Origin of the sequence: Embleya sp. NPDC050154, from assembly GCF_044460165.1 — a bacterium.
GTDB lineage: Bacteria > Actinomycetota > Actinomycetes > Streptomycetales > Streptomycetaceae > Embleya.
The window spans coordinates 1-115,343 of record NZ_JBITJP010000002.1; the positions used below are offsets into that span (position 1 = coordinate 1).

At 71.0% G+C, this 115,343-nt stretch carries 79 protein-coding genes, 1 tRNA gene and 1 pseudogene (1 of these 81 running past the window's edge); 32 read left to right on the plus strand and 49 right to left on the minus strand.

Going from position 1 to position 115,343, the window contains the following annotated elements:
• Window positions 1–497: 497 nt before the first annotated feature.
• Window positions 498–5,246 carry a DUF4082 domain-containing protein gene (locus tag ACIBSV_RS03880; RefSeq protein WP_395859340.1) on the minus strand — a complete coding sequence of 1,583 codons (4,749 nt, stop codon included), beginning with the start codon at window positions 5,244–5,246 and terminating at the stop codon, window positions 498–500.
• Window positions 5,247–5,622: 376 nt separating this feature from the next.
• The gene (locus tag ACIBSV_RS03885) at window positions 5,623–8,814 is read right to left on the minus strand and encodes a DUF4082 domain-containing protein (protein WP_395859341.1); all 3,192 of its coding nucleotides are present in this window, start codon (window positions 8,812–8,814) and stop codon (window positions 5,623–5,625) included.
• 270 nt (window positions 8,815–9,084) lie between these two features.
• On the opposite strand from ACIBSV_RS03885, the gene ACIBSV_RS03890 reads away from it, so the two are divergent.
• Window positions 9,085–10,020 (plus strand): NAD-dependent epimerase/dehydratase family protein, encoded by a 936-nt coding sequence (locus ACIBSV_RS03890; protein ID WP_395859342.1) that lies wholly within the window; start codon window positions 9,085–9,087, stop codon window positions 10,018–10,020.
• Here the strand turns inward: ACIBSV_RS03890 and ACIBSV_RS03895 are convergent.
• Window positions 10,013–10,636, minus strand: a complete 624-nt coding sequence (locus ACIBSV_RS03895) for an acetyltransferase (RefSeq protein ID WP_395859343.1) — start codon at window positions 10,634–10,636, stop codon at window positions 10,013–10,015. The genes ACIBSV_RS03890 and ACIBSV_RS03895 overlap by 8 nt on opposite strands.
• Window positions 10,637–10,734: 98 nt before the next feature.
• On the opposite strand from ACIBSV_RS03895, the gene ACIBSV_RS03900 reads away from it, so the two are divergent.
• The 3 genes from ACIBSV_RS03900 to ACIBSV_RS03910 all read left to right on the plus strand — a co-directional run bounded on the left by ACIBSV_RS03900 (window position 10,735) and on the right by ACIBSV_RS03910 (window position 19,592).
• Window positions 10,735–11,790, plus strand: coding sequence for an O-antigen ligase family protein (locus tag ACIBSV_RS03900; protein WP_395859344.1), 1,056 nt, complete (start codon window positions 10,735–10,737; stop codon window positions 11,788–11,790).
• A 565-nt stretch (window positions 11,791–12,355) separates the two neighbouring features.
• On the plus strand, window positions 12,356–15,004 hold the full coding sequence (locus tag ACIBSV_RS03905) for a hypothetical protein (RefSeq protein WP_395859345.1): 2,649 nt from the start codon (window positions 12,356–12,358) through the stop codon (window positions 15,002–15,004).
• Between the two features lie 31 nt (window positions 15,005–15,035).
• Window positions 15,036–19,592 carry an FtsK/SpoIIIE domain-containing protein gene (locus ACIBSV_RS03910; protein WP_395859346.1) on the plus strand — a complete coding sequence of 1,519 codons (4,557 nt, stop codon included), beginning with the start codon at window positions 15,036–15,038 and terminating at the stop codon, window positions 19,590–19,592.
• Between the two features lie 74 nt (window positions 19,593–19,666).
• On the opposite strand, the gene ACIBSV_RS03915 is transcribed toward ACIBSV_RS03910, so the two are convergent.
• Genes ACIBSV_RS03915 through ACIBSV_RS03925 form a run of 3 tightly spaced genes read right to left on the minus strand, consistent with a single transcriptional unit; the run spans window position 19,667 to window position 21,214 of the window.
• Window positions 19,667–19,993 (minus strand): hypothetical protein, encoded by a 327-nt coding sequence (locus ACIBSV_RS03915; RefSeq protein WP_395859347.1) that lies wholly within the window; start codon window positions 19,991–19,993, stop codon window positions 19,667–19,669.
• Between the two features lie 51 nt (window positions 19,994–20,044).
• Window positions 20,045–20,356 (minus strand): hypothetical protein, encoded by a 312-nt coding sequence (locus tag ACIBSV_RS03920; RefSeq protein ID WP_395859348.1) that lies wholly within the window; start codon window positions 20,354–20,356, stop codon window positions 20,045–20,047.
• A gap of 51 nt (window positions 20,357–20,407) precedes the next feature.
• Window positions 20,408–21,214, minus strand: coding sequence for a hypothetical protein (locus ACIBSV_RS03925; RefSeq protein ID WP_395859349.1), 807 nt, complete (start codon window positions 21,212–21,214; stop codon window positions 20,408–20,410).
• Between the two features lie 192 nt (window positions 21,215–21,406).
• On the opposite strand from ACIBSV_RS03925, the gene ACIBSV_RS03930 reads away from it, so the two are divergent.
• The 3 genes from ACIBSV_RS03930 to ACIBSV_RS03940 are packed head-to-tail and all read left to right on the plus strand — an operon-like array spanning window position 21,407 to window position 32,707.
• Window positions 21,407–28,960 (plus strand): hypothetical protein, encoded by a 7,554-nt coding sequence (locus ACIBSV_RS03930; RefSeq protein ID WP_395859350.1) that lies wholly within the window; start codon window positions 21,407–21,409, stop codon window positions 28,958–28,960.
• Complete coding sequence (locus ACIBSV_RS03935; protein WP_395859351.1) at window positions 28,957–31,539, plus strand: right-handed parallel beta-helix repeat-containing protein; 2,583 nt, start codon at window positions 28,957–28,959, stop codon at window positions 31,537–31,539. Before ACIBSV_RS03930 ends, ACIBSV_RS03935 begins: the two co-directional genes overlap by 4 nt.
• Before the next feature lie 28 nt (window positions 31,540–31,567).
• Complete coding sequence (locus tag ACIBSV_RS03940) at window positions 31,568–32,707, plus strand: hypothetical protein (protein WP_395859352.1); 1,140 nt, start codon at window positions 31,568–31,570, stop codon at window positions 32,705–32,707.
• A 78-nt stretch (window positions 32,708–32,785) separates the two neighbouring features.
• Here the strand turns inward: ACIBSV_RS03940 and ACIBSV_RS03945 are convergent, their stop codons facing one another.
• The 5 genes from ACIBSV_RS03945 to ACIBSV_RS03965 all read right to left on the minus strand — a co-directional run bounded on the left by ACIBSV_RS03945 (window position 32,786) and on the right by ACIBSV_RS03965 (window position 38,771).
• Window positions 32,786–33,559 carry a sugar transferase gene (locus ACIBSV_RS03945; protein ID WP_395859353.1) on the minus strand — a complete coding sequence of 258 codons (774 nt, stop codon included), beginning with the start codon at window positions 33,557–33,559 and terminating at the stop codon, window positions 32,786–32,788.
• 89 nt (window positions 33,560–33,648) lie between these two features.
• Window positions 33,649–34,806, minus strand: coding sequence for a glycosyltransferase (locus ACIBSV_RS03950; protein ID WP_395859354.1), 1,158 nt, complete (start codon window positions 34,804–34,806; stop codon window positions 33,649–33,651).
• Window positions 34,799–35,614: a polysaccharide deacetylase family protein gene (locus ACIBSV_RS03955; RefSeq protein ID WP_395859355.1), complete on the minus strand. Its 816-nt coding sequence runs from the start codon at window positions 35,612–35,614 to the stop codon at window positions 34,799–34,801. The genes ACIBSV_RS03950 and ACIBSV_RS03955 overlap by 8 nt, the downstream gene beginning before the upstream one ends.
• Window positions 35,611–37,188, minus strand: a complete 1,578-nt coding sequence (locus ACIBSV_RS03960) for a GNAT family N-acetyltransferase (protein ID WP_395859356.1) — start codon at window positions 37,186–37,188, stop codon at window positions 35,611–35,613. Before ACIBSV_RS03960 ends, ACIBSV_RS03955 begins: the two co-directional genes overlap by 4 nt.
• The gene (locus ACIBSV_RS03965) at window positions 37,188–38,771 is read right to left on the minus strand and encodes a GNAT family N-acetyltransferase (protein WP_395859357.1); all 1,584 of its coding nucleotides are present in this window, start codon (window positions 38,769–38,771) and stop codon (window positions 37,188–37,190) included. The genes ACIBSV_RS03960 and ACIBSV_RS03965 overlap by 1 nt, the downstream gene beginning before the upstream one ends.
• Before the next feature lie 302 nt (window positions 38,772–39,073).
• Between ACIBSV_RS03965 and ACIBSV_RS03970 the strand changes: the two genes are divergently transcribed.
• From ACIBSV_RS03970 to ACIBSV_RS03980, 3 genes are all read left to right on the plus strand, one after another.
• Window positions 39,074–40,000 carry a polysaccharide deacetylase family protein gene (locus tag ACIBSV_RS03970; protein WP_395859358.1) on the plus strand — a complete coding sequence of 309 codons (927 nt, stop codon included), beginning with the start codon at window positions 39,074–39,076 and terminating at the stop codon, window positions 39,998–40,000.
• Window positions 40,001–40,072: 72 nt separating this feature from the next.
• Window positions 40,073–41,149 carry a GNAT family N-acetyltransferase gene (locus ACIBSV_RS03975; RefSeq protein WP_395859359.1) on the plus strand — a complete coding sequence of 359 codons (1,077 nt, stop codon included), beginning with the start codon at window positions 40,073–40,075 and terminating at the stop codon, window positions 41,147–41,149.
• Window positions 41,146–42,297, plus strand: a complete 1,152-nt coding sequence (locus tag ACIBSV_RS03980) for a glycosyltransferase family 4 protein (protein ID WP_395859360.1) — start codon at window positions 41,146–41,148, stop codon at window positions 42,295–42,297. The genes ACIBSV_RS03975 and ACIBSV_RS03980 overlap by 4 nt, the downstream gene beginning before the upstream one ends.
• A 121-nt stretch (window positions 42,298–42,418) precedes the next feature.
• Here the strand turns inward: ACIBSV_RS03980 and ACIBSV_RS03985 are convergent, their stop codons facing one another.
• The 6 genes from ACIBSV_RS03985 to ACIBSV_RS04010 all read right to left on the minus strand — a co-directional run bounded on the left by ACIBSV_RS03985 (window position 42,419) and on the right by ACIBSV_RS04010 (window position 48,876).
• Window positions 42,419–42,865 (minus strand): globin, encoded by a 447-nt coding sequence (locus ACIBSV_RS03985; protein WP_395859361.1) that lies wholly within the window; start codon window positions 42,863–42,865, stop codon window positions 42,419–42,421.
• 45 nt (window positions 42,866–42,910) lie between these two features.
• Window positions 42,911–43,987 (minus strand): glycosyltransferase family 4 protein, encoded by a 1,077-nt coding sequence (locus ACIBSV_RS03990; protein ID WP_395859362.1) that lies wholly within the window; start codon window positions 43,985–43,987, stop codon window positions 42,911–42,913.
• Window positions 43,984–45,255 carry a glycosyltransferase family 4 protein gene (locus ACIBSV_RS03995; RefSeq protein WP_395859363.1) on the minus strand — a complete coding sequence of 424 codons (1,272 nt, stop codon included), beginning with the start codon at window positions 45,253–45,255 and terminating at the stop codon, window positions 43,984–43,986. The genes ACIBSV_RS03990 and ACIBSV_RS03995 overlap by 4 nt, the downstream gene beginning before the upstream one ends.
• Before the next feature lie 6 nt (window positions 45,256–45,261).
• Entirely contained in the window at window positions 45,262–46,485 is a 1,224-nt protein-coding gene (locus ACIBSV_RS04000) for an ABC transporter ATP-binding protein (protein ID WP_395859364.1), read from the minus strand.
• Window positions 46,475–47,566 carry an ABC transporter permease gene (locus ACIBSV_RS04005; protein WP_395859365.1) on the minus strand — a complete coding sequence of 364 codons (1,092 nt, stop codon included), beginning with the start codon at window positions 47,564–47,566 and terminating at the stop codon, window positions 46,475–46,477. Before ACIBSV_RS04005 ends, ACIBSV_RS04000 begins: the two co-directional genes overlap by 11 nt.
• 152 nt (window positions 47,567–47,718) lie before the next feature.
• Window positions 47,719–48,876, minus strand: coding sequence for a glycosyltransferase family 4 protein (locus ACIBSV_RS04010; RefSeq protein ID WP_395859366.1), 1,158 nt, complete (start codon window positions 48,874–48,876; stop codon window positions 47,719–47,721).
• A gap of 129 nt (window positions 48,877–49,005) precedes the next feature.
• Between ACIBSV_RS04010 and ACIBSV_RS04015 the strand changes: the two genes are divergently transcribed.
• From ACIBSV_RS04015 to ACIBSV_RS04040, 6 genes are all read left to right on the plus strand, one after another.
• Entirely contained in the window at window positions 49,006–50,202 is a 1,197-nt protein-coding gene (locus ACIBSV_RS04015; RefSeq protein WP_395859367.1) for a glycosyltransferase, read from the plus strand.
• 147 nt (window positions 50,203–50,349) lie between these two features.
• Window positions 50,350–52,269: an AAA family ATPase gene (locus ACIBSV_RS04020; protein ID WP_395859368.1), complete on the plus strand. Its 1,920-nt coding sequence runs from the start codon at window positions 50,350–50,352 to the stop codon at window positions 52,267–52,269.
• Complete coding sequence (locus ACIBSV_RS04025; protein ID WP_395859369.1) at window positions 52,269–53,372, plus strand: glycosyltransferase; 1,104 nt, start codon at window positions 52,269–52,271, stop codon at window positions 53,370–53,372. The genes ACIBSV_RS04020 and ACIBSV_RS04025 overlap by 1 nt, the downstream gene beginning before the upstream one ends.
• 41 nt (window positions 53,373–53,413) lie before the next feature.
• Window positions 53,414–54,454 carry a GNAT family N-acetyltransferase gene (locus ACIBSV_RS04030; protein WP_395859370.1) on the plus strand — a complete coding sequence of 347 codons (1,041 nt, stop codon included), beginning with the start codon at window positions 53,414–53,416 and terminating at the stop codon, window positions 54,452–54,454.
• 95 nt (window positions 54,455–54,549) lie between these two features.
• Complete coding sequence (locus ACIBSV_RS04035) at window positions 54,550–56,040, plus strand: hypothetical protein (protein WP_395859371.1); 1,491 nt, start codon at window positions 54,550–54,552, stop codon at window positions 56,038–56,040.
• Window positions 56,031–57,212: a DegT/DnrJ/EryC1/StrS family aminotransferase gene (locus ACIBSV_RS04040; RefSeq protein WP_395859372.1), complete on the plus strand. Its 1,182-nt coding sequence runs from the start codon at window positions 56,031–56,033 to the stop codon at window positions 57,210–57,212. The genes ACIBSV_RS04035 and ACIBSV_RS04040 overlap by 10 nt, the downstream gene beginning before the upstream one ends.
• Before the next feature lie 109 nt (window positions 57,213–57,321).
• Here the strand turns inward: ACIBSV_RS04040 and ACIBSV_RS04045 are convergent, their stop codons facing one another.
• The gene (locus tag ACIBSV_RS04045; protein WP_395859373.1) at window positions 57,322–57,996 is read right to left on the minus strand and encodes a hypothetical protein; all 675 of its coding nucleotides are present in this window, start codon (window positions 57,994–57,996) and stop codon (window positions 57,322–57,324) included.
• Between the two features lie 34 nt (window positions 57,997–58,030).
• The gene (locus ACIBSV_RS04050; protein WP_395859374.1) at window positions 58,031–58,777 is read right to left on the minus strand and encodes a PIG-L deacetylase family protein; all 747 of its coding nucleotides are present in this window, start codon (window positions 58,775–58,777) and stop codon (window positions 58,031–58,033) included.
• An 84-nt stretch (window positions 58,778–58,861) separates the two neighbouring features.
• On the opposite strand from ACIBSV_RS04050, the gene ACIBSV_RS04055 reads away from it, so the two are divergent.
• From ACIBSV_RS04055 to ACIBSV_RS04065, 3 genes are all read left to right on the plus strand, one after another.
• Window positions 58,862–60,499 (plus strand): ABC-F family ATP-binding cassette domain-containing protein, encoded by a 1,638-nt coding sequence (locus tag ACIBSV_RS04055; RefSeq protein WP_395859375.1) that lies wholly within the window; start codon window positions 58,862–58,864, stop codon window positions 60,497–60,499.
• A gap of 22 nt (window positions 60,500–60,521) precedes the next feature.
• Window positions 60,522–61,409: a CAP domain-containing protein gene (locus ACIBSV_RS04060; RefSeq protein WP_395859376.1), complete on the plus strand. Its 888-nt coding sequence runs from the start codon at window positions 60,522–60,524 to the stop codon at window positions 61,407–61,409.
• 196 nt (window positions 61,410–61,605) lie between these two features.
• Entirely contained in the window at window positions 61,606–62,097 is a 492-nt protein-coding gene (locus ACIBSV_RS04065) for a hypothetical protein (protein ID WP_395859377.1), read from the plus strand.
• Between the two features lie 895 nt (window positions 62,098–62,992).
• Here ACIBSV_RS04065 and fahA read toward each other — a convergent pair.
• The 4 genes from fahA to hppD form a co-directional block, all read right to left on the minus strand.
• Window positions 62,993–64,213 carry a fumarylacetoacetase gene (gene fahA / locus ACIBSV_RS04070; protein WP_395859378.1) on the minus strand — a complete coding sequence of 407 codons (1,221 nt, stop codon included), beginning with the start codon at window positions 64,211–64,213 and terminating at the stop codon, window positions 62,993–62,995.
• Between the two features lie 24 nt (window positions 64,214–64,237).
• Complete coding sequence (locus tag ACIBSV_RS04075; protein ID WP_395859379.1) at window positions 64,238–65,110, minus strand: hypothetical protein; 873 nt, start codon at window positions 65,108–65,110, stop codon at window positions 64,238–64,240.
• The gene (locus ACIBSV_RS04080; protein WP_395859380.1) at window positions 65,107–66,309 is read right to left on the minus strand and encodes a homogentisate 1,2-dioxygenase; all 1,203 of its coding nucleotides are present in this window, start codon (window positions 66,307–66,309) and stop codon (window positions 65,107–65,109) included. Before ACIBSV_RS04080 ends, ACIBSV_RS04075 begins: the two co-directional genes overlap by 4 nt.
• Window positions 66,310–66,396: 87 nt before the next feature.
• The gene (hppD, locus tag ACIBSV_RS04085) at window positions 66,397–67,476 is read right to left on the minus strand and encodes a 4-hydroxyphenylpyruvate dioxygenase (protein WP_395859891.1); all 1,080 of its coding nucleotides are present in this window, start codon (window positions 67,474–67,476) and stop codon (window positions 66,397–66,399) included.
• A gap of 200 nt (window positions 67,477–67,676) precedes the next feature.
• On the opposite strand from hppD, the gene ACIBSV_RS04090 reads away from it, so the two are divergent.
• From ACIBSV_RS04090 to ACIBSV_RS04100, 3 genes are all read left to right on the plus strand, one after another.
• The gene (locus tag ACIBSV_RS04090; protein ID WP_395859381.1) at window positions 67,677–68,222 is read left to right on the plus strand and encodes an Lrp/AsnC family transcriptional regulator; all 546 of its coding nucleotides are present in this window, start codon (window positions 67,677–67,679) and stop codon (window positions 68,220–68,222) included.
• Window positions 68,223–68,360: 138 nt separating this feature from the next.
• On the plus strand, window positions 68,361–69,392 hold the full coding sequence (locus ACIBSV_RS04095; RefSeq protein WP_395859383.1) for a hypothetical protein: 1,032 nt from the start codon (window positions 68,361–68,363) through the stop codon (window positions 69,390–69,392).
• Between the two features lie 145 nt (window positions 69,393–69,537).
• Complete coding sequence (locus ACIBSV_RS04100; RefSeq protein ID WP_395859893.1) at window positions 69,538–72,045, plus strand: Tex family protein; 2,508 nt, start codon at window positions 69,538–69,540, stop codon at window positions 72,043–72,045.
• 879 nt (window positions 72,046–72,924) lie between these two features.
• Here ACIBSV_RS04100 and ACIBSV_RS04105 read toward each other — a convergent pair.
• Together ACIBSV_RS04105 and ACIBSV_RS04110 are read right to left on the minus strand one after the other, a co-directional pair.
• On the minus strand, window positions 72,925–73,497 hold the full coding sequence (locus ACIBSV_RS04105) for a Clp protease N-terminal domain-containing protein (RefSeq protein ID WP_395859384.1): 573 nt from the start codon (window positions 73,495–73,497) through the stop codon (window positions 72,925–72,927).
• On the minus strand, window positions 73,497–73,706 hold the full coding sequence (locus ACIBSV_RS04110; protein ID WP_026218136.1) for a helix-turn-helix domain-containing protein: 210 nt from the start codon (window positions 73,704–73,706) through the stop codon (window positions 73,497–73,499). Before ACIBSV_RS04110 ends, ACIBSV_RS04105 begins: the two co-directional genes overlap by 1 nt.
• 104 nt (window positions 73,707–73,810) lie before the next feature.
• On the opposite strand from ACIBSV_RS04110, the gene ACIBSV_RS04115 reads away from it, so the two are divergent.
• Together ACIBSV_RS04115 and ACIBSV_RS04120 are read left to right on the plus strand one after the other, a co-directional pair.
• Window positions 73,811–74,767, plus strand: a complete 957-nt coding sequence (locus ACIBSV_RS04115) for an NAD-dependent epimerase/dehydratase family protein (protein ID WP_395859385.1) — start codon at window positions 73,811–73,813, stop codon at window positions 74,765–74,767.
• Window positions 74,768–74,990: 223 nt separating this feature from the next.
• Window positions 74,991–75,074: transfer RNA gene (locus ACIBSV_RS04120), tRNA-Leu, on the plus strand.
• 222 nt (window positions 75,075–75,296) lie between these two features.
• Here ACIBSV_RS04120 and ACIBSV_RS04125 read toward each other — a convergent pair.
• From ACIBSV_RS04125 to ACIBSV_RS04135, 3 genes are all read right to left on the minus strand, one after another.
• Entirely contained in the window at window positions 75,297–75,716 is a 420-nt protein-coding gene (locus ACIBSV_RS04125; protein WP_395859386.1) for a DUF4259 domain-containing protein, read from the minus strand.
• A gap of 107 nt (window positions 75,717–75,823) precedes the next feature.
• Complete coding sequence (locus ACIBSV_RS04130; protein WP_395859387.1) at window positions 75,824–76,516, minus strand: very short patch repair endonuclease; 693 nt, start codon at window positions 76,514–76,516, stop codon at window positions 75,824–75,826.
• 61 nt (window positions 76,517–76,577) lie between these two features.
• Window positions 76,578–77,957 (minus strand): DNA cytosine methyltransferase, encoded by a 1,380-nt coding sequence (locus ACIBSV_RS04135; RefSeq protein WP_395859388.1) that lies wholly within the window; start codon window positions 77,955–77,957, stop codon window positions 76,578–76,580.
• 291 nt (window positions 77,958–78,248) lie between these two features.
• On the opposite strand from ACIBSV_RS04135, the gene ACIBSV_RS04140 reads away from it, so the two are divergent.
• The 4 genes from ACIBSV_RS04140 (at window position 78,249) to ACIBSV_RS04155 (ending at window position 84,128) form a co-directional block, all read left to right on the plus strand.
• Window positions 78,249–79,097 carry a GIY-YIG nuclease family protein gene (locus ACIBSV_RS04140; RefSeq protein WP_395859389.1) on the plus strand — a complete coding sequence of 283 codons (849 nt, stop codon included), beginning with the start codon at window positions 78,249–78,251 and terminating at the stop codon, window positions 79,095–79,097.
• A 367-nt stretch (window positions 79,098–79,464) separates the two neighbouring features.
• The gene (locus ACIBSV_RS04145; RefSeq protein ID WP_395859390.1) at window positions 79,465–81,792 is read left to right on the plus strand and encodes an ATP-binding protein; all 2,328 of its coding nucleotides are present in this window, start codon (window positions 79,465–79,467) and stop codon (window positions 81,790–81,792) included.
• Between the two features lie 10 nt (window positions 81,793–81,802).
• Window positions 81,803–83,464, plus strand: a complete 1,662-nt coding sequence (locus tag ACIBSV_RS04150; RefSeq protein ID WP_395859391.1) for a DEAD/DEAH box helicase family protein — start codon at window positions 81,803–81,805, stop codon at window positions 83,462–83,464.
• A gap of 16 nt (window positions 83,465–83,480) precedes the next feature.
• A complete protein-coding gene (locus tag ACIBSV_RS04155) occupies window positions 83,481–84,128 on the plus strand; it encodes a hypothetical protein (protein ID WP_395859392.1) in 648 nt (215 codons plus the stop codon).
• Between the two features lie 172 nt (window positions 84,129–84,300).
• Here ACIBSV_RS04155 and ACIBSV_RS04160 read toward each other — a convergent pair whose 3' ends face one another.
• The 14 genes from ACIBSV_RS04160 to ACIBSV_RS04225 form a co-directional block, all read right to left on the minus strand.
• Window positions 84,301–85,851 carry an MFS transporter gene (locus tag ACIBSV_RS04160; RefSeq protein WP_395859393.1) on the minus strand — a complete coding sequence of 517 codons (1,551 nt, stop codon included), beginning with the start codon at window positions 85,849–85,851 and terminating at the stop codon, window positions 84,301–84,303.
• 284 nt (window positions 85,852–86,135) lie between these two features.
• Entirely contained in the window at window positions 86,136–87,467 is a 1,332-nt protein-coding gene (locus ACIBSV_RS04165; protein ID WP_395859394.1) for a serine hydrolase domain-containing protein, read from the minus strand.
• Between the two features lie 118 nt (window positions 87,468–87,585).
• A complete protein-coding gene (locus ACIBSV_RS04170) occupies window positions 87,586–89,091 on the minus strand; it encodes a hybrid sensor histidine kinase/response regulator transcription factor (RefSeq protein WP_395859396.1) in 1,506 nt (501 codons plus the stop codon).
• Between the two features lie 201 nt (window positions 89,092–89,292).
• Window positions 89,293–90,834, minus strand: coding sequence for a carboxylesterase/lipase family protein (locus tag ACIBSV_RS04175; protein WP_395859397.1), 1,542 nt, complete (start codon window positions 90,832–90,834; stop codon window positions 89,293–89,295).
• Window positions 90,831–91,634 (minus strand): Asp/Glu racemase, encoded by an 804-nt coding sequence (locus tag ACIBSV_RS04180; protein WP_395859398.1) that lies wholly within the window; start codon window positions 91,632–91,634, stop codon window positions 90,831–90,833. Before ACIBSV_RS04180 ends, ACIBSV_RS04175 begins: the two co-directional genes overlap by 4 nt.
• A 62-nt stretch (window positions 91,635–91,696) precedes the next feature.
• On the minus strand, window positions 91,697–92,602 hold the full coding sequence (locus tag ACIBSV_RS04185; protein ID WP_395859399.1) for a fumarylacetoacetate hydrolase family protein: 906 nt from the start codon (window positions 92,600–92,602) through the stop codon (window positions 91,697–91,699).
• Between the two features lie 122 nt (window positions 92,603–92,724).
• Window positions 92,725–93,834 (minus strand): cupin domain-containing protein, encoded by a 1,110-nt coding sequence (locus tag ACIBSV_RS04190; RefSeq protein WP_395859400.1) that lies wholly within the window; start codon window positions 93,832–93,834, stop codon window positions 92,725–92,727.
• Window positions 93,831–94,880, minus strand: a complete 1,050-nt coding sequence (locus ACIBSV_RS04195; protein ID WP_395859401.1) for a carbon-nitrogen hydrolase family protein — start codon at window positions 94,878–94,880, stop codon at window positions 93,831–93,833. The genes ACIBSV_RS04190 and ACIBSV_RS04195 overlap by 4 nt, the downstream gene beginning before the upstream one ends.
• Window positions 94,881–94,901: 21 nt before the next feature.
• Entirely contained in the window at window positions 94,902–97,292 is a 2,391-nt protein-coding gene (locus ACIBSV_RS04200; RefSeq protein ID WP_395859402.1) for an FAD-dependent monooxygenase, read from the minus strand.
• 127 nt (window positions 97,293–97,419) lie between these two features.
• Window positions 97,420–97,902, minus strand: coding sequence for an acyl-CoA thioesterase (locus ACIBSV_RS04205; RefSeq protein WP_395859403.1), 483 nt, complete (start codon window positions 97,900–97,902; stop codon window positions 97,420–97,422).
• The gene (locus ACIBSV_RS04210) at window positions 97,899–99,581 is read right to left on the minus strand and encodes an AMP-binding protein (protein ID WP_395859405.1); all 1,683 of its coding nucleotides are present in this window, start codon (window positions 99,579–99,581) and stop codon (window positions 97,899–97,901) included. Before ACIBSV_RS04210 ends, ACIBSV_RS04205 begins: the two co-directional genes overlap by 4 nt.
• Before the next feature lie 437 nt (window positions 99,582–100,018).
• A complete protein-coding gene (glmS, locus tag ACIBSV_RS04215; protein ID WP_395859406.1) occupies window positions 100,019–101,842 on the minus strand; it encodes a glutamine--fructose-6-phosphate transaminase (isomerizing) in 1,824 nt (607 codons plus the stop codon).
• 165 nt (window positions 101,843–102,007) lie between these two features.
• Window positions 102,008–102,268, minus strand: coding sequence for a hypothetical protein (locus ACIBSV_RS04220; protein ID WP_395859407.1), 261 nt, complete (start codon window positions 102,266–102,268; stop codon window positions 102,008–102,010).
• 150 nt (window positions 102,269–102,418) lie between these two features.
• Complete coding sequence (locus ACIBSV_RS04225; RefSeq protein ID WP_395859408.1) at window positions 102,419–103,267, minus strand: GNAT family N-acetyltransferase; 849 nt, start codon at window positions 103,265–103,267, stop codon at window positions 102,419–102,421.
• Between the two features lie 291 nt (window positions 103,268–103,558).
• On the opposite strand from ACIBSV_RS04225, the gene ACIBSV_RS04230 reads away from it, so the two are divergent.
• The gene (locus ACIBSV_RS04230; RefSeq protein WP_395859409.1) at window positions 103,559–107,119 is read left to right on the plus strand and encodes an indolepyruvate ferredoxin oxidoreductase family protein; all 3,561 of its coding nucleotides are present in this window, start codon (window positions 103,559–103,561) and stop codon (window positions 107,117–107,119) included.
• Between the two features lie 91 nt (window positions 107,120–107,210).
• Window positions 107,211–108,362, plus strand: coding sequence for an acyl-CoA dehydrogenase family protein (locus tag ACIBSV_RS04235; RefSeq protein WP_395859410.1), 1,152 nt, complete (start codon window positions 107,211–107,213; stop codon window positions 108,360–108,362).
• A gap of 27 nt (window positions 108,363–108,389) precedes the next feature.
• On the opposite strand, the gene ACIBSV_RS04240 is transcribed toward ACIBSV_RS04235, so the two are convergent.
• The 4 genes from ACIBSV_RS04240 to ACIBSV_RS04255 all read right to left on the minus strand — a co-directional run bounded on the left by ACIBSV_RS04240 (window position 108,390) and on the right by ACIBSV_RS04255 (window position 112,239).
• Window positions 108,390–109,211: an SGNH/GDSL hydrolase family protein gene (locus tag ACIBSV_RS04240; protein WP_395859411.1), complete on the minus strand. Its 822-nt coding sequence runs from the start codon at window positions 109,209–109,211 to the stop codon at window positions 108,390–108,392.
• 272 nt (window positions 109,212–109,483) lie between these two features.
• Complete coding sequence (gene ligD, locus ACIBSV_RS04245) at window positions 109,484–110,452, minus strand: non-homologous end-joining DNA ligase (protein ID WP_395859412.1); 969 nt, start codon at window positions 110,450–110,452, stop codon at window positions 109,484–109,486.
• Window positions 110,453–110,632: 180 nt separating this feature from the next.
• Window positions 110,633–111,400 (minus strand): thioesterase II family protein, encoded by a 768-nt coding sequence (locus tag ACIBSV_RS04250; RefSeq protein WP_395859413.1) that lies wholly within the window; start codon window positions 111,398–111,400, stop codon window positions 110,633–110,635.
• A 56-nt stretch (window positions 111,401–111,456) separates the two neighbouring features.
• Window positions 111,457–112,239: a BTAD domain-containing putative transcriptional regulator gene (locus ACIBSV_RS04255; RefSeq protein ID WP_395859414.1), complete on the minus strand. Its 783-nt coding sequence runs from the start codon at window positions 112,237–112,239 to the stop codon at window positions 111,457–111,459.
• A 198-nt stretch (window positions 112,240–112,437) separates the two neighbouring features.
• On the opposite strand from ACIBSV_RS04255, the gene ACIBSV_RS04260 reads away from it, so the two are divergent.
• Together ACIBSV_RS04260 and ACIBSV_RS04265 are read left to right on the plus strand one after the other, a co-directional pair.
• Window positions 112,438–113,328, plus strand: coding sequence for a metallophosphoesterase (locus ACIBSV_RS04260; protein ID WP_395859415.1), 891 nt, complete (start codon window positions 112,438–112,440; stop codon window positions 113,326–113,328).
• Window positions 113,325–113,996 carry a 4'-phosphopantetheinyl transferase gene (locus ACIBSV_RS04265; protein WP_395859416.1) on the plus strand — a complete coding sequence of 224 codons (672 nt, stop codon included), beginning with the start codon at window positions 113,325–113,327 and terminating at the stop codon, window positions 113,994–113,996. The genes ACIBSV_RS04260 and ACIBSV_RS04265 overlap by 4 nt, the downstream gene beginning before the upstream one ends.
• 74 nt (window positions 113,997–114,070) lie before the next feature.
• On the opposite strand, the gene ACIBSV_RS04270 is transcribed toward ACIBSV_RS04265, so the two are convergent.
• From ACIBSV_RS04270 to ACIBSV_RS04280, 3 genes and pseudogenes are all read right to left on the minus strand, one after another.
• The gene (locus ACIBSV_RS04270) at window positions 114,071–114,556 is read right to left on the minus strand and encodes a nuclear transport factor 2 family protein (protein ID WP_395859417.1); all 486 of its coding nucleotides are present in this window, start codon (window positions 114,554–114,556) and stop codon (window positions 114,071–114,073) included.
• Window positions 114,553–115,017: a nuclear transport factor 2 family protein gene (locus ACIBSV_RS04275; RefSeq protein WP_395859418.1), complete on the minus strand. Its 465-nt coding sequence runs from the start codon at window positions 115,015–115,017 to the stop codon at window positions 114,553–114,555. The genes ACIBSV_RS04270 and ACIBSV_RS04275 overlap by 4 nt, the downstream gene beginning before the upstream one ends.
• 57 nt (window positions 115,018–115,074) lie before the next feature.
• Window positions 115,075–115,343: pseudogene (locus ACIBSV_RS04280) on the minus strand (acyltransferase domain-containing protein); its annotated part runs 4,678 nt beyond the window's last position; the annotation flags it as partial.

Here is a 115,343-nt window from a genome sequence, read left to right on the forward strand (position 1 = left end):
CGGACGCTTCCTTTGGTGCGGAGTCAACCGCGCCCTCCGGGCGTTTAACGTTCAAGGTGTTTCAGTTTTTCGTGTTTCGCTTTCGCGTTTCCAGCCTAGCACACCGTTTCGGCGGCTTCGCTTTCCTCGCTTTCGGCTTCCACCGCGTTTCCGCGTTTTCCGCCTCCCGGACTCTAGCAGATCTTCCGACCCGCTTTTCGTCCGCTGCTTCGTGCTTTCGGCCTTCGAAACTCTCGTTTCCCCGGCTTCCGGCTCTTCGAGCTTAGCAGCCCTTCCGGCCTGCTTCGCCCACCGCTTCGGGCATCGGGAATTCACATTCTCCGAGGCATTTGGCGGCGTCCGCAGACTTTAGCGGAGCGCATTCCCGATCGCCTAATCGGTGATCATGGATTTGCTCGCCTCCCGGGCGGACTTCGCAACAGTACACGGCCGGGCCCGGAGCTCCAAATCGCTCCGGGCCCGGCCGCTCGTACCGCCCCTGCGGGCTCAGTCGAGGATCAACGCCCCTTCCCCGTCACGGGGTTCGGGCCCGGCACCGTGTTCGGTCCCGCCTCGGTCACCGGCGGCGTGGTCGTGACCTTGCCGTCGTGTGTGAAGCCGATGCCCTTGAGGGTGGGCAATGCGCGCCCGTCGCCGGTGAGCTCCACCTTGTATTGCAGGAAACGCGATGCGGTCCCAATGGTGTCGCCCGGTCGGGACAGGTCCTTCCATGCGGTCCAGCTCGCGTCCGGAACCGCCGTCGTCCCGGTCCGCACCGATACCCGCAGCGTCGTGCCCTTGGGAATCTCGGCCTGCCAATCACCGGCCAGCCACGTCACCATCCGGCCGGCGTCCAAGGCCTTCGACACATACGTGCCGGTCGGGGCCTTGTCCAGGGTGAGAGCGTCCGGACGGTCACCGCTCACCGCTCCCCCGGAGACGGTGCCGTTGGTGAAGTCGAACGCGCCCGTCTCGGCGACACCCGGCCTGGGCATCACCAGACGCGCGGTGTCCTTCTTCCTACCGCTGCCGCCCGTCCAGGTTCCCTCGTTCCCGGCCGCGTCGACGCCCGCGAGGCGGAACGCGTACGTGCTGCCTGCGCCGAGGTGGCCGAGCTTGGCGTGGTGCTCGGTGGTGGACTGCTTCCGGTCCGCATATACCGGTCGGACCGAGTTCGGGTTGTCGCCCAGAAGGACCGAGGTGGTCGTGGGCTTGTCCGTCTTCCAGGTCAGGTCGGCGCTGCCGTCGGGCCAGGTCTTGACCGAGACGTCGCTGATCACCGGCGCCTTGCGGTCGGCCTTGGGCGTGCGGAACTCCGCGGGCTTCGCGTTCGGGGCGGGCCAGACCGTGCGCTCGCCCTTCACGTTCTCCGAGGTGAGTCGGTAGTAATAGGTGGTGTCGGGCTTGAGCGCGCCCAGGGCGACCTTGTGCTCGCCTGCGGTCTCCACGCTCTTGTGGGTGATCGGCATCTGGTCCGGCTTGGTGCCGAGCTGCATCTCCGTGGTGGAGGGCACGTCGGTCTTCCAGGTCAGCGTGCCCGAGCCGTCGGCGGCCGGGGCCGCCTTGGCCTCGGCGATCAGCGGCGCCACCGCGTTGGCGTAGGTCGCCGTGTACGCGCCGGAGGTCCCGTCGAAGACGGCGTACTCGATGCCCTTGACGGTGGTCTTTTGGAAGGTGACCGCAGAGCCGCCTCGGGACAGGCCCGTGAGGGTCGTGCCGCCCGAGCCGGTGGTCGGCAACATCGTCATCAGGTTCGTCGCGGCCGCGTTCTGGTTGACCGTGAAGGTGACCGTGTTGCCGACCCGGTTGAGGCCGGTGATGGTGGACGCGTTCCGGGCGTCGGTCCAGTCCAGCAATTGTTTGGCGGAGACGATCGGGACGTTCTTCGCCTTGGCCGACGCGATCAGGGCCTGTTCGATGTCGAGCTGGCCCACGTTGCCGACCCCGCCGTTGGCGTTCGCCGAGTCCGTGTGGTTGTTCATCACGAACGCGCCGTAGAAGCCGTCGTTGTTGGCACCGTTGACGAGCTGGTCGAACGTGTCCGGGTAGACCTGTTGGAATTCGTCGTTGATCTGGGTGGTGCCCTGGTAGATGTCGATCATCTGACCGCTCGGGTCGGTGAATCGCATCGGGAAGCCGGAACCGGTGAAGAATCCGGGGCTCGCCTTCATGAGCGGCCCGCCCCACGTGTTCTTCCAGTAATCCGGCATGTAGTAGTAGTTCGTGTCGAGCCGGATTCCCTTGGCCCGGGCGATCGAGGCGTTCGAACTCCAGTCGGGCCAGGTCAGACAGTGCGTCCGGTTGGTGGTGGGCTTCAGCGGGGCGTAGCGGGTGAAGTCGTCGAGGCTGTTCTCGTACACCGCGCCGAGTCCGGCGTTGATGTCCGTCTGGGAGGCGCCGGCGCGAAGCTGCGGGCAGCTGCCGTTCTGGTCGACGTGTCGGGCGATCTCGAAGCCCTGTGCGGTCCAGTTCTGGACGTCGGACACCGACGGCGCCTGGGTGCCCTGTGGTCCCGGGCCCCAGACGTAGATGGTGCCGCGCATGCACTTCCAGTTCCGTACTGCGGCGTCACGCAGTGCGGCGATCGGGCTCGAGCAGGCCGGGTCGGAGCTGTTGTTGTTGTAGCGGGTGACCCTGCCCTGCATGTCGCTGAGGTTCTGGCCGTGGTTGTCGCCGGTGGAGACCATCACGACCTTGAGCAGGTCGGGTGCCGCGGTGGCGGCGTTGCCGGGCAGGTACCAGGTCCTCGGGATCGGGGCCTTGGCCCGGTTGCCGAGTTCGATCAGGTTGGCGAACAGGCGCTGCTGCTCGTCGGCCTGCGGGATCTGGACCCGGCTGAGGTCGATCCAGTCCGGGTAGAACATGTCGTCGGCGCGCATCAGCGGGCCGCCGCTGTCGGAGAAGTTGTCGTTCTCGACGCCGGCCTGGGCCGGGTTGCCCTGGCGGGTCTGCACGATCGAGCGGGCCAGGTCGTAGGTGAACGCGGACGCGGTGCCACTGCCCACCGGGCGGGTGGTGACGGCGGGGCCGAGCGGGGTGGTGCCGGTGCGGGTGTACAGGTCCGCGACTCGGACCGTGCCGGCGCCGCCGGGGACCGTCCAGACGTCGGCGGGCCCGTGGTACTGCATGCTCTGCTGGCTGTAGATGCCGGCGCCGGCGGCGGTGCCGCTGTCCACCTTCATGTACTGGTTGGCCTGGAAGCCGCCGGAGGTACCGAGGCCGAGCAGGCCGGCCAGGGCGGCGCGCGGGTGCATCGCGATCAGGTTGCCGCCGCCGTTGACCCAGGTGGTGAGGTCGGTGACCAGTTGTGCCGAGGGGGCGAAGTCGCCGAGGACGACGGTGGTGTAACCGCCGAGCACCGCGGCGTTGACCGCGCTCGCGTCCTTGACCGCGAACGAGTTGAGTCCCTCGCTGCGCAGGATCTCGGTGTAGTAGCAACTGAACGGGTTCGAGTCGGCCTTGATCACCAGGATGGGGCCGGTGTTGGGCGCGTCGCACGGTGGTGTGGGCGGGGCCTGGCCGGTGGTGAAGGTCCAGGTCGTGTCCGGCATCGCGTTGTCGGACTGGTCCTTGACGCCGCTCACGGTGAGTGTGTACGGCGTGCCGTAGGCGAGTTCGGCGTCCGGTTTGAGGGTGAGCTGGGTCGGCGTGGTCGGGTTGTCGAGTTCGAGTTCGGCGGGTACGGCCGTGCCGTTGCGCTTGAGGACGAAGCTCAGGCCGGTGGGCTTGAGCGGTTCGCTGAACGTCACCGAGGGTTGCACGCCGGAGAGCACGCCGTTGGCGTTCGGCATCGGCGACTGGCCGGTGACCGCGGGGGCGACGGTGTCCTCGGCGTTGGTGCTGAAGACGACGTCCACCCAGTAGTTGCTGCCGTTCCAGCTGTCCGTGGGGTAGATGCTGCCCGCGTTGTACTTGTAGACGCCGTTGCCGCCGTCGACGCCGTCGGCCAGGGCCGTGATCAGCGAGTTGCCGACGGGTTGGGAGAACGAGCCGGTGTTGGCGGGATAGTTGCCGTTGGGCGCGAAGTAGGACGCGACGTAGGTGACGCCCGCGTGCACGGTGATCGGGGTGGGCAGGTCGACGGTCTGCCAACCGCTCCCGGTGCGGCTGACGTTGGGCACGGTGGCCAGGCGGGTCTGGGTGTTCTTGTCCCACAGGCTGACCGCGTACGGGCCGGTGCTGCCGGTGAGCTTCCAGAACTTGATCGACTTGATCTGGCCGTCGGTGGTGGTGCGGAACTTGACGCCGACCTCGACGCTGTTGTTGTCGGTCTGGTTCGGCGTGTTCGGGCTGACCGGGCCGGTCCAGATGTTGGTCTCCACGGACTGGCTGGCGCCGGTGCCGGTGGTGAACGACCAGGACTTGGTGGCCATGGTGTTGCCGGCGGCGTCCTTGGCGCCGGTCACCGTGACGGTGTGGCCCGTGGACACGGCCAGTGGCGCGGAGGGCTGGAACGTCGCCGTGTTGCCGCTGTACGTCGCGGTGCCGGCGACGGCCGGGCCGCCGGTCTGGTTGACCGCCCACTGGATGGTGGCGGGCTGTACGGGCTCGTTGAAGGTCACCGACAGCGGCGCGGCGGTGGCCACTCCGGTGGCGTTCGCGGCGGGGGTGGTCTGGGTGACCGTGGGCGGTGTGGTGTCGGCGCCGGGGACGAAGGAAACGTCCACCCAGTAGTTGCCGGCCTGGTAGGAGTCGGTCGGCATGCCGCCGCCGGGGTTGTAGGTGTAGACGCCGTTGCCTTGGTTGCCGTTGCTGGCGGGGGCGACGAGTTGTTCGACGGTGCGGTCCGACGCGAAGTAGTTGTCGGTGACCGTGTAGCGGCCGACCGGTGCCACGTAGGAGGCGATGTAGGTGTGTCCGGCGGTGACCGGCACGGGAGTTGTGAAGGTCGCGGTCTGCCAGCCGGACGCGGATTCCGCGATGAAGGTCACCGAGGTCGCGGTGCCGGTGGCGGTGTCCCAGATCCGGCCGGTGTGGGTGCCGGTGTTGCCGGCGTCCTTCCAGAACTTGATCTCGGTGATGGTGCCGTTGCTGTTGGGCTTGAAGCGCACGCCCAGTTCGACGGCCACCGCGTCGGTGTCGGTCACGGCGCCGTTCGGGGTGGCGCCGGCGAACAGCGAGCACGGACTGCATGGCGCGGCCTGGGCCGCGGTGATCGGTGCGAACAGGGTGAACAGCAACGCACCGATCGCGGCGAACGCGATGCTCGTCCACGTTCCTCTGCGTTGTCGGTGACCCGATCTGGTTCTGGCGCGGGCAGCCTTCATCGAGTTGGTGCTCCTCAATGGCATGACGGTCGGTTCGTGGTTCGGGGCGGGCGGCGCGGGGAGTCCGGGCCGCCGCGCTCGCCCCCGGGGCCGGGGGGGGGGGGGGGGGGGGGGGGGCGCGGCGCGGGGGGGGGGGGGGGGGGGGGGGGGGGGGGGGGGTGGTGGGGGCCCGCGGGGCCCGCCCGGGGGGCGGCCGGCGGGGGGAGGGGGGCCGCCGGCGGCCGGCTTCCGGGGTGTGCCCGGTCGATGGTGGTGACTCGATCGGGTTCGGTGCCGGGTACCGGGCTTTCGGTGTCCGGGCTTTCGGTGTCCGGGCTTTCGATGTCCGGGCTTTCGATGTCCGGGTGTTCGGTGTTGCCGCGACCGGCTGCCGCGGCTAGTTGGTGGTGAAGACGACGTCCACCCAGTAGTTGCTGTCGTTCCATGTGTCGGTCGGGAACCCGCTGGCGCCGTAGGCGTACACGCCGTTGCCGCCGACGGTGCCGGACGCGGCGGCCTTGACGGGTCCGGTGCCGGCGGCCGCGGTCAACCCGCCGTCCGTGGAGGAGTACCGGCCCACCGGGGCGAAGTACGAGGCCACGTAAGTGGTGTTGGCCGCGATGACGACCGGTTGGGTGAAGTTCACCTGTTGCCATCCGGAGGCTGTCTCACTGCCGAAGACCGCGCTGGTGAGGAGGGTGCCCGTGCCGGACCAGATCGTTCCGGTGTGCGTGCCGGTGTTGCCGGCGCCCTTGTAGAACCGCAGTCCGGTGACCTTGCCCGGGACCGTGCTGCTGAACTTGACGCCGAGTTCGATGCCGGTGGTGTCGCTGTCCTGGAGCACGGCGGGCGTCGCGGTGGCGGGCCAGATCGTGCAGGACGGGTTGCAGGTGGGCGGCGGCGTGCTGCCCGCCGTGGTGAAGGACCACGTCTTGGCGGCCATCGTGGTGCCCTCGGCGGTTTGCGCGCCGGTGAGGGACACCGTGTACGTCGTGCCGGCGGCCAGGTCGACGGTCGGGTCGAAGGCCGCGACCCTGGTCGCGGCGTTGTAGCTCGCGGTGCCGGCGACGGTGCTGTTGTCCGCCTTGGTGACCGACCACACGATCGTCGCGGGCTGGACCGCGAGGTCGAAGGTCGCGGTGATGTTGCCGCCGACCGGGGCGAGCGTCGCCCCGCTCACCGGGGCGGTCGCGGTGACCACCGGCGCGGGGTTGGTCGGCGTGGTGTTCGAGGTGGTGAACACCGGGTCGACCCAGAAATTGCTGTCGTTCCAGGTCGAGGTCGGGAATCCGGTGCCGTAGCGGTAGACGCCGTTGCCGCCGGACGTGTTGCTCGCCGGTGCGGTGAGCGGGCCGCGGATGTGCGCGTTGGTCAGGCCGCCCTGGTCGGCGGAGTATCTGCCGTTGGGCGCCTGGTACGACGCGACATAGGTGGTTCCGGCGGTGACCGGCACGGGCTGGGCGAATGTCACCTGTTGCCATCCGGACGCGGTTTCGCCGGTGAACGGCGCGGTGGCCAGGAGGCTGCCGGACGCGGACCACAGGGTCCCGGTGTGTGTGCCGGTGTTCTCGGCGTTCTTCCAGAACCGGATGCCGTTGATGAAACCGGCCCGGTCGGCCTGGAATTTGACGCCCAGTTCGGTGGCGGCGGTGTCCGGATCCGGGCCGGACGAGGGCTGGTCGGTCGGCGTCCACAGCGTGCATGGGCAGTTCACCGGTTGTGGTGGCCCGCCGAGGGTGACCGTGACGCCCGCGGACGGGATCTCGGTCCGCGCGCTGTCGTCGGTGGCCCGGGTCTTGATGGTGATCGAGCCGCCGGCGCCGGTGGTGAATACGTAGGTCCAGTTCTCCCGGCCGGTGGTGGCCGGGTGCCAGGTGGCGCCGTTGTCCACCGAGACCTCGACGCCGCCGACCTTGCCGCCGGTGTCGGTCGCGGTGCCGGTGATCGTCACGTTGGAATTGGCGGGCAGGCTGCCGCCGTTGGTCGGCGCGGTGATGATCGAGGTGGGCCGGGTGGTGTCGGTGCTCGCCGTGGCCGCGACCATGCCGGCCATCAGCGTGCCGGGCTGCACGCCCATGTCGGCGAACAGGTTGATGGTGGCCTGCTGCATCGCGGTGTCGACGGTGCCGTTGGCGCCGACCCGGTACACGTCCAGACCCCAGGCCCACTGGATGGTGCCCGCGCCGAAGACGAGCGCGCCGCTGGGTGCGCGGTAGAGCGTCAGGCTGTGCGTCGAGCTGCCGTCGGCGTAGGTCGAACCCTGGTCCTGGATCACGGACATGCCGGACTTGACCGTGGTCGAGAGCCGGATCAGTCCCGCGGGCCGGGAGCCGTTGTCCAGATCGGAGTCCCATTCGTAGCCGAGGGTTCCGCTTCCGAGTGTGGTTTGTGCGGTGAGGCCGAGGGTGGCGAGGCGGGTGTTCCGCCACAGGCGAAGGCGGCCGTCGGCGCCGTTGGCGTTCATGTCGGTCGTACAGCAGTTGACCGTGAAGATGGTGCCGCTGAGGCTGTTCTCCGGTCGGCCGCCGTCACCGGGCGGTGAGAACCGCGGGTCGCGCCAGGTGCCCGTCCACATGGCCGGGCCGAGCGGGTCGATCGACTCGTTGGCGTGGGTGTCCTTGTACGAGACCAGGTTGCGGTGATCGGGGCCGTTGCCGTTGATCCCGCCGTTCTCCCAACGGGTCTTCCAGAAGATCTCGTTGCCGGAGAAGAAGGCGAGGTTGACCCCCGCGTCGCGGGCCGCCTCGACGTTGGCGCGTTGGGTGCCGGACCAGTACTCGTCGTGTCCCACCGACAGGAAGACCTTGTGGTTCTTGATCAGTTGGCCGCGTCGGTCGCTGTCCACGCCGGTCGTGTAGGTGACGTCGTAGCCGTTGCGTTCCAGAAAGCGCAGCATCGCGAACTCGGCGTTGAACAGCGAGTCCCCGGGATTGTCCGCACGGGTGGTGAAGGGTCGGTTGTAACTGACCTTGTACGCCCGGCCCACCGGCTGCCCGGTGTAGAGGTCGTTGCCGCCGTAGGCGTTGTACGCCTGCCAGGTGGTGTCGGATGCCTGCATGAACATCGCCGAGTGCGACGCGTCGTTGCGGACCACGAACGGGATGTGGCTCGCGCCCGATGAGCCGTCGGTACGCGTGGGTTTGGCGATGTAGTAGCCGGATACCGCGTCCGCGGGTACGTTCCAGGACGCGGAGTCGGTCCAGTTGGAGCAGTCGATCAGCCCGGTCACCAGGTTGTCGGTGTCGCAGCCGGACTGTTGCCGCGGCGTGACCGCCGAAGCCGGGATCGTGTAGACCTTGCGAGCGCCGTTGCCGTTGTACCAACCGAGTCGGTAGATGTCGATGCGGTAGGAGCTTGCGGACGTGTCGATCTTGAACTTGATCTGGCCACCGGCGTTGACGCTGATGTCGGTGGAGAAGCCTTGAATGGCGTTGCTGCCGGCACCGCTGATGTCCCATTCGGTCCGCGGGTTGCCGGTCTTGGTGTTCTCGCAGGCAACCGCGTTCGCAACGGGTGCGTCACACGGCCCCGCGGCGGCCTCGGGTGTATTCGGAGCCGCGACGGTCAGCGCGAGCAGTAAAGCGAACAATGTCGGAATCGTCGCTCTGCGCAGCCGTGGTCTGGGCAATTTCATGAGTGTCCCCCACCCGGTATCGGTGCCCGGGGCGGTGTCCCGGGTCCGAGATAGGGGAAAGTGTGGCGCACGTTCCGGCCTGTTGTCCGGGTTTTGCCCTCTCGTGAAGCGGGCCGTGGGTACAGTGCGGGAACCGGGGGCGGGTCGGCCTCGGATCGGACTTGGGGGAGTTCGAAACACAGGCCCTGGCGGGGATGGTTCCGCACGATGGTCCGGGGGGACTTTGTGAAGGTAGTGATCACCGGCGGTGCCGGTTTCATCGGCTCGAATCTGGCCGCCGCGTTGCAGGACCACGACGTCGTGCGCGACGTGCACGTGGTCGACGACCTTTCCACGGGGTCGCTCGCGAGTCTGGACGGCTTGAAGGTGACGTTCCATCAGGGGTCGATCCTGGAGCCGGAGTTGCTCGATCGCGCGTTCGCCGGCGCGGACGCGGTGGTGCACCTGGCGGCGCTGCCGTCGGTGCCGCGCTCGGTGGAGGCGCCGCTGGCCAGCCATCACGCCAACGCGACCGGCACCCTGGAGGTGCTCGAGGCGGCACGGCGGGCGGGCAACATCCATGTGGTGGCCGCGTCCTCGTCGTCGGTGTACGGCGCGAATCGCGAGTTGCCCAAGCGCGAGGACATGCGCACCGCGCCGCTGAGTCCGTACGCGGTCAGCAAGTTGGCCACCGAGTCGTATCTGATCGCCTACGGCAACTGCTACGACCTGCCGGTGCTGCCGTTCCGCTTCTTCAACGTGTTCGGGCCCGGTCAGCCGGCCGATCACGCCTACGCGGCGGTGATTCCCCGGTTCGTGGACGCGGCGTTGGCCGGTCGACCGCTGTCCGTGCAGGGCGACGGCGAACAGACGCGCGACTTCACCAACATCGGCAGCGTATGCGCCGTGCTCATCGACGCGGTGTTGCGCCGGGTGGTCTCCGACATCCCGGTCAACCTGGCGTTCGGTTCGCGGACTTCGCTGAACGCGCTGATCGCCCTGTTGACGGAGGTGCTCGGGCATCCGGTGGAGGTCGAGCACGCGCCGCCTCGGCCGGGCGACGTGCGGGACTCGCAGGCGGACGGGTCGCGGCTGCGCGCGTTGTTCCCGACCGCGGAGCCGGTCGAACTGCGCGAGGGACTCGCGCAGACGGTCGCGTGGTTCCGGTCGCGGCTCAACTGAGCCGGTCCGCGGCCTCGCGCGGGCGCAGCGGGCGGGCCGGCGAGCCCACCACGGTCGTGCCCGCCGGTACGTCGCGCGTGACCACGGCGCCCGCGCCGACGAAGGCGCCGGGGCCGACGGTCAGCCCTTGCAGGACCACGGCATTGCTGCCGACGGTGGCGTCCTCGCCCAGGTGCACGTTGCCGGAGATGTTCGCGCCCGGGTACACGGTGCTGCGCGCGTCCAGTACGGCGTCGTGTCCGATGGTGGCGTTGTAGTGGACCTGCGCGTGCGGGCCCAGGGTGACGCTGCTGGAGACGTGCGCGTTGGCCTGGATCAGACAGCCGGCGGCGATCGCGGTCTCCGGCGAGATGACCGCGCGCGGGTGTACGAGGGTGACCGCGTGCAGGCCGCGTTCGTCGAGCAGGCGGGTGAGTCGGGCGCGCGCGTCGGGTGCGGCGATGCCGACCAGGTAGTCGCCGGCGTCGACGTCGGTCGGGCGCAGCACCGGCAGGCCGCGCACCTTCTCGCCGGCTCGGGCGTCGTCGAGGAAAGCGGTGACGGTGAGCGTGGCGGCGATCGCGGCGTCGAGGGCTTCGCGGCCGACGCCGCCGGCCCCGCAGATGTAGAGCGGCATGGGGACATCCTGGCATCGCCGGGCGGCCGGGATGGGGTGCCTGCGCACGCGGGCGCGGTACGGGTGGTCCGGATCCTCGAGCGGAAGCGGATTGTGCTGTGAGTACTGACCGGGAAGGCGATCATCGGGTCCGGGGTTCGGCGCGGTATCTGTCCCGATTGGACCTGTTGGGCACGGCCGTGGTCGCGGCGACCGCGATGTGGGCGTTGGCGGCGGCGGCGAATCGGGCCGGTGAGCCGGAGGCGTATCTGTTCGCGCTGTTGGCCGCGGTCGGGGGCTATGTGCTGGGGCGGGTGCTGGGCGCGCGTTCCGCGTTATTGGCGCCGGCGCTGGTGGCCGGCGGGGTGACGGCGCTGCTGGTGTTGTGGCCCGGCGCGTTGAGCGGTGATGCCACGGCGCCGCCGTTGGAGTACGGGAACGCCGACGGCGCGTTGGTGGCGCAGGCGGTGGGCGCCGCGTGTCTGGCCGCGCTGGTCGTCGCATCCGATCGGCGGCGGGGCGAAATCCTGGTTTTGGCCGGGTTGTTGGTACTCGCGGCCTTCGCGACGCGGTCGGTGGCGGCGGCGGTCGGCGCGTTGGCCGTGCTGCTGACCGCGTTGATGTCGGCGGTGGTGTATCGCAAGGGCACGGTCGTGGTGGTGTCGGCGGTGTGTGTGCTCGGAGTGGCTTTGGGCACTGTGGTGCTGGGGGTGCTCGGCAGCCGCACGGGCGGCCTGGAGGGTGCCGCCGAGGCGGGTCTGACCGAGCGTCGGGTGCAACTGTGGTCCGACGCCGTGGACCTGACGAAGAGTTACCCGCTGCGCGGGACCGGTCCGGGCATGTTCGTGACGAACAGTCCGACCGCGAGCGCGGACGCGGATGCGCGGTCGGCGCATTCGCTGTGGCTGCGCCAAGGCGCCGAGCAGGGGGTGCCGGGAGCACTGTGTCTGGTCGCGCTGGTGGGGTGGATGTACGTCCGGTTGTGGCGTTCGCCGCAGCCGGTCGCGGTGGTCGTGGTGGGCACGGCGACGTTCACGGCGTTCGTGGTGCAGGCTTCGATGGACTATGTGGCCGAATTTCCGGTGGTGTTGGTGGCGGTCGGGCTGTTGGCCGGGGCGGCGACGGCGAGTCCGGATCCGGAATTGCGGGCGCGCTTGGAGCGTGGGGTGTTGTAGCGGGGACGTGGAGCGGGGTTGCGCGGCACAGTTGCGGGGCGGGGTTGCGGGGGCGCCGGGGTGGCATCTTCGGGCGCAATAGGGTTCTTGAGCCGATTTGCCCTGCTTGCCCAGGTATACGCCCACTCGTGCGAGCGAAACCTCAGATGATGCTCAGATCCGTGTCGCGCGAGCGACTCCGCGTCTATTTTGTGGAATCGCCGCAACACGGGCGCACATATTTCCCAGGCAAGGGGAATGTCACGTCGATTCGCAGGTTTGTCGATCCGCGTGCAGGATTGCCGGAATCCCGTTTCGAGTTCGTTGCGGGATTTTCCAGAGAATGAGGAAAGCGGGACGGGCGGTCCGGGGGGCCGCTGCCGCGCAGGTGTGAACGAGCCCTGGGCATCTCGCCGTATATGCAGGTCACAGCCCTTTCACCAGGTGGACATGGGCCCGGTCGACCATGAGGTCGATGCGGTTGGCCGACGTCCTTCCCTACCCCCGAAACGGTGACGGATGCTTCCGGAAAGCCCTTTCCCGAATTTCGCCTCAGGCCTTTCGAATACGCTGCGCGACTGCTTCAATGCTCACTGATCTCCAGGTGGCCTCGGTATCACCTGTTCTTCGGGAGGGCACGATCAGCAGCACAACGGCCGCGAATCCATTCGGCACGGACTTCTGGAGCGGCAACCGGGGCATCGCCTGGCTGGCTCTGCTCGAACTCGTGGTCCTTGTCGTGGTGTTGCTGCGGGTGCTCGCCCGCCGGGCGGGGCCGCGTGGGTTGTTCCGCGGGTTGTGGCAACAGGTCGTGGTGACGGGGCGGGCGTTCGCCGCACCGTTCGTCGCCTGGCGACGGGATCGACGCGGGGTGGCCACGCTGACCCGGTACCTGGGTACGCCCGAGACGTTCGATCTCACGACGCGCGCGGTGGCGCGGGCGCGGTCGGCGGGCGTCGAGCCCTGGGCCGTGGTCCTGGCGGACGAGCGGGTGTCGGTGCGGCTCACCGCCGCCAAGTCCCCCGAGGTGACGGGGCCTTGGGCGGCGGACCCGGAGGATCCCCTGCTGTGGTCGACCTCGGTGGCCGAACTGGGCGCGACGGCACCGGATTCGGCGGCACCGGGTTCGGGAGTACCGGATTCGGCGGCCTCGGACGCGGAGGCTGCGCTGCCGGTCGTGGTCGGGTTGCTGGACTCGGGTGTCGTGCTGCTGGACCTGTCGGCGGTGGCGCCGGTGGTCGCGGTAACCGGGGATTCGGCCGCCGGACGTGACCTGGGGCACGCGCTGACCGCGCAACTGGCGCGGCGGTTGCCGGCGGGTTCGGTCGGGGTGGCTCGGGGTGTACATCCGGGCTTCGCGGGCCGTACGCCGGGCGAGTTGTGCGCCGATCCCGGGGTGCGGGTCATGGTCTGCGCGGAGCCCGAACTCGAACCCGAACTCGAGGACGAGCTCGCGGCGTTCACCCGGGGCCGGACGCGGCGGATGCTCGTGCTCGGGGACGTGCGCGGGCGCCGCCTGACACTGCGGCCGGACGCGTTCGGGGTCCTGCCCTCTGCGGACGGCCTGGGCCCGGTCGAGACGGCGGGCCTGGCCCGCGCGGTCGCGCGAGTGGTCCGCTCCGGACACCTGACCCCCTCGGAACCGCTCCCTCCGAGCCCGACGCCACCGAACCCGGCTGCGGCTCTGCCGGGGGCGACCCTGTCGGGGGCGGGCGGGGCGGGCGGCGGCGGGGCGAACGGGTCGGCTGCCCCTGCGAGGAACGCACGGACCTCGATCCCGGGGGCAGGCGCGAGGCCGGAGGTGGCAACTGCCTGCGTGGGGAATGAGCACGGCTCGCCCGGGAGTGCACGGGCGGCAGGAGCGTCGGCTGCCGGCTCGCCGAACGCGCTAGGCTCGGCTGTCGCAGAGGTGGTCGGTACAACTACGGCTGCGGCTACCGCTCCCGCTACGAGTACGGCAACCACGCGTGCTTCGGCCCCCGGCGGGGCGAGCGCGCGAGCCACACCCGAGCGCGCGGCCGGCGCGGACGGCGCGGCGCGCACGGGCAGCACGGCGGGAGCGGGCGACTCGCCCGTGGGCGTCACGAACCGGGGGAATTCGGCCGCGAACGCATCTGCTGCGGACCTCTCGGCCGGCGGTCCGGCGAACGCGCGCGGCTCGGCAGCGGGTGGGCCTCCCGTGTCCCGCGGACCGGGCGTCCCCGATGGATCCGTCTCGGCGGGGGCTGCCACGGCGTCCGGACCGCGCAGCGCCCGGGCGGGCAGGTCCGGCGGGTCGACCGGCACCGTGACCGGATCCGACGCCGCTCCGGCCGCCGCGTCGGGGCCTATACCGGCATCCGGGTCCGGGTCGGCGTCGGCGTCAACCGCATCCGCCGCGTCCCAAGCCGGAGTTCCGAGCCCGCCCCGGTCCGGTGCCGCGACCTCGCCCACCACACCCGCTCCCGAGTCCACCCGGCAGGCGGCCGTACCCGCTCCCGCGCCCACCGGCCCCACGGCACCGACAATCACGGCACCGACACCCTCGGGATCCGCGTCCCCGGGATCCGCGTCCCCAGGATCCGCACCCTCGGCTCCGCCCACCCCTCCTCGCCGATCGCCGGCGTTCGCCTCCGCACGCCACACCCAGACTCCGACCGATAACATCCCCGCTCCCCGAACCGACCCGCCCCGCTCCGCCGCCCCGGCGACCCCGGCGGCCCCGGCGGCCCCGACCACCCACCCGGCGGAGACAGCAGGCGCGGCAGGCCGGCCCGGCGCAGCGAACATCGCCGACCCGACGGATGGGCCTGATCCGACCGACCAACCTCCGCCGACCCACCCGGCTGCGGATCCCGCGGACCCGGCCGACTCGGCGCGCGCGCCTCACTCGGGCGACCCGGCTCCACCAACCGAACCGCCCACCCCCACACTCCCGCCCACCCCGGCCGACCCCGCCCACGCCGCCGACCCGGCGGAGCCGGCAGGCCCGGCCGACCCCATCAAGCCCAGCACCCCGCCCATCCGCACCGAGCCACCCGCCACCACTCCCCCACGCGACCCGGTCGACTCCGCCCCCACCGCCGACCCGACCGACCCGACCACGCCCGTCGCCCAGCCCATCTCGACCACCCCGACCACCCCGACCACCCCGACCACCCAGTCCATCCCGCCGGACCCCGCCGACCCACCCCACCCCGCAGTTCCCGCCCATCCCGACCCGGAGCACGTCCCCGGCCGGGGTGAGCGGTTGTGACCGCCGTCCGCGTTCCCCTGGAGGCGATCGCATGCGACTGACCATCACCGTTTCCGAGCCCGCGCGGAGTCGGCGGGACTCGATCGTGATCGAGGCGGATTCCGGGACCACCGTCGGCGAACTCCTCGAACACCTCGCCGACACACATGACCTGGGCGCGCCCGGTGTGCCCTGTCGTCTGGCCGACACCGTGCTCGACCACGACGCCGTGTTGTCGGTGTGCGGCATCCGTGAGGGCAGCGAACTCACCCTCGGCCCGGTCTCCGCCGACCCGATCGACGCGCGCCCCGACCCGCCGCTCGTCGAGGTGCATCTCGCGGCGGGCCCGGGTGCGGGGCGGATCTGGCCGCTGCCGATGGGCACTTACGACATCGGCGCGGATCCCTGGTGTGCGATCCGGATCGACGAGCCCGGCGTGCCGGCGCACGGGATCCGGGTCACCGTCGGGCCGTCCGGCGCGGTCCGGGTCGCGGTGCCGCCCGGCAGCGAGATTCGGCTCGGGCGGGTGTACCGGGCCAAGGAGGACACACCCGCGCGGCCGATCGACCCGAAGGACCGGGAGTTCGCCGACGAGCCGCCGCCGGATCCCGAGCAGCCGATCGTCGGCGAGGTCGAGTGGGAACTCGGGCTGGGCCTGACCGTGGGTCCGGTATTGCTGCGCACCGCCGCGCCGTTCGACGCGGGCGCGGACATCGTGCCGTCGGCGGACGGCGCCGGGCTGGACTTCAACCGGCCGCCGCGGATCGTCGAGCCGGTCAAGGGCGGGCGGTTCCGGATCCCGACCCGGCCGCGCGGCAACTTCAGGCAGCCGTTCCCGATGTTGATCACGCTCGCGCCGATGTTGCTCGGCCTGGTCATGGTCAAGATCTTCCATTCGTACTTCTTCCTGATCTTCGCGATCTTCAGCCCGATCATGGCGCTGGCCAACTGGATCTCCTCGCGGCGCAGCGGGCGCAAGCAGTTCGTCAAGGACCTGGCCGCGTACCGGATCCGCAAGGCCGAGGTGCTCGCGGATGTCGCGGCGAGCACCGAGGTGGAACGGCGGGGGCGGGTCGACGCGATCCCGGATCCGTCGGTGACCGGGCTGTTCGCGACCGGGCCGGGGCAACGGCTGTGGGAGCGGCGGCGGGTGGACCCGGACCATCTCGTGTTGCGGGTGGGCACCTCGGCGCACACGTCGCTCAACGAGGTCGAGGATTCCGATTCGGAGTCGCTGGATCGGCGCGCGCATTGGACCGTGCCGGATGTGCCCACGGCGGTGGATCTCCCCCAGCAGGGTGTGCTCGGGGTGGCGGGGCCGAACGGGCCCGCGCTGCGGATGGCGGGTTGGCTGGTCGCGCAGGCGGCGATCATGCACAGCCCCCGGGACGTGCAGGTACGGCTGTTGACCGGGGCGGCCGGTGCCGACGCGTGGGGGTGGTTGGCCTGGTTGCCGCACGCGCGCGGCACGGTGCGCGGCGGGCCCGAGGTGTTGATCGGCGGTGATCCGGAGACGATCGCGGCTCGTGTCGCCGAGTTGGTCCAGGTGGTGCGCGCGCGCAAGGCCGCGGCCGAGACGTTGTTGCGCAACGCGGTGTTCGCCGAGCCGGATGTGGTGCTGGTGGTGGACGGCGCGCGCCGGTTGCGCGAGATCCCGGGCATGACACAGGTGTTGCAGGAGGGCCCGCAGGTGCGGGTGTTCTCGATCTGTGTGGATTCCGAGGAGCGCTTCCTGCCCCAGGAGTGCACGGCGGTGATCGGTGTGGACGACGCGTCGGCGGCGCGCGGGCCGGTGGCCACGGTGCGCCGGCACGGCGCGCCGACCGTGACCGAGGTACGGCCGGACCTGCCGACCGTCGGGTGGTGCGACGCGATCGCCCGGGCGCTGGCGCCGGTGCGCGATGTCACCTCACCGGACGAGGGCGCGTTGCCGGATCGGGTGTTGTTGCCGCGGTTGTTGGCGCTGGATCCGCCCGACCCGGCCGTGATCGGCGAGCGGTGGCGGCGCCGGCCCGCGTCGACCCGGGTGGCGCTCGGCGTCGGCTACGACGGGCCGGTCTCCTTCGACCTGGTCCTGGACGGTCCGCACGCGCTGATCGCGGGCACCACCGGGTCCGGCAAGTCGGAGCTGTTGCAGTCGTTCGTGGCCGCGCTGGCGGCGGCGAACCGCCCGGACGAGCTGACCTTCGTGTTGGTGGACTACAAGGGCGGCAGCGCGTTCAAGGACTGCGTCGAACTCCCGCACACGCTCGGCATGGTCACCGACTTGGACGCCCAGCTCGTACACCGTGCGATGGCCTCGCTCGGTGCCGAACTCACGCGCCGCGAGTTGTTGTTGGCGATGGTCGGCGCGAAGGACCACGCGGAGTACCGGGGAAAGCGGCTGCGCGACGCGCAGTTGCCCGCGCTGCCTCGACTGCTGCTGATCGTGGACGAGTTCGCGACGCTGGTGCGCGAGGTGCCGGACTTCATCCCGGGTCTGGTCGGCATCGCCCAGCGTGGGCGTTCGCTGGGCATCCACATGGTGCTCGCCACGCAGCGTCCGGCCGGGGTGATCACGGCCGACATCCGGGCCAACACCAACTTGCGGATCGCGTTGCGGGTGACCGACGCCGGCGAGAGCTCGGACGTGATCGACACCAAGGACGCGGTGGCCATCTCCTCGGCCACCCCGGGCCGGGCGTTGGCGCGGACCTCGCATCACACGGTGATCCCGTTCCAGACCGCGTACGCGGGCACCGAGCGGGTGGACACCAAGGCCGCCCCGGAGCCGGTCCGCCCGCTCCCGGTCGCGCCGGAGGTGGTCCGACCGCAGACCTCGGTGTTGTCCTGGAGCCGGTTGGGTCGCCCGCGTCCGCCCGCCGCCGAGCCGGAGGTGGAGCCGCAACCGCAGGTGGGCGATGCCGAGCCGACCACCGACCTCAAGGAGTTGGTCACCGCGATCTCTGCCGCGGCCGCGGTGCTCCCGGACTTCACCAAGCCGCCGAGTCCGTGGTTGGATCCGCTGCCGCATCGGGTGTTGCCGCACGAGTTGCCCGAACCCGCGCCCGCCGCCGATCCGGCGCCGGGTGCGCTGGAGCCGGTCGCGTGGGCGATGGAGGACGTGCCGCATCTGCAGGCGCGCAAGGCGGTGTTGCTGGATCCGAGCACGTTCGGCCACCTGTTCGTGGTGGGCGCGCCGCGTACCGGGCGCAGCCAACTGTTGCGCACGATGGCGGCGGCGCTGGCCAAGAGGCACTCCTGCGGGGTCGTGCACATCCAGGCGATCGACGCGGGTGGTGGCGCGCTGGCCGCGCTGGCGGACTTGCCGCACTGCGGCACGGTGGTGCCGCGCAACGACCTGAGTCGGATCGACCGGCTGATCTCGCGGCTCGGCGAGGAGCTGAGCGTGCGTCAGGAGCTGTTGTCCCGACACGCGTGCGCAAGCCTGACCGAGTTGCGGGCGGGCGACGCGCAGGGGTGTCCGGCGCATGTGTTCCTGTTGATCGACGGGTGGGATCCGCTGGCGCCGACGTTGTACGAGTACGACGACGGTCGGGTGATGAACGAGGTGGTGCGGTTGTTGCGCGAGGGCGCGGCGGCGGGCATCCACCTGGTGATGACCTCGGAACGGGCTTTGATCAACGGGCGGTTGTCCTCGGTCAACGACGACATGGTGCTGTTGCGGTTGGCCGATCGGGCCGAGTACTCGGGGGCGGGCGTGCCGCGTACCGCGATCCCCGGTTCGATGCCTCCCGGGCGGATCCTGGTGTCGGGGTCGTGGACCGAGGCGCAGGTGTGCCTGTTGGCTCCGGGCGAGAGCGGGCGCGAGCAGGTCGAGGCGCTGCGTCGGATCGCGGCGGACGCGCGCGAGCGGGACAAGGCGGTGGACGCGGCGCGCCGGCCGTTCGAGTTGGCCGCATTGCCCACCTCGATCACTTTTGCCGAGGCGTACGAGGCGGTGACGCCGGCCCAACGGCGGCCGTTGTGGGCGCTGTTGGGGATCGGTGGGGACGCGGTGGGCGCGGTGGGCGCGGATTTCGGGGACGCGCAGCACACGTTCGCGGTGGTCGGGCCGCCCGGCAGTGGGCGCAGCAACACGCTCGCCACGATGGCGGTGTCGCTGTTGGCGAGCGGGACCCGGGTGGTGGCGATCACGCCGCGAGATTCGCCGCTGCGGCTGTTGCGCGCGCACCCGTTGGTCACGTTGGTCGAGGGCGCGGACTCGGACGGCTCGCGGACCACGGCCGCGGTCGAGGACCTGGCCGGTCCGGCGGTGGTGTTGATCGACGACGCGGATCTGTTGTCGGAGATGGGCTCGATGGTCGGGTACGCGCTGCGCGAGGTGATCGGTTCGGGTCGCGACCGGGGCGTCGGGTTGGCGTACGCGGCCACCGCCGAGACGTTGTTGCAGTCGCTCAGCGGGTGGTTGGGCGATGTCCGGCGCAACCGGCAGGGCATCCTGCTGTCGCCGCAGTTGGGTGGGGAGGGTGATCTGATCGGCGCACGACTGCCCACCGAGCGGGTCCGTCAGCCGTTGCGGATCGGGCATGCCTGGGTCCGGGACCGCAAAGGCTTTTTGGCTCCGGTGCTCGTGCCCGAGACGCACCTGCGCCCCACCGCCGAGTGACGGCGATGGGGCGCGGTGCGGATGGTCACGCGGTTCCCGGGGGCCCCGCGGGGAATCGGGAATTCCGGGTCGGGTCAGGCGTTGTGCGGAGCCGGCGGCGGGACGTCCTCGCCGTCCAGGCTCCGCAAATTGTTCACGACGACCTGGAAGGTGTCGCTGAACTGCTTGATCGAAACCATCGCCTTGTCGAGCGAGTTGGTCAGCTCGTCATAGGACTGGGTCATCTGCGGGCTGGTCTTCCGCAGATAAAGGCCACCGTCTGGGTTCAGCAACGTCGTCACGGTGGTTCGCAGACTCTTCAATGCCGTCTGCGTGTTGGCCGCGCTTTGCACCATGTCGTCGGAGACCAGTTGGACCTCCGCGATATTGACGTCGACATCCGTGCCCAAGGGAGTGGTCATGTCAATCCGTTCCGAGGTGGAGGGGTGATGTGTCGGGGGTGATCGATGTACTCAAGCCGACTTCTGGAGAGCCGCCTTCATGGATTCGTCGAGCTTCCGCGCCGCCTCGACAATCTTGTCGAATTGACCGGAGAATGTGCCGATCGTAAATATTGCCTTTTCCAGGTCCGTGCTCAGCGTCTTGTATTTGGTGTTGAGTTCCTCACTGCTGAGCTTGAGCCACAGGCCGGAACCGGGCTTGAGCAATCCGTCGACCTTTCCCTGGAGTCGGCGGATTTCCAGGACGGCCGCCTCGGATACCCGGGTCATTTCGAGCTGGGCGGTCCGCACCTGGTCGTAGGTGATCTTGAAGTCGCTGGGCATGGAAACTCCTTCGCCGGCGTGTGGTGACGCGTTCGAAACAATCCGCGGGCGCTACATCTCGCGGCGCCCGCCACCGATAGGCGGCCGGTGCGCCGGCGGGTCCTTGACGACCTTGGTCCACTCGGCCTTCGGGTCGTTGACGTTCGGGGTGGTGTAGACCGTCGTGCCGTCCTTGTCGGTGACCGTCTTGGTGCCCCGACCCGAGCCGTCGACCGTGACCTTTTCCGTGGTCACCGAGCCGTCGCGGCCGGTGGTGACGGTGTCGTAGGCCCCACCTGCGCCGTACGTGGTGCGCTCGGTGTAGGTGCTGCCGTGGTCGGTGATGGTCACCGTCTGCTCGGTGACGTTGTAGTTCGCGTCGACCTTGACCGTGACCTCGGTCGTGACGCCGTTCTTGTCGGTGCTGGTGTAGTGCAGGGGCGGTTCGGCGCTCGGTTGCGGGGGGGCCGTCTCGCCTTCCTTGGGCTTTCCGTCCGGGTGGGTCTTGAGCCATTCCTCCCAGGTCTTCTTCTGTTCCAGCCAGCGATTCAGTGGATTACGTCCCGGTGTCGCGGCGAATTGCGCCGCGACGCCGTCGTCCCATGCCTCCGCACCGTCCGCGACATAGCCGAGGAGTTTGGAAAGCGCCTCCAGGCCGTCGACGGCCTTGCCCATCGGAAACGACCAGGCCGTGTAGAAGGAACCGAGTGGAGCGGCCACTCCACCGATGTCCTTCGCCGGAACCGTACCGTGCTGCCCGGGTACTCCGGAACCATGGGTACGGAACTTCGACGCATCGTCCCGGAAGGTATTGGCGAGCAGTGTCAACGCGCTCGCCATTTTGCGAAGCTCGGTGTAATCCAGGGAGATATCGGGCAAAGGGAACTCCATTCGACGGCTCTGCGCGAGCTCTGCGGTCCGAACACTGGCGCCGCGTCTCATCATCGGACAAGATTGCCGGAGAATAAAGAGCCGCACCCACAACGGTGCCGATATCCGTGCCGCGCGAGTGCGACATCCACCACGCGAGCAGCGACATCCGACGCGTACGAACCGCCGCCCGGAGGGCCCATGCCACGCAATGTCGATGCCACGACGTTGAAAAAGCTGGGATACACGACGGACCCGACGCCGGGTGATCCGACCTCGATCACGGATGCCTCGCTATATCTGGCCGCGTTGACGAAGAAAGCCGGCGACGCCTCCACGAAACTCGCCGGCCTGGTCCAGGAGGGCGCGGGCGCGCCGTTGATGGGCGAGGCGGCCGGCGAGTTGCGCGCACACGTCAAGGACCAGCTCAAGCTGTTCGTGGACAAGCTGGCCCAGGCCACACAGCTCGCGAGCACCGCGCTGGCCGGCTACTCGACGGACCTGCTCGCGGCCCAGGCGAAGGCCCAGGAGGCACTGAACGCAGCGGCCCCGCTGCCCGAGAACGACCCGGGTCTGGAGGCGGCCCGGGCGACCATGGCCACGGCGCGCACGATGTACCTGGAGGCGGTCGAGAAGGCGCGCAAGTCGCTGGCCTCGGCCACCGCGCTCAAGACCAGCCCCAAGACGGTCGCCGAGGAGTTCTGGGACTTCTTCAAGATCTTCACGATCGTGCTGACCGTGCTCGGCGTGCTGTTCGGCGGCCCGTTGGGCCTGTTGGCCTTCGGCGCCAACCTGGTCGTGCTGGGCAAGACCATCGCCGACTTCGCCCGGGGCAAGGCCACCGGCCTGGAGTTGTTCCTGAACATCCTGGGCGTGCTGTTCCCCTCCACCAAGGCGCTGCTGCCCGCGCTGCTCAGCGGCCTGAAGAACCTGCTGGTGGGACTCGGCAAGGGCGCGGTCAACCTGTTCAAGGGCGCCGGCGACCTGCTGTCGCTGCTGAGCACCGGGCTCAAGGGATTCAACCTGGCCGGCTGGAGGTTCGCGCTCGCCTACGCGGGTCTGCTCACCGGCACGTTGCTCTTCAAGGGCGGCGCGCTGGTCGGCAAGTTGCTCGTGCTGCCGTTCAAGGCGATCGTGTGGGTGGGCAAGACCGGTTGGGCCGTGGCCAAGAAGGGCTTCGGCGAACTCAAGGGCTGGGGCTCGCTGGGCATCATCCTGCCGGTGGCCGGGGACGAGATCGCCAAGCTGGGCCTGTCCCGGGCGTTGAAGATCGGCTTCTGGGAACGCGGTGTCCTGGGCAGCCAGAAGGACTTCATCCGCGCGTCGCTGGGCGTGCCGCCGGCGGCGGCGGGCGGCGCGGGCAAACTCGGCGGGCACACCCCCACCCTGGCCCCGCCCGGCGGGCCGATGGGCAAGGACCTGGCGCTGTTCAAGGGCCATCCGAACCTGTCCATCGGCGTGTTCGACCCGGGCGGCGTGGCGCGAGCGGGGAGTTCGTTCGACACCGCCGTGTTCGTCCCGGCGGCGAGCGGCCTGTACACCCCGCACTACGGGCTCGGCGTGTACACCTTCGACCACACCCTGCTCGGACACGAGGGCCTGCGATCCCTGGGCACCACGGTCGGCCACGTGGGAACGCCGAACGTGCAGTGGAATTCGCTGCACGACGTGCTGAACCAGGCCGGAAGCATGTCCGCGCTGCACGGCCTCAACCTCGGCGCCATGACGCCGCACACGATCGGCGGCGCGGTCGAGAGCAGCCAGTCGTTCGCCAAGAGCGCGATCGGGTTGGGCGACGACGTACGGATGACCCCGCTCCCGGAGATGCGCCGGCTCACCCACGGCGACACCACACTGACCACCGTCGGCACGGACCGCTTCGTGGCGACGGCCCCCGACCCGCTCGCGAACAAGGTCCCCGCGCCGACCACCACCACGCACACCCCGGGCCTGTCGCACTCGGTGTCCTCGCCCGGCGTGCCCACGTCCACGCATCCGCCGACGGCACTCACCGAGGGCACCACGACCCGCCCGCTCGACGTACGGTCGACGTCGACCGTCTCGCCGTCCACGGCGCCGGTCGGCGGGGCCGCGCCCGCGGTGGACGTGTTCGACCTGCTGGCGCCCGCACCGGGCAAGGTCGGGTCGACGCCGGCGCCACCCGTCCCGCCCGCGGGGTCCGGCGGCCCGGGGGTCTCCGCGCTGCACCGGGACACGGCGTTCAACCTGTTGGCCGGCGGTCCCCGGAACACCGATCACGTCCCGGCCGCCTCGGCCCGGTTCACCCCGGTCGACCTCGCAGGCGGCAACGGCGCCGGCGTTCGCCCGGACCTGGCGGGTGGTCGGGGCACGACAAACACCGTGTCGGCCCTCGTCGGCGAACGGATCCCGCTGCGTGCCGACCCGCCCCAGGTCACTCCCGCGCCCGTACCGCCGCCCACCGCGCCCTCGCACACCGTCGGCGGCGGGCGCGCACCACTCCCCCCGAACGCGCTGGCCCACCTGGGGGCCACGCAGGACAATCTGGTCGCCAAGGTGCTCGACGACGTGGCCACGGGGCCCGGGCCCGGTGGCAAGTCCACGCTTGCGCTGCCCGGTTCACGGCTGGAGGCGTGGCATGACTACACCCGGGCCCGACACGCCTTCGATCGGGCTGCCGCGACCGAGCAGGCGCTGCGCGCCGGGCAGTTCACCGGCGAGAGCAGCGGCGGCGTGGGGCGGGCCGAGTTGATGATCGCCACGGCGACCCGGGCCAACGCCGGGCTCGCACTGGCGGACGCCACGGCGGCGTTGAAGGCGTGGGGCGTAGACCCGGCGGTCGCGGCACCGAAGGTCGCCGACGCCCTGGCCAAGCTGCCGGGACTGCGCGGTGGCCTCCCGCCCGTGGAGCACGTCAACGACACCAGGCCCCGCGAGACGTACGCCTGGCAACAACAGGATCGGGTCGCCCAGCCCCACGAGCCCGCGATCGCCAGGTTCGGCGGCCCGAACGCCGTGGACCACTTCGAGGTTCTGGGCCCGATGGGCCCGAACGGCACCCGCCCGCTGCTCCACGACGGTTACCTCCTCCCCGACGGCACCTATCAGGTCTTCGCGGGACCCGCCGGTGCCGGCTCGGACTTCCGGATCTGGGGGGACCTCGACGGCACCGTCCTCAAGCAGGGGCAACACCTGCCCGAGAGCGGCCGGTTCAAGGTCACCGACGTGGGGTCCGAGGATTTCCAGGTCTGGGGCCCGCGCGGCGCCGACGGCAGCCATCCCGTCCTCACCGACGCACAGCACCTCGGCAACGGGAGGTTCCGGGTCTTCGACGGCCCGATGGACCCTGCGCGCAACTTCCACATCTGGGAACGGGGGTCGGGAACGGGCGACATCGTCTCCAACCACGTCGTGCGGGAGACCGCTCGCAGGTTGGGCGACGGTACCTTCCAGATCTTCGACGGCCCGAGGATCGGCGATACGGACTTCCGGATCCTGGGGCCGCGTCAGGCGGACGGCACCTATCCGCTCATCGCGGACGCCCACCGACTCCCCGACGGCACCTACCAGGTACACCGCATGCCCAAGAAGGACACCGACCCCTTCCAGATCTGGGGTCCGCGCGGCGCCGACGACAGCCATCCGGTCCTCGCCAGGGGTGAATACCGGCCCGTTACCGACGACTTCAAGGTCGTGAGCGAGGCGAGCGGACACTTCCAGATCTGGGGCCGGCGGGGTGCGGACGGCGAACACCCCGTGCTCCACGACGCCTACGCACGCCCCGACGGTACATACCGGGTCTACGACGGACCACGCGCCGACCCGACGCGGAACTTCCGGATCTGGGACCACCAGGGCGGCGTGCTCAAGAGCGCGGAGTACCGGCCCGCGACGGGTGACTTCAAGGTCACCAACACGCACGACGCCGACTTCGAGATCTGGGGAACGCGGCACACGGTCGACGGCACGGACCCGGTGCTCAGGCAGGGCCGGGCCCTCGGTGACGGCACGTATCAGGTGTTCGACGCACCCCGCACGGGGCCGACGCAGGGCTTCGAGGTCTGGGACGGACACGGCACCACCATCAAGCGCGGCGAATACCGTTCCGCCTCGGACGACTTCAAGGTCACCAACGAGGCCGACCCCGACTTCCAGATCTGGGACCGCGACGGCAGCATCCTCAGAAGCGCCGAGTACCGGCCCGCGACCGCCGACTTCAAGGTCACCAACCCACACAACGCCGACTTCCAGATCTGGGACCGCGACGGCAGCATCCTCAGAAGCGCCGAGTACCGGCCCGCGACCGCCGACTTCAAGGTCACCAACCCGCACAACGCCGACTTCCAGATCTGGGGACCGAACACCGCCGGCGGCGCCCACCCGGTGCTCAGGGAGGCCCGCGCCCTCGGCGACGGAACCCACCAGGTGTTCCACGCCCCCCGTACCGGGCCGACGCAGGGCTTCCAGATCTGGGACGCCCAGGGGGTCGTGCTCAAGAACGGCGCGCACATCCCGGGCAAGAACCTCTTCAGGGTCTCCGGCGTCGACGACGCGGCCCGGGACTTCCAGATCTGGGGACCTCGCCAAGCCGACGGCACGCACGCCGTACTGGCCGACGCACGCCGGCTGGCCGACGGTCGATACCAGGTGTTCGACGGCCCGACCGGCGTCGCGGGTCGCAACTTCGAGGTGTGGGCGAACGACGCCTTCAAGGTCGAGGGCAATGCCATACGCGGCCGAAAGGTCACCCATGTCGGCGAGCACCTGTCCGACTCCGGTGAGTTCAGGGTGACCGACCGGCTGCGCGGCACGTGGGAGAAGTGGGACGGCCCCGACCTGTTCGACCACAGACTGCTCGAGTACCCGCTCGGCGGTCCGATCGCCGGCGCCACCCGCCGCATCGATCACGTCACCCTCACCTGGCAGGACGTACGCCCCGCGGGCGCCTCGGTCGGCCACGACCTGGGCTGGGAACACATGCCGTTCCGCAAGGGCACGGTGGAGAAGTGGCCCGCCGGCCCCGACGGCAGGGACAACGGGATCCTTCGACTAATCGACGGAGACGGCACGACCGTCTACACGCGCGATCCCTCCGGCGCCCACGAGGGGCACTGGATCGAGGGCTTCCGGGACCACGCGGGCAAATGGACGTGGGTCGAGAAGACCGCCGGGCACAGCCCGATCGCCTCCGGCACGCGCTACATCCGCTGGGACAACACCGCCTATGACGTCATCGACGGCGTCTTCGAGCTCAACGCCCGTCACCTGTTCGGTGGAAAGGTGCGCGACTTCCACCCGCAGCTCGACGGCGGGATCCTGATCACCGAGAAGACCGGCTTCCGGAACTGGAATTGGCACAAATGGGAGGCGAACGGCACGCTCCAGGCCCAGGGCGAGCTGCGCTTCCGGTTCGATCCGAACTTCGGCTTCAAGGCCCGGGTCACCCATGTCAAGGGCGATGCCGGTGCCGCGATGCAGGATGTGGCCGACCGCGGGCTCGTCGCCTTCGAACGATTCGCGCCGATGCGCGGCGGGCTGGGGAAGAAGTTCTTCTCCGCACCCGACAAGGCGCGAAGCACCAGGCAGTACACGTTCGAGCCGAGCGTGCAGCCGACCGAGCAGTTCAAGCACTACATCGAGCGAAACTACGTCAACGAGGAGTCCGCGACCTTCTCGAAGTTCGGCGACCTCGAGCTCAAGGCGCGCCGTATCTGGCAGCAGCGCTTCAACGTTCCGTTCTTCCCCGGCAAACCGGACTTCCCCGGGAACCTGTTCACTGGGGACGACCGACTCTTCCGGCACTGGGAGGTCTCCTGGACGGCCGCCGACGGGACGATCGAGCGTGCGGTGCGTTTCCAGCGCCTGGACGGCACGTGGCAGGACTTCAACCTGAACGGCGAGCTGCTGCGCGAAAGTCGCGTGCTGCTGGACGGCCGCAGGATCGAGTTCACCGCCGACACTCCGGGCGGAGGCGGAACCTGGCGCGAGGTGGGTGGCACCGAGACGGGGGTGCGCGAGTTCGGCGCGGATCGCCGCTGGGCCGACTACAAGACCGTCCCGGGGACCGATGAGCGCGTCCTGGTCCGCGAAGTCGTCGACCGCAAGGGCACGGTCCGCGAGTACCAGGGCGATCTGGGCCGCACCGGGCCCTGGGTGGACCGCAACCGATTCGGCCAGATCGTCGAACGCCGCGACGCGCTCGAAAGCGGCGGTTTCGTGCACGCGAGGATGGACGGTAGGCCCGACGGCCGCTTCACCTGGCAGCGGTTGGACGAGCACGGTATGGCGCTGCCCGGCGCGGAGAACACCGGCTTCCGTACGACCAACCGCGGCGGCGCGCAGATGTGGGGCGAGGGCTTCGACGACGGGTTCAAGGACTTCCGCAGGATCGGTGATCGGGACGTCCTGGTGTACGAGCACAAGTCGCTCGGCGACGGCCGGATCGCGGTGATCGAACGAGGAGCCGCGGACCGGTACACGACCACGGTCAGGACCCGCACCGGGGAGATCCAGGCACATCCCGGCGGGCATTCGGTGAATCACGTCGACGCCGGTGGCAAGTACTGGCGCGACGAGATCGAGGTGGGCGGCGTCACCCACACCATCCGCGAGGGTCGCGGCGACGCGATCCGCGAATACCGCGTCGGCCCGGACGGCATCCCGAACACCCGGCACTGGGACGACCTCCGCAACGGCGCGAAGATCCGCTCGTTCGAGCCGATCACCCACCAGGGCAACGTCGTCGGCTACCTGGAGAAGGATCTCGCCTACCTCCAGCAGCGGTTGTACGACGCCGACGGCAACGTCGTGGTGCACCAGGGCTTCTCCACGAAGATCTTCGAGAAGATGCCGGCCGCCGACCCGGGTGTGCTCAACCGGATCAAGTCCTGGGCCCACCCGGACAAGCTCGGCGCCACGGGCGTCGACTCGCGGTTCAAGCTGGTCGGACGCGCCGTGGACCACCACGGCGCGTTGAACGAGTTCCGCGGCTACAACCGCGGCCTCGCGGACACCAACCGACGGCACTGGGGTGCGCCCGACGCGCTGCGCGGCACCAGGGAATGGACCTTCGAGCAGAAGGTGTGGACCAAGGTCGGCATGGAGTTCACCCAGGACTTCGGCCTCTCGGTGCTGGCCGGCATCATCACCGAGCTGATCAACGACGGGAACGTCTCCGGCACCGACTGGGGCAGGATCTTCCTCAACTCCGCGGTGTCCGCGAGCTTCGCCGGGCTGATGGCGCGCCTGCACGAACTCAAGTTCCGTCCCGGCTCGTTCTCCCCCAAGCAGTTCAAGGACGGGCTCACCGCGAACGACTTCGGCAAGCCGTTCAACACCAACCCCTACTTCGGCGACAACTGGAAGACCGACTGGGCCAACTTCGACACCGCGCTGCGCTGGCGGTCGGGCCTGTACAAGTTCGGCCTGGGCCTGGCGGTCAACCCGCTCGTGGCTTTCGTCAACGGCTCGATCAACGCCGCGGTGTTCGGCGACAAGAACGGTGTCAAGCACTACGGCCTGGACGCGCTCGCCTACGGCGGCGTTGCGGCGCTCGGCTCACTGGCCGGCGGCGCCTTCGGTCCCGGCGCCCTCAGGTTCGGCGTGGACGCCTACATGGCGGGCCGGTTCTGGCGTAAGTCCGGAGTCCTGGACATCGGCATCAAGCTCGGCGAGAAGCTGATCGACGCGCAGCTCAACAAGCTCTTCCAGGGGTGGCTCGGGTTGAACGACAAGTACCTCCCGCACCCCACACCCGAGAACGGAACCAAGCCGTGAGTGTGTTCGGCAACCGCGGCGGCGCCCGCGGCAATCGCGGCGACCGCGCCACGCGGGGCGCGGGAGCGCGCCGCACCATCGCCGAGCTGATCGACGCCGCCCCTGACGGCGCCCGGGTCCTGCTCGCGCCCGGCGAATACCGCGAACACGTCGTACTCGACCGCGCCGTGGTCCTGGTCGCCGAACAGGGGCCCGGCAGCGTACGCCTGATGGGTGCTCAGGATGTCGCGCTTACCGTGCGCGGCGGATCCGGGGCGGGCGTCGAAGGCGTCGTGCTGATCGCCGCCGACGCGGACGCGCCGGCCGTACGCGTCACCGGCACCGCCGAGGTGGCCTTCGACGAGTGCCGCGTCATGGGTGGCCGGGTGGCGATCGCCGACGACGCCCGGGTCCGGCTGAGCGGCTGCCGAATATCCGGCGCCGGCGTGGCCGGCGTCTCGGTGTCGGACCGGGCCCGGCTGGCGATGACCGGCTGCCGGGTGCTCTCCGTGGACGGCGCGGGCGTGCTCGCGGCCGGCTCGGCCGGCGTGACCCTGGCGGACTCGGTGATCGTCGAGGCGGTGATCGGGCTGGAGGTGCGGGACCAGGCAGGCGTGCAGGTGCGCGGCTGCGCCTTCCTGCGTTGTGCGCGCAACGCGGTACTCGCCGAGGACGACGCGGCCCTCGGCCTGGACGCCTGCCGCTGTGCCGAGAGCGGCGAGGACGCGGTGCTCGTGCGCGGCGGCGCGAAGCTGACCATGCGCGGCACCGCGATCGAGCGCGCGGGCGCCTCCGGGCTGGCCGCGATCGGTCGGGCCCACGCGAGCGTGCTGGACTGCCAGATCGTCGCCTCCACGCTCAGCGGCGCGGTCGCCGACGAGGATTCCCGCTTGGACGTGATCGGCGGACTGATCCGCTCCACCGGCGCCAACGGCGTCTTCGCGCGCGGCCGGGCCCGGGTCGGCCTGGACGGGGTCGCCGTCGCGGACACCACGTTCACCGCCGTGCACCTGGACGAGCACGCGCACGGCGAGCTCGCCGCGGTCGTCCTGGGTCCGACCCCCGAACACGGCCTGTGCCTCGCGGGCGCGGCCGGCGTCGGCGCGGACGGGGTACTGGTGCGCTCCGCCGAGATGACCGGCATGCACCTCGGCGGCATCGGCACCGCCCGGTTGACCGGGTGCGCGGCGCACCACTGCGGCACCGGGCTGCGGCTCGAGGAGGATCTCGACGCCGGGGTCGAGGACTGCGCGTTCACCGTCACCGGGCGGGCCGGGATCGAGGTGGGTCCGCGGGCCCGGCCCACGCTGCGCCGGGTCCGGGTGGCCCGGGCCGGGACCGCCGGCGTGGTCGTGCACGAGGGTGCGACGCCCGTGTTCGAGGACTGCGCGGTGACCGACAGCGCGGGTTCGGCGATGGTGGTGTGGACCGACGCGGCGCCGGTGGTCCGGTCCGGCTCGCTGACCGGCGCGGGCAAGAACGGCATCTTCCTCAAGGGCGGCGCCAAGGGCGAGTTCACCGACTGTGTGGTGGGCGGATCGGCCTATCCGGCGGTGTACGTCGCCGCCGGGGCCGCACCGACCCTGCGTGACTGCTCCTTCCGGGACTGCCCGAGCGACGCCACGATCGAGGACCCGGACGCCACGTCAGCGGTGTTCACCGACTGTGTCGCGCGTGGTGTGGCGGACACAACGGTGTCCGGTCGGAGTTCGTCCGCGACCGCGCCGCTCTCCGGGCGGGAGCCCGAGCCGGGCGACCCGGTCCCCGCGCCGGCGGATCTGACCTCACTGCTCGCCGAGCTCGACGACCTGGTCGGTCTGGCCCGGGTCAAGCACGACGTGGCCACGCTGGTGCAGCTCATGCAACTGGTGCGCCGCCGCGAGGAGGCCGGGCTGACCCCGCCGCCGCTCAGCCGGCATCTGGTGTTCGCGGGCAACCCGGGTACCGGCAAGACCACGGTGGCCCGGCTGTACGGACGGATCCTGGCCGCGCTGGGGATGTTGACGCGCGGTCATCTGGTGGAGGCCGATCGCGGCGCGTTGGTCGGCGAGTACGTCGGGCACACCGCGCCGCGCACCACGGCGGTGTTCCGCAAGGCGCTCGGCGGCGTGCTGTTCATCGACGAGGCGTACTCGCTCACCTCCGCGGGCGGGAGCGACTTCGGTCAGGAGGCCATCGCCACGCTGGTCAAGCTGATGGAGGATCACCGCGACGACGTGGTGGTGATCGTCGCGGGCTACCCGGACGAGATGCACCGCTTCATCGACTCCAACCCCGGCCTGGACTCACGCTTCAACCGCACCGTGGTGTTCGAGGACTACGCCTCCACCGACCTGGTCAGGATCGTCGAGCACCAGGCCGCGGCGTACGAGTACACCCTCGACGAGTCGGCCCGCGCGGGCCTGTTGGCCTACTTCGACTCGGTCCCGCGCGATCGGCGGTTCGGCAACGGTCGCTCCGCGCGGCAGGCCTTCCAGGAGATGACCGAGCGGCACGCCCGGCGGATCTCCGCGATGGCCGAGGTGACCGCGGCGGACCTGGTCTCGCTGCGCGCGCCCGACCTTCCCGATCTCGTTCCGGCCGCGCCCGATCAGGCGTGAGCGGCCGAACCGACCCGAAAGGCACGACATGGCCGAACTCCCCAACCCCGAACGCGACTTCGGGCACGCCTTCGCGCGCTCGGTGCGTACGCCCCGGCGGCCGCTGCGACCCGGCCGCCGGGTGTGGACGGTGAGCCTGGGCATGCCGGCGCTCGCTGCGGCCGGTCTGGCCGTGGTGACCATCGCCTCGGCGATCGAGTTCGATGGTGACGACGGCGGTCACCGCAAGCCGGTCGCGCAGGCGGCGCCGATGCAGGACAAGCCGGTCCAGGTGACGCCGCCGAGCGCCTCGACGCCGCCGCAGAACACCGCGATCTCCGGGAGCGACACCGGCGTTCCGCCCGGCGATCCCGGCCCGGGCAACAGCGCACCCGGCGCGGGCGCCCCCGCCGGCGGCTCGGCGTACCCGCCCGACTACCCCACCGGCGGCAACGGTTCGTCCGGAACCGGCAATTCGGGTGGTTCGGCCTCGTCTGGCGGCTCGACCGGAACCTTCGGTGGCGGCGGTTCCACGCCCGGCGCGCGCGCTCCGCTCTCCGGTTCTCCCGGCGGCGGCACGGCTTCGAACCCCGGGACCACGCCGGGTGGTTCCACCCCGAAGCCGGCCGTCCCGCCGCCCGCGCAGCCCGGCTCGCTCGCGCCCAAGCAGACCTTCACCGGCGTCTCGGGCTACGGCTGCGCGAACAGCGGCGCGAGCGGTTTCGCCGAGGTGGGCCGCTACAGCGACGGCTCCAAGGGCTGGTACACCGTGGGCAGCGGCGGCTGGAACAAGGACGGCTGCAACGGCAGGTTCGACGCGGTGCCGATGTCCGGCGACAAGAACAAGGACGACACGAGCGCCCGGGTGTTGTGGTGGTTCGACGTCGGCTCGGCCACCCGGCGCTGTCAGCTCAGCGTGTACGTACCCGCCGGCAACGGCCGGAACGTGGGCGGCAATCCCGCGCAGTACTACGTGCTGCGGGGTAAGGAGGACGACAAGACGGGTACCTGGTACGACAAGTTCACCGTCGACCAGGTCTCCAACAAGGGTCGTTGGGTCAGTGCCGGCACCTTCCCGGTGAGCAACGGCAGGATCGCCGTCAAGCTGGTCACCCGCGGCGTGGACTGGGGCGGCACCGCGGGTGCGCATCTGGCGGCCGGTCAGGTGCAGGCGAACTGCACGGGCTGACCCGGGCCGAACGCGACGATGTCCGTGCCCGATCCCCACGATCGGGCACGGACATCCGTGCGCACGGCGGCCTCGGGTTCAGGAGACCTCTTCGGCCATCGATTCGCCCGCCGGCCGCTGCGGAGGCAACATCCGGGTCGGGTCGACCGGGGAGTGCGTGATCGGCGCGGTCCACACGATGGGTCTGGGCAGCGGGAACGTCTCGCCGCGGTCGAAGCGGGTGCCCCCGGGGCGGGCCGCGGCCTCCCGACCCGGGTCCTCCGCGGGCAGCGTGGCCACCGGCACCGGGAAGCCCGGGTTGACCCCGCCGGCGGCGGTGATCCCGGTCGGGCGCAACAACACTCCGATGGTGCGCCACAGAATGGTCAGGTCGACCCGGGCGCTGCGGTTGCGCACGTACCAGAGGTCGTATTCGATCCGCACCGGCCAACTGAGCGCGTTGCGCCCCTGGACCTGGGCCCAGCCGGTCAGTCCGGGCCGCACGTCGAGCCGGCCGCGCTGGCGCCGCGTGTAGTGCACCACCTGACTCGGCAGCGTCGGACGTGGGCCGATGATGCTCATGTGTCCGCGCAACACGTTGATCAGTTGCGGTAGTTCGTCCAGGCTCGTGGTACGCAACAACTGTCCGGTGCGGGTGATGCGGGTCGCATCTGGTTCGTCCGGAAATCGCGGGTCGTGCATGGTGCGGAACTTGAGGATCTCGAAGTCTCGGCCGTGCAGGCCGCTGCGTGTCTGGCGGAACAGTACCGGCCCACCCATGGTCGCGCGGATCATCACGTGTATCGCGAGCAGGACCGGCCCCAATAGGACCAATGCCAGCACGGCCACGGTGATGTCGAACAGTCGTCGCATGCCATGCCCCTCCCCTGGTGTGGCGTTCGTTGTGGCGTCTTCCGGGCGTCGGCGGTGTCTCCCTCACCGGTCGTCGCCCACTGTGTGCGTCAAGTCCAGCCCAGGCCGCGGCGCTTGGCCACGGCCCGGTAGGTGTCGATCGAGATGCCCGCGACCTTGCGCTGGTCGAACTCGGCAAGCGCGCGGCGCCGGGCCGCGGCGCCGAGTTCGGCGCGCAGGTCCGGTTCGGTGATCAAACGGTCGATCGCGGCGGCCAGTGCTCGAGGGTCGCCGGGTGGTGCCAGGAGCAGGTGTTCGCCGTGGGTGCCGATCTCCCGGCAGCCTCGGATGTCGCTGAGCACCATGGGCAGCGCGCAGGACGCGGCCTCCATGGCGGATCGTGAGAATCCCTCGCGGTGCGAGGGCAGCACGAACACGTCCAGCGCGTTGTACACGGCGGGCATGTCGGCGCGCGCGCCCGGGAATTCGACCTGTGACCCGTGCACGGCGCGGGACACCGCGTCGGCCTTGTCCGGGTCCTCGGGTCCGATCCACACGAATCGGGCCTTGCCCGCGAGCAGTCCGGCAGCTTCCACGTACTCGAGGATGCCCTTCTCGGCGACCTGCCGCCCGACTCCGCCTACCAGTAGTTCATCTTCGGCCACGTTCAGTGCGCGCCGAACGGCCGCGCGGGCCTCGGGATCGGGTCGAAAGCGGGCCAGGTCGGTGCCGTTGCCGACCACGCGCGATCGCCATCCGGGCACGGCCCGGCGCAGCGTGGCGTGGTCGGTGGCGTTCTGGTACAGCTCGGCGTGCGACGCGCGGGCGGCGATGCCCTCGGTGCCGAGCACGAACGCGCGCCGGACCCACGGATCGCCGGGGCGGATCCACAGGCCGTGGCAGGTGTTGACCACCACCGGAACGCCGGTGGCGCGGCCCAGGATCCGGCCCAGCACCCCGGTCTTGGGGTTGTGTGTGTGCAGCACGTCCAGGCGCAGTCGGCGCAGGGTACGCACCAGTTCGGCGGCGGCCGCGGCGTCGCTGCGCGGACTCCAGGCGCGGGTGAGCGAGTTCAGGGGTACGTGGGTGACGCCCAGTTCCTCGACCTCGGGGACGTAGGGGCCGGACGCGCTGATCCCGAAGGTCTCGAAGCCGGCCGCGACGTCCTCCTCGAGTTCGGTGCGCAGGAGCAGGGCCAGGCTCATGTCGATGGTGGTCAGGTGCGCGACCCGCAGGGGTCGGCCGCCCGGACCGCGCGGCTCACGCATGCGCACCGGCTTTCTTGCCCAGGCCGACCACGGCCGCGTAGGCGCGTTCCTGGGCGAGCCGGCCGCCGAGTTTGGCGCGGAAGAACGCGGGTGGGTCGGTGCGCCGGACCGGGACCCGGCGCAGCCGGATCGGGTCGCAGCCCGGGAGGTTGCGGCCGAGCACGCCGGTGGCGGCGCTGCGGAATCGGCAGCGCAGCGCGTGTTCCATGTCCGGGACGGCGATGCCCCACGGATAGGCGAAGTGCGCCGGCCGCAGGCCGAGTCGGCGCTCGATGTCGTCCGAGGCGGTGTCGAGTTCGGTCGCGGTGAGCGCCTCGGGGCGGGCGTGGCTGTGGGTGTGGTTGCCGATCGTGGCCAGGCCGGATTCGGCCAGTTCGGCCACCTGGTCCCAGCTCAGCGCGGGGGATCCGCCGCTGGTGCCGGTGGAGCCTTCCCAGCGCATGCGTTCGCCGATGCAGCCGGTGGCGAGGTAGAGGGTGAACGGCAGTTCTCGGCGCCGAAGTTCCGGCCAGGCGTTGGCGTACACGTCGGCGAAGCCGTCGTCGAAGGTGAGCACGATCGAGGGCGTGCGGTCTCCGGCCGCCAGCCGGTCCACGGCGGTGTCCAGCGAGACCACGTGCGCGCGCGGGAGCAGATCGAGTTGGGCGCGGAACGCCTCAGCGGGCAGGTCCAGTTCGTCGCGTGTGCCGCCGCCGACCCGGTGGTAGATGAGCAGCGTCGCGCCGGGTGCGGGCTCGCGGGCGAGGGCGGTGGCGGCCAGGCCGCGTTTGAGCGTGGCGCGCACGCGGTCGCCGCTGATGGCGGTCATCGGGTGGTGCCCTTCGAGGTGAGCCGGGTGGGAGCGGTGCGGGCGACCGGCCACGGGACCGGTTCGGGTTCCTGGCGGAGCGGGGTGCCGGGGGTGCCGGCGGGGTCGAGCGGGTACAGGCGCAGGGTCTCGCCCAGGGCGGTGGCCACGCTGCGGGCCGCCTCGTCGGGGTGTGGGGAGTGCGGTCGCTCGCGGTCGGTGCCCAGTGCGGCGATCGTGTGCACGGTGCGGTCGGCGCCGAGGTGGACCAGGGTGTGCGGTTGTTCGCCGACCAGCCACCACGTCTCGCCCCGGGCCCGGCCGGCGTCGACCACGTCGGTGCCCCGGTAGCCGCAGGCGAGGGCGATCGGGCGGTTGTCCTCGATGCCGGCCTCGTGTACCGGGTCGAGTTTGTGGCCGGCCTCGCCCTGCGGGTTGATCGCGGGCGCGATCACCGTCTCGGCGACCAGGGTCGGTTCGGGGCCGGCGGACTTGGCGCGACGGACCCGCAGATGTTGTTCGACCGACATCCGGGTGGCCCGGGCGAAGCCGCGCGCGGGCAGTGTGGCGGCGAGCAGGGGCCGGTCGCGGACCGCCTCGATGTCCCACAACGCCGGTCGTTCGGGCGCCAGCCGCAACTTCTGCGGGGTGCGGGTGGGCATCAGGTCGACCAGGCGCGGGCTGCTGCCGGCCGGCCAGGGTTCGCTCAACACCCGCTCCTGGGCCTGCCATTGCACGACGGTACCGATGCCGAGGGCGGCGAAGCGTTCGTCGTAGGCGGTGGAGTGCCAGGTGGCCACGTCGCCCAGGCGGAACCACAGGTGCATCGCGGCGGGTACGCCGTCCACCCGCAGGATGTACAGCCGTGCCCAGTCGTGCCGCACGGCGCGGGCGATCAGGTCGCGTCGCGCGTCCGCCGCGGCGGGCTGGAGCGGGCCCTTCCAACTGCGGGCGAACAGGTCGGTGTAGATCGCGAATCCGGCGTCGAGGTCGCGCTCGTGCGTGCGTCCGGCGCCGCCGATCTCGTCGACGGTCAGCTCCCAGTGCGCGCGGACCCGGGCGGCGAAGCGGTGCGCGTAGCGGTCGAAGCTGCGGAACCGGGCCTTGTGGCCGGCCCAGCCGCCTTCGACGCCGGCGAGCATGTCGCAGGCCTTCTCTCGGGCGGAGACGGTGTAGCCGCACGCGCGCAGCCCGGCGATCAGTCGGTGGGTCTCCGGGTCCCGGCTGGGCATCCGGTGCAGGCGCAGTTCGCGGATGCCGGTGCGGGCGAGCGCGTCGGCGATCGAGTCGGCGCCGTGCGGTTCGTCGGGGTGTACGACCACGTGGCTGCGTGGTCGGCGGTGCGCGGAGAACACGCCCCAGCGGTCGGTGCCGATCCGCTCCAGCGGGAGCAGCGCGCGCGGCTGGTCTGCCTCGTCGAGCACGGACACCACGCGGATGTCGTCCAGCGGGTCGTGGTGGCCGTGCAGCGTGGAGGCGAACCACGCGTGGGTGTCGAACGGGTCGGCGTGTACGCCGCGCGCGGCCACGAGCCGGTCCCAGGACGCGGCGAACGCGGTGTCGATCTCCAGGGGGTGCATCGGGCGGGCCCGCATCAGGCCCCCTCGGCACGGCTCAGCGCGCCGCGTGTGCGCGCGCTCGCGATGGCGGACACGGCGGCGGCCGACGGTGCGGCGGGCCCGATCGTGGGCGGTCCCCACGCGCGGGGCCAGCGCAGGCGCGGGTCGCGCACGGGCACCGCGTCCAGATAGCGGACGGGCGACGCGAGCAGGTCGGCCAGCATCAGCGCGATCGCCTCCAGGGTGTAGGTCGGGTCGTAGCGCACGACCTCGCGCAGGGTGGGAACGACTTCGCCGGTATCGACCCGGGCCACCGCCAGCGGAGCGGCGCCGATCCGGTACCAGCGGTCGTGCGGGCCCCATTCGGCGCGCATCTCCTGCGGGCCCCTGCGTGCGCAGGCCACGGTGAGCAGGCGCAACGTGGGCTGGTCCAGAGTCAGTTCCGGACTGGGCAGGGCGGGGACCTCGGTCGCGGGTCTGGCCTCGAGCCGACGGGGGATGCCGGATGTGCCGGGTTCGCTCGCCGTCGCCCGGGCGCGCAGGCCGCGGACCCGGGCCCGGGCGGCGATCGGTACCGCGCGCTGCACCTCGCGGGCGCCGCGCAGCAGCGGCAACACCCGGCGCGGTACCCGGGCCGCGCACACATCCAGCAGCGGGGGCCTTTCGGTGCTGATCCGGTCCTTGAGCGGGCTGGCTCCCGGCAGCAGGTCGATCAGGGTCAATCCGCCCTCCGCGAAAGCCAGTTCCTGGGCGCGCCAGTGCACCACGTTGCCCGGTGAGAGCATCGCGGCGGCCGGATCGTAGGCGACGGTGTGCCAGTGCACGACCGGGCCGATCCGTACGCCCAGGCACGACGCGATCGCGCGGTCGTCGGCGTAGAGCACGTACAGCCGGGCCATGCCGCGCGCGTCGAGCGCGTGGGTGAGCAGTCGGCGGCGTTCGGGCGAGGCGCCGAGCCGCCCCTTCCAGCTCAGGTCGAACAGTTCCTCGTGGTCGGCCAGGCCGGCCGCGAGCGGCGGGGTGCCCGGTGCGCCGAACGCGGCGACCCGCAACTTCCACAGTTGTCCGGCCCGGCGGGTGGTCTGCCCGACCGCGCTGTCGAAGCCCCGGTGGCGGGCCCGGTAGGCGGACCAACCGTCGGTGGTGGTCTCGATCATGTCGGTCATCCGCTCGCGCACGTCCACCGCGTAGCCCGCCTCGCGCAGCGCGTCCAGCAGGGCGTGCGTGGCGGGGTCGCGGCCGGCCATTCGATACAGCGTCAGTTCCCGGATGCCGCCGCGGCGCAGCTCCGCCGCGAGTTCGTGGAGCACGGCGGGTTCCGGGTCGGTGGTGCCGATGACGACACGTGTCCGCTCGCGTTGGCCGCGCCCGAGTTCGTGCGCGCGGCCGGCCGAGTCCAACTCCAAAGGGAGCAGGGCCAGCGGGTGGTCACCGTCGAACACACCGGGTATGCGCACGTGTTCGGCCCGATGCGGACGGCTCGCCAGCCACGACGAAGCCCAGGCGTGGGTGTCGAAGACGTCTGCCTGAACCCCCCGCCCGACCACCAATTCGTCCCACGCGCGTGCGAGATCGACCTCGATCTCCTCGGCGCGCAGGGTCGATGCACGATTGACCATCGCCCGGCCCCCACCTCGCGGTCCCGATGTGAGCAGCATCGGAACGTTTGTGCCCGACCGGCGCCCTCCGCCCCCACACGGTTGGGACACGAGTCGCCCGCCGACCAGATTAGGCCGGATGGGTCACGCGTGAAGGGTGTTTCGCAATCCGTCCACGAGTCGTGCGTGATGTTCCCCGATATCCGGGGTCCGTGGTCTTGCCCGGATGTGACCGGCGGGCGGACGTTCGGTGACCGGCTGACGGGAGGTGACCCCGCTGTTACGGTTCCGGCAGCGGGAGCCGCGTGGCTGGGGAGGCTGGGGTGGGCGGTTCGATGGTGGGGTCGGTACGGGCCGGGGGCGACGCTTTGTTGCGGCGGTCTCCGGCGCAGGTGTGGTTCGTTCGCCGTGCCCGGCTGCGACTGGCGGTGCTCGGGTACCACGGGATCTCTGATCCGGGCACGTTCGCACGGCAGTTGGACCGGCTGCGTCGGGTCGCCCGGCCGGTGTCCCTGGACGAGGTGGAGTCGGCGCTGGAGAAGCGGCGCGCGTTGCCCGCCAAGGCCGTGCTGTTGACCTTCGACGACGGTGAGCGCAGCATCCTGGAGCACGGCCTGCCGCTGCTGCGCGAGCGCGGCGTCCCGGGCGTGGCCTACGTGGTGGCGTCGGCGATCGACTCGCGTACGCCGTTCTGGTGGCACGAGGCGGACCGGTTGGTCGCCGCAGGGGCACGGGTGGCCGGGGAGCCGGAGCGCTCGCCGAGCGGATGGGTGGCGTATCTCAAGACGGTGCCGCAGGAACGGCGATTGAGCCTGCTCGCCGCGCTGCGAGCGGGCCACGAGGCGGTGGACACCCCGCAGTTGACCGGCGCGGACCTGCGCACCCTGGAGTCGGGCGGGGTGCGGGTGGAGAACCACTCGCTCACGCATCCGCTGCTGGACCGTTGCGCCGACGCTGACGTGCGGGCCGAGGTGGTGGACGCGCACGAGCGGTTGACCACGCTGCTCGGTCGCGCGCCGAGCTCGTTCGCGTATCCGAACGGGAACTGGGACGTGCGGGCCGAACGACTGCTGGCCGAACTCGGCTACCGCACCGCGTTCCTCTTCGATCACCGGCTCGGGCCCCGGTTGCCCGACCATCCGCTGCGGATCTCCCGCCTGCGGGTCGGGTCCAACACCCGTCCGGACCGGTTCGCGACGATCCTGTCCGGGCTGCATCCGGCCGTACACGCGCTGCGCGGCGGACGTTGACCTGCTTGAATCGGCGGGTTGTTCGGGCCGGCGGGACGGGTCCGATCGACGGAGAGATCCGGGGGGATCACCGTGCTTGCTCTGCCCACGCTGTTGCGCTCGCCCGGCGAGTTGGCGGCACTGGTTCCGTCCTGGCGCGCGCTGGTCGCCGCGACGCCCGGGACGTCGTACTTCACCACGCCGGATTGGGTGTTGGGCTGGACCGAGTCGTTGGGCCGGGACCAGGCCGGGCGGGTCGTGGTGGCGGTGTGGCGCGCCGAGGACGGCGGCGCCGAGGCGGTGGTGCCGCTGCTGCGCACCCGTGAGCGGCTGCACCCGCGGCTGCCCGGCGGCGTGTCGAGTTGGACGCTGCTGGGCACCGGGCCGGGCGCCGCCGACCACTGCGGGTTCGCCGTGGATCCGCGCCGGCATCAGGACGTCCGCGCGTGGCTGGCCTCGCTCGCCCGGCGGCGCACGATGGTCTTCCCGCATCTGGACGCCACGACCGGTGATCCGTTCCTGCCGCCCGGCGCGCGCGAGATCGAGCGCACCGCGTGCCCGGTGATGCCCGCCGACCCGGCCGCGCTGGGTTCCGCGCGGCACCGGCAGGGCGTGCGGCGCAAGGCCAAGAGGCTGGCCGAGGACGGGGTCACGTTCACGTGGGTGTCGCCCGAGGCGATGACCGCCGAACTCTTCGACGACCTGCTGCGGCTGCACCGGGCGCGGCGGGAGGCGATCGGCGGATCGAGCGCGTTCGACGCGACCCGACGCCCGCTGCACGCGGCGCTCGCGGCGCGCTCGGACGCCGGTCGCGGGCCGTGCGCGCTGGTCGCACGCGATCCGGCGGGCCGGCCGGTGGGAATCCTGTACGGGTTCCTGTGGCAGGACACCTTCGCCTACTACCAGTTGGGCTGGGACCCGGCGTACGCGAAGGCGAGCCTGGGCACGGTGCTCTTCCACGAGACGCTCACCGCACTCGCCGCGCGCGACGTGCGCACCTTCGACTTCCTGCGCGGGGCCGAGGAGTTCAAGCACCGGTTCGGTGCGACGGATCGTTACGACACGACATGGCTGGTGGCCCGCGGGCCGGGCGGTGCGCTGCTGGGCGCCAAGTCCGCGGCCCGCCGGGTCCGGGATCGCCGGTCTCGGCCGGTTCGGGGGGAAGCGTGAAGGACCGCATCAGGCTCGTGCACGTGGTGTGGCGGTTGAGCGTCGGCGGCGGGATCCCGCAGGTGAGCCGACAGGTGCTGGCCGGGCTCGACCCGGAGCGCTTCGACTGTCACGCGATCATCGCCAGGCCGGCCTGGGAGGAGGACGAACTCGGCGAGTTGGGGCCGAATGTGACGGTGCATTCGCTCGACCACGAGGGTCCCACCCGGCCGCCGGACGAGATCCGGCTCGGGATGCGGATCGCGGGCCGCGTCCGCGAGTTGCGGCCCGACGTGCTGCACGCGCACAGCGGAACGGCCCGGCTCTCGCTGCCCGCCGCCCTCGGCTCCCCCGGGCTCCCCCGGGTGTTGGAGGTGCACGAGCCGCTCAAGGACGGTCTGCACTCGCGGCTGACCAACGGCATCGAGGTCGGCATGGTCAAGGCCGCCGGCTTCCGCCCGTTCGCGCACTCGACCCATGTCCGGGACGCCACGGCGGCGATCGTCGGGTGGCGGCCGGAGCGGATCCCCCTGGTGCCGTTGGGTGTCCCGGTCCATCAACCGGACCCGGCGGCCGGGGTCGCGCTGCGCGCCGAGTTGGGCATCCCGGCCGAGGCGCTGGTGGTGGTCGGTGTCGGCCGGGCTCCGCAGAAGAACATCCCGCTGATGGTGCGCGTCGGCGCGGACGTGGTGCGCAAGCTCGGCGACGCCGGTCCGCCCGTGGTGTTCCTGGTGATCGGTCGTCAGGAGCCGGAGGTCCCGGCGCTGATCGCGGAGCTGGGCGTCGGGAAGCAGGTCCGGGTGGTCCCGCCCCTGGCGCGGCTGAGCGACGCGTTCGACGCGGCCGACCTGTTCCTGTCCACGTCGCACTACGAGGGCTTCGGGCTCGCGGTCGCCGAGGCGATGATGGCGGGCGTACCGGTGGTCGGCACCGCGGTGGGCGGCGTGACCGACGTGGTCGCGGACGGGGTCACCGGCCGGCTGCTGCGCGCGGGCGACCGGGGCGGGTTGGTGATGGCGTGCCGCGAACTCCTCACCGACGACGCGCTGCGGGCCCGAATGGGCGCGGCGAGCCGGGAACGGGTGCTGGCGCGCTTCACCCGGCAACACATGCTCGACGGCTTCGCCCAGGTCTACGAGCGCGCGGCGCTGCGACGTCGCCGGGGGTAGGTGGACGGCGGGGCCGGGCCGGGGGGCGGTCGACCCGGCCCGGCCCGACCGCGCGCCCGGTTGCGCGAACGGGCACGAGCAAGACCGGCTCGGGTCGGAGCAGGCCGCGTCGGCGCGCGGGTCAGCCGGTGCCCGGCCAGTCCCAGTGCGGGACTTCGCGGAGCGGGTGCAGTTGTTCGTCGGTCTCGGCGTGCGAGTTCTGCTTGGCCACCTGCGTACCGAACTCCACGTGGGAGCGCAGCGCCTCCCGAAACGGTGCGTCGGCGGGGAGTTCGGCCGCGTCGGCGGCGGCCAGGTACAGGTCGACGAAGCGTTGGCGCTGTTCCTCGGTGATCCGCAGGCCGCGATGCACCTCGATCAGATGCGGGAAGCCGCCCATGTTCCGGCTGAAGTCGTCCGGGCCGCCGAAGGTTTCGGCGGTGAAGGCGGTCAGGTGGTCCACGTGTTCCGGGCGTCCCGCGCCGAACAGGGGCTGAAGCAGCGGGTCGGTCAGGACGCTGCCGTAGAAGATGTCGATGAACCGGCGCAGACCTGCGTGTCCGCCCGCGTGCTCGAAAAGCGTCTCCATGGCCCCTCATCCCAGACAGCGCGGGGGCCGGCTGTCAACTACCCGTTACCTGCCGAGTTCGGCCAGGATGCGATCGGCGACCGCGGGCCACGTCATCGTCGCGCGCAGTTCCACGCCTCGCGCGAGCGCTCGGTCGCGAAAGCCGGCGTAGTCGGTGCCCAGCCGCGCCAGAGCGTCGGTCAGCGCGTCAACATCCCCCGGCGGCACGGTGATTCCCGCGTCACCCACGATCCACGGCTGATTGCCGACCGTGGAGGCCACACACGGCAGGCCCCGGGTCAGACCCTCGACCAGGGCGATCCCGAACGCCTCCATGTGCGTGGGGATCACCACCGCGTCCGCCGCGTCGTACGCCGCGCCCATCGCCGCGTGCGGCACCCGGCCGAGCACCCGCACCCCGGGCGGCGGTGGGCCGTCCGGGCCACTGCCGACCAGGGTCAGCCGCCGGCGCGGGTCGCGCGCGTACAGCCGGGCGAAGGCCTCGAGCAGGATCGGGCCGCCCTTGAGCTCCCACTGCGTGCCCACGAACAACAGTCGGGGCGGATCCGCGGCGCGCGGCCCGGGGTCCGCCGCGGCCGGGTCGACGTTGGTGCCCGCGCCCACCACGTGCACCCGGTCCGGCGCCAGGCCGTACTCGGTGACCAGCACGTCCGCCGTGCTGGGGCCCATCACGAACACCCGGTGCGCGCCCAGGAGCAGCCGTCGCTCCCGGGCCAACCACCCTGCCGTGTACCGGGATCGGTGGATACCGCCGACCGCCGCGCCCTCCAGGCCCACCCGGTCGGTGTACACGCCGTAGCGCACCCCCGCCGGCGGCACCAGCGCGGGCAGCGTCTGCACGATCAGCACCGGGTCGCGCACACCGAGCAGCCCTCGGGCCCGCACTCGTCGGTCCAGCGCCGCCGTCCAGGCGTCGGTCTTGGTCCACGGCGTCCCCGCTCCGGCCCGGCGCGCCTCGCGCACGGCCCGCAGCCGCGCGCCGGCCAGGCCCGGTGCGCGGGCCAGCGGCATCAAGTCGTGCGCCCGCACCGCCGTGCGCTCCGCCAGCGCCCGGCGCAGCGCCGGCACCGAGCCGGAGAACGCCCCGACATGCAGCATGGTCAGGCCGGTCGGCTCGCTCATCCGGTCGCGGTCCCGCGCCGGTCGCGGGTCCGCCGGCGCAGGGCCTGGCCGCGCTGGGTCGCCTTGAAGCCGACCAGTCGGCCGCCGACCCGGACCGCCTCGCCCACCCGGCCGCGCACGACCGGCCGTGCGGTGCGGGCCTGTTCGTACCACTCGACCACTCGCTCGGCCTGGCGTTCCAGCGCGAATCGCTCGTGCACCAGGTCCAGTGACCAGGTGCCGATCCGCTCGCGTTCGGCCTGATCCCGTAGCAGCGCGCCGAGTTGGCCGACCAGCGGATCCCGCTCGACCGGTTCCCGGCCCGCGCCCAGGCCGTAGAAGCCGAGCGCGTCGAAGTCGCCGATCGTCTCCGGTGTCACCGGCTTGCTGAAGCCCTGTTCGCCGACCACGACGGTGGGCTTGCCGAAGGCCATCCCGCGCAGCACCGAACTGCCCATGCCCACCACGATGTCGGCCAGCGCGTAGGCCGGGCGCGGGTCGGCCATCTCGCCGGTGAGCACGATCGCGCGCCGGCCCAGGGCAGCGTTCAGCCCGGCGGCCCTGGCCTGGAGTTCACCCTCGATGGAGCCGCCACCGACCATCACCAGGCGCAGCCCGGAGACCTCCGGGGACAGCCGGGCCACGGCGTCCATCGTGCGCTCCAGGTGTTCCTGCTTGAGGTGCTTGGCCAGTCGCGACACGATCACCACCGTGGGCGCGGGTTTGAGCAGCCCGTGCTCGGCGGCGAACGCGTCCACGTCGACGTCGGGCGCGCTGCCGTTGACCGCCGAGGTGACCGGGTGGTCGATCGCGGTGTCCACGGGCGGTTCGAGCAGGTGCACCCGCGCGCCCTCCAGGCCGCGCAGCTCGCCGGTCTCCTCGTACAGCTCGCCGTAGCCCACGGTGAGCGGAACGCCGGTGCGCGGGAAGTACGGCGGCAGGCTGCCCATCGACATGACGGTGCCCAGCACCGGCGTGCCGCGCGGCACGAACGCGCCGAGGAACGCCTCGACCAGTGGCCAGTACTCGTAGGTGTGCACGACGTCGATCCGATGGCGGCGCACCGCCGCGGCGATCGTCCGGGAAACCGCGGGCGAGGGCCGCACGTGCGCCCGCTCGGGCAGTGCGAGCAACGGCAGCCCGGCGGCGGCGACCCTTTGCCGCAGCGGGCCCTGACGACCCATCACCCACACCTCGTGGCCCAGGTCGCGCACCGCGCGGGCCAGGTCCACGGCGTTGATCGAGCTGCCGCCGAGTTGCATGTCGTGCGGACACACCAGGATGCGCACGCTCGTTCACCCCTCCCAGGTGTGGTCGACGTACACCGGCGCGGCCAGCACGACCGCGCGCGGCGGGGTGTCCAGCTCGGGTCCGGCCACGTCGAATTGCTTCGCGGGATGCCACGCGGTGAGCGGATGGCCGTCCCGGTCGTACACCCCGATCCACAGCGCGTAGCGCCCGCGCGGCAGCGGCAGTCGGTCCAGCGTGCACTTGACCCGGTTGCCCGACCAGCCGAACTGCACGTCCCGCCGGGTGGTGAAGACCGGACTGGCGGTGCCCTCGGTGACCCCGATGTGGACCGTGGCGGGTCCGCGGTAGTCACCCGCGAAGTCCGCCTCGACCACCATCGAGCGGTTCGTGGTGGGGCCGGCGGTCTCCACGCCGCGTACGTCCACGTACGTGGTCCGGATCGCCTCGTCGGTGCGGGTGCGGGCCTCGGTCTCCTCCTCGACGCTGTCGCGATATCCGCGCAGCGCCTGCCGGATCGGTCCGTCGGTGCGGATCTCGCCCTGTTCCAGCCAGATTCCGCGCGTGCAGATCGACTCGACCGACGCGAGGTCGTGCGAGACCAGGACGAGCGTGGTTCCCTGTTCCAGCACCACCCGCATCCGGTCCAGGCACTTCTGCTGGAACAGCGCGTCGCCGACGGCGAGTACCTCGTCGACCAGGAGCACGTCCGGTTCCAGGAACGCGGCGACCGCGAAGCCGAGCCGCATCTGCATGCCGGAGCTGTACCACTTGACCTGCCGGTCGATCGCGGTGCCCAACTCGGCGAAGTCCACGATGTCGTCGAACCGCTTGGCCACCTCGGCCCGCTTCAGACCCAGCAACGAGCCGTACAGGAAGGCGTTCTCACGCCCGGTCAGGTCCGGGTGGATGCCCGCCCTGACCTCGATCAGCGCGCCGACCCGGCCGCGCACCTGGAGTCGGCCGGCATAGGGGTACATCACGCCGGTGAGCATCTTGAGCAGCGTGGACTTGCCCGACCCGTTGGAGCCGATCAGGCCGACCGCCTCGCCGGGGTCGATGTGGATGTGGATGTCGCGCAAGGCCCAGCGCCAGTCGGCCTGGTCGCGGCCGGAGAGCTTGCGCGCGATCCGGCCGAGGTTGTCCCGCAGCAGCATGCGCTGGCTGTCCGCGCGAAAGCGTTTCCACAGGTGCTGGGCCTGGATGGTGCCCAGCGGGAGGGTTCCCGGTTTGCCCGGCGCGGCCATGGTCGTGGTGCGGCTAGGCGACATCGGCGATCCCCGCCTCGAGCTTCTTGAAGATCTTGTATCCCACGAACAGGAGCACGGTGGCCGACGCGGCGGCGGCTCCGGTGAGTTCCCAGTCGGGTTGTTGTCCGTACAGGATCGCGCGCCGGTAGCCGTCGATCACCGCGGCGAGCGGGTTGAGGATCACGTACGGGAGCAGCCAGTCCTTGGTGATCTGGTCCATGCCGTAGGCGACCGGGGTGGCGAACATGCCCATCTGCATGAGCAGGGGCAGCACGTGTCTGATGTCGCGGAAGTAGACCACCGCGGCGGACAACACGAGCACCACGCCGAGGGTGACCTCGAATTGGATCAGCAGCAGGATCGGCAGCGCCCAACTGGTCGCCGCGGGTGGTGTGGTGTACGCCGCGAAGAGCACGGCCAGCACCGAGGAGGCGATCAGCATGTCCACGGTGGCCACGATCACGGTGGCGAACGGGAAGACCTCGCGCGGGCAGTAGACCTTGTTCAGCAGCGGCCCGTTGGACACCAGCGACGACGAACCCTGGGTCACCGAGGACATGAAGAAGGTCCACGGCAGGAGGCCCAGGTAACTGAACAGCGGGTAGGGCACGTTGTACTTGTGCGCGGTGTCGCTGAGGTTGCCCACCCGCTGGAAGACGACGGTGAACACCACCATCAGCAGGACGGGCGTGATGATCGCCCACGCGAAGCCGAGAACGGCTTGTTTGTAGCGGGCCTTGAGGTCGCGCTCGGCCAGCGTGCGGACGAGTTCGCGCGAGTGCCACAGTTCGCGGACGCCTCGGATCAGGCTGGTGCGGCGTTTGAACTTGAGTTCCGGTGGTGGCCCCTTGATCTCGGGGTCGGGTGCCTGCGCTGCGGCGATCCGGCCCGTACCGCTGCCCACGCCCGCTTGCGGGGCCGCGTGTCGTCCGGTTCCGGTGCGACTGTCGATGGTCGGCGTGGTCGCTCCCCCGTGGCCCGCGTCGGGCGCTCCGTTGACGTGTGTTCGGTGGTCGGCGGGTTCGTCGACACTGCCGCCCGGCCGCGCGTGCCGGCCCACCCGGCCGACACCGTCGACCCGGCCCAAGCCGTCGCCGGGCATGCCGACGGCACCCCCCACATACTCCCCCACGGACTCCCCCTCCCTGGTTCGACAACAACCTTGGCACATGCGATCTCCCCACGAGTCGCATTCGGCCGTTCGGGAACCGGCGCTCCCGCCCTACCTCTTCCCCACCATGCGGTTGCGGGCGGTCACCGGCTCCGCTCGTCCAGCAGCGTGATCCACGCGTCCACCACGGTGTCCATCGCGTGACGTTCCAGGCAACGCTCCCTGGCTGCCCGGCCCATGGCGTCCCGGTCGGCCAACACCCGGCGGATCGCGGCGACCAGCGCCCGCGGGTCGCCGGAGCCCGGGCCGACGTCGGCGAGTGCGCCGGTGACCCCGTCCACGACCACGTCGCGCACGAAGCCCACATCGGTGGCCGCGGCCGGGACCGCGCTCAGGCCCGCCTCGACCAGGACGCCCGGGACACCCTCGCTGGTACTGGACAACACCAGCGCGTCGGCGGCCCGGTACACCGGGCCGAGGTCGGCCAGGTTGCCGGTGAAGGCGACCCGCCCGGGCGAGCGCCGCTCGGCGAGCGCCTCCAGGCTCGACCGCTCGGGGCCCTCCCCGGCCACGAGCAGGTGGTACAAGGGCCGTTCGCGCTCGGTGGCCTCGGTCTCGGCCTGTTCGGTGACGGCACCCGACGCGGTGTCCCGCTCGCCGTCCTCGAGCAGCGCGAACGCCTCGATCGCCAGCGCGACCCGCTTCTCCGCGGCCAGCGCGCCGACCACCGCGAGTACCCGCGCGCCGGCCGGCAGCCCCAACTCGGCGCGAGCCTTGGCCCGGTCGTCGCCCTCCGGCGGCAGGAAGCGTTCCGGTCGCCGTCCGTTGGGGATCGCCCGGACCCGATCCGGGGGCAACCGGTAGGTGCGCAGCAGCACGTCCCGGCCCATCGGCGACACCGAGGCGATCGCCGCCGCCCGGCGCAGCATCAGCCCGACCCGGGCGCGGCGCAGCGCGTCCCGGGCCCAGTGTCGGGGGTCGCCGATGTTGACGTAGACGAACGGTGTCCCGGTCCCGGCGAGTGCGATCCCGCAGGCGTCCAGCGTGGTCGAGCCGTGCGCGATCACCAGGCCCACGCCCGCGGCCCGGCGGCGCAGTTCGCGCAGCGTGCGCGGGTGCAGCCGGCCCGGTCCGAGCACCGGGATGTCCATCTCGCCCGTGCCCGCGAGCGCGACGACCGACGACGCACGGCCGCGGTCGCGCAGCGCGGCGTCCAGGTCGTGGGCGAACGCCTGTGAGCCCCGGCGTCGGGGGTCGGTCACGACGTGCAGGACCCCACGCCGGTCCGTCGTTGTCCCCATGAGGTGACAGGTTGTCACGAATCCCGCCCCGCCGGGGGCGTATCGATGACATGCTCAGCCGTGAGGGGTGGGGGCGCCCTGTGGTCGGCGTTTTTCGGGGAGTTGGCGGGGGATGGCAGAGGTGATGCAGTGCACGTGCTCCAGGTGATCGACAGCGTGGATCGGGTCGGCGGCGCCGAGCGGGCGGCGGTGGCGATGGCCCCGGAGCTGATTCGTCGGGGGATCACGCTGGATATCGCGTATCTCCTGGATCTGGACGGATTTCAACCGGAGTTGGCCGAGGCCGGGGTGACGCTGTTCGGCGTGCACCGGAATTCGCGGGCGGGTTCCGCACGCGGGCTGGCGCGGGTGATCCGCGATCGCCGACCGGACCTGGTGCACACGACCTTGTACGAGGCGGACATCGCGGGGCGAATCGCCGCTCTGGCCAGCGGTGTTCCGGTGGTCTCCAGCCTGGTGAACAACTCCTACGGTGCCGAGATGCGGGATCAGCCCGGGATTCGGCCGTGGAAGCTGCGCGCCGCCCAGGGCCTGGACGCGGCCAGCGCGCGCGGCGTGCGGCGGTTCCACGCGTTGACCGAGCACGTGGCCGGTGTGATGTCCCGCCGACTGGGGGTGCGCCGGTCGCGGATCGACGTGGTGCCGCGCGGGCGTGATCCTCGACCGCTGGCCGCCGCCCGCGAGCGCCGCGAGCGCACTCGGGCCGCGCTGTGCCTGGGGCCGGACGTCCCGGTTCTGGTGACGGCCGCTCGGCAGGAGTACCAGAAGGGCTTGGACGTACTGATCACCGCGTTCGCCCGGGTGCGTGCCGAGGTGCCGGACGCGGTCCTGCTGCTGGCCGGTCCGGCGGGTGGTCGCACCGAGTCGTTGCGCCGACTGGCCGCCGAGACCGGCGGAATCGGGGATTCCGCCGGCGCGGCGGAGCCCGTACGGTTCTTGGGACACCGCGACGACGTGCCCGATCTGATGGGCGCGGCCGATGTGTTCGTGCTGCCCTCGCGCTGGGAGGGGTTGGGCAGCGTGCTGATCGAGGCGATGGGTGTGGGGACGCCGATCGTCACCAGCGATCTGCCTCCGGTGCGCGAGATCACCGGGGCGGGCGACTGTGCGGCGTTGGTGCCGCCGGACTCGCCCGAGGCGCTGGCGGCGGCGCTGGTCTCGGCCCTGACGGAGCGGGAGAAGACCGCGATACGCACGGAGGCGGCGTATCGACGTTTCGGCGAGGAGTACACGATCGACAGCGTTTGCGACCGGATGGTCGCGTTCTATGCCCGGGCACTCGACCCGCGAGCCGGCCGTGACGTGTCGTCAGGTCCGGTGCGGTGACCGCCACCCGAACACGTCCGGTCGGATCTCGACGGAATCTCCACACTTCCGGCACAGTCCTGGGGTCGTTCGGCACCCCGTTTGCTCTACGTTTGGCCTGCCCCGCGGTCCGCTCTCGGGGCGGCAACTCGAACCGGAGGGGGACCGGTGGAAACCTCTAGCTACTTCTCCGTTCTCCAGCGCCGTTGGCCGCTGGTGCTCGCGTGTCTCGCGATCGGACTGCTCGCCGGGTTGATCCTGACCCCCTCGGACCCCAAGGGCACCGGGAACCAGTGGACCAGTTCGGTCAACGTGGTGCCGGCGCCGAACTCGGCGAAGGAGTTCAACCTCGCGCCCGTACAACTGATGACGGACGGCGGCGAGGTGGCCCGCCGGGTGGCGAAGCGGCTGAACAACCCCGATCCGGCCGTGCTGGCGTCCAAGGTCACCTCGCAGCTCAACCCGGACCTGGGCCTGGTCCAGATCTCCGCCAAGGCGCCCACCCGCAAGGTGGCCGAGGAACTGGCCACCGCGTGGGCGCAGGAGACCGTGTCCGCGTTCGCCGACTCGCAGCGCAGGACCCGGCAGGGTCAGGCGGACAGCATGACCGCCCAGTTGGACAAGCTCAAGACCGACATCGACGGTCTGGAGAAGAGCACCACCAACGCGCCGGTGGGCAAGAAGGCAACGCTCCAGGCGGAGTTCGACGCCAAGCGGGTGCAGTACACCACGCTGGTGGGTCAACAGCAGGAGTTGGTGAACCCGCTGAACGACCCCAAGGTCGAGGTGATGGACGGCCTCAAGAGCACGCCGGACTCCACCACGAGCATCCTGGCGCCCACCTCGCGGCCGTTGCGGATCGCCCTCGCGGCGGCGCTCGGGCTCGCGCTCGGGCTGATCGCGGCGCTGATGGTGGACCGGATGGACGTACGGCTGCGCGGGCGCATCCAGTTGGAGGACGCGTTCGGCCTGCCGGTGATCGCCGAGGTACCGCGGGCGACCCGGCGCCAGCGGGCGGGACACGCGGTGCTGGTCGCGGGTCGACCGGACAGTCCGGTCGCGGAGGCCTATCGCACGCTGCGCTCGGCGTTGCTGCTGTCCGGCCCGCCCGGGCTCGCCTATCGACTCGGCGGCACCGACCCCCGGCAGACCCGGGGCACCGCGATGCCGGTGCGTCGGATCAGCGACCCGGCGCCGGTGATCCTGGTGGTGTCGCCGCGCCCGGGCGACGGGCGCACCAGCACGGTGGCCAACCTGGCCGCGGCGCTGGCCGAGGCGGGCCGCTCGGTGCTGGTCCTGGACTGCGACTTCCGCAATCCGGCCACCCACCTGTATCTCGGCGCCAAGCCGGGCAAGGGCATGTCCGAGGTGCTGCTCGCCGAGCAGGAGATCGACCTCGGGGACGTGGTGCGCAGCACGAACATTCCGAACGTGCGGGTGATCACCGCAGGAGCCCCGGCCGCCTATCCGGCCGCACTGCTGTTGCGCGCGGGCGAGGTGGTCCAGCGGGCCCGGCACCACGCGGACGTGGTGCTGGTGGACAGCGCGCCGCTGCTCTACGCGAACGACACCAACGACCTGGTGCAGCACGTGGACGCGATGCTGGTGGTGGCCCGCAGCGGCAACCTGACGGCCGATCAGGCCTCCCGGGTGGGCGAGCTGTTGACCCGTACCGGGGTGCCGATCGCCGGTGTCACGCTGCTGGGGGTGGACCCGACCCGGTCGATGGGTGGCGGTCTCAAGCGCGGTCCGCGCACCGGCGCGGTGGGCCGGATGGGCGCCGGCGCGAGCCTGGTGCTGCGCGGTCGCTCGGCCGAGCCGACCCCCGACGCGGACGAGGACGTCGAGCGTCCCGCGCCCAGTTGGGCCAAGCGCGGCGAACTGACCGAGGGTGAACCCGAGTCGGCCGCGAGCGGTCGCGGTGCGCATCGCGCCGATCCGATCGGCTCGGCCGAGGACGCGGACTCCGGCTTCCGGATCCAGTCGGCGGCGGAGCGGGCGCTGCACAACGGCTCCGGCGACGGTGCGCACCTGGGACCGCACTTCGATACGTGGTCCACCGTCGAACTCGGCTCGGAGGATCGCTGATGGGTGACCGCGTTCGTGTCCTGTGGCTCGCCAAGGGTCTGGGGCGCGGTGGCGCCGAGCAGTTGCTGGTCAACTGCGCGCGCCGACTGGACGACGAACGCTACGAGGTCGAGGTCGCCTACGTCTTGCCGTGGAAGGACGCGCTGGTGCCGGCCCTGCGCGAGTTGGGCATCACGGTGCACTGCCTGGGTGGCGGGCGGGTCTGGCCGGTGCGGCTGCGCGCGCTGTTGCGGGCGCGCGAGTACGGCCTGATCCACACCCACATGCCGGTTCCGGCGGTCGCCGCTCGGATGTTCTCCGGCAAGGTGCCGATCGTGCACACCGAGCACAACATGTGGCCGCGCTACCGGCGGCTCACCCGGATCGCCAACGCCTGGACGTACCGGCGCAACAACGGCGTGATCGCGGTCTCCGCGGCCGTGGCCGAGAGCATCGAGCCGGCCCGACTGCGGCGCGGCACCGTGCCGACGGTGATCCATCACGGCCCGGACCTGGGCGACGCGTTCGCCGGCCCGGGCGCGCGCGAGCGGGCCCGGCAGGCGCTGGACCTGGACCAGGACGCGTTCACGGTCGGTTCGGTGGCCAACTTCACGCCCAAGAAGGACCAGTTGGGCCTGCTCGCGGCGCACGCGCTGGTCCTGGAGCGGCATCCCGGGGCGGTCCTGGTGCTGATCGGGTCCGGCCCGCTGGAGGCGACCCTGCGCGAGCGGGCGAGCCGGCCCGACCTCAAGGGCTCGGTGGTCTTCGCCGGGTCGCGCGGCGACGTGCCGGCGTTGTTGCCGGCCTTCGACGTGTTCGCGCTGAGTTCGCGTCAGGAGGGGCTGCCGGTCTCGTTGATGGAGGCGATGACGGTCGGATTGCCGTCGGTGGTGACCGCGGTGGGCGGGATGCCGGAGATCGTCACCGACGGGGTCGAGGGCGCGGTGGTGCCGGCCGGTGACCCGGCGGCGTTCGCCGACGCGTTGGTGGCCTTCGCCGCCGAACCCGCGCGTCGGCGCGCGTGCGGCGAGGCCGCGGCCGAGCGCTCGGACGAGTTCGACGTCGCGGGGGCGCAGCGGCGGATCGAGGACGTGTACGCGAGAGTGCTGGAGGGATCGCGGTGAGTGGGCCAGAGGTCGGGAGTTACCCTTTCACCGTCCGAGAGTTGGGCAAACACGACGAACCCCGGGTGTTGGCCCTGTTGGGCGACGCGCTGTCCGGCGGGCCGACCGGGGAGCGCACCCCGGAGTTCTTCCGATGGAAGCACAGGGACAACCCGTTCGGTGCAAGTCCCGGGCTGGTCGCCGAGGCGGACGGCCGGGTGGTCGCGGTACGGCTTTTCCTGCGCTGGGAGTTCGTGCTCGGTGGCGAGGTGGTCCGGGCGGTGCGCGCGGTGGACACCGCGACCCACCCGGACGTCCAGGGCCGGGGTCTGTTCCGCCGGTTGACCACCGAGTTGCTGGAGCGGATCGAGGTGGACACCTCGCTGGTGTTCAACACCCCGAACGGCAACAGCCTGCCCGGCTATCTGCGGATGGGCTGGCACGAGGTCGGGAAGGTACCGGTCTCGCTGCATCCGATCCGGCCGATCGCCTTCGCGCGCGGGCTCAAGGAGCTGCGCGCCACCGGAGATCTCTCCGGCACCTCGCAGTCCTGGAACTCGGAGGATCCCGCGGCCCGGTGCCGCTTTCCGACTGCTCGTCAGTTCTTCTCCGATCCCAAGGCGGCGGTGGGCTTCGACGAGTTGGTCGCCGAGGCGGACGCGGGCGACGCGGCGATCGGCCACGACAAGCTGCGCACCGCGCTCACCGGCGACTTCCTGCGCTGGCGCTACGGCGACGCGCCCGGACTGGACTACCGGGTGGTGGCCTCGTACAAGAACGGCGAGTTGACCGGCGTGGTGTTCGGGCGCCCGCGTCTGCGCGGCCCGCTGGTCGAGTTCACGCTGTCCCAGATGGTGGTGCGCCCCGGCGACCGCGACACCGCGCGCAAGCTGTTCTCCGGGGTGGCCATGTCCGGGTGCGACCACGTCGCCACCCATCTGGCGCGCGGCTCGGAAGCGGCCAGGGCCGCCCGCTACGCCGGGTACGCCACACCGCCGCGCACCGGCATGCTGCTGGTCGCGCGCACCGTGCACCCGCACCCGATCGACGTCCACGACCTGCGCTCGTGGCAGCTCTCCCTGGGGGACTTGGAGGTCTTCTAGCCAGCCGGCGAGCCGCCGCCGGACCGGTCCGAACCGGTCCCCGCGGCACCGCCGCCCGACGCCGCACCGGTTCGCCGTCCCTGCAAGGAGCTCCGTTGTCGTCCCGTCTTGCGCCGTACGCCCGGTGGGTGCCTCCGTCGCGGCTGCCATGGGGTTCCCTGCTCGCGCTCACCGCGGTCGGCTTCTACGTCTCGGTGTTCGCGTGGGCGATGGAGTATCGCCCGTACGACACGTGGGGCGCGCTGATCGTCTTCCCGCTGCTGCTCACCATCAGCGTGCCGCTGCTGTCCCGGTTCTCCCGCGACGAGCCGCCATGGGTACGGCGGTTGGTGATCGGCGCGCTGGTCGCCAAGTTGCTCGCGTGCTTCGCCCGGTACTGGATGTCCTTCGTGCTCTACGAGGGGCGCGCGGACGCGGCTACCTACGACCTGGTCGGGCGGGCCATCGCGCCGCACTTCCGGGACGGCGACTTCACCGTGGACATCGGTCGCAAGGTGATCGGCACCGGTTTCATCATGATCGTCACCGGGATCGTGTACGCGATCGTCGGGCAGTCGTTGCTGGCCGGCTACCTGGTCTACTCGTGGCTGGGGTTCTGGGGTCTGTACCTGTTCTGGCGCGCGTTCAACGTGGCCTATCCGGACGGCGATCGGCGCCGCTACGGCAAGCTGCTGTTCTTCCTGCCTTCGCTGCTGTTCTGGCCCTCCGGGATCGGCAAGGACACGTGGATGATGTTCACGCTGGGCCTGGCGGCCTACGGCGTGGCGCTGCTCCTGGTGCGCCGGCGCGGGGCGTTCGTGTTCCTGATCCTGGGGGCGGTGGGCACCACGATGGTGCGCCCGCACGTGACGGTGCTGCTGCTGTGCGGGCTGTGTGTCGGCTATCTGCTCCGCAATCGTCCGCAACAGGCTTCCGCGCTGGGCCCGTTGCGGGCCGGCTTCGGGATCCTGGTGCTCGGGGTGGGTTGTGTGCTCGCGCTCCAGCAGGTCGGCACCTTCTTCGGTACGCCGGGCATCGGGGCCGCGCAGGCCAACCAGGTGATCGCCAAGACCCAGACCCAGACCGCGCAGGGCGGTTCGGCCCAGGCGGTGGACGATTCGGCGGCGCTGTCCATCTCACCGGCCGCGTTGCCGCAGTCGCTGGTGACCGTGCTCTTTCGGCCGTTCCCGTTCGAGGCGCACAACATCCAGGCCCTGGTCGCGTCGCTGGAAGGCGTCGTGCTGATGGGCCTGTTCGTGGTCGCGCTCCCCCGGTTGAAACGCATCCCGGGGCTGCTGATCCGAAGACCCTACGTGGCCTTCGTGATCGTCTACACGCTGGTGTTCGCGCTCGCGTTCGCGAACATCCGCAACTTCGGCATCCTCACCCGCGAACGGGTCCAGGTGTTCCCGTTCGTCCTGGTGTTGCTCGCGGTGTCGAAGCCGGATCGCACCGAGACCGAGAAGGGCGGGAGTTCGGAGCGGAAGCGGCGGCGGGCGATGGGGCGGCACGCGACGCCCCTCGCGGCCGATTCCGGTGGTGGGGAGACGAGTTCGATCAGTCCGGGGAATCCCGGTGAGTCCAGGGGGGATGCGATATGGCGGTGACCGGCAAGCCGGCGGTGCTCGGTGGGGACGCGACGTTCGCGGAGGGCCTGCCGCTGACGCGCGTGCATGTGCCCGAGCGGGAGGAGTTGGCGCGGCGGCTGGACACGATCCTGACCAGCGGTCGGTTGACCGACGGTGCCACGGTGCGCGAGTTGGAGGAGGACGCGGCCGCGCGGCTGGAGGTGCCGTACGTGGTGGCGGTGTCGAACTGCACGAGCGGGTTGATGCTCGCCTTGCAGGCGTTGGGGGTGAGCGGGTCGGTGGCGATGCCCGGTTTCACCTTCTCGGCCACCGCGCACGCGGCGCACTGGGCGGGGGCCACCCCGGTGTTCGCCGAGGTGGACCCGGACAGCCTGACCCTGGACGCGACCGACGCGGCCGCGCTGCTGGCCGAGTCGGGCGCGTCCGCGTTGATGGCCACGCACGTGTACGGGACGCCGTGTCGCGTCGAGGAGTTGGCGAAGGTCGCGGACGACGCGGGGGTGCCGATCGTCTACGACGCGGCGCACGCGCTGGGCAGCCGGCGGGCGGGCACCCCGATCGGCGGCTTCGGCGCCGCGGAGGTGTTCTCGCTGAGCCCGACGAAGGTGGTGACCGCGGGCGAGGGCGGGTTGATCGCGACCCGGGACGAGGGCTTGGCACAGGCCTGCCGACTGGGTCGGGGGTACGGCAACCCGGGCGACTACGACTGCCTGTTCCCTGGACTGAACGCGCGGATGTCCGAATTGCACGCCGCATTGGCGCTGGTGTCGCTGCGCGGTCTGCCGGAGCGGGTCGCGGCCCGCTCGCACCTGGTGGGTGTGTTCGCCGACGCGATCGCCGACGTGCCGGGGCTGCGGCTGCCGGTGCTCGCCGACGGCGACGTGTCCACCTGGAAGGACCTGACGCTGGTCGTCGACCCGGACACGTTCGGCCTGGACACGCCTACGCTGGCCCGGGCGCTGAAGGCGGACGGGATCGACTCGCGCCGCTACTTCCACCCGCCGGTGAACCGGCAGAAGGCGTACGCCCACCTGCCCGCGCGGCCGTTGCCGATCACCGACGACGTGTCCTCCCGGGTGTTGACCCTTCCGCTGTGGTCGCACATGGACGAGCCGACGGTGCGCCGGGTCGCGGACACGGTGATCCGGCTGCACGAGCACGCCGCCGACGTACGGATCGCCTCCGTCTGAGCGGCCTCGCCCGAAGCGTCGGCCGGTGCGCGTTCGACCCGGCCGGCGCTGGGGCCTCCCGTCGGGGCCACCGTCGGGAGAGGGTGGGTGAACGGCCGGCGGCGCTCGCTCAGTCGAGTTGCCGGGCGAACTCGCCGGCCAGGTCCGATATCTGAGCGGGCGTCAGCGTCTCCGAGGAGACCTGCAGCATGGCCACGCCCGGGCCGTTCACGTTCAATCGGACCGCGGCCACATGCCCGTTGCCGACCGGGACCACCTGGTGCGGCCCGATCGTGGCCATCTTGTCGGCGAACGCGCTGAGGTCCTGCACGGCCGCGTCGGCGTCGCGCTGGATGATCGGCAGGGCCATCATGACCGGGTGCCCGCGCCGCGAAGCGTACGTGGCCACGTCCAGTTTCGCCGCGCCGACCCGGTAGGAGCAGGTCACCTCGACGCCGTTGGCCCGCTGAGTCGGCGTGAGGTTCGAGTACGGGTCGCGTGCCGCGGCCTCGTCGTCGGACCACCCCTCGCTAGCGGTCGTGACCGGCTCGCCCGGGGTGACCGCGCCGTCCAGGTGGATCTTCGCGGTCGCCGCGGCGACGTCGTACGGCAGCGGGCACGGCAGGGCGCCGTTCTCGCTGATCGGCCGGACCGCCTGTCGAAGCTTCTCGATGTTCAACCGCCCCGAGGACAAGGATGCGGCGTCGTCACCGTCGCCGCTGCACGCGACGAGTCCGGTGAGAGTCAGGACCCCCGCCGCACATACGGCGAGGGCCCGGCCGGGAAGATGCTGCAAACCGATCATTCACGCAGCGTATCGAGGCCCGATCGGCCCCTGCTCAGCCCATCGGGAAGACCTCGAAGGCGGCCGCGAACGGGGTGCCCAGCCGCGAGCCGGCCGCCCGGCCCATGCCCTCCAGGAACTCCCCCGCGTCCGCCATCTGCCCCTGGCCCAGCCCCGCCAGATAGGCCGCGTGTGCCTCCAGCGACGCGACACCGATCGCGAAGTGCTCGGTGGTGTCCACCGCGTGCCGCGACTGCGGCGAGCCACCCGCCCACACCGCGCGCACCCCGCCCCACGGCTCGTGGCCCTCGGCGAGCAGCTCGCGGAACACCCACCGGTTGCCCGCGTCGCGTACCGCGTCCACGACCGCCCGGCCGACCGCGATGTGGTCGGCCTGGTTCAGGAAGACGCTGCCCCACGTGTCGCGGAAGTTGCCGGTGATCACGATCTCCGGCCGGTGCCGGCGGACCACGCGGGACAGGTCGCGGCGCAGCGGCAGGCCGTACTCGATCACGCCGTCCGGGTAGCCGAGGAACTCGACCGTGTCGACGCCGACGATGCGCGCCGACTCGATCTGTTCGGCCTCGCGCAGCGGGCGACACTCGTCCGGGTCGAGTCCGTCGATACCGGCTTCGCCGCTGGTGACCATGACGTAGGTGATGTGCTTGCCCTGCCGGGTCCAGCGGGCGATCGCCGCGGCGGCACCGTATTCGAGGTCGTCGGGGTGCGCGACGATGGCGACGGCGCGCTCCCAGTCCTCGGGCAGCGCCTCGTACCGTTCGGGCCGGGGTTCGGTGGTCATGCGTGGTCCTTCCCAGGTGGCCGCACGGGCCGGTGCTACACGGACGTCGTCATCCTTTCAGCGGCCGATAGGATTCGTATCCTCATGAGCGCCACGATCGTCGTCAAAGACCTTGCCGCCGGACACGGTGACCGTGTCCTGTTCTCCGGATTGGACCTGGTGATCGCCCCCGGCGACGTCGTGGGTCTGGTCGGGGTGAACGGCGCGGGCAAGTCCACCCTGTTGAAGCTCCTCGCCGGGCTGGCCGAGCCGGAGGCGGGAGCGATCCAGTTGAGCCCGCCGACCGCGTCGGTGGGCCATCTGCCGCAGGAGCCGGAGCGGCGCCCGGGCGAGACCGTGCGCGCGTTCCTGGCCCGGCGCACCGGGGTCGCCGCCGCGCAGGCCGCGCTCGACACCGCGACCGAGGGCCTGGTCGAGGGCCGCGCGGGCGCCGACGACGAGTACAGCATCGCGCTGGATCGCTGGCTGGACCTGGGCGGCGCGGACCTGGAGGAGCGGGCCGAGGAGGTCGCGGCGGATCTGGGCCTGGCGGTGGACCTGGATCGCGAGATGACCGCGCTGTCCGGCGGCCAGGCCGCGCGCGCGGGGCTGATGTCGCTGCTGCTCAGCCGGTACGACGTGTTCCTGCTCGACGAGCCGACCAACGACCTGGACCTGGACGGGCTGGACCGGTTGGAGCGGTTCGTCACGGGGCTGCGCGCGGGCACCGTGGTGATCAGCCACGACCGCGAGTTCCTGGCCCGGACGGTGGACCGGGTGGTCGAACTGGACCTGGCCCAGCAGCAGATCCGCAGCTACGGCGGCGGCTACGACGCGTACCTGGCCGAGCGCGAGGTGGCCCGCCGACACGCGCGCGAGGAGTTCGACGAGTACGCCGACAAGCGCGGCGACCTGGAGGCCCGGGCCCGGATGCAGCGCGGGTGGATGGACAAGGGCACCCGCAACGCGCGCCGCAAGTCCACCGACAACGACAAGATCAGCCGCAAGACCCGGTCCGAGGCGAGCGAGAAGCAGGCGTCCAAGGCCCGCCAGACCGAGCGGATGATCGAGCGCCTGGAGGTGGTCGAGGAGCCCCGCAAGGAGTGGGAGCTGCGGATGGAGATCGCCGCGGCGCCGCGCGCGGGCGCGGTGGTGGCCGCGCTGCACGGCGCGGTGGTCGAGCGCGGCGGCTTCACGCTGGGTCCGGTGACGTTGCAGATCGACTGGGCGGATCGGGTCGCGATCACCGGCGCGAACGGCGCGGGCAAGTCGACGCTGCTGGCGGCGCTGCTCGGACGGGCCGAGTTGACCGGCGGTCGGGGTTCACTGGGTTCGGGTGTCGTGGTCGGCGAGGTGGACCAGGCGCGCGGGTTGTTCCTGGGCGACCTGCCGCTCCTGGAGGCGTTCTGCGCGGTGGTCCCGGACCTGCTCCCGGCCGATGTGCGTACGCTGCTGGCCAAGTTCGGGCTCAAGGCGGCGCACGTGCTGCGCCCGGCGGCGACCTTGTCCCCGGGTGAGCGCACCCGCGCCGCCCTGGCCCTGCTCCAGGCCGAGGGGGTCAACCTGCTGGTCCTGGACGAGCCGACGAACCACCTGGACCTGCCCGCGATCGAGCAGTTGGAGTCCGCGTTGGAGTCCTACGAGGGCACACTGCTCCTGGTCACCCACGACCGGCGGATGTTGGAGGCGGTGCGCACCACCCGGCGGATCGAAGTCGCGGACGGCCGGGTCACCGAGGTGTGATCCGTCGTTAGAATCCGAGGTCATGAACGAACTGCCGCCGGGTGCGAACCAATCCTTGCCGGGCGGCGTCGTGCGCGTACGCGTGCCCGGCCCCTTCGACATCTCCGCGCTGATCACGGGTGAGGACCGACGGGTGTCCGGCGACGCGGACTTCGTCTTCTTCAACCAGGTCTCGGCGCCGGGGGTACGGCTGGGCGGGGACACCGTCACGGTGGACCCGACCGGCCTGCGGGCGGGCGCCACGCGCGTGACGGTGGTGATCAGTCCCGCCGACACCACGCACACGCTGGGCGAGTTGCCGCCGCCGGCGATGACGCTCACCGGTGCGAGCGGCACACTGCTGGCGCGGTTCACCCCGCCTCGGCCGCGCGCCGAGACGGTGTTGTTGCTGGCCGAGATCTACCGGCGCGGTGCGGGCTGGAAGGTGCGCGCGCTGGGCCAGGGCTACGCGGACGGGCTGGCCGGGATCGCCCGGGACTTCGGGGTCGAGGTCGAGGAGCAGACCCAAACCCCGTCGGGGCTCTCCGAGTTCCAGCGCGGGGTGGTCGAGCTGACCAATGGCGAACGGGCCCGGCACGGCCTGCGCGCCCTCGTGCCACAGCCACAACTGACCGCGTGCGCACAGGCGTTCAGCGCGGACATGATCAACCGCGCGTTCTTCTCGCACACCGATCCGGACGGCCGCGAGCCGTGGGACCGGGCGATCGCGGCGGGCTATCTCTACAGCCGGATAGGGGAGAACATCGCGTGCGGACAGCGCACGCCGGCCGAGGTGGTGCAGGGCTGGATGGACAGTCCCGGCCATCGCAAGAACATCCTCACTCCGGAGTTCACCGAGATCGGTGTCGGGTATGTCACCGGCGGCACCTACGGCACCTCGTGGACCCAGGTCTTCGGCACCCCGCGATAGCGCTCCCGGAGCCGGTGTCGAAGCTTCCCGGATTGGCCCGAACGGGTACAAAGCCGAGGCCGACGCCGGCCCCGACGGGAGCGTTGCCGTCCGGGTACGGGCACCCGGCCGCCCTCCCCCGCCGAACCGGCAACCGGGTGCGAGGAAGCCCGATGACGGTGCGCCATACTCGGTTGTTCGAGGCGAGGGAGATCACGTGCAGCTTGAGTTGGATCCGCCTTACGGCGTAGGGCCGATCAAGATCGGCATGTCCATGGACGAGGCAGAGGCGGCTCTGCGCGAACTCGGAGGAGATCTGTCGGGACGCACTCGTGGGTTCGCCCACTTCGGTGCGGACCTCTCGATTCATGTGGTGAGCGACAAGGACGGACTGGTCGAGGCAATCGAGGTGCACCGGTCCGAGGACGACTTCGCGGACACGGTGTTGTGTCTGGGCGTCGACGTCTTCGGTACGCCGGCCGTCGACGTCACCCGACTGCTCGGTGAACTGACACCCGTCCGGGTGGAGACCGAGGGGGCCTCGTTGGTGGCCCCCGACCTGCTGGTGGCCCTGTGGCAGCCGTTCGTGCCCGGACACGGCAACAACAACGGCGTCGTCGGCGAGGGCCTGTACTTCCGCACCGCTCTGGTGGCCGGTCCCGGCTACTACGACAAAAGCGGGCAACACCGGGCGATCCACATCGGATGACCGGTACCCCATGAACCGAACCGGGCGGCCCGGCCGCCCGAGTGTGTGACCTGTCCGCTCGTCCGGCGAGGCATTCGCCGAGCGGGTGGAGTCCGGAGGGATCGCGACCGGGATCGAGGCGGGGGCCGGCGTCTCGGTACGCGAGACCGCGTCGTGGCACGTCGACGAACGACAACCGTGGATCGCCGCCGAGGACATGCTCGGCAAGGTCCACGACGTCGTCGACGGGTCGCACGGCCGGCCGGATTCCACCGCTCGGCGCCTCGCCGGCGGGCCGGACGCGGCGTCGGGTGCGGGCCGGTGGATCGGCCGTTGGTTTGCGTCGCGATCGAGGCCCACGAGGCCGCCACGGCCTCGTGTGGCGGGCCGTACGAGCCGCCGGGACGCGCGACCTGCCGGAGGCCCGGAGGCCGCTCACACGGCGACGGTGGACGTCGGGGAGTCCCGGAACGAGTGCCCGCGAGTCCGCGGGCAGGCGAGTCCGAGGGTCCGCGAGTCCGCGAGTCCGCGAGCAATCGGAGTCCGAGAGTCCGCGGGCGATCGTTTTCGGACGGTCGGCCGGCCCGGTGATCCGATCGCCGTGCAACGCGTATTCCGTCGCGATCGCGGTGGGCGCGGAGGTACCGTCCGTCGGTCGTGCGGATGTGGGGGCACGCTCGATCGCCGAGCGGCAGGGCTTCGCCGACGCGCGGAACGATGCCGTCAGCGTGGGCGTCGGAAGGCGGCCTCGCGCGGTCGCCCCTGGGGTCCGCCTCGGTCTGCGCCTCGAACCGTCCGCCTCGGACCGATCGCCTCGACGCGTCCGCCGCGGACCGTTGGCCCCGGACCCTTGGCCCCGGACCGTCCGCCTCCGGCGATATGCCGGCTCCCGCAAGCTGCGGGAGCCGGCATCAGGTCAGCGCGCTGCCAGGATTCGCCCGCTTACCTCGCCGAATCCGATACGAGTGCCGTTCGGACCGGGGGCGGTAGCGGTGATCGTGACCTCGTCGCCGTCCTCCAGATAGGTCCGGGTGGACCCGTCCGGGAGTTTGAGGGGGTTCTCGCCGTTCCAGGTGATCTCGATCAGCGCGCCGCGCTGGTCGGCCTCGGGGCCGCTGACCGTACCGGAGGCGAACAGGTCGCCCGGGCGCAGCGCCGCGCCGTTGACGGTCATGTGCGCGAGCTGCTGCGCGGCCGTCCAGTACATCGCCGCGAACGGCGGCCGGGAGATCAGGTGGCCGTTGAGCCGGACCTCCAGGGCCAGGTCCAGGCCCCACGGTTCGCCGGCGCGGTCGTCCAGGTAGGGCAGTGGCTCGACGTCGCGCGCGGGGGGTGCCACGCGTGCGACGCCGAGTGCTTCGAGGGGGACGATCCACGGCGACACCGAGGTGGCGAACGACTTGCCCAGGAACGGGCCGAGCGGAACGTACTCCCAGGCCTGGATGTCCCGGGCGGACCAGTCGTTGACCAGGCACACGCCGAACACGTGGTCGGCGAAGTCGGCGAGCCCGACCGGCGTGCCGAGTTCGGAGCCGGCGCCGACCACGAAGCCGACCTCGGCCTCGATGTCCAGTCGGCGGGTGGGCCCGAACGAGGGCACCGCGTCGGTGGGCGCCTTGCGCTGCCCGCTGGGGCGCACGATCGGCGTGTGCGAGACCACCACGGTGCCCGCGCGGCCGTGGTAGCCGATGGGCAGGTGCTTCCAGTTCGGGGTCAACGGCTCGGAGCCGGGCCGGAAGATCCGACCGAGGTTGCTCGCGTGGTGCTCGGAGGCGTAGAAGTCGACGTAGTCCGCGACCTCGAACGGCAGCCGCAGCACCACTTCCCGACGCGGGATCAGGTGCGGTTCGATGTTCGCCCGCAGCTCGGGGTCGGTCAGCCAGGTGGTGAGCGCGGCGCGTACCGCGGTCCAGGTCGCCCGGCCGGCCGCCATCAACTCGGTCAGGCTCGGCGCGTCCAGCACATCGGCCGGCGCCCCGACCGCGTGCGCCGCCGCGCCGGCGTCCAGCACGAAGTCGCCGATCGCCACCCCGACCCGCGGCCGGTCCGGCTCGCGGTCGGTGGCGAACACGCCGTAGGGCAGGTTGTCGATGCCGTACACCGTGTCGGTCGGCAGCGGGACCCAGGTGGTGGGCATGAGACGTCGGGCTCCTCGATCGGATCAGTCGCGCTGGTGCGGGGGTTCGCCGAGCAGACCCAGGGTGAGTGCGTCCTGGAGCGGCTCGGCGACGCTACAGGTGCCGTACGAGGTCAGGTAGCCACGCAGGCGGGTGCGCTCGGTCAGGGTCAGGTCGTGCGCCATCCGGGTGAGTTCGGCGCTGTCGCGGATCGCCAGCAGGTCGGCGAGCGCGTCCGGTTCGGCGCCGGCGACGGCGTGGTGGGTGGCGAGCATCAGGTTGAGGTACCCGTGGTGCTCGAAACCCGTGGTCGGGTCGGTGTGCCGCACGGCGTTGTGCAGCCCGGCCGTGACCTTGAACGGCAGTTCGCGGATCCGGCACGCGTACACGAACGCGGCCAACTCGGCCTCGTCCGGGAACGCGTGCGCGGCGGTACCGCCGGTGCGGAACTTGGGCCGCCCGTACGTGCCGGCGAGATTGTCCAGGTCTGCGTCCAGGCCCGCGCCCTTGAGGACCTCGACGTAGCCCGCCGTCATCTCCGGCAGGTGTTCGTGCAGCGCCGCGACCGCCTTGCCGATCTCACCGTCGCCGGCGACCTCGATGCCCTCCAGGAACAACCCGGGGGCGCTCAGGATGGTGCGTACGGCGGGACCCACCGAGGCGGGGCCGCCGGGAGCCACGAGCACCACACGCAGCGGCTCGCCGGAATCGGCGAGCGCGAGCAGGTCGGGCACGTGTGCCGCACCGACCAGGAAGTTGCGCACGAACGGCGCGAACCACTCGACGCGGTACACCCGGTGCGCGGGCACCGCCTCGGCCATCGGGGCGTTGCCGGGTGGGAACAACGCGGCGTCGTCCCACAGTCCGGTGAACAACGCGTGGTGCAGGGTCTCGGGTGCCTCGGTGGATGCGCTCATGGTCCGGGCGCCTTCCCGGCCCAGGTCCACGCGTAACCCGGATCCTCGCTCGCGATGCCGCCCTCGCCGACACCCAGCGGGCTGAAGGTGTCCACCATGACCGCGAGCTCGTCGAAGAACTCGATGCCGATGCTGCGCTCGTAGGCGCCGGGCTGCGGCCCGTGCGCGTGCCCGCCCGGGTGCAGCGAGATCGATCCTTGGCCGATCCCGGACCCCTTGCGGGCCTCGTAGTTGCCGCCGCAGTAGAACATGACCTCGTCCGAGTCCACGTTGGAGTGGTAGTACGGCACCGGGATCGACAGCGGGTGGTAGTCCACCTTGCGCGGCACGAAGTTGCAGATCACGAACCCCTGCCCCTCGAACACCTGGTGCGCGGGCGGCGGTTGGTGGATCCGGCCGGTGATCGGCTCGAAGTCGGAGATGTTGAACACGTACGGGTACAGGCACCCGTCCCAGCCGACCACGTCGAACGGGTGGGTGGGGTAGACGTAGCGGGTGCCGGTGATCTCGCCGCCCAGGCCGCGGTGCTTGACCAGCACCTCGACGTCCGTGCCCTCGGCCAGCAGTGGTTGGACCGGCCCGCACAGGTCGCGCTCGCAGAACGGCGCGTGCTCGAGCAGTTGGCCGAATCGGGAGAGGTAGCGCTTGGCGGGCGTGATGTGCGAGTTGGCCTCGATGCAGTACGCGCGCAGCGGCTCCTCGGTGCCGGGCACCCACCGGTGGGTGGTGGCACGCGGCAGGATCACGTAGTCGCCGGGGCCGACGGTGAGCGCGCCGAACACGGTCTCCACCGTTCCGGAGCCGGACTCGATGTACACGCACTCGTCACCGAGCGCGTTGCGGTACAGCGGGGAAGGGCTGCCCGCGACCACGTAGGAGATCCGTACGTCGCCGTTGCCCAGCACCAGCCGCCGACCGGTGACCGCGTCGACGGCCTTCCACTCGTTGTCCGCGAACAGCTCGTGCAGCTTGAGGTGGCGCGGCTTGAGCGGGTGGTTGGCGGTGACGCTCTGGTCGGGGACCTCCCACACGCTCGCGTCGGCGATCGCCGACGGGATCGCGCGGTGGTAGAGGAGCGAGGAGTCGGAGGTGAAGCCCTCCTCGCCCATCAGCTCCTCGTAGTACAGGCCGCCGTCCGGGCGGCGGTGCTGGGTGTGCCGCTTCGGCGGCACCTCGCCCACGCTGCGGTAGTACGCCATGACTGCCCGACTCCTCCGTCCGCTCCCGCTGCCCTGTCGGCCCGTGTCCTGCCGGCCGCCGCCGTACGCGACGGCCGGCCCTGCGGCCTAGAGGTTGCCGCGGCGCTCCTGCTCGCGCTCGATCGCCTCGAACAGCGCCTTGAAGTTCCCCTTGCCGAATCCGAGCGAACCGTGCCGCTCGATCAGCTCGAAGAACACCGTCGGCCGGTCCTGCACGGGCTTGGTGAAGATCTGGAGCAGGTAGCCGTCCTCGTCGCGGTCGACCAGGATCTTCAGTTCGCGCAACGTCTCGACCGGTACCCGGGTCTCGCCGGCCCATTCCCCGAGCGTGTCGTAGTAGCTGTCCGGGGTGGACAGGAACTCGACGCCCATCTCGGCCATCGCGCGCACCGAGGCCACGATGTCGCCGGTGGCCAGCGCGATGTGCTGGACGCCGGGGCCGCCGTAGAACTCGAGGTACTCGTCGATCTGCGACTTCTTGCGGCTGACGGCGGGCTCGTTCAGCGGGAACTTCACCCGGTGGTTGCCGCTGGTGACCACCTTGGACATCAGCGCGGAGTACTCGGTGGCGATGTCGTCGCCGACGAACTCCTTCATGTTGGTGAAGCCCATGACGCGGTTGTAGAAGGCGACCCACTCGTCCATCCGGCCGAGCTCGACGTTGCCCACGCAGTGGTCGATGGCCTGGAAGTAGCGCTTGGGGTGGGCGGCGGGCTTGCCGCGGAACAGCGGCTCGGCGGCGACGAAGCCGGGCAGGAACGGGCCCTTGTAGCCGGACCGGTCCACCAGCGTGTGCCGGGTCTGGCCGTACGTGGCCAGCACCGCGGTACGCACCGTGCCGTGCTCGTCGGTGTCGTCGTGCGGCTCGACCAGCACGGTCGCGCCGTTCTCCCGGGCGAAGGCGATGGCCTTGTCGACGTCGGGAACCTCGATGGCGATGTCGGACACACCGTCACCGTGGGCGGCGGTCGCGACGCCGACCTCGGTGCCGGCGTGAACCTCGCCGGTGATGCGGAAACGTGCCTTGCCGGACACGAGCACGTACTCGGCGACGTCGCGGCTCCCGGTCTCGGGACCGCGATAGGCGACGCAGGTCATCCCGAACGCCGTCGAGTAGTAGTGCGCGGCCTGCTTGGCGTTGCCGACGAAGAAACGAACATGGTCCATCGCGACGACCGGGAAGGGGTCTCCCGCCGGGTCGTGCTCGACGGCGCCGACGAGGGCGTCGGTGTCTTCAAGGGTGGTGAAGGTGCTCATGACGCGCGATCCCCTCGGAAAGGAACGGATGCCGGAAGTACACTTCCGAATGCAACATCTGACAAGGTTCGATCTGCGAGCTATGCAATTTGCCTAGATGGGCGGCCCATATGCGGGATGATCTACAGGATTCGCGCAGCACGCTCGACGAATTGGACGTGCGTCTCATCCGGGCCGGCCGACAACACCCGCGGGCGGGCATGTTGGAACTGTCCCGGGTGATCGGTGTCTCCCGCGCCACGGTCCAGGCCCGCCTGGAGCGGATGGAGGCGGCGGGGGTGATCACCGGCTACGGCCCCGAGGTCGATCTGGTCGCCGCCGGGTACCCGGTTCTGGCCTTCGTCACACTGGAGATCGCCCAGGGCGGCCTGTCCGGCGTGGCCACCGCGCTGAGCGCGGTCCCACAGGTGCTGGAGGCGTACGGGACGACCGGCATCGGCGACGTGCACTGCCGGATCGCCGCCACCTCGAATCAGGACCTGCAACAGATCCTGATCGACATCAACCGCATCCCCGAGGTGGTCCGCTCCACCAGCGTCATCGTCTTGTCCGAGGTAGTCCCGATGCGCACCCTCCCCCTCCTCGAAGCCCAGGAACGCCGCCGCCCCAGCCGCGTCCCGTCTCTACGGGAGAACCCGCCGAGCGCGAACGCGTGACATCGCGGTCTCCGAACACCCGGCCGACGCAGATCGAGACCGCACACGGACCGCAGACCGCATCGCGATGTCCGCTCCGGTTGGTAGAAACGAACGATCGGCCGCTCGACACTGCCCCCACTGCCAAGGAGCAGCACCTTGCCCGCAGTCGTCATCGCACCGTCATACGGGAGCAAGGAATCAAGAACCCATTGGGCTTCGACCCTGGCGGAGCCCGTCTCGTTCACCGAACTCGCGGTGGACAACCTGCTGACGGAGTCCCAGAAAGCCGACCTATCCCTGCTCCATCCCGAAGGCAAGGCGCGCTTCTGGGGTGCTCAGCCCGCGCACGACAAGAAGATGGAGCACGTGAAGACCGGCGACGTCGTGCTCTTCACAGGCGAGAAGATAGTCCGCGCAATCGGCGAAATCGGACATATTTTCCGAAATCGCGGTTTCGCCGACCACCTGTGGCCGCCCCACGCGGAGGGCACCAGCTGGCACACGGTCTACAGCCTCGTCGGATTCGAGCGCACGGAAATCCCGTACCCGGACCTGTGCCGCGTCCTGGACTACAACGAGAAGCACACATTTCCCGGACAGATCGTAGTCAGGGCAGAAGACCCGAAGGCCCGACGAGTTCTCGACGAGTTCCTGATCGAGACCAGGTCGGAGCAGCTGATCGTGGAGCTCGCACCGAACCTGCACGGTCCGGGCACGACACGCGGGCAGGCCACCCGACTTCTGCCTGGCGAGCGCCACTTGGTACCGCACGCCCGCTATTCGCAGGCTGCCGGGTTTCGCGTCGCCGAGCGCAAGGAGTCGGCCCTCCTCGGGGCGTACCGCGCATTCATCGACGTGGGTACCGGCCACAGATACAGCTGCCGGGCAGGCATCACGGATCTCTACGTTGTACATACTGACGGTTCCGAGATCATCGAGGCCAAGGGCGAGTCAGGGCCGAAATGGGTACGCCAGGCGCTGAGTCAGTTACTCGACTACGCGCCGTACAGCCCCGAACCGGCGCGTCGGTTGACCGCCCTCTTTCCCGACCGTCCAGCGTCTGCCGATGTGGAATACCTGCATCGATACGGCATTGATTGTGTCTACCGAACCGCGACCGGAACGTTCGACCGAATCCCGGCGCAAGAAAGCGTGCGCACCGAGATGCGCAGACGATGGTCGGAGTGAATCAGGATCCGCCATACGGCTCTGCCGTCGGTCGAGCGGCCGCGCCTCGTGTGGGCGCCCTCGGTGGGGCAGGGCGACAACCGGGGGTGTGGCCCGAGAGAATGCCGGGGGCAGGCTTGGTGATGAGGTGGATCGGGACGTGACGATGTCGGTGTCGGGGCAGCAGGGTTCGGAGCAGGGTGCGCAGCAGGATGTGCATCGGCGGATCGCCGAGGAGCTCGGGGTTCGGGAGGGGCAGGTCAGAGCGGCGGTCGAGTTGCTCGACGGCGGGGCCACCGTGCCGTTCATCGCCCGGTACCGCAAGGAGGTGACCGGGACCCTGGACGACACGCAGTTGCGCAACCTGGAGGAACGCCTGCGCTACCTGCGGGAGCTGGAGGAGCGCCGTACCGCCGTGCTCGCCGCGATCGAGGCGCAGGGCAAGTTGGACGACCCGCTGCGGGCGCAGATCCTGGCGGCGGACTCCAAGGCCCGGCTGGAGGACATCTACCTCCCGTACAAGACGAAGCGGCGGACCAAGGCGCAGATCGCCCGCGAGGCCGGTCTGGAACCCCTCGCGCTCGGCCTGCTGGCCGACCCCTCGCGCGACCCGGCCGCCGCGGCGGAGGCATTCGTCGACGCGGACAAGGGTGTCGCGGACGCGCAGGCGGCGTTGGACGGCGCGCGCTCGATCCTGGTCGAGCGGTTCGCCGAGGACGCCGACCTGATCGGCGCGCTGCGCGAGCGGATGTGGACGCGCGGGCGCGTGGTGGCCAAGGTGCGCGAGGACAAGGAGGAGGCCGGGGCCAAGTTCGCCGACTACTTCGACTTCGCCGAGCCGTTCACCCGGCTGCCCTCGCACCGGATCCTGGCCATGTTCCGGGGCGAGAAGGAGGACGTACTCGACCTGACCCTGGCGCCCTCGACGGACGAGGAGGTCGACGGCCCGACCGACTACGAGCGCTCGATCGCGCACGCGTTCGGCATCGTCAACCGCGACCGTCCGGCCGACAAGTGGCTCGCGGACACCGTGCGCTGGGCCTGGCGTACCCGGATCCTGGTGCACCTGGGCATCGACCTGCGCGGTCGGCTGCGGCAGGAGGCCGAGGACGAGGCGGTCCGGGTGTTCGCGGCCAACCTGCGCGACCTGCTGCTCGCCGCGCCGGCCGGCACCCGCGCCACGATGGGCCTGGACCCGGGCCTGCGCACCGGGGTCAAGGTCGCGGTGACCGACGACACCGGCAAGGTGGTCGCCACCGAGACGATCTACCCGCACGAGCCGCGCCGCCGCTGGGACGAGTCGATCGCCACCCTCGCCAAACTGGCCGCCGCGCACCGGGTGGACCTGATCGCGATCGGCAACGGCACCGCATCCCGCGAGACGGACAAGCTGGCAGCCGAACTGATCTCGAAGCACCCCGAGTTGGGCCTGACCAAGGTGATGGTGTCCGAGGCGGGCGCGTCGGTGTACAGCGCCTCGGCCTTCGCCTCGCAGGAACTCCCGGACCTGGACGTGTCGTTGCGCGGCGCGGTCTCCATCGCCCGCCGACTCCAGGACCCGCTGGCCGAGTTGGTCAAGATCGACCCGAAGTCGATCGGCGTCGGCCAGTACCAGCACGACCTGTCCGAATTGAAGTTGTCCCGCTCGCTGGACGCGGTGGTCGAGGACTGCGTGAACGCGGTCGGCGTGGACGTCAACACCGCGTCCGCGCCGCTGCTCACCCGGGTGTCCGGGATCGGCGCGACGCTGGCCGACAACATCGTGCAACACCGGGACGCGAACGGCCCGTTCAAGACCCGGCGCGACCTGAAGAACGTCGCGCGACTGGGCCCGAAGGCGTTCGAGCAGGCGGCGGGCTTCCTGCGGATCCCGGCCGGGGACGACCCGCTGGACGCGTCCTCGGTACACCCGGAGGCGTACCCGGTCGTCCGCAAGATCGCCGCGGCGGCGGGTGGCGACGTCCGGACCCTGATCGGCGCGGCGCCGAGGCTGCGCGCGCTGGACCCGAAGGCGTTCACGGACGAGAAGTTCGGCCTGCCGACGGTGACCGACATCCTGCGCGAGTTGGAGAAGCCGGGGCGTGACCCGCGGCCGGCGTTCAAGACGGCGACCTTCAAGGAGGGCGTCGAGAAGCTGTCCGACCTGCAACCCGGCATGCTCCTGGAGGGTGTGGTCACCAACGTGGCCGCGTTCGGCGCGTTCGTGGACGTCGGCGTGCACCAGGACGGCCTCGTACACGTCTCGGCGATGTCGAAGACGTTCGTGAGCGATCCGCACGACGTGGTCAAGTCGGGCGACGTGGTCCGGGTCAAGGTGCTCGACGTGGACATCCCGCGCAAGCGGATCTCGCTGACACTGCGGCTGGAGGACGAACCGGAGCAGCGCGGGGCGCGTGGCGATCGGGGCGACCGCGGTGACCGCGGCCCTCGCGGCCCTCGGCCGGAGCGCGGGGCTCGCGAGGGTCGGCCTCAGGGCGACGGGCGACAGAGCGGTGGCCGGCAGGGTGACGGGCGGCAGGGCGGTGCGCGCCAAGGCGGCGGCTCGGGCAGTGGTCAGGGCGGTGGCCAGGGCCGGCGCGCGACTCCCCCGAAGCAGAGCCGAGGGCCGCAGGGCCCGGCCGGAGGCGGCGGCGCGATCGCGGACGCGCTGCGGCGGGCCGGCTTGGTCGAGTGAGGACGTGAAGTAGGGCAGGGCGGTGGGATGAGGGCGGTGATCGCGGCCGGGCGGGACTGTGGGAATCGGGCTTCCCGGCCGCGTTCGGACCGTACTCGTTTCGGACCGTACGCGTTCGGACCACACGGGGCTGAAAACATCGGGCCGGGCCAGGCGGGCTCTTCGCTCCGGCCCGATAGGCCCGTTTGGCCCGAACGCGGTCGCATCGGCATGAGCCCGGATTGGGCTTGAACTTCGCGGCGGCGTTCGGGCCGACTGAGGTGGGCGGGCCGGACGGGCCCGGGGCAGACCGAACGAGCCTTTCGCTCCCGCCCGTTGGTCCCTTCCGGGGCGAAGGCGACCGCGCGAGCGTGGCGCCGGTCAGGATCTGAGCTTCTGGGCCGCGTCCGCGCCAGGTGGAGTGATCCAGCGGAAACGAACCCGCCCGGGCGGGCCTTCGCTGCCGGCGGTTCGGCCCGGCCGGGTCGGCATGGGATCCACGTGGGACTTGGCCTCAGCGTCCGGGTTCGGACCGAGTGAGGCGGGTGGGCTGACCGGATCCGGCCGGGCGGACCTTCCGCTCCGGGCGATAGGGCCCGCCCGACCCGAACGTAGGCAGGTGAAGATGAGCCCGGGTTGGGCTTGGGCTCCCCCGCTCCCCGGCTCCCTTCGGCTCAGCGGGCTGCGCCGGACCGGGCAGGCAGGTCGGGCCCTCCGCTCGCATCCGTTCGATGGGCCCGGCCGCCCGGTGCGTGTGGGTTTTGGCGCAGGCCACCGGCGTTGGCCGGGCCGCCGCTCGTCGGGCGAGGGCGTACCGCTACGTCTCCGGTCGGCCGTCGGGCGAGGGCGAGGTCGAGGTCGGCCCACGACGTCCCGGTCCCCCATCGCCCGTTGGCGTGGTCAGCCCGCCTGTGCCGTCGGCGCCAGTGCCCGCAGTACCGCCGTGTGGGTGACGCCGTGTTCCGCGAGCAGGTCCGCGACCACGCCCGAACAGGCGGTGAGCGCGAGCAGGATGTGCTCGTCGCCGATGTGCCGCTGACCGCGGGCCACCGACTCGCGCAGCGACTGCTCCAGCACCTTCTTGGCGCCGGGCGCGAACGGGACATGCCCAGTACGCCCACCGAACGGCCACAGTCGGCGCCGCCGTCGGCCCACCGCCAACGCGCCCTCGCCGTGCGCCTGTTCGACGCGCGCGACGATCTCCCCCACGTCGATCCCCAGGTCTGCGAGCGCGGCCTCGTCGGCCTGCGACATGCCGCCGCGCCGCCGGGCCCGGGCCAGTCCGCGTTCGAACTCGTCCCGACTCGCCACGAACCCGAGCGTCGCCAGCGCGACCGAGGCCTGCGTACCCTGCGCGTCCAGCAGCGCCGCGAGCATGTGCTCCCCCTCCACGCGGGCGTCCCCCGCCCGCCGCGAATGCTCGATGGCCCCGTACACGACGCCCCGGGCACTGTCCGTGAACCTCTCGAACATCAGTTCCTCCCGTGCTTCTTGTGCACCGCCTGGCGGCTCACCCCGAGCTCGGCCGCGATCTCCTGCCACGACCACCCCTGCACACGCGCACTGCGCACCTGCACGGCCTCCAACTGCTCGAGCAGCCGGCGCAGCGCGGCCACGGCCCGTAGGCCCACCCGTGGATCCCGGTCCCCCGCACGACTGGCGAGGTCGGTTGCTTCGGTCATGACCGTCAACCTACGTTGACATCTCGGGCCTGTCAACCACAGTTGACATGCGACATCGAGAATGCGGGCGCGCCCGTCCCGACGACCCGATACGGTCGCGAACCATGCGAATTCTTGTGCTCGGGGGCACCGCGTTCGTGGGCCGGGCGATCGTCGAGGACGCCCTGGCCCGGGGCGCCGAGGTAACCCTGTTCGGCCGAGGCAGAACCGGCACCGACCTCTTCCCGCAGGCCGCCCGACGGATCGGCGACCGCGACACCGGCGACTACACCGCGCTGCGCGACGGCGAGTGGGACGCGGTGGTGGACGTCAGCGGATACGTACCGCGCCACGTCGGGCAGGCGATGGCAGTGCTCGGCGACCGGGTCGGCCGCTACCTGTTCGTCTCCAGCCACGCCGTCTACGTACAGTCCGGAGTCGGCCCCGGCTCGGACGAGGACACCCCTCGCCGCGCACCCGTCCGCGACACCGAGGTACTCGACAACGACACCTACGGCCCCTGCAAGGTCGCCTGCGAGGACGACGTACTCGCCCGCTACGGCGACCGCGCCACCATCGTGCGCCCGGGCAAGGTCGCCGGCCCTCACGACGTACAGGAAACCTTCACGTACTGGAGCCGCCGAGCCGCCCGCGGCGGCCGCGTCGCTCTGCCGGGCCGACCCGAACAGCCGATCCAAGTGGTCGACTCCCGCGACCTGGCCCGCCTGGTCAACCGACTCCTGATCGACAACCGCCCCGGCGCCTTCCACGCCGTAGGCCCCGCCGAACCCACCACCCTGGGCGACCTGATCCACACCTGCGCCCGGGCCGCCGGCACCGAGGTGGAAATCGTCCCCATCTCCCCCGACGCGGTCCCCGGCCCCTTCCCCCTGGTCACCCCCGAGCCCCAATGGCCCGCTCGCCAACGCAGCGCCACCCGAGCCCGCGCCGCCGGCCTCCCGACCACGCCGCTGTCGATCACCGCCGCCGACGTCCTCGCCTGGGACCGCTCCCGAGGCGAACCCCCACTGCCCCAGGGCCTGACCCCAACCCAGGAAGCCCACCTACTCAACGGGCCCTGACCCACCCCACCAACCCCACCAATCCACCCCGCCCCCAATCCACCCCAGCCAGGCCCGGCAACCAAACCACCCCGGCCCCGGACCTCCCCCACCACCGAACCACGCACCGCGCCAACCCAGGCCAACCCCCCAGGTCAGCCCCACCCATCCCGGTCCGATTCCCCTCCGGATCTTTGATATGGTTCTCCACGTCGCCGCACGAAACACCAGCGGAGACCACCCGGTCCGGGTGGCGGAATTGGCAGACGCGCTAGCTTGAGGTGCTAGTGCCCGAAAGGGCTTGGGGGTTCAAGTCCCCCCTCGGACACAGACGGGCTGTTCTTGAGGTAGCCCGAGAGTAATTGACGAGATCCCGTACGAACCATTAGTTCGCGCGGGATCTCGGCGTTTCAGCGCCTATTCGCCCTGGCACGCGGGCCGGGGACGTGAAGTGCCGGAGCGGATTGCGCGACGAGGACCTGCTCGCGCCTCTGGGGCTGATGAGGCCGTGCCGGCGAACGTCCGAGGAATAAGTCGGTCCGCGACGGGGTCATGCCTCCGTGAGCTCGCGGCGCAGCGCGAGGACAGCGGCTCTCCACGACTGATGGTTCGCGGTCGCGGCCCACATCTCGTTCAGCTCTGAGTCCGCCGCCAGCGCCCGTTCGAGCGCGCGCGCAGCGAGCGGGGTGAGCTTCTCGGGAATCGGCGGAAGCCCGCCCGAGCCGAGAAACGCGATCGGCTCCGGGATCACGACCTCGGCTTCCGCGGTCCGGAACGTCCGCACGATCGCGGCGGCGACGATGGCCGCCTCAGCCTCGTGACTGTCCAGGAAGTCGTCGCCGGGGTCGGCCCCTGTGCGCAATACCGTCTCGATCACCCTGAGGCGTCCGTCGGTGTCCGTGTCGTACAGGTCTCGGATGAAATCCGCAGCCGCGTCCGAGTCGAACGGGCCGACGCCCTGGAAGTCCATGTCCGACGCCCTCCTGCGGATGCCCGTGCCGACCGACGCGAGTGCGGTCAGCTTGCCAGTGAAAGGCCCCGCCGGCATCAGCGGGGGTGCCGGTCTGCGATGCCCGGTCATGCCTTGGAACGAACAATCCCGGCGATCCGTCGCGCGGCCTCCTCCACCTCCTCGTGTTCCCACACTCGCACCACGGTCCATCCGGCCGCCTCCAGCGCGGCGTTGGTCTCCGCGTCACGGGTGCGGTTGCCGTCGATCTTCTGCCGCCAGAACGCGGTGTTCTTCGAGGACGGCCGATGGTGCTCGGGGCACCCGTGCCAGTAGCAGCCGTCGACGAACACCGCGACCCGGGACCTCACGAATACCAAGTCGGCGGTGCGCCGCAGTCGTTCCTCCGGACGCACCGACACCCGGTAGCGCAGACCCCGCTGGTGCAGGGCCGATCGCAGCCGCAACTCCGGCTTGGTGTCGCGGCCCCGGTTCCCGGTCATCGACCGGCGGACCGCCGGCGAGGACGCCCAAGAGCCCTCGGGGGCCGGTTCTTCGGCGACCAGCTGGTCCGCGCGGGCCATCCGCCACGCCTGCGTGAGATTCGCCGCGCGGGTCGGCTGGTCGACCTCACCGACGTAGCGCGTATGAGTTCGTCCCTGGTCCGACCAGCGCAAATAGGCGCGGATGCGTCGCGTCTTCGGGTACACCTTCAGTGCGATCGACGCCCGGGCGAAATTGCCGTCACCGAGGTCGACGGCGCGTAGCTGGACGCCGCCAGCGGCGCGGTCCTGCTCGGCCGACCGGGTCTGACGGTTCATCCGGCCTTGCGCCCGCCAAGCTCGGTCCGGCGGAGGCTTGTCCTTCCAGCGGCCCGACCGGTCAGCCGTTGTCGCGGGCACGACACTCCTTCGCTTCCTCCTCCGGCTGCCCCTCCGGGTGGGGTTTGGCTGCCGCGAGTGCCTCCGCGACCCTGTTCGCGAATACCTCGCCGAGTTTGACCGGCACCGCGTTGCCAAGTTGGCGCATCTGCTCGCCACGCGGGCCTTCGAGCTTCCACCTGTCGGGGAACGACATCACCCGTGCGGCCTCACGGACGGTCATGTACCGGTAGCCGGTGCCGTCGTACGTCGAGTCGTCCAGTTCGATGACCGACTCGCCTCCCGGCACACCGTGGACGCCGGCCTTGACCGTCTTGGCGGGTCGATCGAGCACGTTCGGCGTGTGTCCGGGATACTTCCGCGCGCCCGGCCAGCCGAAATGCAGCGGGTCGGTGGCGGGGTCGTCGTCGACGTGCCGCTTCGACTTGAGGTGCTCCACCGGGACCGGCGGCAGCCGTCGTTCAGGCTTGCCATTTTCGTCCAGATAAATGCCCGCGAGCGCGTCGCGCAGCGTCCGCCACGGTTCCCGGCCATCAGGCGCAAGGTCCTGGGGAAGTGACGCCGTGACACGGTCCCGTACCTCTTGGGGGACATCGGGGTGCCGCTTCCAGTACTCGCCGCCGACGATCGAATTGATGAGCGCCGTCTCCGAATATTCGCCAATGGGCTTGTACTTATCCCAGTTGATTCCGAGGTCGGCGCGGAACGCCACGATGATCACCCGATGACGGATCTGCGGTACGCCGTAGTCGGCCGCGTTCACCACCTCGGGGTCGTCTTCGACGACGTACAGCCGGTCCGAGTCGGTCGGCTCCTCCGCGATGGCCTCAAGAATTTCCTTGTTGTGCTGCTCCCAGGTCGTGTCCTCCTCACGGACCACCCACGGGGCCCGCATCGCGTTGAGGATGTACTTGAAGTAGGGGGCGAACGATCCTCGTGTCAGCCCGCGCACGTTCTCGCAAATGACGGCCTTCGGGCGCAGTTGGGCCATGGCACGGAACATCTGCGGGAACATGTTCCGCTCGTCCTCGTGGCCCTTGTGGACACCGCCCAGGCTGAACGGCTGGCATGGTGGGCCGCCCGCCAGGATATCGACCTCATGCCCCAGTTCGCGGAGATAGTCGAACTTGAGGTCCGCGACGTTGCCCTCGTAAAGCGGCCACCACTCGTCGTCAACAGACGGCACCATATTCCGGAGATCGTCCAGGTCGACACGTACCGCGTGGTTCTCGACGAGGGTCTCGCACGCGCGCTTGTGGAACTCGTTTACCAGGAGCGGCCGGAAGCCCGCGTTGTGGACGGCCTGCGCGAGCCCGCCGCCGCCAGCGAACAACTCGACACAGGTGCCGACCTTGGGGCGGTGATTTCGCTGATCAGACATGCGCAAAGCATACCGCGGAGTGTTGATGTGACTCGACCGGACACACAGGCTTCCGAGTGATCGAGTAGCGTCTGTGTCGCAGACAGCGACGCCACTGACGGGGAACCGGACGGCCGCAGAATGACGAGCGCCCACGGTAGCAAGACGGGTAGGCATCCTCCCAAGTTCGATCGGAGCGTCAGCTCGGCTGCTGCCAGCGCTCAGCTGACACTTGGTGAGATCGAGTTCGAACGAGTGGCAGCGATTCTCGGAACCAGAGGATCACCCGCGCCAATCGACGACGGAGCCCACATGACAAGCCAGTTCAGCAACCAGTTCCGACTCAGCATCACCAAGGCGTTAAGCACACAGTTGTACGACGCCTTGGAGGGGCTGGAGCCCGCGCCGCTGACGAAGGAGAACCTTGCCGCCCTCGCGCCACAGGCCGAGCAGCTCGGGCTACCCAGGCTGTCCGGGGTGTATCAGCTCTTTCGTCAGGGGCCCGACATGAAGCGCGAGCTCACGTACGTCGGAAAAGCCGACGAGCCTCTGCCCGAGCGACTTGGGCAGCACCTCTACAAGCTGTCCGGACGTCAAGGGATCTCCGTCGACGAGATGTCATTCCGGTGCCTGTTCGTCGAGGAAGACCTATCCACCGTCTCCCCGGAAAAAATGTTGATCAAGAGGCATCTTGAAACCGGAAGAATCGTCTGGAACAACCGCGGATTCGGCAACAATGATCCTGGGCGCAATCGGGACCGCACGAAGGTCAAGAGCAATCACTTCGACCTTGAGTTCCCTATCGACCTGTCACGCAAAGTACAGGGGCTGAAGCCGGGCACTCAGCCTCTGCACCTGGCGCTCGCGGATATCAAACGCGGTATACCGTTCAACTTCCGCTTCAAGCGCGCAAAGGCCCTCGGCAAGCAGGTGATCACCATCCCTGATGCCGATATGACCGTTGACGAGGTTTTCTGCCTCATCTCAGGGCATCTATCCGAGAAGTGGCAGATCTGCGCTTTGCTTGGTTGGGTGATCATGTATGACGACAGTCCCTTGACCTATCCCAGCGCACGGCGCTATTACCGCTTCGGCAAGGTCGTCGATCAGACACCGGAAACGAGCAATCCCGGCGAAGACGACGCGGAAGACGAAGAGTGAAGTCCGCAACCCTGGCGACGACGACCGCAGTGTGCTCACTGCGGCGTCGGCCAACACTCTGGCGCCCGAGGAGGCTTTGGCCCCTCAGACACCGCGACGTGCATCAGCGGGCTTTCGGCCATGAGGTCGGGCGTGCTCAGCCTCCGTGAGATCGGCTGCGAGAGTGGCGCCGCAAGCGCTGGGGACGGAAGAGATCTGGAGATCTCCGTGCTGCCAGCACCATGCCGCCCACTACTGTTGGTGGCATGGTGATGGAAGATCCTCGTGGCCGCCTGAGCAGGCCAGATCACGGACACCGCACGGTTGTTGGGCGACGACCTGAGTCTGTCCGCCCGGCGTGGGATCAGGACGAGGACAGGCGTCTGGCATGACGGACGATCAGTACATCAATGTCATGCCGCACCCGCGCATCCTGGGCGTCCTCGGTGACATCGAGTTCTCGCACTGGCAATGTCTGGCCGAGCTCACCGACAACTCTTTTGACGAGTTCCAGGCCGCGGGCGAGACGGTAGAACGGCCTTCGGTCTCGATCTCGTTGCCCGCCGCGAACTCGCGGCGCGCAACGGCGGAGATCGTTGTGAGGGATAACGGACGCGGCATGAGCCTGGAGGCCGTGACCAACGCGATCAGCGCGGGCTGGACGAACAACGGCCGGCACGGCTCTCTCGGCCTGTTCGGTATGGGCTTCAACATCAGCACGGCCCGGCTCGGTCGGCGTACCACCGTGCGCACCAGCCGGGCCGGGGATCCCGCCTGGATCGAGGTGACACTCGACCTGCTGGAGATCGCCAACTCCTCCAGGTACCAGGCTCCGTACCGCGCGGTGCCGAAGGAAAACCCCGACGAGCACGGCACCACGGTCACGATCAGCGAGCTCAAACAGGAGCAGTACGCGACGCTGCGCCGCCCGCAGACCCAGAACGTGATCCGTGAGAAGCTCGGGGACGTCTACAGCTACCTGTTGGCGGAGAAGGGCTTTCTGCTCACGCTCAACGGCAGAAAGGTCAAGCCGCGCCTGCCGTGTGTATGGGACGAGAAGCGTACGGTCACCCGCCAGGGGGTCGAGATCCACGCGGTGCAGAAGATCGAGCACGCGCTGAGCGCCAAGAAATCCTGCGCGGGATGCGGCTATTGGAGCTCCGTCGACGCCGAGAAGTGCGAGGAGTGCGGAGGGGACCGCCTCGAACCGCGGGAGCGGAGGATCTGGGGCTGGATCGGTATCCAGCGCTACGTCCACCGGACCGACTACGGCCTGGACTTCCTGCGCAACGGGCGAAAGATCCTACTCAAGGACAAGCGGGTCTTCTTCTGGCAGGACGAGGACGGCCTCGCCGAGCTGGAACTGGAGTACCCCATCGACTCCAAGACCCAAATGGGCCGGATCGTCGGTGAGATCCACTGCGACCACGTCGCGCCCAACTACCAGAAGGCCGCCTTCGAGTTCGAGACGGCCGAATGGCGGCAGGTCCTGCGCGTGGTACGCGGGACCAGCCCCCTGCGCCCGAAGATCGCCAAGGACCTCGGCTTGCCTGAGAACCGCAGCCCGCTGGCCCTGCTCTACGCGGGGTTCCGTCGCCAAGACCCCGGCCTCAACTACCTGATCCCCGGAGACGGGCGCAACGCTCTCCACGAGAAAGCCGCGCAGTGGGCAGCCCTGATGCGGACGGGGGACGACGAGTACCTGAGCGATGAGGCTTGGTATCGCGCCGCGTTCCAGCACGACAACCCAGTCATGGTCGAGGCACAGCCGGAGAATGATGAGATTCTCCCCGGGCTCGGAGCGGGACTTCTCGACCCCGGCAGCGAGACCGGCGCGCCGGGCGGCGGGGCGACAGAGGGGCGTGCGGCGGCCGACGGAGACGCCGCACCCGTCGAAACCATGGACGAGCGACTCCAGCGCTACCGGGACAATGCCGATCCCGTCGTGGACCTGGCAGGCCCGTACCTTCTCGAAGACCTGGGCCGCGTCGATCTGATGGCCTGGGCGGTCCGGGGCCAAGGTCTCGTTACCGGCGACGGGCGCCACGCCCCGGTGATCGTCTCGATGGTACGGGCTCCGCGCTTGGAGGTGTTCATCGACACGGGCCATCTACTCTTCCGCGAATTCGGAACCGACATGCGTGACTTGGCACTGGTCGAGGTCGCGGAGTTCATGCGTGTGCGCGCGAACAGCGTCTCGGTGCCCTTGACGGAGATCGTCGCCCAGCTCAAAGCGCGAGCCTCCAGCCCTCGGCTGACCCCGGCCGCGATGGCGGAGGAGTCGGAGCGGTTGTTGGAGCAGGTCCGCGCGGCCATGGTGGTGCCGGTTTCGGCGAATCCAGCCGTCCCCTGGCTGCTGCTCAGCCAGGACGAGCGCGCGGCCTCAGAGCGCCGGTTCGCGGTCGAGTCCGGAGGCAGGTCTTCCTGGAACGACGCACGCACCAGCGGGGAGTTCATCCGCTACGTTCCGGCCAGCGCGGTGATCCGTATCATCCAGGACTGTCCGGGCGCTTACCTGGACGGTCAGGTCTTCAAGCGCGAGTACATCGCCCTGAGCGACCCTGGCGCCCGAGCCCTCGTCGTGGAGAGGCTGCTCAGTCCGCTGGGTGATCTCGCGCTGCTGGAGCAGCACCGCCCACGCCTCGACATGGAGGAGCTGGCCCGGATCCGAATCAGCTGTCGCCTGATCGCGCGCGACCTGGCCGAAAGTACGTAGGGGAGGCGAGATGCCGGGATTCCTGGACGCGGCCCCGCTTCTGGACGCGGGCCCGTCGCAGTTTCCCCGCCGAATCGAACGCCTCCTGTGGCACCTGGGCATGACCGATGTGGCCAACATCGACGGCTCCGGCGACGAAGGCGGCGACATCCTAGCCCGCCGTGGGGATGACGTCTGGGTGGTCCAGTGCAAGTGGAAACGGCACGGCGCCGTCGGGGCCGACGCCGTGGACGAGGTCGCCCGGGCACGGGACCGCTATCGTGCCCACCACGCGGTCGTCGTCACCAACTCCCGCTTCAGCCCGGACGCCCGACGGCGGGTGGTCGACCTGGCACGTCTCGGGCCCGCCATCCTCCTGTGGGGCGGAACGGATCTGTCGACGGGCTTCGGCAGGGTTGCCCCCCGATTCGGACAGGTCACGCCCCGGCCCTATCAGGCCGAGGCGCTACGGGCGCTCACTGCGGATCTCGACGCCACCGGACGTGCGCTGCTCGTCCTGGCCACCGGGCTAGGGAAGACCGTCGTCGGTGGCGAAGTCATCGCCGAACACCTGCGCCGCAACCCCCGGGACCGTGTGCTCGTCGTCGCCCACGCTAAAGACCTCGTCCAGCAGCTCGAGCGCGCGCTGTGGCGGCACCTCCCCAAGGACGTACCAACGCGCCTCCTCACCGGGGACACTCGCCCCGATGACCTTTCCGGCCTGACCTGCGCAACGGTGGGCTCGGCGCTGTCCGCCGCCCGTTTCGGGTACCGCCCGGAGTTCGTCATGATCGACGAAGCCCACCATCTCGGAGAAGAGGGCCAGTACGACGACCTGCTCGAAATGCTCGGTGAGTCCCGCCACTTGGGCGTCACCGCGACCCCGTGGCGTGGCGACAAGCACGACATCACCCATCAGCTCGGTGCCCCCAGTTTCAGTCTGGGCATCGAGGAGGGGATGCGGCGCGGCTACCTCGCCCAGGTGGACTACCGCCTGTTCGTCGACGACATCGACTGGGACATCGTCCGCGAGGCGAGCGACCACTCCTACGGCTTGGCCGAACTCAACGCGAAGCTCTTCCTACCGCAGCGGGACGAGGCCATCCGCGACGAGCTGGCCATCACGTGGGCGAGCACAGCCAATCCCCGGGCCATCGTCTTCTGCCGCACTATCGAGCACGCCGAGCGCCTCGCCGACATGCTGCGGCGCACCCCGCTCTGGTCTGGAGCCCTCGCCATCCATGCCCACCTCGCCAGGCGGGAGCGGCAAAACCGTCTCCTCGCCTTCCGCTCCGGGGAGGTGCCCATCCTGACCTCAGTGGACATTCTCAACGAAGGCGTCGATGCGCCCGACGTGAACATACTCTGTTTCGCCCGGGTCACCCACTCTCGCCGGATTTTCGTCCAGCAGCTCGGCCGAGGTCTGCGACTACGTGAAGGCAAGGAGCGGGTTACCGTCCTGGACTTCGTCAGCGACCTCCGCCGCGTCGCTGCCGCTCTCAGGCTCAAGCGGGCTCTGGACGGAGACGGGGAGATCGAGACCCTTCCAGAGGTCACCCCGTCGACGATCGACTTCAGCGACCAGCGAGTGGCCACCCTCATGAATGAGTGGATCAGAGACGCGGCCAGCCTCGAGACCGCGTACGACGAGCACCGCCTCCAGTTCCCCGCCGCCCTCCCTCCACAGGAGTAATAACGCCGTGCCGCCCATGCAGCTGCCCGCGTCCATCCGCGAGCGTCTCCTCATCGAGATCTACCAGCAAGCCAACGATCTGGACTGGGAGTTCCTGAGCAATGGCGAGAAGACCGACCAGTACCGCAGGTGGATTGAAGACCGAAAGGTGGGCGGCGTGCTGCTCTCCTACGGGCCGGAGAAGGACGCGAGGGTCTGGATCAAGGACGTGCCCATGAAGGAGTACGCCCGAGCCCAGGAAGGCATCGGGAACTACGTCCGCTATGCGGTGAATCGGTTCCGGGGAGCCGAGGAGATCGTTCAAGCGGCGTTCGGCACCCAATGGGGCTTGAAATCCGATTCGACAGGCGAGAAGCCGAACCACTGCTACGCCACGGATGGCAACTCCTCCCGCTACGTCTGCTGGGGCCGCACTGGCACCTTCCGTGACCTCATCTGGGCCGCTCTGAACCAGGCCATCCGCGGACCGGAGCGGCCGGCGATAGTCATCACGACCCGCGACGGGGAGAACATCGCCTCCGTCGACCACCAGCTTCAGCTCCGGCTCGCCGCGCACTGCGGCGTCGACTTGAAGCACCTCCACCGCACGATGATCCCGAACCCCGACTACGTGGGCTTTGGGAACCTCGTAGTCGAATCACGCTCTGGCGCGGGGGTCGACTGAGTTCTGCTGAAGGCATGGCACACGCCTAGGGATGCAGCAAGTCGGGTTGTCGATGCGGGTGCGGATGCGGGTACATCGCATTTACGGCGTGGGGCGTGCGACGCCGGGAAGCTGGAAGGTCCCTGTGCGGAGTTGACTTGGTCGTAACCGGTCGCGCCGATCCGACGCCCGGTCAGCCTCCCGGCCCCGGGGGGCCGTCGCCGCGTAGGCGTTCGAGGTCCGAGGCGCGGACCTGGATGACGAACATCGCGATCACGGCGGCGATCACCGCGAAGATCGCGGCCGTCACGAAGGCGGCGGAGATGCCCGTGGTCAGCACCTGGTGGCTCCAGGGCGCGGGCAGGTCGCCGGTGCGCTCGAAGGCGGCGCGTTCGGCCGGGGTGGCCTGGGCGAGGAAGGCCGGGACCTGGTCCTTGGCCTCGTTGCGGTTGGCGGTGCCGAAGACGGTGACCAGGATGGACAGGCCGAGCGAACCGCCCACCTGTTGGGTGGCGTTGAGCAGGCCCGAGGCTGCGCCGGTTTCCTTGGAGGCGACGCCGGAGACGGCCATCAGGGTCAGCGAGACGAATTGCATGCCCATGCCGAGGCCGAAGACCAGCGTCGGGCCCAGGATGCTGCCGACGTAGGTGCTGTGCACGTCGGTACGGGTCAGCCAGGCGAGACCGGCCGCCGCCAGGAGGGCACCGACGACCATGAAGGGTTTGGGTCCGTAGCGCGGCAGCAGTTGCGACGCGAAGCCTGCGCCGACCGCGATCACCGCGCTGATCGGGAGGAAGGCCAGACCGGCCTCGATCGGACTGAAGCCCAGGACGTCCTGGACGAACAGGGTCAGGAAGAAGAACATCCCGAAGATCGCCGCCGCCAGGCACAACATGATGCCGTAGGTGCCCGACCGGTTACGGTCCGCGAACATCGCCAGGGGGGTGATCGGCTGCCTGGATCTGCGCTCGATGGAGAGGAAGATCGCCAGCAGCACGACGGCCGCCGCGAACGCGGCGAGGGTCAGGCCGTCCCGCCAGCCCTCCTGGGCCGCCCGGATGAAGCCGTACACGAGCGAGCCGATGCCCAGGGTCGAGGTGAGCGCGCCGAGCACGTCGAAGTGGCCGGGATGTCGCTCGGACTCCCTGATGTAGCGCGGGGTGGCCAGTGCGATGAGCACACCGATGGGCACGTTGACGAAGAACACCCACCGCCAGTCCAGCCATTCGACCAGGATGCCGCCGGCCAGCAGCCCGATCGCGCCGCCGCCCGCGGAGACCGCCGCGAAGACGCCGAAGGCCCGGTTGCGGGCCGGGCCTTCGGGAAAGGTCGTGGTGATCAGGGCGAGGGCGGTCGGGGAGGCGATGGCGCCGCCGACGCCCTGCAGCGCCCGGGCGGCGAGCAGTTGCGGCGCGGTCTGCGCGAGTCCACCCAGTAGCGAGGCGACCACGAACAGCAGCACGCCGAAGATGAACACCCGCCTGCGGCCCAGGATGTCGCCCGCACGCCCGCCGAGCAGCAGCAGACCGCCGAAGGTGAGCGTGTACGCGTTGAGCACCCAGGACAGGCTGGTGGTGGAGAACTCCAGCGAGCGCTGGATGTGCGGCAGCGCGATGTTCACGATGGTGATGTCCAGCACCACCATGAGCTGACACGAGGCGATCACCGCGAGCGCGGCGCCATTGCCGCCGCGTCGTTTCGGTGCGGCGGCGGTCTGCGAGGGTGTCGCGTGAGGATTCGCCATGGTGGGTCCCGCGGTTGCCGAGGGCCGCGCCACGCGGCGCCGTCCGGCGGGAATCGACGGTCTCCGACCGATCCGGTGCGGTTCGGCGGTCCCGACGATCCGGTGTGCGTCGACGGCCCCGACGATCCGGCAATGGTGCGCCCGACCGGACGGGGTGCGCTCACTCGTTCGACCGTAAGCCCGGACCCGAACCGGCACCACCCGGGGCGCCTGGCACACGCGGGATGGTGCGGGTCGGATCCGGGCTCACCGGGCCGTGCTCCCCAAGGCGGCCCGGCGGCGGGTCAGGCGGTCTTCGGGGTGGCGCGTACGCCCATGTGTATGTACGGCGAGCCGTCGGCGAGTTCGTAGAAGACCACGTTGTCCCACAGCGGGCTGCCCTCGCGGCGGCCCACGAACGTGGTCTCGTCGACGGGTATCAGATCCCAGTCCATCTCCGGCGAGATGTCGGCCAGCGCACCGGTGATCCGGATGTTCAGGTGCAGCTTGGCGTCGTCCTGGACACTCACCGTGGCGAGGCAGCCCACCCGCTCGTACGTCCCCGCGTGGCGCGCGACGTCCACGTCCACCGGTGTGTCGGGCGGGCCGAGCAGCTCCGGCATCTCGACGTCCGCGAGCACGGCGAACAGCTCGGCGCCCAGGGTGCGTTGCAGCGCGGACGTCTCACCGCCGTTGGCCAGCAGGCAGACCACCGTGCCGGTGTCGGGCAGGACCCAGAGCATCGCGGACTGGCCGATGGTGTTGCCCGCGTGCATGATCACCCGATGCCCGGACCACTCGTCGAGGATCCAGCCGATCCCCCACTCCGGAGCGATCGTGTACGGGTTGGGCAGGCGCACCTGCGGCTCGGTCATCGCGCCCGGCGCGGCCAGCAGTTCGGTGCCCAGGTGGGCCAGGCCGAACGCGACCACGTCGCTCGCTCGCGCGCAGATCAGGCCGGCCGGGCCCATGGCCCGGGTCAGGCCCCATACCGAGGTGGGGCTGCCGTCCTCGACGTGCCCCGTCGCCGCACCGAAGCGCAGCACGTCCTCCGGCAGCGTCCAGGTGTGCGTCAGACCCAGCGGCTCACAGATCTGCTCGCGCAGCGCCGCGTCCCAGGTCTTGCCGGTGAGCCGCTCGATGATCCGTCCCGCGATCACGAAGCCGGAGTTGCAATACGAGAACGACTCGCCGATCGGGTGGTTCTGGGTCAGCTCGGCGCAGGCCGCGACGTACTTCTCCAGACAGTCGTCGCCGCGCCCGGAGTCCAGGAACAGGTCACCGTCGATACCGGAGGTGTGCGTCAGCAGGTGCCGCACCGTCACCGTCTTGGTCACCTGCGCGTCGGCGACCTTGAACTCGGGCAGCAGGTCGACGACCGGCGTGTCCAGGGTGAGCCGGCCCTGCTCGACCAACAGCATCAGCTGGGTCGCCGTCCACACCTTGCTCACCGAGCCGATCTGGAACAGCGAGTCGGTCGAGACCGGAGTACCGGTGTCCTTGTTCAGCACCCCGGCGACGAAGGTGTGTACCTCACCCTCGTGCGCGAACGCCAGGCTCGCGCCCGGTACGTCGTATCGGGTGATCAGCTCGGCGAGACGGGCATTCCAGTGGGCGGAGTCGACGGTTGCGGCCATGGGACCTCTTTCGCGAGTGGGCTCGGCGGCGTACCGGCACGCTACGCGGACGAAGCGCTCCCGCTCATGGCCGTGACGACGAACCCGAGGGCAACCCTTGGTGCGAACGCACAACCGGTCAGCGCGGCAGGCCGGTGTGGCCGACCCGGACCAGGCCGGATTCGTACGCCACCACCACGGCCTGGGCACGATCGCGCAGGTCGAGCTTGCCCAGCAGGTCCCTCTCGTAGCGCTCCACGGTGGCGTCCTCGACCCGCATGGCCTCGGCGATCTCGCCGCTGTCCCTGCCCGCCGCGACCAGGCGCAGCACCTCGATCTCGGCCGGGGTGAGTCCAGCGAGGGCGTCGGGAACCGGGGGCGTCGACGGCGTCGTGGGCTCGTCGGCCGGCCCCGTCGCAGGCGTCACCGGGATGCTCGCCGCGACCAGGAACCCGCCGCCCGCGACGTGCTCGGCCCGGAACGACCCGCCGTGCACCGCCACCCGCTCGCGCATGCCGAGCAGCCCGTGACCACCGCCGGTCGTCGCGTAACCACCGCCGGCCTTGTCGCCGCCGCCGTCGTCGCGGATCTCGATGGCGACCGCGTCCGGCAGGTATTCCAGCAGCACCCGAGCCATGGCCGCGCTGCCGGCGTGCTTGCGCGCGTTGGTGAGCGCCTCCTGGGTGATCCGGTACAGCGCGAGGCCGACCGGCAGCGGCAGTTCGCGGCGCGTGCCGAGCACCTGGAGCTCGGTCGGCAGGCCGGCCAGGCAGGATTCGGCGATCAGCCGGTCGAGGTCGTCGACGCCGGGCTGCGGGCTCGACGGCGCGCTCTCCGGGTCCTTGTCGCTGCGCAGCACGCCGAGCAACTGCCGCATCTCGTCCAGCGCGACCCGGCCGGACGCCTCCAGGGTGAGCAGCGCGCCGCGCGCGCCGTCCAGGTCGCGTTCCAGACTGGCCCGGGCGCCGCCGGACATCAGATGCATGGTGGTGATGTGGTGCGCCACGATGTCGTGCAGTTCCCGGGCGATCCGCCGGCGCTCCTCGGTCAGCGCGCGCTCGGCGAGCAGGACCCGGTTGACCTCGACCTGTCCCTGCCAGTGCCGCACCGCCGCGCTCGCCCCCAGCACGAGCGCGGTCGCGACCAGGTCGCCGCTGAACACCCAGAAGAACGACTCGTCGGCGTTGCGGTAGCCGGAGGTCTGGGCGGCCATGGTCAGCGCCGCGGCCACCGCGATCGTCCGGGGCCGGCAGGCCAGGCCGACGGTGTACAGCGCGACCGCCAACGAGATGCCGAACCGCTGCCCGATGTCGGTCGACAGGTTCAACCCCACCTGGAGCACGAGAACCGCGAGCAGCACCGGGAACGGGGCGCGCCGGCGCGCCACCAGGCACAGCGCCGAGGCGACCAGGAACGCGACGCAGGTCGCGGCCTCCCCGGCGCCGTCGCCGCGGACGGTGACCACGTAGCCGAGCAGGTCGACGGCCATCGCCACGAGCGCGACCAGGAGGTCCGACCGGGTACGCGCCGGGAGGATCCGGCGCGCGGGGGCCGACCCGAACCCCGCGGGGGTGTCCGTGGCGGTCAGGTCACGGCCGGTGATCGCCTTGCCGAGCGTGGCCATGGACTTGGGGCCGAAGCCCATCCAGGGCCTCCTTCCATGGGGAGCCTCCATGCGGAGCGGCGGCCAGTATTCCACCGCGACGATCATTCGGCCGAAACGCGCGAACCGTGCGAACCACCCGGCCCTCGACGTCCCGGCCGCGCTCGCGAACCATCCGGCGGCCCCTCGAAACCCCCGCTCCCCACCCCCTCGGGCCGGCCGACACCGGCCCGCCACCCGCGCTCAGCCCCTCCCGTCGGCCCCGCCGGCCCCGTACAACCCGCGCTTGGCCGCGCCGACCGGGTCGGTCCCCGGCTCGCAGGCCGCCGCGAAGCGCATCGCCGCCCGGGTCGGTGTCGTGTACCGCTCCCACGCGGGCAGTCCGGCGTGGTTGGGGTCGCCGGTGCGGACGAACGCGATCCACGCGTCGTGCATCGCCGCGCCCAGCCCGTCCAGGGTCTTCGGCTCGACCCCGGCCAGGAACGGTGCGTGTGCCCACCGGTCCGCGTTGCGGAACGTGAACGGCAACTCCAGGCAGTGCGCGGCGCCCAGCCGGCCCCCGTAGGCGGGCGTCGCGTAGTCGAACTGGTAGAGCCACACCGGCCGTTCCTGTGCGGCCAGACCTTCCGCGAGGGCCGTGCCCGGCAGCCGGAACAGCTCCTCGGAGACCAGATCGGTCAGCAGTTCGAGCGCGGTTGCCCCCGGACGCTCGGCGGCGAAGATCTCGTACGCCTCCCCGCCCCGCGCGCCGAACGCCTCGTCGAAACGTGCCCGGACCTGCTCGAACGTGGCCCGCGCGTACATCTCGTTGGCCCCGAACGCGAAGCCGGCCTCGTCGGCGGTCCAGCCGAGCAGGATGTCCAGGTCCGGATTCTCCCCGGCCAGGAGCGCCGCCAACGGGTGCCGGGTCAGCGTCGAACCGTCGACCATGGGCAGGAACGGCACCGGCCATCGGCCCCACCGGGCCTGTACCCCGAACATGCCGACGGTGGCCTCGACCAACGCCTCCCACGGCAGCGCGCGCAATCCCGCGACGTCGGGGACGCCGGCCACCTCCAGCAGCGCGGCCGTGGTCCGCAGCGCCTCCTCGCGGTCGGGCGTGCGCACACCCAGCGGCGGGCTCTGCAGGATCGCCCGGTGGAACAGGCCGCGGCCCTGCGGATGTACGGCCAGCGCCGCCGTGGAGAAGGCGCCGCCCGACTGGCCCGCGACGGTGATGTCGTCCGGGTCGCCGCCGAAGGCCGCGATGTGCTCCCGGACCCAGCGCAGCGCGGCGAGTTGGTCGGTCAGCCAGAAGTTCCCGGCGTCCGCGTCGTCCTCGGCCCCGAGGTAGAGGTAGCCGAGCGCGCCGATCCGGTAGGAGACGCTCACCACGACCAGGTCGCCGTCGCGCGCGAAGGTGTCCCCCGCGTAGATCGGCAGCGTGCCGGAGCCGCTGACGAAGCCGCCGCCGTGGATCCAGACCAGGACCGGGCGGCGGGCGTCGTCCGGGCCCGGTGTCCAGACGTTCAGCGTGAGGCAGTCCTCGTCGAACGGCGGCGCGCCGTGGCCGCCGAGGACCGGGTCGACCAGCCCGACCTGCGGGGCACTGGGTCCGTACTCGCCCGCGTCCCGGACCCCCGCCCAGCCCGGATGCGGTCGGGCCGGCCGCCAGCGCAGTTCGCCGACCGGCGGCGCCGCGTACGGAATGCCGCGAAAGACCGCGAGCCCGTTCTCGGCCCGCCCGCGCAGCGTGCCGACAGGCAGCCGTACCAGCGGCGCGTCGTCCGGGCCCGGGGCGCTCACGTCGCCGAGCCCGCGTCGGCGGAGGCGGCGCCCAGGGGCGCCTCGGCGAACTTCCCGGTCAGCAGGTGTCCGGCCCCCGGCGCGAAGGCGGGCAGGTCGAGGGCGCGCAACATCTGGTGCACGGTGCACACCGCGGCGGAGACGACCGGCTTGCCCAGTCGTTGCTCGGCCTCCTCGATCGCGGCCAGCGAGGGCATCTGCACGCACGCGGACAACACCACCGCGTCCGCGTCCGCGTGGGCGAGCCGCTCCGCGATGCCCGGCAGGCGCAGCGGGTCGTGCGCGGCCACGTCGAGGTTGTCCGGGATCTCCAGCGCCTCGAAGTCGAGCACCTCGATGCCCTCGTGTCCCAGGTAGTCCACCACGGTGCGGGTCAGCGGCAGCATGTACGGCGCGACCAGGGCGACCTTGCGCGCGCCGATCGTGTGCAGCCCGTGCACGAGCGCGCCCGCGCTGGTGACCACCGGCGCGGGCGCGCCGTTCTCGACGGTCCGGGTGTGCAGGCGCTCCTCGGAGACCCGGTGGTAGCCCAGGCCCATGCTCATGATCGCCACCAGGCACGCGTAGCCGAGCACGTCCACCCGCGCGTCGGAGAGTTCGACGGCGCAGCGGTCGGAGTCGGCGTCCATCGCCTTGAGTTGCTCGGGCGTGACGTGTGTCATCCGCATCCGACTGGAGTGGAACGTGAAGCGCTCCGGGGCGACCGCTTCGCGCGCCCGCAGGATCGCGGGCACCTCGGTTTCCATCGTGACGTTCGAGCTCGGCACGATCTGGCCGATGCGGTAGGGGTGTTGACGCACGGAGGTCCTCCTGCTGGATGCCGACTGCGAGCCGAGAGTGTGGGGTGGGGTCGAGCCGCGGGTCAGCGGGCGTCGATCACCGGGTTGGACAGCGTGCCGATCCGCTCCACGGTGGCCTCCACCACGTCGCCGGGGCGCAGGTACTGCGGCGGGACCTGGGCCGCGCCGACGCCGGACGGCGATCCCGTGGAGATCACGTCGCCCGGCTCCAGGGTCATTCCGGAGGAGATGTCGGCGATCAGGCGCGGGATGCCGAAGAGCATGTGCCGGGTGTTGGACTTCTGCTTGACGTCGCCGTTGACCCGCAGCGACAGGTCCAGCGCCTGCGCGTCCGGGATGTCGTCGGCGGTGACCACCGCGGGGCCGAACGGCGCGTAGGAGTCCTGGCCCTTGGAGAAGAACCACTGTCCGGACCGGCGCTGGTCGCGGGCGCTGATGTCGTTCATGATGCTGTACCCGAACACGTGGTCCCACGCGTCGGCCTCGCTCACCTTGTACGCGGTCCGCCCGATCACGACGGCGAGTTCGCACTCCCAGTCGAGCTGCTGCGTGAGGTCGCCGTTGTGCAAAATCGGCGCGCCGGGGCCGGTGACCGCGGTCGCGGGCTTACCGAACAGCACCGGGCGATCCGGGAGTTCCCTCGCGGTGTCCAGAGTGCGGTTGGACTCGGCCACGTGCTCGACGTAGTTGAGCCCGATGCCGATGATCTTCCCGGGCCGCAGCGGCGCGAGCAGCCGCACGTCGGCGCTCGCGTGCACGGCGGCGGCGGGCCGGTCGGCCGGGTCGCCGCCGAGCAGGTCGCGCGCGGCGTCGAACGCCTCGGCGCCCGCGCGGATGAACGACAGCAGATCGCCGGGCAGTTCGGTGTCCGCGGCGGCGGCGAGCGCGACGAGGTCGATCACGTGCGCGCCGTCCTCGGCGCCCAGGCGGGGCGTCGTGCCGTCGACGGTGTAGGTGACCAGGCGCATGGGAGTGTCCTCACTGTCCTTGCGTCCGGGCGGCACGGTCGCGCCGCCCGGATCGTCGTGGGGGTTGGGAATCGCGGGGCCTGCGATCGGTGGGCACGCGGCCTGATCGGCCGCCCCGGTGATCAGGGGGTCGGCTGGTGTCCGTCGTTGTCGACGTACGCCTCTTCGCGGTGGAAGCCGAGCGAGCGCATCACCGGGAAGTCGTTGAAGGAGAACAACACCGCGTCCTCGGACGGGTCGAGGTTGGCGTGTTCGTGCCAGGCCCAGGCCGGGACCGCGAAGACGTCGCCCTCGTGCCACTCGAAGCGCTGCCCGCCCACGATCGAGACGCCGTGGCCCTTGGCCGCGGTGTACACGACCGAACCGGTGTGCCGGTGCGCCTTCGTCGCCTGTCCCGCGCGCAGGAGTTGGATGTGCGCGCTCATCGTCGGCATCACCGAGCCGCCGGTGGCGGGGTTGGTGTACTCCATGATCACGCCGTCGTACGGCGATCCCTCGCTCGCCTTCGCCAGGTCCAACAGCGCCTGGTAGGTGGGCTCCCACGGCCAGGCCAGCAGCGGCGAGTAGGGCCGGGTCCACCGCTCGGTGCCGTACGGCACCAGGTTGCCGCCGAAGGTCAGGACCGAGGAGTTCACCACCTTGCCGGGCACCTGGTACACGTCGGGGTGCACCTCGTAGAAGCCCGCGTCCAGCGCGTTGACCAGCGGGATGTCCAGGCCGTCCTGCCAGATCACCGGTGCGTCGTCGGACTCGTTGCCGTGCTCGTGCCAGGTGCCGTTCGGGGTGATCGCGAAGTCGCGGGCGCCGACCTTGAGTTTCTCGCCGTCCACGATGGTCCACGCGCCGCTGCCCTCCAGGACGAAGCGCAGCGCGGCGGCCTGGTGTCGGTGGGCGGTCATCGACTCGCCCGGGCCCATGATCTGCAGGCCCGTGTACAGCAGGCCGGCCGCGGCGCTGACGTCCCGGCGCCCGGGGTTGACCAGCATCACCACCCGGCGGCCCGCGTCGTCCGCCTTGACCAGGTCGAGCGCCTTGCGTACCAGGGGGCGCAGTTCGGCGTAGCGCCACAGTGTGGGCACCGACTTGGGCTGTGGGTACCACGGCTCGATCTCGTTCGCCACGGTCCACAGCGCACCGGCCTCGCGGTCGGCCAACTCGGCGTAGTAGGCGCTCAGTTCCGGGGTATCGGTGACTCGGGCCCGGCCGAGCATGTTGTCGTCCTGGGTGGTCATTTCTCCTCCTCGGGGGCAGGTGCGAGGGGCGTGGGGGCACTGTCGTGGGTGAAGGTGATCGGCGATCTGGGCCGGTTGTCGACGTTGAGTCGGAAGATGTCGAAGCGGTTGTAGTGGCCGACGATGTCGTGCATCTGCTTGGGCTGGATGCACTTGGCGAGATCGATGTCGGCGTAGACGATGCCCTCGTCGTCGATCAGCGGTTCGGTCACCGGGCGGCCGTCGGGGCCGAAGATCCCGGAGAGCGCGCTGCGTTCGCGGCCGAGCTGCTTGCGTACCTCGTCGTCGTCGCCGGCGATGGCGTCCACGATCTCCGGCGAGATGGTCGAGCACGCGACCACCGAGAAGACCTTGCCCTCGAAGCTGTGCGCGGCGGTGCGCACCGCGATGGCGTCCGCCATGTCGTAGTCGGCCGGTGCCACCGGCAGGGCGATGTAGCTCGCGGCGTGCACGAGTTCGCCCTGCGCGAGCAGGGTGAAGCGGGCCAGCGTGTTGGTGTTCTCGCCGCACGCGAGCACGCCGAGCGGGCCGATCCCGGTCGGGTGTACGCGCAGCGAGCTGCCGTCGCCGCCGGTCCAGGTCAGCTTCTCCGCCCAGGTGGGCACCAGCTTGCGGTGCACCCCGATCAGTTCGCCGTCCGCGTCGATGGTCAGCATCGTGTTGTAGAGCACGCCCATGCTGTGCGGGCCGCGCTCGTTGACGCCGATCACCACCACCGCGCCGGCCGCCCGGGCGGCGGCGCGCAGTGCCTCCACGTGCGGGCCGGGCACGTCCACCGAGGAGCGGTACAGGCGTTCGAACCAGGGAGAGCCCTGGACCGGGTTCATCGTCCAGTTCCAGTACGGGTACCCCGGCACGAACACCTCGGGGAAGACGATCAAAGCGGCGCCGTTGGCGGCGGCTTCGCGGATCAGCGCGACCGCCTTGGCCACCGTGGCGGCCGCGTCCAGGTAGACCGGCGAGGCCTGCACGGCGGCGGCCTTGAACCGGGGCGGGTTGTCGCGTTGTTCACCGGTCAGCACGATCGGCGGGGTGGGACTGTCCATGTCGGGCTCCTCGTGTCCGGGTCAGCGCCGGCCGGGTACGGCCACCAGGCTCGGGTCGGGCTCGGGCCGCCAGCGGCGCGGCACCGCTTCGACGCTCTCGCGCAGTAGGTGCAGTCTCGGTGGCACCCGGTCGCTGCCCGCGCCGGGCGGCTTGCGGCTGCCGGGGCGCCACGCGCTCGGCCAGGGCGCGCCGGGTCCGGTGTAGCCCTGCTCGGCGGCGGCGTGCAGCGTCCACATCGGGTCGTACAGGTGGGCGCGGCCGACCGCGCACAGGTCGGCGCGACCCGCGAGCAGGATCGAGTTGACGTCGTCGTAGGTGGAGATCGCACCGACCGCGATGGTCGGCACGCCGGTCGCGTTGCGGATCAGATCGGCGAACGGGGTCTGGTAGCCGCGCCCGTAGGCGGGCCGCTCGTGCGCGACCACCTCGCCCGAGGACACGTCGATCCCGTCCGCGCCGGCCGCCGCCAGTGCCCGGGCGATGCGTACCGCGTCGTCCTCGGTGGTGCCGCCCCGGGCCCAGTCGCTCGCCGAGATGCGCACCACCAGCGGCTTGTTCGTCGGCCACACCGCCCGCACCGCGGACAGCACCTCTATCGGGAAGCGCAGCCGGCCGGCGAGCGAGCCGCCGTATTCGTCCTCGCGCAGGTTGGTCAGCGGGGACAGGAAGCCGGACATCAGGTGGCCGTGACCGTACTGGAGTTCCAGCGCGTCGAAGCCCGCCCGGTCGGCCCGCGCGGCGGCGGCGGCGAACGCGGCGGTGATCGCGTCCAGGTCCGCGCGGTCCGCCTCGCGCGGCCGGAAGTCGTTCGCGGTGTCCCATGGGATCGCCGACGCGGCCACCGTCGGCCAGCCGTTCGGGCCCAGCGGCACGCTCCGACCGTCGGCGTCCGGCACGGTGGTCGCCGCGCGGCGTCCGGCGTGGCTGAGCTGGATGCCCAACAGCGGTCCGTCCGGGGACTGTTCCTTGACCCGGGTGACCACCTCGCGCCACGCGGCCTCGTGCGCGTCCGACCACAGACCCGGACATGCCTCGGTGGCCCGGCCGTTGGGCAGTACGGCCGTCATACCCGCGAAGACCAGGCTCGCGCCGCCGAGCGCGAGCGCGCCCAGGTGGGCGGCCTCGAACGGTCCCGGGATGCCGTCGCGGGCCGCGTAGGTGGCCATCGGCGGCACCAACACGCGGTTGCGCAGCCGGACCGACCCGAGCCGGAAGGGCTGGAACATCGGCGCGGCGTCCACCCGGTCCGGCCGCCCGGCGGTGAACGCGGCATCCACCCGGGCGACGAACTCGGGGTCGCGTTCGAGCAGGTTGGCGTGGGTGACCCGGCGGCTGCGGGTGAGCAGGTTGAAGGCGAACTGCTCGGGCGCCTGGCCGACCGCGCGGTCGATGTTCTCGAACCATTCCAGGCTGGCCTGCGCGGCGCGCTGGGTGGAGCCGACCACCGGCTTACGCTCGGCCTCGTAGGCGGTCAGCGCGGCCGGGATACCGGCGTGCTCGTTCAGGCACGCGGCCAGCGCGAGCGCGTCCTCCATCGCCAGCTTGGTGCCCGAGCCGATGGAGAAGTGCGCGGTGTGCGCGGCGTCGCCGAGCAGGACCACGTTCTCGTGGTGCCACGAGGCGTTGCGCACGGTGCTGAACCTGATCCAGCGCGAGTTGTTCGGGATCAGCCGGTGGCCGTCCAGGTGTTCGGCCAGCAGTGCCTCGCACCGCGCGATGCCCGCGTCGTCGCTGGCCCCGCGCGGCAGGTCGCGGCCGGCGAACTCGGCGAACCCGCCGCGCCGCCAGGCGTCCTCGGTGAGTTCGACGATGAAGGTGCTGCGTCGGTCGTCGAACGGATACGCGTGCACCTGCACCACGCCGAAGTCGAACTTGTCGACGATGAAGGTGAACGCGTCGAAGACCTTGTCGGTGCCCAGCCACATGTACCGGCAGCCGCGCTCGTCGAGATCGGGCCGGAAGGTGTCGGCGTAGCGTTCGCGCACCGCGGAGCGCACGCCGTCCGAGGCGACCACCAGGTCGTGGGTGCGCGCCAGTTCGTCCACGTCGGGTGCCTCGGTGCGGTAGCGCAGGTCCACGCCGAGCGCGGCGCAGCGTTCCTGGAGGATGCGCAGCAGTCGCTCCCGGCCCAGCGCGGCGAATCCGTGCCCGCCGGAGGTCAGGGTGCGACCGCCGTAGCGGATGTCGATGTCGGTCCAGCGAGCGAAGCCCGCGGACATCGCGGCGAAGATCTCCGGGTCGGCCTGCGCGATGCCGTCCAGCGTCTCGTCGGAGAAGACCACGCCGAAGCCGAACACGTCGTCCGGTGCGTTGCGCTCCCACAGGGTGATCTCCGCGGCCGGCGAGAGCTGCTTGGCGAGGGCGGCGAAGTACAACCCGCCCGGCCCGCCACCGATGACTGCGATGCGCACAGCGTCCTCCAATGTTCCCGGCCTACCCGAGCGTATGTAATAAATTCCACGGTCGTCAACAGGGCGCGATATCCGGCACGGGTCGAGGGCTCGCGGGTGCCTTCGAGCCCTCGCACCGGCGCGCCGGTCAGGCGTACGACTCCGGTCGTTGCGGGCCACCGCTGGAGAGCGCGGCCCGCGTCGCGTCCGGCCAGGGCGAGGCACCCTTGGCGTCCGGCGGGCAGTGCGCGACGGACACCCGACCGGTCGCGGCGACGCCCTGCTCGCCGCGCACCTCGAACGTGTAGTGCAGCGAACTGGTGCCCACCCGGGCGATCCCCAGCGCGATGTGCGCGGACTCGCCGAACCACAGCCGCTCGCGGTAGTCCGCCTCGAAGTGCACACGCGGGATCCGGCCGAACAGGTCGGCCACACCCAGCCGGCGCAGCAGCACCGCCTCCGCCGCCTCGACCCAGCGCTGCACCGCCGAGTAGTGGTAGTGGCCGGCGGCGTCGGTGTCCTGCCATTCGACCCGGCGCTCGATCACCACCGAGGGCAGCGTGGCCGCCTCGGCCGAGTCGGCCGGGTCGGTCTGTGCCGGGCGGGTGTCCTGCATCTCGTCGCCTTTCACGAGGTCTCCGGGGCAAGGGGGTTCGGGGCCGGGGGTTTCGGTCCGGCCGGTGCGGGCGCGGTAGGCGCCTGGGCCCAGGCGCGCAGTTCGCCGCGCCGCAGCTTGCCGTTGCCGGTGCGCGGCAGCGTGGCCACGAACTCGACCGCACGCGGGTACTTGTACGGCGCGATGGCCTGCTTGACGAAGGTCTGGATGCGGGTGGCGGTCTCGGCGTCGGCGGCCACGCCCTCGCGCAGCACGACGTACGCCTTGACGATCAGGCCGCGTCTGGGGTCCGGCGCGCCGACCACGCCGCACTCCGCGACGTCCGGGTGGGCGGCCAGGGCGAGTTCGACCTCGGGGCCGGCGATGTTGTAGCCGGAGGAGACGATCATGTCGTCGCTGCGGGCCTGGTACCAGAGGTAGCCGTCGGCGTCGCGGATGTAGGTGTCGCCGGTGATGTTCCAGCCGTCCCGCACGTAACTGGTCTGGCGCGGGTCGTCGAGGTACCGGCAGCCGGTCGGCCCCTTGACCGCGAGCTGCCCGGGCGTACCGTCCGGGACCCGCTGCCCCTCGGCGTCGAGCACCACGGCCTCGAAGCCGGGCACCGCTCGGCCGGTCGCGCCGGGCCGGATGTCCTGGTCGGCGGCGGAGACGAACACGTGCAGCAGTTCGGTCGCGCCGATCCCGTCGATCAGCTCGATCCCGGTCGCCGCGTGCAGGTCGTGCCAGGTCTCCGCGGGCAGCGCCTCACCCGCCGACACGCACCGCCGGACACCCTTGAGCAGGTCGGCCAGGCCCGCGCCCATGATCGCCCGGTACGCGGTCGGCGCGGTGAACAGCACGGTGACGCCGTGGTCGGCGATGATCCGGGCCAGCCGCTCGGGCGAGGCGTGCTCGAGCAGCAGGGTGGCCGCGCCGACGTGCAGCGGGAAGACCACCAGGCCGCCGAGACCGAAGGTGAAGCCCAGCGGCGGAGTGCCCGCGAACAGGTCGTCCGGGGTGGGCTTGAGGATGTGCCGCGAGAAGGTGTCGGAGTTGGCCAACACGTCGCGGTGGAAGTGCATGGTGGCCTTGGGGCGCCCGGTGGTCCCGGAGGTGAACGCGATCAGCGCGACGTCGTCGGCCGAGGTGTCCACCGCCTCGAACCCGCCGCTCTTGTCCGCGCAGCGCCGGCCGAGGTCGGTCGGCGCGTCGCCGCCGTAGGCGACGGTGGTCAGCCCCGGCACCCGGGCCGCGTCCAGCTCCTCCAGGAAACGGTGGTCGCACAGCGCGACCGTGGGCGCGCTGATCTCGCACAGCGTGGTCAGCTCGTGCGCCCGAAGCAGCGGCATCGTGGTGACCACGACACCACCCGCCTTGAGTACGCCGAACCAGCAGGCGACCAGCCACGGGTTGTTCGGGCCGCGCAACAACACCCGGTTGCCCGGCACCACGCCGAGTTCCTCGGTCAGCACCCGGGCCACCTGATCGGCCCGAAGCAGCAGGTCACCGTACGTCCACTCGTCATCGAGCGTGACCAGACACCGCCGGTCGGGACCCAGTCGGCGCACGGTGTCGTCCAACAGCACCCGGGCGCAGTTGAGCCGAGTCGGGTAGCGCAATTCCGGCAATTCAAAACGCAGTTCGGGCCACAACTCAGCCGGTGGCAGTCGATCACGACAAAACGTGTCGACATGAGCGGAGGGAAACAGCTCCATGTGCGCGCACCTCATCCTGGTGTCAGCGGGAGTCGCGGAGCCAGTATCTATCATTCCTGACGACAGTCAATGTAACGCGATAGTTCTTCGATCGGCAGAGTGCGCCTCGGGCGGGCGACGGGGTGGGCGCGGATCGCGTCCGAGGCGGGCTCGGGCCGGGTGGGATGGGTGGAGCCGTTGGGGCCGCGAGGGTAGGGAGGGTGGGGGCGGTGTCCACACCCGAGACTCCCCCGCCGCGGGCCGGCCTGCCCACCGCAGGTCGTCTCTCCGGGTGATCCGGACGGCCCCCCGATCGGTCGCCGGCGTGCGTTTGCGGGTCGCCGTACTGCCATACCGGTGTCGTGGGGCCGGAGCAGGCAGGCCCGGACATGCGTCCGGCCCGCTCGGGGATGGCGAGCGGGCCGGGTGGGCAACGGGGGACGGGTGGACCGAGTGGCCTACTCGACCGTGACGGACTTGGCGAGGTTGCGGGGGCGGTCGATGTCCTCACCGAGGGCTCGGGCCGCGTGGTAGGCCAGCAGTTGAGTGGGGATCGTCAGCAGGATCGGGTCGAGTTCGGGTTCGTTGCGCGGGATGTCGATCCGGTCGGCTTCGAGGTCGCCGAGGTCCACTCCCGGGTGGGTGATCACGGTCAGCCGGCCGCCGCGCGCGCGGATCTCGTGTGCCGCCGCGAGATTGCGGCCGACCAGGCCGTCGTCCGGGATGATCGCCACCGTCGGCAGGTCGGCGTCGATCAGCGCGAGCGGACCGTGCTTGAGCTCGCTGCTCGGGTACGCCTCGGCGTGCCGGTAGGTGATCTCCTTGAACTTCTGCGCCGCCTCCCGCGCGACCGGGAAGCCCCGCACCCGGCCGATGAAGAACAGGCTGCGCGCGTGCGCGAGCCGCCGCCCCGCTTCGGCGATGGTCTGCTCGTCGGCCAGGATCTCGGCGATCTGGCCGGGCAGCGCCTGAAGGCCGGCCAGGATCCGCGCGCCGTCCGCGTGCGACAGGTCGTGCACCCGACCGAGCGCCAGCGCCAACAGCGCGAAGCCCACCGACATGTGGGTCAGCGCCTTGGTCGAGGCCACCGAGACCTCGGGCCCCGCGTGCAGGTAGATGCCGCCGTCGCACTGCCGCGCGATGGACGAGCCGACCACGTTGACCAGGCCGACCACCCGACCACCCTTGCGCTGGATCTCGCGCACCGCGAACAACGTGTCGGCGGTCTCGCCGGACTGGCTGACCGCGACGTACAGCGTGTCCGGCTCGATCACCGGATTGCGGTAGCGGAACTCCGAGGCCGGTTCGGCGTCGGCCGGCACCCGGGCCAGGTCCTCGATCAGCCCGGCGCCCAACTGGCCCACGTAGTAGGCCGATCCGCACCCGAGCACCTTGACCCGACGGAACCCGCGCAGTTCGCGCAACTCCATCCGCAGTCCGTCCAGCCGGGCCGAGCCGAACCGGTCGTCGAGCCGCCCGCCCAGCATGCGCTCCACGGAGGAGGGCTGTTCGTGGATCTCCTTGTGCATGAAGTGCTCGTGGCCCGCGAGTTCGAGTTCCTCGACGGTGAGCTCGACCGTGGTGGGCGTCTTGGCGACGTCCTCGTGCTCACGGGTGAAGGTGCGGAAGCCGGTCGCGGTGACGCTCGCCAACTCGCCGTCCTCCAGGTGCACGACCGAACTGGTGTGCCGGACCAGGGCCGCGGCGTCGCTCGCGACGAACATCTCCCGCTCGCCGACCCCGATCACCAGCGGCGAGCCGTTCCGGGCCACCACGATCCGGTCCGGGGTCGCCGCGTCCACGACGGCGATCGCGTACGTCCCGGTCACCTGCGCGAGCGCGGCCACCACGGCCGCCTCCAGGGTGTCCTCGTTCGCCCGGGCGATCAGGTGCGCCAGCGCCTCGGTGTCGGTGTCGGAAGCCAGTTCGACCCCCTCCGCGGTGAGTCGGGCCCGCAACGCCGCCGCGTTGTCGATGATCCCGTTGTGCACGACCTGGATCCGGCCGTCCGCCGAAGCGTGCGGATGCGCGTTGGTCTCCGAGGGCACGCCGTGGGTGGCCCAGCGGGTGTGTCCGATGCCGACCCGGCCCGAGGTCTTGGCCGGCACGGCGGCCGCGAGCGCGTGGACGCGGCCCACCCGACGCACCACCTTGGCCGCGCCGCGCGAGCCCAGCACCGCGATGCCGGCCGAGTCGTAGCCTCGGTACTCCAGCCGGGCGAGTCCTTCGAGCAGGATGGGGGCGGCCTGCTGCGCGCCGATGTAACCCACGATTCCGCACATGCTGCTGCGCTCCTTGCTCTTGGCAGGTCGGTCCGTTCGGCCGCGCCGGGCGGTCGAAGGGTCGGAGGTCGGTCCGTCGGGCACGTCGCGGGTCGCCGGCGAACGGGTCGGCCGAAACGACCCGGTCGAGCCGGGGAACCCGGTCGGCCGGCGGAACCCGTCGGCTCAGCCGTAGATGACGCGCCGCAGTTGACGCTCGGTCAACTCGGGTGGCGCGACGAGGCGATCGCCGAGTTCCGCGGCGATCAGGCGGTAGATCTGCGCGTTGCGCTTGCCGTAGACCTTGTGGTGCCGATGCCGGCGCCGGACGTAGTCCTCGACCGGCTCGCGGTACCAGGCCAGCACGTCGTCGACGATCCGCGCCGCCTCCGAAGGAGAGAGCCCCGTCGTCGCCGCGATGCGCTCCACCAATTCGCCGTCAGCCACCCTCCGATCCTGGACCCGACCCGTCCGGACGGCAAGAATCTGCCCGAATTCGGGCAGATCCCGCCTCTGCGGCGGGCGAGAGCGAGCTCTCGACGCCCGAACCGGTACGCCCTCGCCGGTCAATCCGTCGCCCGCGGGGGCGTGGCCTGGTCACTCCTGCCGCGAGCGCGACACCACATAACCCGCGTCCCGGTCGAAGCTCAGCACCGTGGCTCCGTGGTCGAGGAGGACGCCCAGGGTGTCCCGCAGGGCTGTGCGCCAGGCTCGGGACGTGGTCGGGTCGGTGCGGCGGAGGGATTCGATGTCCGGGGGGACCGCGATCAGTACCGTCTCGGCGTTCGTGCCGGTCGGAGCCGGTCGGCCGGCCCGTATCGTCAGGGCCGACTCGGCGTTCGGGGGCGGCGGGGGCGGGGTCCACTCGTGGCGCACGGCCGCTCGTACCCTCGGATCGTTCAGCTCCCAGGACACCAGGAGCCGGTCGCTCTCGTCACCGCTGTTGACGGTGTCCATCATGTCGCCGTAGAAGTCCGGCAGGTAGGACACCGGACGCGCGCCCAGCTTGGTCACGTTGAAGTGGGCGTTGCGACGGATCAGCGGGTCGTAGGTCCAGGTGATCCGGCGCAGCCCGCGCGCGAGGGCCCAGCCGCGCTGGTGCGTCTTGAGCGCGAAGCCCGCACCGCTCCCGGCCAGCGCGCCGGTGACGTGCGAGTGCAGCGTCTCGCCGATCGGCGCGCCCAGGAAGGCGACCGTCGCACCGACCATTCGACCGCCCCGATACGCCCCGGCGACGTAGTTCCCGGCGTACGTAAGCGCCCGCATCAACTCGACGGTCACCGGGAGGCCCTGCCCCGGCACGGCCGGCCAGATCCCGCCGTACAGGTGCTCGACGTCGCGAAACTCGTCGATCTCGCGCAGTTCGCGCACGTCCGGCTCGCCCACTCCCGGTGCACGCCCTCCCGGCTCGCGCACGCCCGGTTCACGCGCCTGCGAATCACCCATTCCAGCCGCACCGCCCCTCATCCCACATCTCGTCGTGTTTCGTCGTGCCCCTGGTGTGTTCGGCTACCCCTGGACGGCACCGCGCGAACGACCCGGGTCCCCTCCCGACCCCCTCGGTGACGCGCTTCACACGCAAACAAATCGACCGAGCAATCACCGCCCGGCAAGATCTTTGCGTCTTCGGCCCTAAATCTCGCAAGGTACTTGCGTCCTGGAGGCGCCGTTGGTGTGCTTACCGCACCCCACCCCACCCCCAGCCGCCACACCCATCCGGCTACGACGGAGGCTTCCGTGCGCACAGATCAGGCTTCGCCTTCGCTTCCGGTCCCGGTGGCGCAGGACGCGCCCACGTCCTTCCCGGATGTCTCCCTGGACGACAAGTACACCGCCGAGCAGGGCCGCGTGCTGATCTCGGGTGTGCAGGCGCTGATCCGACTGACCCTGGAACAGCGCCGTCTGGACATCGCGCGCGGCCTGGACACCCGGGTCTTCGTCAGCGGTTACCAGGGTTCGCCGCTGGGTGGCGTGGACCTGGAGATGGGTCGCGCCAAGCGCTGGCTGGACCCGGCCGGCGTGGTGTTCCAGGCGGGGTTGAACGAGGAACTGGCCGCGACCGCGGTCGCCGGGACGCAGCTCGTCGACCAGACCCCGGGCGCCCGGTACGCCGGCGTGACCGGATTCTGGTACGGCAAGAACCCGGGCCTGGACCGGGCCGCGGACGCGATCCGGCACGCGACGATGGCCGGTACCGCCCCGCTCGGCGGCGCCGTCGCGTGGATCGGCGACGACCCGGGCAGCAAGTCGTCGACGGTGCCCAGCTCGTGCGAGCCGATGATGGAAAGCCTGTCGATGCCGCTGCTCGCACCCGGCACGGTCGGCGAGATCGTCGAGTTCGGCCTGCACGCGGTGGCCATGTCCCGCGCGTGCGGCCTGTGGACCGGCCTGAAGATCGTCGCCGACATCGCCGACGCGTCGACCACGGTGGACGTGTCCGCGTGGGGCAAGGGCATCCCGGTCCCGGCGGCGACCAAGCGCGGCACGCTGCCCACCCTGGTCGGCCCGGCCGCGCTCGACGCCGAGCACGACCTGATCACCCGTCGGCTCGACCTGGCCCGCGCCTACGCCCGGGAGCACCGGCTCAACCGGATCGAGCGGGACGCCCCCGACGCCCGCCTCGGCATCCTCGCCGCGGGCGTGTCGTTCTCGGTGGTCCGCCGCGCGCTCGCCGACCTCGGCCTGGACGGGGACGACACACTCGGCGTCCGGCTGATCCGGATCGGCATGCCGTTCCCGCTGGACGACGCCGAACTGGCCGAACTCACCGACGGCCTGGACGAGGTGCTGGTCGTCGAGGACAAGGTGCCGTTCCTGGAGGCCCGCCTCAAGGAGGCGCTGTACCGTCGCCCGGACGCGCCGCGCATCGTCGGTCGCCGGGACGACACCGGTCGCCCGCTGCTCACCGCGCGTGGCACGCTCGGCGCGGACGACGTGGCCCGGGCCATCGCCGCGCGCATCGGCGTCGAGCGGCTGCCCGCGTCCGCGACCGCGTACCTGGCCACCCTCGCCCCCCGGCGCCCGTCGCGGATCGCGCTGCCGATGTTGGCCTCGCGCACCCCGTACTTCTGTTCCGGTTGTCCGCACAACGCCTCCACCCGCACCGCCGACGACACCCTGGTCGGCGTCGGCATCGGCTGCCACGTGATGATCGCGCTGGACGGCAAGGGCCGAGGGCATCAGCTCGGGCTGACCCAGATGGGCGGCGAGGGCGCGCAGTGGATCGGCCTGATGCCGTTCACCGACGACAAGCACTTCGTGCAGAACCTCGGCGACGGCACCTTCCACCACTCCGGGTCGCTGGCGATCCGGGCCGCCGTCGCGGCCGGCGCCAAGATGACCTACAAGCTGCTGTACAACGACGCGGTCGCGATGACCGGCGGCCAGAAGGCCGAAGGGCGGCTGGACGTACCGGCGTTGACCCGCTGGCTCGCGGTCGAGGGGGTGCGCCGGGTGGTGGTCACCACCGACGACCCGCGCGGCTACCGCGGAGTTCGGCTCGACCCGATCGCCACTGTCCGCCACCGTGACGAACTCTCCGATGTCGAGCGTGAGTTGGCCGCCCTCGATGGCGTCACTGTGCTGATCCACGACGACCGGTGCGCGGCCGAGGAGCGCCGGCTGCGCAAGCGTGGGCAGTTGCCGACCCCGGCCGAGAAGGTGGTCGTCAACGAGCGGGTGTGCGAGGGCTGCGGCGACTGCGGGGACAAGTCCTCGTGCCTGTCGGTGCAGCCGGTGGACACCGAGTTCGGCCGCAAGACGCACATCCACCAGGGCTCGTGCAACTCGGACTTCAGTTGCCTGAACGGCGACTGCCCGTCCTTCCTGCTGGTCGAGCCGGGCACCCGCAAGGCCCGGAGCATACCTGCCCTGCCGCTGGAACCGGCGCTGCCCGCGCGTCGGGTCACCGACGCCGACCTGCTGGTGCGGATGCCCGGGATCGGTGGCACCGGCGTGGTGACCGTGTCCTCGATCCTGCAGATGGCAGCCCACCTGGACGGGCTGTACGCGGCCGGCCTCGAGCAGACCGGCCTGGCCCAGAAGGGCGGCCCGGTGGTGTCCGACCTGCGCATCTCGAACCGGCCGATCGACGGCGCGCTGCGCGCCTCGCGGGCCGGCGCGGACGTGCTGATCGGCTTCGACCTGCTCGGCACGGCGGCCGCGAGCAACCTGGCCACCGCCGACCCGGAGCGCACCGTCGCCGTGGTCAACACCGCGATCGTGCCGACCGCCGCGATGGTCACCAACCAGATCGCGCTGCCCGGTTCACCGACCGAGACGCTGGAGCGCATCGACGCGGCGACCAGGCGCGCCGAGAACCTGTACCTGGACGCGCTGGGCCTGTCCGAGGCGCTGTTCGCCGACCACATGCCGGCCAACATGATCCTGATCGGCGCCGCGTTCCAGCACGGCTGCCTGCCGCTGAGCGCGAGTGCGATCGAGCGGGCGATCACCCTCAACGGCGCGGCCGTGGACAAGAACCTGGCGGCGTTCCGCTGGGGTCGGGCGATGGCCGTGGACCCGGCCGCGGTACTGGCCGCCGCCGTCGAGGCGCCGCCGCGCGCGGTGGTCGAGGTCGACGCGGCCTCGGCCGCGCTGGCCGACGGCTCGGGCGGCGAGGCCGAGCTGCGCGAGGTGCTGGGCACCCGGATCGCCGACCTGACGGGCTACCAGGACGCGGCCTACGCCCGCCGGTACGCCGACGACGTGCGCGCGGTCCGGACCCTGGCGATCGAGCGGGCCGGCGCGCCGGCGGGTGAGCGCGTCGCGGTGGCGTACGCGCGGGCACTGCACCACCTGATGGCCTACAAGGACGAGTACGAGGTGGCCCGCCTGCACCTGGACCCGGTCGAACAGGCCCGTCGGGACGCCGAGTTCGGCCCGGACGCGGCGGTCTCGGTGCTGCTGCACCCGCCGGTGCTGCGCTACCTGGGGATGAAGCGCAAGATCCGGCTGCGCCGCACGGCGGTGCCGGCCTTCCGGGCCCTGCGCGCCGCGCGCGGCCTGCGCGGGACCCGCCTGGACGTGTTCGGCTACGCCGAGGTGCGTCGGGTCGAGCGCGAACTGGTGCCGCAGTACCGGAACCTGGTCCGGGCCGCGCTGCGCGAGCTGTCCGCCGCCAACGTGGACGCGGTGGTGGCGCTGGTCGCGCTGCCCGAGTCGATCCGCGGCTACGAGGAGATCAAGCTCGCCCGGGTCGCCGAGTACCGCACGGCGGCGCGCACCGCGCTGGCCGAACTGACCGCGCCCGCCCCGGTCGACGGGGCCGCCGACCCCGCGCTCGTCTGGGCCGGCTGAACCGCTTCCCGCCTCGGCCGGCCCCTCGGGGCCGGCCTTCCCTCCCCCGACACCCCCGACACCCCCGACACCCTCGACTTCCGGAGCAGCCGTGACCGTCGACCGCCTCCTGCCCACTCGGGACGCCGAGGACCTGCTCGATCTCACCCGTACCGTCGCGGATCGCGAGCTGGCACCCATCGCCGCGCGCTACGAACGTGACGAGACCTACCCCGAGGGGTTGTTCGGCATCCTGGGCGAGGTGGGCCTGCTGGGTCTGCCGTACGCCGAGGAGGACGGCGGCAGCGGCCAGCCCTACGAGGTCTACCTCCAGGTCCTGGAGGAACTGGCCGCGCGCTGGGCGGCGGTGGCGGTCGCCACCAGCGTGCACACGCTGGCCTGCTTCCCGGTGGCCACCTACGGCACGCCCGAGCAGCGCGAGCGGTGGTTGCCGCGGATGCTGGAGGGCCGGTTGATCGGCGGGTACAGCCTGTCCGAACCGCACGCGGGCTCGGACGCGGCCGCGATCGTCTGCAAGGCGCGCCCGGTCGCCGACGGGTATCGGATCAACGGCACCAAGGCGTGGATCACGCACGGCGGAAAGGCTGACTTCTACGCTCTGTTCGCCCGGACCGGCGAGGGCAGTCGGGGCATCTCGTGCTTCCTGGCGCCGGGCGCGGCCGAGGGGCTGGAATTCGGTCGGCCCGAGGAGAAGATGGGCCTGAACGCGGTGCCCACGACCAACGCGTTCTGGGACGGCGCGATCCTGGACCGGGACCGCCTGATCGGGGCCGAGGGCCAGGGGTTGGCGATCGCGTTGAGCGCGCTGGACTCGGGCCGGTTGGGCATCGCTGCGTGCGCGACGGGATTGGCCCAGGCCGCGTTGGACGCCGCGGTCGAGTACGCCAACGAACGCACCACGTTCGGCCGTCGGATCGTCGACCACCAGGGTCTGGGCTTCCTGCTCGCCGACATGGCCGCCGCCGTCGACTCCGCACGCGCGACCTACCTGGACGCGGCCCGCCGCCGCGACCTGGGCCGTCCGTACAGTCGCCAGGCCAGCGTCGCGAAGCTGGTCGCCACCGACGCGGCGATGAAGGTCACCACGGACGCGGTCCAGGTGTTCGGCGGATGCGGCTACACCCGCGAGTTCCCGGTCGAGCGCTACATGCGCGAGGCCAAAATCATGCAGATCTTCGAGGGCACCAACCAGATCCAACGCATGGTCATCGCCCGGCAGTTCGCCCGGGCCGCGAAGGAGTAGGCCGATGCCCGCGAAGAACGCGGCGCGCTAGGGGCGCGCTCCGACGGTCGCCCCGACGGTGGCCTGGAGTGCGGGCAGGTAGCCCTGGCTCTGGCCCGCGCCGTTGGGGTGGTAGGACTCGTCGATGGGCAGCTTGATGCCGTTGATCCAGGGGTTCGAGCCGCATACGCCGTGTCCGGCGAAGCGGTTGCGCACATCGGCGTAGTCGGCGTTCGCCGCGCCGGCCCGCCCTCGGGTGATGTCGGCCAGGGTGTCGGCGGCCTGGTTGAGGATGGTGCGCTTGTAGGTGCTCATGCCCAGGAAGCACCCGCCGAGTTCGAACAGGCGCGGGTAACCGAGCACAACCAGCCGCGCGTTGGGCGCGCGGTTGTGGATCTGCGCGTACGTGGCGTCCAGGTCGGCGGGGAGCTTCGTCGTCGCGTAGGTCTTCGCCTTGTCCACGGCGACCGAGCAGTCGTTGTCCGAGCCCAGCACGCAGGACTTGACGGTGTCGACGAACCCGGCGTCGTTGCCGCCGATGCTGATGGTCACCAGGGTGGTCGCGGAGTTCAGCACGGACAGTTGGCCCGCGCGGACGTCGGCGGTCTTGGCGCCGGAGCAGGCGACGAAGGCGAAGCCGCCGCCCGGGTGGCTGTTGTTCCACAGGGCCGGGTAGGAGTTGGCGCTGCGCTTGCAGGCGCCGCTGTCGGGCAGGTAGTTGCCCGCGCCGACACCGGCGCTGTACGAGTCGCCCAGGGCCGCGTAGTTCGACGCGGAGGCGGCATGGGCGGTCGGCGTGACGAATGCGGTCCCGGCGGCGACGGTGACGGCCACGACCGTCGCGGACAGGGTGCGAGGCAGCGAGAGCACGAGTGGACTCCTCGGCGGACGTGGGGACGTCGGCGGAGGCATCGACGGAAGTTGCGCTGTCCGAACCCGATGACCCGTCGGGATGCCGAGCCGGAACGCCCGTTCGCGGTCCGGATCTTCCGCAGTCGTCGCCCTTGGTGCTCGGATGGGGTCCCTCATCGTCCCGTGCCGAAATCACCCCTGCATAGGCGGATTTCGGCCCCGACCGCCGACCCCGGCAATGTTCACCGGCCGGCCGCTCGGCGTTCTCGCGGGAATATCCAGGCCGCGCCTCAGCGACGGGTCAGGTCCGGGCGCAGCCGTTGCCAGGTCGGGTGGCGGAGTCGGCCGGCGGTGGTCCAGCCGGAGACGGTGACCTCGGCGACCAGGCGGGGTTCGACCCACTGCGCGCCGGGGATGTCGGCGAATCCGGCGAAGGGCGAGTCGGCACGGGTCAACGCGCCCAGATATTCGCCGAGTTCGCCGCGCTCGGCGGCGGTCAGACCGTCCTCCACCGTGCCGACGAAGCGCAGCCCGTCCGGTGCGTCGACGCCCACGAGCAGGCTGCCCGGGAGGCCGCGCAGGTCGCCTCGGCCCTCGACCCAGCCGCCGATGACCACGTCGTGCGTCTCGATGTGCTTGGCCTTGATCCAGTCCGGGGAGCGGCGCCCGGGCTGGTAGTCCGAGGCCAGCCGTTTGCCCACGATGCCCTCGTACCCGTGGTGCAGGCTCGTCGCCCACGCGTGCTGCACGTCGCCCTCGCTCCATTCGGGCGTGGACCACCGGGGGCCGGCCAGGTCCAGGCTCTCCAGGAGCATCCGGCGCTCGCGGTACGGGGTGGGCAGCAGCGAGCGGCCGTCCAGGTACATCACGTCGAAGAGCATCAGGTGCACCGGCGCGTCCATGGTCAGCCGGGCCACCTTGCGCGGGTTCACCACGCCCATCCGCCGTCGGAGCAGTTCGAGGTCGGGGCGCCCGCGATCGTCGAGCACCACGATCTCGCCGTCGAGCACGGCCTGCCGCTGTCCGTGCTGCTCGCCGAGGCCGGCCAGCTCGGGATAGGTGCGGGTGACGTCCTCGCCCTCGCTCGAGACCAGCCGTACGGTCCGGTCCCCCGCGCAGTACGCCACCGTGCGGGCGCCGTCCCAGTTGACCTCGAAGCCCCAGTCGAGGTCGTAGCCCGCCCCGGGCAGCGGCGCGGCGGTGGCCAGCATCGGCTGAATCTCGGGCAGTACGGCGTGAACTTGATCCTGACCGGCCATGCCTCGATCATCGGCGGGCCGCATCGCCGCCGCCGGCGGAGCGTGCACCGTGTTTCGTACACGCGTTCGATCCAGCGCTCGTCGGCCCCCGTGTCCCGGACCGGTACGCCGGTCGAGACCGGGAGCCATTCGAGCGAGCGCCTCGGGCGGCGGTCCGCCGACGGGGGCACTCCGGGTCGCTCAGGCCCGGGAGCGGCCCGTCACCGCCGCGACCGCGGCGGCGATGCGCGCGGTGACCTCAGCCTGGTGATCGGTCAGGTAGAAGTGACCTCCGGAAAAGGTGTGCAGGGCGAATGTGCCGATCGTGTGTTCGCGCCAGGACATCGCCTCGTCGAGGGTGACCTTCGGGTCGCTGTCTCCGATCAGCACCGTGATCGGGCACTCCAGCGGGTTCGCGGAAGCGCACTTGTACGTCTCGATCGCGCGGTAGTCGGCGCGCAGTGCGGGCAGCACCATGCGCAGCACCTCCTCGTCCGCCAGGATGCTCGCGTCCGTGCCGCTCATCGAGCGCAGTTCGGCGGCCAGCCCCGCGTCGTCCAGGAGGTGGAGCCGCTCGTCGCGCCCCCGGTCCGGGGCCCGGCGGCCGGAGGCGATCAGCGCGGCGGGCGGCACCCGCAACCGGCGGGCCACCTCGTAGCCGAGGATCGCGCCCATGCTGTGGCCGAACAGGATCAGCGGACTCCGCTCGTCCAGCCACGGATCCAGGGCCTCGGTAATCCGGTCCGCCAGGGTGTCGATGTCGTCGATGAGCGGTTCGGCGCGCCGATCCTGGCGCCCCGGGTACTGCACGCCGAGCACCTCGGCCCGACCCTCGAGCGCCGCCGACAGCGGAAACCAGAAGCTCGCCGATCCACCCGCGTGCGGCAGGGCGACCAGGCGCGGCAGCGGTTTCGCGGCCGGATGGAATCGGCGGATCCAGGCATCCGAGACGGCGGAGGCGGTAGTCATGTGACGGGTTCCTTCCCGATCGTCGCTGTTGATCATCGCTGCACGGTGCCGGCCGGCTACCCGGCGAGCGAGTCGGTCCGCGTGCCCCGCGGCTCCACCCCGGTGAGCACCGCGTGCTGTACCTCGCGCAACGCCCGGGACGGCTCCAGGCCCAGGACCTCGCGCAGCGCTCCCCGCGTGCCCTGGTACACCGCGAGCGCGTCGCCGCGCCGGCCGCAGTGGTTGAGCGCGACCATCAGGTGCCGGGCGAAGTTCTCGTGCAGCGGATACTCGGCGGTCAGCGCGTACAGCCGCGCGACGCTCTCCCGATAGCGGCCGAGCGCGAGGTTGGCCTCGATCAGCATTTCCAGGCACTCCAGCCGGGACGCGTCCAGCCGCGCGGCGTGCGCGCGCACGATCGGCCCCTGGGCGACGCCCGCGTACGCGGGCCCCCGCCACAGGTCGAGCGCGCTCGTGAAGGTCTCCGCCGCCTCGTGCCGCCGCCCGGCGCACAGTCCCGCCCGGCCTCGGTCGACCAGGCCGTGGAACGCGTCCGCGTCCAGCCGGTCCGGTCCCGCGTGCAGCACGTAGCCGCCCGCGCAGGTGGCCAACGGGCCGTGCCGCGCGGGCCCCTGGGCGCCGAGCATCGCCCGCAGCCGGGAAACGTACACGTGCACCGTGGACTTGGCCCGCTGCGGTCCGGCGTCGGGCCAGATCTCGGCCACGATCTGCTCGACGGTCAGCAATTGGCCCCGCCGCGCGAGCAGGGCGGCCAGGAGGGTCTCCGGCTTGGGCGCCGCGATCGTGCGCGGCTCATGGCCGTCGACGATCCGCACGGGGCCGAGAATCTCGTACCGCAACGGCTCTTCCCTCTCTTTGACGGTCGGGTCTTGCGCTCTCCGGCGGTCCGGTCTTGCTTCCTGACGACGGTGACATACGCCGGGCGTGTGGCGTACCCCTGACCGACCCCTACGCGACCTTGCGCGGGACTTGCGTGCGGGTCGGACCACGCCGTGTCGGCCTTCCCAGCGCACCGCGAACCCGCTTATGGTCGATCGATGAGCACTGCCCGTTTGCCCGAGCGCGCGCTGTACGCAGTCAGCGACCTGCATTCCGCGATCCCGTCCAACCGCGTACTCGTCGAGGGCATCCGGCCCGGAACCGACGAGGACTGGATCCTGGTCGCGGGTGACGTGGCCGAGCACATCGAGGAGACCCAAGCGACCCTTCGGCTGCTCGCCGAGCGTTTCGCGCGCGTGGTGTGGGTCCCGGGAAACCACGAGTTGTGGTCCACACCGGATGATCCGGTGCAACTGCGCGGCGAGCGGCGCTACCGCCATCTGGTGGCGATGTGCCGGGAGTTGGGCGTGCTCACCCCCGAGGACCCGTTCCCGGTCTGGGACGGTCCGGGCGGTCGGGTCACCGTGGCACCGTTGTTCGTGCTCTACGACTACACCTGGCGCCCGCCCGGCACGACCACACAGCAGGAGGCGCTGGACGCCGCGTACGCCGCGGGCGTGGTGTGCAGCGACGAGTTCATGCTGCACCCCGACCCCTATCCGACCCGAGGCGAGTGGTGCCGGGCCCGGGTGGCGTACAGCGAGGGCCGACTCGCGGCGGCGGCCGATCCGGACGCGCCGCTGTTGCTGGTCAATCACTTCCCGCTGGTCCGGCAGCCCACGGACGTGTTGTGGTACCCGGAGTTCGCGCAGTGGTGCGGCACCGACCTCACCGCCGACTGGCATCGCCGCTTCCCGACCGCCGCCGTCGTCTACGGCCACCTGCACATCCCGCGCACCACGTGGTACGACGGGGTGCGCTTCGAGGAGGTCTCGCTCGGCTATCCGCGCGAGCGCAAGAACGGGCTGCGCCGGCCGATCCCGCGCCGGATCGTGCCCGCCGAGACCGCCGACACCTCCCGTACGGACCAACAGGCGGGCGCCCGATGACCGCCGCGCGTCCCGTCGACCGGACGCTGATCGCCCGCGTGCTGCCGCCCGAGGTGTTCGCCGAGGAGTCCTTCGACGACCCCGACGGGCCGCCGCTGTTCCCGGCCGAGGAGGCGCTGCTCGCCAAGGCGGTGGACAAGCGCCGCCGCGAGTTCACCACCGTACGGCGCTGCGCTCGCCGCGCGTTGGCCCGGATGGGTGTCCCCGCCGCACCGCTGCTGCCGGGGTTGCGCGGCGCGCCCGGGTGGCCGGCGGGCGTGGTCGGCAGCATGACGCACTGCGCCGGGTACCGTGCCGCGGCCGTCGCCGATCGGGCCGTGCTGCTCACCCTGGGCATCGACGCCGAACCGGCACTGCCGCTGCCCGAGGGGGTGTTGACGACCGTCTCGTCCGAGACCGAGCGCAAGCACCTGCTCGACCTGGCCGCCGCTCGACCCGAGATCGCCTGGGATCGGCTGTTGTTCAGCGCCAAGGAGTCGGTCTACAAGGCGTGGTTCCCGCTCACCGAACGGTGGTTGGACTTCGCCGAGGCCGAGGTCGAATTCGATCCGGTGGCCGGCACGTTCGCCGCCCGGCTGTTGATCGAGGACCGACCGCTGGACGGGTTCGCCGGTCGCTGGCAGGTCGACGCGGGCATCGCACTGACCACGATCGCGGTGGCCCGCTAGGGCGTGTCCGCAGTCCCCCACCGCGTTCCACGGATCGGGGCGGGCCGTCGGCCGCGCCCCGATCCGCGCGTTTCTCACTCCCGGGCGAAGCGCACCACGTTGTCCGCCGTGGGCCGCCACGCCCGGGCGAACTCCTCCGGCAGGTCGATCCGGTCCAGGATCGGATGCCGGGGCACCGAGACCCGGTACTTGATCCGCCAGCCCCGCGGCGTGCGTTCGAGGATGTCGTAGTAGTCCCCGCCGTGCACCTCGCCGTCGGTCAGCGTGGCGATGTACCGGCTGCGGGCCCGCACCGTGCCGCCCGCGTCCACCAACAGCACCGTGTCCAGCGTCTGGTGGTCGGGTGTGTCCGGGCTGCGTCGACCGGTGAACTGCCGGGCCGAGGCCAGGCCGTCGATCGTGTAGCCATTGCCGATGGTGTTCTCGATCACCGCGTCGTCGGTGAACACCCGGTCCAGCTCGCCGATGTCGTCGTTGTCGAAGACGTGTGCGAACAGCGCGAGGGTGTCGTGGATGCCCGCGACGTCCTCGGCGGTCAGCCTCGCCGCGCCGGCGGTCACGGTGCGACCACCTCGGAAAGCCGTACCGGAAGCGGGAATTCCGCCTTGGGCACGCCCGCGCCGGCCTGCCGGGGGGCGCGCGGCAGGCTCAGTCGGTAGGCGATCCGCCAGCCGTGCGGAGTCTCCCGCAGGATGTCCAGGAACTCGCCGCCGGTCAGCCGGCCCGCCGGGTTGATCCCGATGTACCGGCTGCGGGCCTGGACCTGCCCGTGCCCGTCCACCTCGACGGTGGTGTTGAGCGTGTGGTGGTCCGGCGTCGCCGCGCTCTTGCCCCGGGTGTACTCGGCGAACTCGGCGATGCCCCGGAAGGATCGCGGCGCGCCGACGCCGATCTCGACCACGACGTCCTCGGTGAACACGAGATCGAGCCCGGCCACGTCCCCGTTGTCGAAGACGTGCGCGAACAGCGCGAGTGTGCGGTGGATCTCGGCGAGATCCACCGGGGACAGTACCTTCGTCATGAATTTCCCAGCCTCGAAGTGGTGTTGTGCTCGCGACGTGCCGTGGTGGTGGAGCGGTCAGCCGGGCAGACCGGCCGCCCAGTCCACGATCGTCGCCGCCGTCAGGTCGGCGTGGTCCTCCAGCACGGTGAAGTGGTCACCGGTGATCCCGATCAGGTCGTGCGGCAGCGGCCAGTACGCCCGCCAGTCCCACCGGCCCTCGGGATCGATCACCGTGCCCCGTACCGGGGTCTGCGCCTGGGCGACCAGGGTCGGGGTCGCGATCGGCTGCGGCTTCCAATCGGCGAACAGCCGCTGATACCGGCCCATCGTGGTGAGGTTGGTGT

Excerpts from the sequence above, each read along its gene's own strand:
- ACIBSV_RS03880 (WP_395859340.1), bottom strand. The coding sequence starts at position 5,246 with ATGAAGGCTGCCCGCGCCAGAACCAGATCGGGTCACCGACAACGCAGA.
- ACIBSV_RS03895 (WP_395859343.1), bottom strand. The coding sequence starts at position 10,636 with ATGCCGCTCTACATCTGCGGGGCCGGCGGCGTCGGCCGCGAAGCCCTC.
- ACIBSV_RS03905 (WP_395859345.1), top strand. The coding sequence starts at position 12,356 with ATGCTCACTGATCTCCAGGTGGCCTCGGTATCACCTGTTCTTCGGGAG.
- ACIBSV_RS03910 (WP_395859346.1), top strand. The coding sequence starts at position 15,036 with ATGCGACTGACCATCACCGTTTCCGAGCCCGCGCGGAGTCGGCGGGAC.
- ACIBSV_RS03915 (WP_395859347.1), bottom strand. The coding sequence starts at position 19,993 with ATGACCACTCCCTTGGGCACGGATGTCGACGTCAATATCGCGGAGGTC.
- ACIBSV_RS03920 (WP_395859348.1), bottom strand. The coding sequence starts at position 20,356 with ATGCCCAGCGACTTCAAGATCACCTACGACCAGGTGCGGACCGCCCAG.
- ACIBSV_RS03930 (WP_395859350.1), top strand. The coding sequence starts at position 21,407 with ATGCCACGCAATGTCGATGCCACGACGTTGAAAAAGCTGGGATACACG.
- ACIBSV_RS03940 (WP_395859352.1), top strand. The coding sequence starts at position 31,568 with ATGGCCGAACTCCCCAACCCCGAACGCGACTTCGGGCACGCCTTCGCG.
- ACIBSV_RS03945 (WP_395859353.1), bottom strand. The coding sequence starts at position 33,559 with ATGCGACGACTGTTCGACATCACCGTGGCCGTGCTGGCATTGGTCCTA.
- ACIBSV_RS03950 (WP_395859354.1), bottom strand. The coding sequence starts at position 34,806 with ATGCGTGAGCCGCGCGGTCCGGGCGGCCGACCCCTGCGGGTCGCGCAC.
- ACIBSV_RS03955 (WP_395859355.1), bottom strand. The coding sequence starts at position 35,614 with ATGACCGCCATCAGCGGCGACCGCGTGCGCGCCACGCTCAAACGCGGC.
- ACIBSV_RS03960 (WP_395859356.1), bottom strand. The coding sequence starts at position 37,188 with ATGCGGGCCCGCCCGATGCACCCCCTGGAGATCGACACCGCGTTCGCC.
- ACIBSV_RS03965 (WP_395859357.1), bottom strand. The coding sequence starts at position 38,771 with ATGGTCAATCGTGCATCGACCCTGCGCGCCGAGGAGATCGAGGTCGAT.
- ACIBSV_RS03985 (WP_395859361.1), bottom strand. The coding sequence starts at position 42,865 with ATGGAGACGCTTTTCGAGCACGCGGGCGGACACGCAGGTCTGCGCCGG.
- ACIBSV_RS03990 (WP_395859362.1), bottom strand. The coding sequence starts at position 43,987 with ATGAGCGAGCCGACCGGCCTGACCATGCTGCATGTCGGGGCGTTCTCC.
- ACIBSV_RS04000 (WP_395859364.1), bottom strand. The coding sequence starts at position 46,485 with ATGTCGCCTAGCCGCACCACGACCATGGCCGCGCCGGGCAAACCGGGA.
- ACIBSV_RS04005 (WP_395859365.1), bottom strand. The coding sequence starts at position 47,566 with ATGCCCGGCGACGGCTTGGGCCGGGTCGACGGTGTCGGCCGGGTGGGC.
- ACIBSV_RS04010 (WP_395859366.1), bottom strand. The coding sequence starts at position 48,876 with ATGGGGACAACGACGGACCGGCGTGGGGTCCTGCACGTCGTGACCGAC.
- ACIBSV_RS04025 (WP_395859369.1), top strand. The coding sequence starts at position 52,269 with ATGGGTGACCGCGTTCGTGTCCTGTGGCTCGCCAAGGGTCTGGGGCGC.
- ACIBSV_RS04040 (WP_395859372.1), top strand. The coding sequence starts at position 56,031 with ATGGCGGTGACCGGCAAGCCGGCGGTGCTCGGTGGGGACGCGACGTTC.
- ACIBSV_RS04045 (WP_395859373.1), bottom strand. The coding sequence starts at position 57,996 with ATGATCGGTTTGCAGCATCTTCCCGGCCGGGCCCTCGCCGTATGTGCG.
- ACIBSV_RS04050 (WP_395859374.1), bottom strand. The coding sequence starts at position 58,777 with ATGACCACCGAACCCCGGCCCGAACGGTACGAGGCGCTGCCCGAGGAC.
- ACIBSV_RS04055 (WP_395859375.1), top strand. The coding sequence starts at position 58,862 with ATGAGCGCCACGATCGTCGTCAAAGACCTTGCCGCCGGACACGGTGAC.
- ACIBSV_RS04060 (WP_395859376.1), top strand. The coding sequence starts at position 60,522 with ATGAACGAACTGCCGCCGGGTGCGAACCAATCCTTGCCGGGCGGCGTC.
- fahA (WP_395859378.1), bottom strand. The coding sequence starts at position 64,213 with ATGCCCACCACCTGGGTCCCGCTGCCGACCGACACGGTGTACGGCATC.
- ACIBSV_RS04075 (WP_395859379.1), bottom strand. The coding sequence starts at position 65,110 with ATGAGCGCATCCACCGAGGCACCCGAGACCCTGCACCACGCGTTGTTC.
- ACIBSV_RS04080 (WP_395859380.1), bottom strand. The coding sequence starts at position 66,309 with ATGGCGTACTACCGCAGCGTGGGCGAGGTGCCGCCGAAGCGGCACACC.
- hppD (WP_395859891.1), bottom strand. The coding sequence starts at position 67,476 with ATGGACCATGTTCGTTTCTTCGTCGGCAACGCCAAGCAGGCCGCGCAC.
- ACIBSV_RS04090 (WP_395859381.1), top strand. The coding sequence starts at position 67,677 with ATGCGGGATGATCTACAGGATTCGCGCAGCACGCTCGACGAATTGGAC.
- ACIBSV_RS04100 (WP_395859893.1), top strand. The coding sequence starts at position 69,538 with ATGTCGGTGTCGGGGCAGCAGGGTTCGGAGCAGGGTGCGCAGCAGGAT.
- ACIBSV_RS04105 (WP_395859384.1), bottom strand. The coding sequence starts at position 73,497 with ATGTTCGAGAGGTTCACGGACAGTGCCCGGGGCGTCGTGTACGGGGCC.
- ACIBSV_RS04110 (WP_026218136.1), bottom strand. The coding sequence starts at position 73,706 with ATGACCGAAGCAACCGACCTCGCCAGTCGTGCGGGGGACCGGGATCCA.
- ACIBSV_RS04115 (WP_395859385.1), top strand. The coding sequence starts at position 73,811 with ATGCGAATTCTTGTGCTCGGGGGCACCGCGTTCGTGGGCCGGGCGATC.
- ACIBSV_RS04125 (WP_395859386.1), bottom strand. The coding sequence starts at position 75,716 with ATGGACTTCCAGGGCGTCGGCCCGTTCGACTCGGACGCGGCTGCGGAT.
- ACIBSV_RS04130 (WP_395859387.1), bottom strand. The coding sequence starts at position 76,516 with ATGAACCGTCAGACCCGGTCGGCCGAGCAGGACCGCGCCGCTGGCGGC.
- ACIBSV_RS04135 (WP_395859388.1), bottom strand. The coding sequence starts at position 77,957 with ATGTCTGATCAGCGAAATCACCGCCCCAAGGTCGGCACCTGTGTCGAG.
- ACIBSV_RS04140 (WP_395859389.1), top strand. The coding sequence starts at position 78,249 with ATGACAAGCCAGTTCAGCAACCAGTTCCGACTCAGCATCACCAAGGCG.
- ACIBSV_RS04145 (WP_395859390.1), top strand. The coding sequence starts at position 79,465 with ATGACGGACGATCAGTACATCAATGTCATGCCGCACCCGCGCATCCTG.
- ACIBSV_RS04150 (WP_395859391.1), top strand. The coding sequence starts at position 81,803 with ATGCCGGGATTCCTGGACGCGGCCCCGCTTCTGGACGCGGGCCCGTCG.
- ACIBSV_RS04155 (WP_395859392.1), top strand. The coding sequence starts at position 83,481 with ATGCAGCTGCCCGCGTCCATCCGCGAGCGTCTCCTCATCGAGATCTAC.
- ACIBSV_RS04160 (WP_395859393.1), bottom strand. The coding sequence starts at position 85,851 with ATGGCGAATCCTCACGCGACACCCTCGCAGACCGCCGCCGCACCGAAA.
- ACIBSV_RS04165 (WP_395859394.1), bottom strand. The coding sequence starts at position 87,467 with ATGGCCGCAACCGTCGACTCCGCCCACTGGAATGCCCGTCTCGCCGAG.
- ACIBSV_RS04170 (WP_395859396.1), bottom strand. The coding sequence starts at position 89,091 with ATGGGCTTCGGCCCCAAGTCCATGGCCACGCTCGGCAAGGCGATCACC.
- ACIBSV_RS04185 (WP_395859399.1), bottom strand. The coding sequence starts at position 92,602 with ATGCGCCTGGTCACCTACACCGTCGACGGCACGACGCCCCGCCTGGGC.
- ACIBSV_RS04190 (WP_395859400.1), bottom strand. The coding sequence starts at position 93,834 with ATGACCACCCAGGACGACAACATGCTCGGCCGGGCCCGAGTCACCGAT.
- ACIBSV_RS04195 (WP_395859401.1), bottom strand. The coding sequence starts at position 94,880 with ATGGACAGTCCCACCCCGCCGATCGTGCTGACCGGTGAACAACGCGAC.
- ACIBSV_RS04210 (WP_395859405.1), bottom strand. The coding sequence starts at position 99,581 with ATGGAGCTGTTTCCCTCCGCTCATGTCGACACGTTTTGTCGTGATCGA.
- glmS (WP_395859406.1), bottom strand. The coding sequence starts at position 101,842 with ATGTGCGGAATCGTGGGTTACATCGGCGCGCAGCAGGCCGCCCCCATC.
- ACIBSV_RS04225 (WP_395859408.1), bottom strand. The coding sequence starts at position 103,267 with ATGGGTGATTCGCAGGCGCGTGAACCGGGCGTGCGCGAGCCGGGAGGG.
- ligD (WP_395859412.1), bottom strand. The coding sequence starts at position 110,452 with ATGGCCGGTCAGGATCAAGTTCACGCCGTACTGCCCGAGATTCAGCCG.
- ACIBSV_RS04250 (WP_395859413.1), bottom strand. The coding sequence starts at position 111,400 with ATGACTACCGCCTCCGCCGTCTCGGATGCCTGGATCCGCCGATTCCAT.
- ACIBSV_RS04260 (WP_395859415.1), top strand. The coding sequence starts at position 112,438 with ATGAGCACTGCCCGTTTGCCCGAGCGCGCGCTGTACGCAGTCAGCGAC.
- ACIBSV_RS04265 (WP_395859416.1), top strand. The coding sequence starts at position 113,325 with ATGACCGCCGCGCGTCCCGTCGACCGGACGCTGATCGCCCGCGTGCTG.
- ACIBSV_RS04275 (WP_395859418.1), bottom strand. The coding sequence starts at position 115,017 with ATGACGAAGGTACTGTCCCCGGTGGATCTCGCCGAGATCCACCGCACA.